The organism is Streptomyces capitiformicae (assembly GCF_002214185.1).
In the GTDB taxonomy this organism is placed as follows: domain Bacteria; phylum Actinomycetota; class Actinomycetes; order Streptomycetales; family Streptomycetaceae; genus Streptomyces; species Streptomyces capitiformicae.
In genome coordinates this window covers 6,589,659-6,705,001 of sequence record NZ_CP022161.1, presented here as the reverse complement: position 1 = coordinate 6,705,001, position 115,343 = coordinate 6,589,659, and the positions used below count along the sequence as shown (strand labels likewise).

Below are 115,343 nucleotides of genomic sequence, written 5' to 3'. Positions count from 1 at the left end.
CGGCCGTGCAGCGTTCGATGCACGACGCGACCCCGGCGGCACCGGGCCCGGCCCACCCGGCTGCTGCGCCGTCCGGCGAGGAACAGCGGCTGCTGCTGAGGCGGCTGCACGACGACTGCCAGATGGCCCGCAAGGCCGTACGGGCGGCGGTCGGTACTCGCTGAGGGGAAAGGGAGGTCCGCGGTGTGCCCCTGGACACGGGCGCGCCGCGGACCTTCGTCTTTGGCCGGCGTCATTGGCCGGGTAAAGCGGCTCTGCCGGGCATGATTGACGGATCGTCGGCCGACCGACAGCACTCGACAGCACTGGTGCGCGTTCGGTCCCGCACGCCCCGCCAACGCCCTACCGTTCCAGGAGGCCGCCTTGCGAGGATCCCCCACCGACCGCAGGCCCACCCCTCACCCCGGACGCGCCCGCACAGCGGCTGCCGTATCGGCTGTGTTGCTGTTCCCTCTGTTGGGCGCGGCCCCGCCCGAAGCCCGCCCCTCCTCGGCCGGTCTGCAGCACGCGTTCGCGGCCGCGTCCGCCGCGTACGACGTACCGCGCAGTGTTCTGCTCGGCGTCTCCTACCTCCAGTCCCGCTGGGACGCGCACGACGGAGCGCCCAGTGTCACCGGCGGCTACGGCCCGATGCACCTGACCGACGCGGCGACGGCCCTGGCTGAGGCCCCGCACCACAGCGAGGGCACGGAGGACGCCCGCGGCGACGACTCCAGGGCCCCGCTGATCCCCGAGGCGGACCTGCCCGAGGACTCCGAACTGCCGCCCCGGCTGCGGACGTTGGTGAGAGCCGCAAAACTGACCGGGCTCCCGGCACGGACGCTGCGCTCCGACGCCGAGGCCAATGTGGCGGGCGGTGCCGCGCTGCTGGCGGCCGCGCAGCGGGAGCTGGGCGAGCGGTCGAGCGCCGATCCGGCGGACTGGTACGGGGCGGTGGCGCTCTTCTCCGGCGCCGACGACCGGGCGACGGCGGCGGCGTACGCGGACGAGGTGTTCGCGGTGATCCGGGCCGGCGCCGAGCGCGTCACGGATGCCGGTGAGCGGGTGACGCTCTCCCCGGAGCCCGGGCTGCGGCCCGACACCGCGCAGCTGTCCCGGGCCGGGCTCCGCGCGCCGGCGGCGGGTGCCACGGAGTGCCCGACGACGGTGTCCTGCGAGTGGATCCCGGCGCCGTACGAGGAGTTCGGCGACAAGGACTACGGCAACCACGACCTGGCCGACCGGCCGAAGTCCCAGGCCATCCGCTACATCGTGGTCCACGACACCGAGGCCACCTGGGACACCACGTTGAAGCTGGTCCAGGACCCGACCTATGTCTCGTGGCACTATTCGCTGCGCTCCACGGACGGGCACATCGCCCAGCATGTGAAGAACAAGGACGTGGGCTGGCACGCCGGCAACTGGTACGTCAACGCGAAGTCGATCGGTCTGGAGCACGAGGGCTTCCTCGCCTCGCCGGACGCCTGGTACACGGAGGCGATGTACCGGACGTCGGCGCGGCTGGTGAAGTATCTCGCCGGGAAGTACCGCATTCCGCTCGACCGTCAGCACATCCTGGGCCACGACACCGTGCCGGGCCCGACGACGCCGACGATCCCGGGCATGCACACCGATCCGGGCCCGTACTGGGACTGGCAGCACTACTTCGAGCTGCTGGGCAAGCCGTTCGGGCCGACGGCGGACAAGAACAGCGGCATGGTCACCATCCTGCCCAACTATCCTGACAACAGGCCCGAGTTCACGGGTTGCGCCGGCACAGGTCAGCCTTGCGCGGTGCACGGTTCCAGCGCGGTACGGCTGTACAGCGGGCCCGACGTGACCTCTCCTCTGATCAAGGACATCGGGCTGCGGCCGGACGGCAGCGCCTCGACGATCGGTGTGAACGACCTCGGTTCGCGGGTCTCCACCGGCCAGCAGTACGCGGTCGCCGAGCGCCGCGGTGACTGGACGGCGATCTGGTACCTGGGGCAGAAGGCCTGGTTCCAGAACCCCGAGGCTCGGCCGACGGCGGTCGGCGCGGCCGGTCCGGTCGTGACGCCCAGGAACGGGCTGACCGGGATCCCGGTGTACGGCCGGGCCTACCCGGAGAAGGAGGCGTACCCCGCAGGGGTGCCCGCCCAGGCGGTGTCCCCGCTGCCGTACAAGCTCCTGAAGGGTCAGAGGTACGTCGCCGGTGACGTGCTGCCGGGCGAGTACTACTACGCCGTCTCCTTCGACACGGCCTCGCACAAGGTCGTGGTCGGGAAGGACCTCTACTACGAGATCCAGTTCGGCCACCGGGTGGCGTTCGTGCGGGCGGCGGACGTACGGGTGCTGCCGGCCGCGTGAGGACGACGAGCGGACGAAAGACGGAAGGGCCGGGTTTCGCACCCGGCCCTTCCGTCTTTCGTCCTCGCTTTTCCTCAGCCCTGCTGGAACAGCTCCGCCGGAAGCGGCTTGAGCAGCGCGTAGAGGTCGTCGGTGATGGGGCGGTCCCAGGCGGCGATGGTCACCAGGACCTTGTCGCTGCGGTCGAACTGGACGCAGGAGATCCGCGACTCGGAGAGCTTGAGGCGGCGGACGATCAGGAGGTTGTCGCCCTGCATCACCGGCATGTCCTCGGACCCGACGACGGTGATGTCCTCCTCGTTCTCCAGCGCCAGCAGCAGCTGGGCCACCTCGAAGGGGATCTCGCCCTCGGTGACCTCGCGCGCCGGGGAGCCTTCCGGGAGGTTGCCGATGATCATCGCGGGGCCGCGGCCGCCGTACAGGTCGTAGCGCAGGAAGACGCCCTGGCAGCTGCCGTCGGGGGCGGGCAGCAGGCCCGCGCCGAGATTGCCCGGCCAGTCGCCCGGGTCCATGGCCAGTACGTCGAAATCGGGGCCGGCAGGGGTGGCGCTACGGCGGCGGAGGAAGGACATGCCGCAATGGTACGGGGTGCCGTCCGGCGGTGGGGCCGAGGGAGCGTCGGGGTTGGCGAAGACCGTTTTTTGGGTGCGGGTGGTCTGTGGCTGATCGCGCCCACGCGGCGGAGCCGCACATCAGCACAGCCCCGCGCCCCTTGGTTGGGCAACGCTTCCCTTGGCTATGAGCTCGCGATCTCTTTGTGGCGGGCGTGGTGGCGGGCTACTCGGGCTCGGTTGCCGCAGGAAGGTTTGCACCACTCCTGGCGGGGGTGTTCCTTGAGGAAGTAGCGGACGCAGCGTGGTGCGTGGCAGGCGCGTAGGCGTTGCCGTTCGGGGCTCGCGAGGAAGGCGATGGCGGCACGGGCGAGGGCGGCGGTGAGCGGGGCTGCGGCGGTCGCGGGCGCGTGGTGCACGACGGGTCCGGAGGCTGGGCTCCAGGACAGCACGGGGACGGTCGGGGCGAGGGCGGCTGCTTCGTTGAGGCGTGTCAGGGCTTCGGGGACGGGGAGCAGTCGGGTGGCGTCGGCGGGGCTGGGCTCGCCGGGGCTGACGGCACGGGCGAACAGGGACCGGACGGCGGCGCGGAGCTCGCGTACGGCGGTGAGAGTGGCCTCGTCGGCGGTGAAGTGGGCCGCCTCCGCCAGGATGTCCGTGTGGGCCCGGACCCAGGTGGCGAGCCCGGCGGGGTCGGTCAGGTCGTCGGCGACGCCGCCGTGGCCATCGTGGCGGACGGTCAGGGCGAGGTCCAGGGCGAGCCGCGCGTCCGCGCTGATCGAGTACTCCATGGCGCTAATGATAAGGGAGCCTCCATCCATTAAATGGAATCACCGAGCAATTACCCAGGAAATTCCGGCACGCGGAATTGTGGACAATTGCCGGTGAATTTTGGCACGGTGAAGCGAACCGGCCCACTAATCGAACGTGTGGCCGATTCTCTCTGGGGGTTCCGTCATGCCACCCGCACACCTCGCACCGGACGTCGCCGCGTTCTACTCCACGCAGAGCGCGTTCGCCGATCCGGGCGACCTCGCCCCGCTCTACGCGGATCTGCCGAGCGATCCCGCCCAACTCGCGCGTGTCGCACGGGATCTGATGATCCATCGGGGCGAGGGCGCGACGTTCGGCTACGCCACTCCGCAGGACCGGCTGCACAACGACGCCGAGACGCGCTACCTCGACGACATCCTGCGGATCGTGGTCGAGCGGAACGACGCACCGCTGTCGCGGCGCCGCGCACCCGAGGACCGTTTCGTCGGTGTCTGCCGTGATTTCGCGCTGCTGCACTGCTCGCTGCTGCGCCACATCGGCGTGCCCGCCCGGCTGCGGTCCGGCTTCGCGACGTATTTCGGCAACAACGGTTTCCACTGCGACCATGTGGTCACCGAGTACTGGGATCCCGCGCGGGGCTGGCTGTTCGCCGACGCTCAGCTCACCGAGCCGTTGATCGTCGACGCCTGGAAGATCGACTTCGATCCGATGGATGTGCCGCGCGACCGTTTCCTCGTCGCGGGCAAGGCCTGGCAGGCCATCCGGGCGGGCGAGGCAGACCCCCGGGCCTTCGGCCTGCACCCGCCGGAGGAAGGGCCGATGTTCGGCGAGTGGTTCGTCGCGGGGAACGTACGGCTCGACCTCGCGGCCCTGAACAAGGTCGAGACACTGCTGTGGGACATCTGGGGCACCGAGACCGAGACCGAGGCCGGCCAGGAACTCACGAACCCGGTCCGCGAGCTGTACGACCAGGTGTCGCCGGTGGTGGGTGACGAGGTGCCGTTCGCCGAGATGCGCGAGCTGTTCGCGGGTCACGAGGGGCTGCGGACCCCGAGGACCGTACTGTCGCTCGCGCCGTACAACGGCCCGCGCGAGGTGGTCCTCCGCTGACGTCTCCCCGTCGGCGGACGGCTCCAGCCGTCCACCGACGGGACACACGCTCTCTCAGGTCAGGTCGAACTCGCCCTCCCTGGCCCCGGATACGAAGGCGCCCCACTCGGCGGGGGTGAAGATCAGCGAGGGGCTCTCGGGACGGCCGCTGTTGCGCATGGCGATGAAGCCCTCGACAAAGGCGATCTGGACGTCTCCCCTGCCTTGGCTGCTGGACCGCCAGTCCGCGTTGCTGAGGTCCAGCTCCGCCGGCTTGTGCCAGCCGTCGAGCGATCGCTGCTCCATGGTGCTCTCGGCCACGTCCGTGCTCCTCCCGGTTCGTCGTCCGCCCGCCAGACTAGCGATCGGTCACCGCCGCCGACAGGCCATGTGACGGGGAGGTTCAGGAGCTTGGCGGCTCGGCCCCGACGAGCCACATCGAGAAGAACTGCGATCCGCCGCCGTAGGCGTGTCCGAGCACCCGGCGGGCGCCTTCCACCTGGTGTTCTCCCGCCTGGCCGCGCACCTGGAGCGCGGCTTCGGCGAAGCGGATCATGCCGGAGGCCCCAATGGGGTTGGTGGACAGCACTCCGCCGGACATGTCGACCGGAAGATCCCCGTCCAGCTCGGTGACACCGGACTCGGTGAGTTTCCAGCCCTCTCCTTCGGCGGCGAAGCCGAGGTTTTCCAGCCACATCGGCTCGTACCAGGAGAACGGCACGTACATCTCGACCGCGTCGATCTCGCGGCGCGGGTCCGTGATGCCCGCCTGGCGGTAGACGTCCGCGGCACAGTCCCGGCCCGCGCGCGGCGACACGCTGTCCTTGCCCGCGAACAGCGTCGGCTCACTGCGCATCGCCCCGCCGTGCATCCACGCGGCAGACCGGGGCGCACGGGCCGCCCCCGCCCGGTCGGTGAGGACCATCGCGACCGCCCCGTCGGAGGACGGGCAGGTCTCCGAGTAACGGATCGGATCCCACAGCATGGGCGAGGCCTGGACCTTCTCCAGCGTGATGTCGTGCTCGTGGAGGTGCGCGTAGGGGTTCTTCAGCGCGTTGCGGCGGTTCTTGTACGCCACCAGGGAGCCGACGGTGTCGGGGGCGCCGCTGCGCCGCATGTACGCCCGTACGTGCGGGGCGAAGAAGCCGCCCGCGCCGGCCAGCAGCGGCTGCTGGAACGGGATCGGCAGGGACAGGCCCCACATGGCGTTCGACTCGGACTGTTTCTCGAAGGCGAGGGTCAGCACGGTGCCGTGCACCCGGGCCGCGACGAGACTCGCCGCGACCAGCGCGGTCGATCCGCCGACCGAGCCCGCCGTGTGCACCCGCATCATCGGCTTGCCCACCGCGCCGAGCGCGTCGGCGAGGTACAGCTCGGGCATCATCACGCCCTCGAAGAAGTCGGGCGCCTTGCCGATGACGACGGCCTCGATGTCGGCCCACGTCAACTCGGCGTCTTCCAACGCCCGTTGAGCGGCCTCACGGACGAGCCCGGCGATCGACACGTCCCGCCGGGCCGCGACGTGCTTGGTCTGGCCGACGCCTACGACGGCCACGGGCTCCTTGCTCATCGCGGATCCCCTTCGAGTACGGCGACCAGGTTCTGTTGCAGACAGGGCCCGGAGGTGGCGTGGGCGAGGGCCCGGTCGGACTCGCCCCGGTGGATGCGTGCGGCCGCCTCACCGAGCCGGATGAGCCCGGCGGCCATGACCGGGTTGGCGGCCAGGGCGCCGCCCGACGGGTTGACGTCCACGTCGTCGTCCAGCCGCAGCACCTCGCGCAGGATGACCTCCTGGGAGCTGAACGGCGCGTGCAACTCGGCGGTGTCCACGGGTCGTTCGAAGACTCCGGCCCGCTCGGCGGCGAGCCGGGTCGACGGCGAGTCGGTCAGATCGCGTACGCCGATGCCGTGCGCCTCGATGCGGTGGTCGATGCCCCGGATCCACGCGGGCCGTGCGCACAGCTCCCGGGCCCGCTCCCCCGCCGCGAGCACCACGGCGGCCGCGCCATCACCGATGGGCGGGCAGTCCCCGGTACGCAGCGGTCGTACGAGGTAATCCCCCTGTGGCGCTGATCCCCTCAGCTGTGCATGGGAGTTGGAGGCGGCCGCCGTACGGCTCCGCGCCCCGACCGCCGCGAGCGCCGGCTCGTCCGTGCGGCCCGCGTCGATGAGCGCCTGGGCCTGAAGGGCGGCGAGGGCGACGGAGTCGGGCCACAGCGGAGCCAGGTAGTACGGGTCGAGCTGCCGGGTCAGCACGTCCCGGACCGATCCGGGCGAGGACTTGCCGTACGAGTACACGAGCGCGGTGTCGGCGTCCCCGGTCCGGAGCTTCACCCACGCCTCGTACAGCGCCCAGGCCCCGTCCATCTCGACGTGCGACTCGGAGATCGGCGGCCAGGCGCCCACACCGTCGAGGGCGAGGGTGAAGGAGAAGGCGCGACCGGCGAGGTAGTCGCTCGACCCGGAGCAGGTGAAGTCGATGTCGGACGTCTTGAGCCCGGTCCGGTCCAGGACCTCGTGCAGTACCGGCATCAGCATCTCCACCTCGGAGAGCTCCTCGCTGGTGCGGCGGTGGTCGGTCTGGGCGAAGGCGACGACGGCGATCTCCCGGTTCACGTCAGCTCCTTGTACGTGTCGTACTCGGCGTCCGGTTCCCCGGTGGGCCGGTAGTGGTCGGGGTAGCGGGCACCTTCCGTCCACACCGGTTCGACGCGCAGCCCCATGCGGACCTGGTCGTAGGGGATGCCCGCGATACGGCCGTGCAGGGCGAGGTCGGCACCGTCGAGGGCGATGTGCCCGTAGACGTACGGGACTTCGATGTCGAGGTTCTTCGCTTTGATGTTGACGATGCAGAACGTGGTGACCGTCCCGCGCGGCCCGACCTCCACCTGCTCGGCGGTGGCCACCCCACAGGTCGGGCAGGCGCCACGAGGCGGGATGTACACCTTCCGGCAGGCCGGACAGCGTTCACCGACGGCCCGGCGCTCGGCGAGGGCGTTGATGTATCCGGTCTGCGCGCGGCCCGGCGAGTAGGTGTAGTCGAGCCGGGCGGGAGCGACGATGCCGGAGATCGGATCGTCGAACTCCCCGTTGTGGCCGACCGGTTCCGCTTCGGCGGCCTCTCCGTCGTACGGCTCGAAGCAGGCGATGTCCGTGATGGCGCCGGAGCGTTCCTCCGCCCAGCGGACGCGGACACGCATACCGGTGCGTACGGCGTCGGGGCCCGAGGCATCGAGGACGTGCAGAAGGCCGGTGTCGGCACCGTCCAACTTCACCAGCACCCAGGCGAACGGGGTGGCGAGCGGCTGTCCCCGGCGGGGGGCGTGGTTCCAGGCCCAGGTGGTGACCGTGCCGGTCGGGGCGACCTCGACGAGCTCACGGATCTCCTCGGCGGTGACGGGGTCGTACTCGACGGGCGGGACGAGGATCCGCCCGTCACCGGCACGGACACCGAGGACGACGCGCTCGCGCAGCCCGGTGAGGAACGCGCTCTGGACGGGGCCGAGGGAACGGGTGAAGGGAAACTCGACGACGAGGGGCGCTTTGAGGGTTGCGGACATTGGGGCTCGCCTCCTTGAGATGGGGGCGCCAGGCGCCCTACTCAGGGGCGCGGGGCTGTATCGATATGCGGCTCCGCCGCGTGGGCGCGACCAGCCACAGACGACCCGCAGCTGAAACACGACCCACTCCATGGCTTACGAACGCTTGTAAAAAGGCGGCCGCTTCTCGGCAAACGCCCGAGCCCCCTCCTTCGCGTCATCCGTGTCAAAAATCGGCCAACCCCGCTTCAACTCTGCGGCCAACCCATCCGCCTCACTCATCTCCGCGGTCTCGTACACCGACGCCTTCACCGCTTCAACGGCCAGCGGCCCACACGCATTGATCTGCTCGGCAATCTCCAACGCCTTGGGCAGGGCGGTGCCGTCGGGCACGACATGCCCGATCAGCCCAACCCCCGCGGCCTCATGCGCCGCGTACGGCCGCCCCGTGAGCAGCATCTCCAGCGCATGCGTACGCGGGATCTGGCGCTGAAGCCGGACCGTGGAACCGCCGATCGGGAACAGCCCCCGGCGCACCTCGAAGAGCCCGAACGTGGCCGACTCGCCCGCGACCCGGATGTCGGTGCCCTGGAGAATCTCCGTGCCGCCCGCGACGCAGTACCCCTCGACCGCGGCGATCACCGGCTTGCGCGGCCGGTGGTGGCGAAGCATCGCTTTCCAGTGCAGGTCGGGGTCGGCCTTGAGACGGTCGCGGTACTCCTGGCCGACCATCCCCTTGTCGCCGGCCAGCGCCTTGAGGTCCATCCCGGCGCAGAAGGCACCCCCGGCCCCGGTGAGGACGATCGAGCGGACCGCGTCGTCCTCGTCGGCCTCGACCCAGCCGTCGTAGAGGCCGACGAGCATCGGCAGCGAGAGTGCGTTCTTGGCCTCGGGCCGGTTGAGTGTGAGCACCAGGGTGGCGCCTTCGCGCCGCACGGTGAGGTGTTCCGTACCAACCATCGTCATCCTCCAGTCTCCGGAACGAGAACAGGTTGCAGGAGGCGAGGTGCCAGGACAAGAGTTTTCTGACAGACAGTCAGATTTCTTGTGCGCGAACCCTTCACACCTGCGGCGCCCTTTGCTCTGATGACCGCCAAGCGACGAATGCGAGGCACGCCCGGGTCAGGAGGAGTGCGGTGGAGTACAACCTTGCGGACCTGTTCGAGTCGGTCGTGGACGTGGTCCCGGAGCGTGCGGCGCTCGTGTACCTCGACATCCCAGGGACGGGCGCGGAACGCCGGCTGACCTATGCCGAGTTGGACGCGGAGGCGAACCGCGTCGGCCACCATCTGCTCGACAGCGGGCTCCAGCCCGGTGACCATGTCGGCCTGCATCTCTACAACTGCGTGGAGTACCTCCAGACGGCGCTGGGCTGCCTCAAGGCGCGACTCGTACCGGTCAATGTCAACTACCGCTACGTGGAAGAGGAGTTGGTCTACCTCTACCGGGACGCGGATCTGGTGGGGCTCGTCTTCGACGCGGAGTTCACCGGGCGGGTGGCGGCGGCGCTGCCGAGGACGGAGAAGCTGCGGCAGCTGCTACGGGTGGGCGCACCGCCGGTGGACGCCCCGGAGCTGAAGGGGGTCACCGACTTCGCGGAGATCTCCCGGAACACCGAGCGGGGTTTCCCGGCGCGCTCGGCGGACGACCAGTTCATCATCTACACCGGCGGCACGACGGGCATGCCCAAGGGTGTGATGTGGCGTCAGGAGGACTTGTTCTTCTCGGGGTTGGGGGGCGGTGCCCCGACCGGGGAGCCGGTGAAGGCGCCGGAGGAGCTGGCCCAGCGGGTCGCCACCGGCGGGGACGGGATCACGTTCTTCCCCACCGCTCCGCTGATGCACGGCACGTCCACGCTCACGGCGTTCATCGGCTTCAACTTCGGCCAACGGGTTGTGATCCACCGTAAGTTCGTGGCCGAGGAGGCGCTGCGGACGATCGAGAGGGAGAAGGTCACCAGTGTGTCCCTGGTGGGCGACGCGATGCTGCGGCCGCTCATCGACGCGCTGAACGGCCCGATGAAGGGTACGGACTGCTCGTCGCTGTTCAGTGTGTCGTCGTCCGGCGCGATCATGTCGGAGACGGTCCGGCAGCAGTTCCAGGCCCTGGTGCCGAACGCGATGCTCCTCAACAACTTCGGCTCCTCGGAGTCCGGTTTCAACGGCACGGCGACACAGGACGCGGGCGCGGGCGACGGCTTCCGGATCCGCGTCCACTCCGGTACGCAGGTCGTGGACCCGGCCACGTACGAGCCCGTCCCCGTCGGTGCACCGGGCCGGGTCGCCCAGCGCGGCCATGTCCCGCTCGGCTACTACAACGACCCGGAGAAAACGGCCGAGACCTTCTTCGAGAAGAACGGCGAGCGCTGGGTGCTCCTCGGCGACATGGCGACCGTCGACGAGGAGGGCGTCGTCACGGTTCTCGGCCGGGGCTCGCAGTGCATCAACACCGGCGGCGAGAAGGTGTACCCCGAGGAGGTCGAGCAGGCCCTCAAGGCCCACCCCGACGTGTACGACGCGCTGGTCGCGGGGGTACCGGACCCGAAGTGGGGCAGCCATGTCGCGGCCGTGGTGCAGCTGCGCGAGGGCGCGGCCCGCCCGAGCCTGGAGGACATCCAGACCCACTGCCGCACCCGCCTCGCCGGCTACAAGATCCCCCGCCAGCTCGTCCTCACCGACACCATCCAGCGCTCCCCCAGCGGCAAGGCGGACTACCGCTGGGCACGGTCGGTGGCGGTCGCGGCGGACGTCCCCTGACCGCGGCGAGTTCGGACCGGGGATCGGGCCGGCGGGGCCGCCGCCGATCAGCAGGACGGGCATCGTGAGGCGTGGAGTCCGCGGGCGCCGTCGGTCCTCGTCACTGTGCCGAGGACAGAGCGGCTGCCGGAGTCAGGCCTCCGCGAACCGGTCCCGCAGCTCCCGCTTCAGGATCTTGCCGCTCGCGTTGCGCGGGAGTTCGTCCACGAAGAGGACCTTCTTCGGCGCCTTGAAGTGGGTGAGGTTCTCGCGGGCGTGGGTGATCAGTTCGGCCTCGGTGACTTCGCCGCGGGGGACGACGACGGCGGTCACCGCCTCGATCCACTTCTCGTCGGGCAGGCCGATCACGGCGACCTCGGCGACCCTGCCGTGGGTGTAGAGGGCGTCCTCGACCTGGCGGGAGGCGATGAGGACGCCACCGGAGTTGATGACGTCCTTGACGCGGTCGACGATGGTGAAGAAGCCGTGGGCGTCGCGTACGGCGAGGTCGCCGGAGTGGAACCAGCCGTCGCGGAAGGCCTCGGCGGTCTCCTCGGGCTTCTCCCAGTAGCCCTCGCAGAGTTGCGGGGACTGGTAGACGATCTCGCCGGGCGTGCCGTCGGGTACGTCCTCGCCCTTCTCGTCGACGACTTTGGCCTCCACGAACATGACGGGTCGTCCGCAGGAATCCATGCGGCCCTTGTGCTCGTGGGGGCCGAGGACCATGGACAGGGGGCCGATCTCGCTCTGGCCGAAGCAGTTGTGGAAGGCGAGCTTCGGCAGGCGTTCCCTGAGCCGCTCCAGGACGGGTACCGGCATGATCGACGCCCCGTAGTACGCCTTGCGCAGACCGCTGAGGTCCCGGGTCTCGAAGTCGGGGCGGTTGGACAGCGCGATCCACACGGTGGGCGGGGCGAAGAGGCTGTCCGCGTCGCCCGCCTCGATCAGGTCGAGGATCCGGTCGCCGTCGGGGGCGTCGAGGATGGTGTTGGTGGCACCGACCGCGAGGTACGGCACCAGGAAGACGTGCATCTGTGCCGAGTGGTAGAGCGGAAGGGAGTGCACGGGCCGGTCGCCGGCCGAGAGGTCCAGGGCGGAGATCGCGCTGAGGTACTCGTGCACCAGCGCGCGGTGCGTCATCATCGCGCCCTTGGGGAGCGCGGTAGTGCCTGAGGTGTAGAGGAGTTGGACGAGGTCCTCGGCCCTGGGCTCCTCGCCGTCGTACGGCTCCGTGGTGGCGAGTCGGGCGAGCAGTGAGTCGTCGGCGTCCCGGAGCGGGAGGGTGCGCAGGCCCTCGGGGAGGTTGCCGGCGAGGTCGGGGTCGGTCAGGACCAGGGTGCTGCCGGACTGGTCGAGGATGTACGACAGGTCGTCGCCCGTGAGGTTCTGGTTGACCGGGACGTGCACCAGGCCGGCGCGGGCGCAGGCCAGGAAGGCGATCAGGTAGGCGTCCGAGTTGTGGCCGTAGGCGCCGACCCTGTCGCCGGGTCGCAGGCCGGTGTCGCGCAGGGCGCGGGCGGCGCGGGAGACGGCGTCCTCCAACTCGGCGTAGGTCCAGGAGCGTTCACCGTAGTGGATCGCGACGCGGGCGGGGGTCCGCCGTGCGCTGCGCCGCAGACTTCCGTCGACCGTCACACTGCGGCCAGCCGTCATGATCAGCCCTTTCGTCCATCGGTCCCGGCGTGATCCTCGTTCCGCCGCTCGACCAGGGTCAAGCGCACCGCGCACATGACCGGAATCCGGTGCGCATGGCGCGAACGTGCTCAACTTCGGCCCCCGGGGAGCGAGTCAGTCAGAGTGAAGATCAACGCACACATGGACTACGCACAAACGCCCTGACGGGCTCAACCGTCACTTCCCTCGATGATGTCGGGAGGCACCATGCGTACCCGCCTGAGACAGCTCGTCGTCTCGGCCGTAGCCCTGTTCACCGCCTCGACCGTGCTGCCGTCGGCCACCGCCGCGGACGGCGACCGAGCCAGTGGACAACACCCGTCCCACGGTGGTCTGTCCGCCGTGATCCGGTACACCGAGTACGGCATTCCGCATATCGTCGCGAAGGACTACGCGAACCTCGGTTTCGGCGCCGGCTGGGCGCAGGCGGCCGACCAGGTGTGTGTGCTCGCCGACGGGTTCGTGACGCTGCGCGGGGAACGCTCCCGCTGGTTCGGCGCCGAGGGCATCACCGATTTCTCCCTGTCGTCGGCGCGCGGCAACCTCAGCAGCGACCTGTACTTCCGTGGCGTCCGGGAGACCCGCACGGTGGAGAAGCTGCTCGCCGAGCCCGCTCCCGTGGGCCCGAGCCGGAAGGCCCGGGAGATGATGCGCGGCTGGGCGGCGGGCTACAACGCCTGGCTGAAGCAGAACCAGATCACCGACCCCGCTTGCAAGGACGCCTCCTGGGTCACGCCGGTCACCGAACTCGATGTGGCCGCCCGTGGCCTCGCCATCGCCGCGATCGCCGGTGAAGGGCGTTTCGTGGACGCGATCACGACCGCGCAGCCGCCGACCGGGGTCACCGGCTCCGGCTCGCCCGCCTCGCGCGCCGCCGACGCGACGGCCGTCACCGGAGCGGCGGACGACCTGTGGGGCACCGGCGACATGGGTTCGAACGCGGTCGCCTTCCGCGGTGACACGACCGCCAACGGGCGAGGACTGCTGCTCGGCAACCCGCACTACCCGTGGCAGGGCGGGCGCCGCTTCTGGCAGTCGCAGCAGACGATCCCCGGCCGGCTCGACGTCTCCGGCGGTTCCCTGCTCGGCACGCCCGCGATCTCCATAGGCTTCAACTCCCATGTGGCGTGGAGCCACACCGTCTCCACCGGCGTCCCGGCCAACTTCCACCAGCTGACCCTGGATCCGGCCGACCCGACGGCCTACCTGGTCGACGGCAAGCCGGAGAAGATGACCAAGCGGACCGTGACCGTCGCGGTCAAGGACGGCGCCCCGGTGACCCGCACCCAGTGGCGGACCCGCTACGGTCCGGTGGTCAACGCGCTGGGCGCGCAGGCCCCGCTGCCGTGGACCACCACGACGGCGTACGCCCTCCACGACCCCAACGCCACGAATCTGCGCTTCGCCGACACCTCCCTCGGCTTCGGAGAGGCGCGGAGCACGGACGACGTCCTCGACTCCCTCGCCGAGCATCAGGGCGTCCCCTGGGTGAACACCCTCGCCGCCGACCGTGCGGGGCACACCCTCTTCACCCAGTCGCAGGTGCTGCCCCGGATCACCGACGAACTGGCGGAACGCTGCTCGACGGCGCTCGGCAGGACCACGTATCCGGCGTCCGGTGTCGCGGTCCTCGACGGCTCACGCGGCGACTGCGCCCTCGGCCGTGACACGGACGCCGTGCGGCCGGGCATCTTCGGCCCCGCCCGGATGCCGAAGCTCAAGGACACCCCGTACGTGGAGAACTCCAACGAATCGGCGTGGCTGGCCAACGCCGAGTCGCCGATCACCGGCTACGAGCGGATCTTCGGCACGTACGGCACCCAGGCCGGGTTGCGCACCCGAGGCGGGCTCAAGGACGTGGCGGCGATGGCCGAGCGGGGCGATCTGACCGTACGGGACCTGCAGGGGCAGCAGTTCGCGAACCGGGTGCCGGCGGGTGATCTCGCGGCCGAGGACGTGGCCCGGGCGTGCGCCGCGCTGCCCGGCGGTACCGCGACGGGCAGCGACGGCAAGGCCGTCGACGTCTCGGATGCCTGCGGGGTGATCGGGGCCTGGGACCGCGCCATGGACACCGACAGTCGGGGTGCGCTTCTGTTCGACCGGTTCTGGCGGAAGCTGCCGTCCTCGCCGCAGCTGTGGAAGGTGCCGTTCTCGGCGGCGGACCCGGTCCGCACCCCGAACACGTTCAACCCGGAGGTACCGGGTTTCGCCACGGCTCTCGCCGACACGGTGACGGAACTGCGGGCCGCGGGCATTCCGCTGGACGCGAAGCTCGGCGACCACCAGTTCGTGGTCCGCGGCGGCGAGCGCGTCCCGATACCGGGTGGCGCGGGAAGGCTCGGTGTGTGGAACGTGATCGAGCCGACGTGGAACGCGGCAAGCGGCGGCTACACCGAGGTGCCGTTCGGCTCCAGCCACCTCCAGGCGGTCGGCTGGGACGACAGCCGCTGCCCGGTGGCCCGGACGCTGCTGACGTACTCGCAGTCCTCGAACCCGAACTCGCCGCACTATCGCGACCAGACGCGGCTGTTCTCGGAGGAGCAATGGGTGACGTCCCGCTTCTGTGAGCAGGACATCCTCAACTCGCCCCGGCTGAGGGTGATCCGTGTGAGTGAATGAGCCAAGGATGTGGTGCCGTCCCGGGCGGGGCGGCACCATGCCAGTGGCACACAACCGTTCCTCACAAGGAGGCCACTCGGTGGCGCAGGACTCGTTGACCCCGGAGACGGATTGGATCGGCAGGATCGACACATCGGTCCCGCACTCGGCCCGTATCTGGAACTACTGGCTGGGCGGCAAGGACAACTACCCGGTCGACCACGAGGCGGGCGACGCGTTCCGCGCGGTGTTCCCCGGGGTCACCGACCTGGCCCGTGACTCCCGGGCCTTCCTCGGCAGGGCGGTCCGATTCCTCGCCGGTGAGGCCGGGATACGTCAGTTCCTCGACATCGGCACCGGACTGCCGACCGCCGACAACACGCACGAGATCGCCCAGCGGGTGGCCCCCGACGCGCGGATCGTCTACGTCGACAACGACCCGCTGGTGCTGACCCACGCGCGGGCCCTGCTCACGAGCACGCCCGAGGGCGCGACCGACTACATCGACTCCGATCTGCACGACCCGGAGACCGTGCTGCGGGAGGCGGCGCGGACCCTGGACCTCACCCGGCCGGTCGCGCTGACGATGATGCAGGTCAGCGGGCACATCGCCGACTACGACGAGGCGCTGGCCATCGTCGGCACGCTCATGTCGGCTTTCCCCTCGGGGAGTTACTTCGCGTTCAACGACAGCGTGGACACGAACAAGGCCAACGCCGAGGCCACACGCCAGTACAACGAGAGCGGCGCGGTCCCCTACCACCTGCGGAGCCCGGAGCAACTCGCCGGATTCTTCACCGGGTTGGAGCTGCTGGAGCCAGGGGTCGTCCCGCTGAACGACTGGCGGCCCGACCCGTCGTCAGGGACGTCGGGCGAGGTGATCGCAGTGGGCGGGGTCGCGCGCAAGCCGTGAGGCCCGCCCGCGACCCGGTCGTCACACGCTCTGCTGCCGGCCTTCCCAGTACGGTTCGCGCAGCCTCCGCTTGTAGAGCTTGCCGTTCGGGTCGCGGGGCATCGCCTCGGTGAAGTCGACGCTCTTCGGGCGTTTGTACCCGGCGAGTTCGCGGGCGCAGTGGGCGAGGATCTCCTCGGCCAGCGCCGGACCCGGCGTGAATCCGGGGGCCGGTTCGACCACGGCCTTGACCTCCTCGCCCCAGTCGTCGTGCGGGATGCCGAAGGCTGCGGCATCGGCGACAGCGGGGTGGGTGAGGAGGGCGGCCTCGATCTCGGCCGGGTAGATGTTGACCCCGCCGGAGATGATGAGGTCGATCTTGCGGTCGCGGAGGAAGAGGTAGCCGTCCTCGTCGAGATAGCCGAGGTCGCCGACGGTGAAGAAGTCGCCGATGCGGTTCTTCTTCGTCTTGCCCTCGTCCTTGTGGTACGAGAAGCCGCCGGTGCTCATCTTCAGGTACACGGTGCCGAGTTCACCGGGCGGCAGCCGGCTGCCGTCGTCATCGAAGACGGCGAGTTCGCTGATGGGCCAGGCCTTGCCGACCGTGCCGGGCTTCTTCAGCCAGTCCTCGGCGGTGGCGAAGGCGCCGCCGCCCTCGCTGGCCGCGTAGTACTCCTCGACGCTGTTGCCCCACCACTCGATCATGGCCCGTTTCACATGGTCCGGGCAGGGGGCGGCGCCATGGATGGCGTGCCGCATGGACGACACGTCGTAGCGGGCGCGTACGTCCTCGGGGAGCGCCAGCAGCCGGTGGAACTGCGTGGGGACCATATGGGTGTGGGTGCAGCGGCGGGTGTCGATGAGACGGAGCATCTCCTCGGGCGTCCACTTGTCCATCAGGACGAGCTTGTGCCCGATGTGCAGGGACGCGGCCGCGAACTGCAGCACCGCCGTGTGATACAGCGGCGAGCACACCAGGTGCACATTGTCGTCGTACGGCTTGATGCCGAAGATGCCGAGGAAGCCGCCGAGGTAGGACTCCTCGGGAAGCTTGCCGGGCAGCGGGCGGCGGATGCCCCGGGGGCGGCCGGTGGTGCCCGAGGTGTAGTTCATGACCCAGCCGAGGGTGCGGTCCTCGGGCGCCGACTCGGGCTGTCCGGCGAGGAGTTCGGCGTACGGGCGGAAGCCGTCGACCGCGCCGACCGCGTACCGGTGGGTCGCGGGCAGCTTCGCCTCGTCGGCGGCGTGCCGGGCGGCCTCGGCGAACCGCTCGTGCGCGATCAGCACCTTGGCGCCCGAGTCCGAGACGATCCAGGCGATCTCGGGGCCCACGAGGTGGTGGTTGACGGGCACGAGGTAGAGGCCGGCCTGGGTGGCGGCCAGGTGCGCCGTGAAGAACTCCACGCCGTTCGGCAGGACGACCGCGAAGGCGTCGCCGCGTTCGAGTCCGGCCGCGCGCAGTCCGTGCACCAGCCGGTTGGCCTCGGCGTGCAGGCGCCCGGCGGTCCACTCCTCGCCGTCGGGCGCGACGAGCACCGTACGGTCGGGGTCGGCGGTGGCCTGGGCCCAGAACCCTTGCGGGGCCTGCGCTTGGGGGGCTTGCCGCTGAGGGGCTTGGCTCACTGTTCCTCGCTCCTTCCGGCGATCCGGTTGACGCGGTCCACGGCCTTCTCGAAGCCGCGGGTGAGGTCGTCGAAGACGGCCTGGACGCTGCGTTCGCTGTTCATCCGGCCGACGATCTGCCCGACCGGCGTGCCGAGCAGCGGCTCCACCTCGTACTTCTGGATGCGGGAGACCGCCTCCGCGACGAGCAGGCCCTGGAGGGGCATGGGGAGCGCGCCGGGGCCCTGCGGGTCGTCCCAGGCGTCGGTCCATTCGGTACGGAGCTGGCGTGCGGGTTTGCCGGTGAGGGCGCGGGAGCGGACGGTGTCGCCGGAGCCGGCGGCGAGCAGCTTCTCGATGAGTTTCGGTGAGGGCAGTTCGGCCTCGGTGGTGGTCAGCCACAGCGAGCCGAGCCAGACACCCTGGGCGCCGAGGGCGAAGGCGGCGGCCACCTGCTGTCCGCTGCCGATGCCGCCGGCGGCGAGCACGGGCAACGGGTCGACGGCTTCGACGACTTCGGGCGTCAGCACCATCGAGGCGATCTCTCCGGTGTGGCCGCCGGCCTCGTACCCCTGGGCGACGACGATGTCGATGCCCGCGTCGGCGTGCTTGCGGGCGTGCCGGGCGCTGCCCGCGAGGGCCGCTACGAGCACGTCCTGTTCGTGGGCGCGGTCGATGACGTCGGCGGGTGGGGAGCCGAGGGCGTTGGCGAGCAGCTTGATCGGGTAGTCGAAGGCGACGTCGAGTTGGGTGCGGGCGACCTGTTCCATCCAGCCGGTGATCCGCCAGCCGGAGGCCTCGCCCTCGGCGAGTTCGGGCACGCCGTGTTTGGCGAGGGTGTCCTTGACGAACTGCCGGTGCCCCTCGGGGATCATCGCCTCCACGTCGGCCTCCGTCACGCCCTCGACCTTCTTGGCCGGCATGACGACGTCCAGACCGTACGGCTTGCCGTCGACGTGGGCCTCGATCCAGTCCAGGTCGCGTTTGAGGTCGTCGGGGGCCGTATAGCGGACCGCGCCGAGCACCCCGAAGCCGCCGGCCCGGCTGATGGCCGCGGCGACGGCGGGGAACGGCGTGAAACCGAAGACGGCGTGCTCGACGCCCAGGTCGTTGCTCAGCTGCGTCTGCATGGTGCGCAGGATGCCTCAGTCCTCCGGACGATGGAAGGGTTTTCTGATGCCTCGTCAGATTTCGTTTCGGGTCGCCCAATGGGGAGGGGTGATGGGTTCGTTGGCGGGTGCGGGTTCGTTGTGGCTTGTCGCGCAGTTCCCCGCGCCCCTTGGGGGGCGCAATGCTTGGTCTGGGTCGCATGTGGCGCGAAGGGAGGTCTCGTTGTGAGCGAAGGTGCCGGGGGTTCGACGGCTGGGATGAGTCGTCGTCAGCTTGGCAGGCGCGTGTTGGCGGTCGGTGGTGGGCTCGCTGTGCTGCCCTTTCCCGCCGGGCCGGTCGCCGCTTCCTCCGTCGGAGGTGGTCGCCCGACCCTGCGTCATGGTTCTCCCGAGCGGGCCGGGCTACTCGCCGAGCATCTGGACCGGCTCGTCGCCGACGCCGAAGCCTTTCTCGGGCCCTCCCCCACGCACCCCTGGTACGCCGGTGCCGTATTGCTCGCCGGGCGGGGCGGGACCGTCGCGTTGCACCAGCCGATCGGGATGGCCGTCCGGTACTCGGCGTACGACGAGAAGGCGGATGCAGGGGTGCAGTTCCCGGCGGAGCAACAGATCCCCATGGCCGAGGACACCGTGTTCGATCTGGCCTCGGTGTCGAAGCTGTTCACCTCGATTCTTGCCGTGCAGCAGATCGAGCGGGGGGCGTTGGAGCTCGAGGGGAAGGTCAGCGCGTATCTGCCGGAGTTCGGGGGCGCGGGCAAGCAGGACATCACCGTTCGTCAGCTCCTCACCCACACCTCGGGATTCCGCGCCTGGATCCCGCTGTACAAGGAGCCGACGCACGAAGGGAAGTTGCGGCTCATCTGGGACGAGGTGCCGCTGAATCCGCCGGGGACGAAGTATCTGTACTCGGATCTGAATCTGATCTCGTTGCAGCTGGTGCTTGAGGAGATCACCGGTCTCGGATTGGATCGGCTGCTCCGAAACGAGATCACTGCTCCACTCGGGATGCACCGCACTCGGTTCAATCCGCCGGCCTCGTGGAAGTCGCGGATCGCGGCGACCGAGGACGCCCGCGCGCCCTGGTCGGGGCTCGATCGGGGGCTGGTGTGGGGGGAGGTGCACGACGAGAACGCCTTCTCGCTCGGCGGGGTCGCGGGGCACGCCGGGGTCTTCTCCTCGGCGTGGGATCTGGCCGTCCTCGGGCGGACGCTGCTCAACGGCGGCGCGTACGGCAGGGCCCGCATCCTGGAGCCCGAGTCGGTGGAGCTGATGTTCACCGACTTCAACACCGCGTTCCCCGGCGACGAGCACGGGCTGGGCTTCGAGCTCTACCAGCACTGGTACATGGGCGCGATGGCCACGCCGCGCACCGCCGGTCACACCGGCTTCACCGGCACCTCGCTCGTCCTCGACCCGACGACCGACTCCTTCCTCGTCGTGCTCGGCAACTCCGTGCATCCAGTGCGCAGTTGGCGGTCCGGGTCGGCGCCCCGGGTCACCGCCGCGAACAATCTCGCCCGGGCCGTCCCCGTACGCCCCGCCCGAAGCCGCACGGCCTGGTTCTCCGGCATGGCGACCGCCACGACGGCCACGCTCGCCCTGCCGTCGCTCGACACGGTCGGCGACGGCCCTCGGCTGCGCTGCGCCCTGTGGTGGGACACCGAGCCCCGGGCCGACGCCCTCTTCCTGGAGACATCCACGGACGACAGCGCCTCCTGGCAGCCGGTCCCGTTCACGACCGTACGTGCGGGTGAGGACCCCCGGCACCATCCGGCCGGCACGGTCACCGGCTGGTCGGACCGGGTCTGGCACCGGCTCACCGCACGGCTGCCCCGGGCGGCCGGGACCGTCGTGCGCTGGCGCTACGCGACCGACCGGCTGTACGTGGGCCGGGGCGCGTACGTCGACGGGCTGCGGGTCGAGATGGGGGGCGGTGTCCTCTTCGACGACAAGCGCCCGGCGGACGCCGGACGCATCGACGCGGTGGGCTGGACCGCGTCGGCCACATGACCGACGCGGTCCTGGTCCGTTCCTGGTCGTGGGGGGCCGCTACTCGTTGAACACGGCCTTCTGGACCTCGTTCGGGCCGTCGAAGCGGTCCCTCTTGAGCCCGTTGAGGCGGCTCACGACCTTGTCATCGGCGTGGTTCTCGCGGGCACGCTCGACGAGGTGCTTCTTGTCCGTCGGGTACTCCATGCCTTTGAGTGCCTTCTGCAGGTCGGTGGGGCTGAGCTCGGCCATACGAGCCTCCCTCGACGGCCGGCTCAGGACGAATGTCCCAGGCCTCCCAGTACCGCCATCGCCGCGTTGTGGCCGGGTACGCCGCTCACCCCGCCGCCGCGGACCGCGCCCGCACCGCACAGCAGGACGTTCGCGTGGCGGGTCTCGACGCCCCAGCGGCCGGTGCCCTCCTGGGCGTACGGCCAGGCGAGGTCGCGGTGGAAGATGTTGCCGCCGGGGAGGCCGAGATCGCGTTCGAGGTCGAGGGGGGTCTTGGCCTCGATGCAGGGGCGGCCCTCGGCGTCGGTGGCCAGGCAGCCGGTGAGGGGCTCGGCGAGATGGGCGTCCAGTTGGGCGAGGGTCGCCTTCAGGAGTTCCTCGCGTACGGCGTCGTTGTCGGCCTCGAAGAGCCGCGCGGGGGTGTGCAGGCCGAACAGGGTGAGCGTCTGGTAGCCCTGGTCGACCAGGTCGGGGCCGAGGATGGTCGGGTCGGTGAGGGAGTGGCAGTAGATCTCGGAGGGCGGTGCGTCGGGGAGCGCGCCGGCGGCGGCCTGGGCGTAGGAGGCGGCCAGTTGGTCGTATCCCTCGGCGATGTGGAACGTCCCGGAGAAGGCCTCGTGCGGGTCGACGGACTCGTCACGGAGCCTCGGGAGCCGGGTGAGCAGCATGTTCACCTTCAGCTGTGCGCCCTCGGCGGGGGCGGGCGGCTCGTCGCCCATCAGGGCCGCCAGCTCCTGGGGCGAGGCGTTGACCAGCACATGCCGGGCGGCGACCGCGCCCTCCATGTCCGTCGTGCGGTAGGTGACCTCGGCGGACCGTCCGTCGGTGGCGATCCTCCGCACCTCGTGGCCGGTGGCGATCACCGCGCCGGCGTCGCGTGCGGCCCTGGCGAGCGCGTCCGTGAGGGCGCCCATCCCGCCGACGGGTACGTCCCAGGCTCCGGTGCCGCCGCCGATCACGTGGTACAGGAAGCAGCGGTTCTGCCGGAGGGAGGGGTCGTGGGCGTCCGCGAAGGTGCCGATCAGGGCGTCGGTGAGGACGACTCCGCGTACCAGGTCGTCGGTGAAGGTCGACTCGACGGCCGCGCCGATCGGCTCCTCGAAGAGGGTCCGCCAGGCCGCCTCGTCGTCGATCCGCCGGCGCAGTTCGTCCCGGGTGGGCAGGGGCTCGGTGAGCGTCGGGAACACCCGTTCGGCGACATGGCCGGTCATCCCGTAGAAGCGCTGCCAGGCCTCGTACTCGCGATCCGAACCGGTCAGTCGTGCGAACGCCTCCCGGGTGCGCCGCTCGCCGCCGCCGACAAGGAGGCCGGTCGGCCGTCCGTCGCGTTCGACGGGGGTGTACGAGGAGATCGTGCGGCCTCGGACGCGGAAGTCGAGGTCCAGATCCCGCACGATCTTCCGGGGCAGCAGGCTGACCAGGTACGAGTAACGGGACAGTCGGGCGTCGACGCCGGCGAACGGCCGGGTGGACACGGCGGCGCCGCCGGTGTGGCCCAGCCGCTCCAGGACCAGCACGGAGCGCCCGGCCCGGGCGAGGTAGGCGGCGGCGACGAGGCCGTTGTGGCCGCCGCCGACGATCACGGCGTCGTACGAGTCGCGCGACCGGCGTGCGGGGCGGCCGGGCTGTGCCGCGGGGGTGGGGACGGGTGCGGGGGTGGCAGGCATGGCTCTTGCGTAACACGCGATAATCGAGGTCGGCCAGGGGTGCGTGCCAGGTGGATCAACGCCCCGGGTCGGCTTTCGCTCTCAGTGGCCTCGGGTGGCCCGCCGCTGGCGTAGCGCCGCCACTCTCCGGTACAGCTCCACCGCCTCCGGGCCGCGGCCGAGCTGTTCCAGGCAGTGAGCCTCGTCGTTGCGGCTGGCCATGGCGTCGGGGTGATCGGCGCCGAGGACGCGTTCGCGGGCGTCGGCCACCCGCCGGTACTCGGTGAGGGCGTCGGCCCAGCGGCCGAGCCAGCCGAGACCGACGGCGACCTCGCGGCGGCTGACGAGGGTGTCGGGGTGGTCCGGGCCCAGGGCGCGCTCCCTGAGGGCGCACACGTCGCGGGACTCGGTGAGGGCCTCCTCCCAGCGGCCGAGGCGGCCGAGGTTGACGCCGAGGCCGTGGCGGGCGCGCAGCGTCTCGGGGTGGGTGGGCCCGTGGACGCGGGTGCGGTCGTCGACAAGGGCGCGGTAGAGGGTCAGGGCGTCGCTGCTGCGGCCGAGGCGGCCGAGGCTGATCCCGACCTCGTAGCGGGCGGCGAGGGTGTCGGGGTGGTCGGGGCCGAGGGCCTGGGCGCGGGCCTCGGCGACTTCCTGGTAGGTCTGCAGCGCCTCGGGCCAGCGGCCCAGCTGGCCGAGGGCGTAGGCGACTTCGTAGCGGGTGACGAGGGTGTCGGGGTGGTTCGCGCCGAGGACGCGGGCGCGGGCGGCGGCGACCTCGCTCGCCATCCGGTACGAGTCCTCCAGGCGCCCGAGCCTGCTGAGGTTGAAGGCGAGGTTGTGGCGGCAGCGCAGGGTGTCCGGGTGGTCGGGGCCCGCGATGCGTTCGCGGGCGGCGAGGACGGACGTGTACGCCTGATGGGCCTCGAAGTGGCGGCCCAGCTGGCCCAGTACGTACGCCATTTCCTGCCGTGCGGCGAGCGTGCCGGGGTGCTCGGGGCCGAGGACACGCTCCCGGATGCGGGCGACGTGGGCGAACTCGCGCAGCGCGTCGGCGGGGCGGCTGGTACGGCTGAGGGTGAAGCCGACCTCGAAGCGGCTGGCGAGGGTGTCGGGGTGCTCGGGGCCGAGGGCGTGCTCACGCTCGACGGCGACCGCCCGGTGCACCTCACCGGCCTCCGTCCAGCGGCCGAGACGTCCAAGGCTCAAGCCCGCGTTGTGCCGCCCGGCCAGGGTCCTGATCAACTCCGGTGAAGGGGTGGGCCGTTCGGCGCGTACGGGATCTTCGGCGGGGCCGGTGACGGGGCGGGCGATCCACTCTCCGGTGAGACCGGCCGAGGCGTCCGGTGGGGCGAGGCTGCCGAGTCCGGTTCCGGCGGCCTTGTGGCCAGTGGTCATGCCACGGGTCCAGGAGGGCAGCCGGGGCTCACGCGGCGACGGCCGCTCGGGGCGTGTCCGTACCCCGGGGGAACCGGGTTTGGCGTCTGGCTCCACAGAGGGCGGGACGACCGTGCGCGCATGGGCCGGGGCCGCGCCGGTCGCCGTACGACCCTCGCCGACGCGGCGGCCCAACTCCCGGGCGTCGTACGGCCGTTCCTCGGGCTGCTTGGCAAGCAGGTCCAGGATGATCCGGTCGAGGTACTCGGGCACCTCCTCCCGATGGCTGCGCGGTGGCCGTGGCGCGGTGTCACGGTGGCCCATGAGGACCGCCCAGGCGTCGTCGAGGTCGAACGGCGGTGCCCCGGTGGCGATCTCGTAGAGGACGCACCCGAACGAGTACAGATCGCTGCGCTGGTCGATCTCCCCGCCGCTGATCTGCTCCGGGGACATGTAGTGCGGGGTGCCCATCGCGATGCCGGTGCCGGTGAGGCGGGAGGTGAAGCTGACGTCACGGCCGAGGCGGGCTATGCCGAAGTCGCAGATCTTCACCGTGCCGTCCGTGAGCCACATGATGTTCGCGGGTTTCAAATCCCGGTGCACGATGCCCTGTTGATGGGTGTACGCGAGGGCGGCGGCCACCTGGTCGGCGATCTCGACGACGTCGGCGACGGGCAGCGGATGGTGCTTGTTGTCCTCCAGGAGCTGGCTGAGGTTGCGGCCTTCCAGTAACTCCATGACGAGGAAGAGCACTCCGTCGGACTCGCCGAAGTCGTGGACGACGGTCACACCGCGGTGCTGGAGAGCGGCCGCCACGCGCGCCTCGCGCCGAAACCTCTCCCGCAGGACACGGGTGAACGACTGGTCGGGCTGGGTGTTGATGGGCTTGAGGCACTTGACCGCGACGAGCCGGCCCAGCGACTCGTCTCTCGCGCGCCAGACCTCGCCCATGCCGCCGCGCCCGATCAGATCGAGCAACCGGTACCGGCCCTGGATCAGCCTGGTGTCCGCCATCGCCAACGATGCCCCCGTCCATACGGACCCGCCCTCCCCCTGGGTCCCTGTCGTCGCATTCCCGTCTGCCTCAGGAACGGGCGACGGGAAGGCGACGACAGGGACCCGACCCGGTCCAGTATGGCGACCTATCTGCTGACTTTGTACGGTGCCGGGCGCGAGCCGGGGCCGAGCCGTGACATGGCGCGCAGGATGTGTTTGGGCGGGAGTTGCCAGCGCAGCCGGGCGGGAACCGAGCGCAGCAGGATACCGGTGAGCCGCAGGCGCCGGGTGACGACTGCCGGGGCCGGGGCCGGTCTGCCGTACAACTCATGGGCGTACGGCGGCAGGGAGGCGTACGCCAGGTTCGCCACGCGCCGCCACAGTGCTTCACGTGCCGGTATGAGCAACGGGTGCGTGGGCGGTCTGCGCAGGAAGTCGTCCACGTCCCGGGCCTCGGTTCCCGCGGCGAGCTCGGGCCGCATCTTCTCGAAGTAGGCCGCCAACTCCGCCTGGTCGCCCGGCACTTCGGTGGGACCGAGGCCCACCAGGCGGGCGCCGGCCCGGTGTTCGCCGATGTACCGGTCGGCGGCGGTCTCCGTGAGGGGGAAGCCGGAGCGGCGCAGGACCTGCAGATAGGAGTCGATCTCGGCGCAGTGCACCCACAACAGCAGTTCGGGCTCGTCGACGCGGTACCGCTCCCCCGTGTCCGGGTCGGCCGCCGTGAGCATGCTGTGGATCTTCCGGACTCGGGCGCCCGCCTTCTCGGCGGCCTCCGTGGTGCCGTACGTCGTGGTACCGACGAAGTTGGCCGTCCGCATGAGCCGGCCCCAGGCGTCCTTGCGGAAGTCCGAGTTCTGCATGACCCCGCGCACCGCCCGCGGGTGCAGCGCCTGGAGATAGAGCGCGCGGACGCCGGCGATCCACATCATGGGGTCGCCGTGCGCCTGCCAGGTCACCGAGCCGGGGCCGAAGAGGCCGGGGTCGACTATCGGGGGGTCACCAGTTCGATGGGCGTCCACGTGGTCAGTGTGGCCGGGCTTTCCCCCTGACACCAGAGCATTACGGTTGCGCGGCATATGCCGGCTCCTGAGCCCCCGCACGAGTGTCCCCGCTCCAGGCAGAACGTTTCGACCAGTACACCTACAGCCCTTGACGCCAGGGAGCAATAGGCGGAAAGTCATACATATACGTCGTAAGCATACGACGTTCACCGCACTCTGGAGCGACGCGTCATGACGCGCAGGGAACCGGATTCGGCAGATACCGGGGTGGAGCGTCGGCTTGCGCGGAACGCGGACCTCGACGTTGTCCGGATCACCGCCGGTCCGCTGGCGCGCCGCCTCGAACGGCTGTCCGTCGTCCTACGCCTGGTCCTGTCGTCGCTGCCGGCAGCCGTGGCCATCACGCCTTCCGCCCGGCATTCGCCGCCGCCCCGGGCTGGTGAGGTGCAGTGAACACGGACCGACGCCGCGCGCACGAGGGAGTGACGCCCACGAGTGCACCGTCCACGGTCCTCGTCACCGGCGGAGCCGGCTTCATCGGCAGTCATGCCTGCGTCGAACTGCTCGACCACGGCTACGAGGTGATCGTGGTCGACGACTACTCCAACAGCACTCCCCAGGTCCTCACCCGCGTGGAACGGATCGCCGGCCGTTTCGTCGGTGCTGTCTATGAGCTGGACATCCGTGATCGACACGCCCTCTCGGCCGTCTTCGACCGCCACTCCGTGGACGCCGTCGTGCACTTTGCCGCGCACAAGGCAGTGGGCGAGTCGACACGGATGCCCGTCGAGTACTACGACACCAACGTCGGCGGCACGACCGCCCTGCTCCGGGCCATGCACGAGCACGGCGTGCACCAGCTCGTGTTCTCCTCCTCCTGCTCGATCTACGGCGACGCCGGACCCGGACCGCTGGACGAGGCCACCCCGGCCCGGCCCACCAATCCATACGCGGCCTCCAAATGGATCTGCGAACAGATCCTCGCCGACGTCTGCCAGCGGTGCCCCGAGTACACCGTGCTGTGTCTGCGGTACTTCAATCCGGCCGGCGCCCACCCCAGCGGGCTGCTCGGCGAGGATCCCTACGGCACGCCCGACAATCTGATGCCGTACGTGGCCCAGGTGGCCATCGGCCGACGGAAGCGGGTCCATGTGTTCGGCGCCGACTACCCCACGCCCGACGGGACCGCGATCCGCGACTACCTCCACGTCATGGACACCGTCGAGGCCCACCGCGTCGCGCTCGACCATCTCGCCGACGGACCAGGCATGCGTGTGTACAACCTGGGCGTCGGAAAGGGCAGCTCGGTCCTCGACGTCATCACCGCGTTCTCCGAGGCGTGCGGCAGGCCCATTCCGTACGAGGTCGCGGCCCGCCGCCCCGGCGACGTGGCCGAACTCGTCGCCGACGCGACCGCCGTGGCGCGGGCCTGGGGCTGGCGTCCCATCCGGGACCTCGCCGACACGTGCCGGGACGCCTGGCGGTTCCAGCAGCTCAACCCCCACGGCTATGCGGGCTCTGCTCGGCGGCCGAACACGAAGGCCTAGCTAGCGTCCTGAAGATCTTGAAAATGCGCCTGGCTTGCCCTGGTTGATGGCGATTGACATTTACCGGCAATCCGGGGTGAGTCGGGCGGCCGGAGCAAGATCTTCAGCGGTCTCCTGGGCCCCTCGGCATCTGCTCCGCCGACCGGGGTCGTCGCCACCGCGGTGACGAGATGCAGCCCGGCGCCTGTCATGCCTACGATCGAGAAAGGCGCACGGCGCCGCGTGTTCGCGACCTGGTGTTCTACAACGCAGGGAGGCGCTTGGCGTTGCTGCTGGCCCACCGGCTGATGGCCGTGTACCTCGCGTTGGTCGGGGCCGCCACCAGCCTGTACATCACCGCCCCGGAAACACGCGCGCCGCTCTCGGCCGCGATCGGGCTGGGTGGTGCCGCCGCCATCCTCACCGGAGCGCACATGCACCGGCCCGCGCACCGCTGGCCCTGGTGGGTACTGGCCACCGGCCTGTCGGCCTTAGCCGCGGGCGGTACCCACTACAACGCGCGCGCGGGGTATTTCCACGTATCCCATCCGTTCCTCTCTCCCGCGGACGCGTTCTGCCTCGCCGCGTACCCGCTCATGGCGGCGGGGCTGTTCGGTCTTGTCCGGTACCGCTGGGTGGACCGTGACCTGCCCAGCCTGCTGGACACGCTGATCATCACCGCCGGACTCACCCTGCCGGTCTGGGTCTATCTGGTGCAGCCCCTCGCGCGGCTGGAGGGCCTGACCTGGCAGCAGCGCGCGATCAGCATCGCCTACCCGCTCGGCGACGTGCTGGTGCTGGCGATGCTGGCCCGGCTGCTCGCCCACACCCCCGTCTCCGGCGGCAACCGCGCCGTACAGCTGCTCGTCCTCGCCACCGTCACGCTGCTCGGTTTCGACATCGCTTACGGGATCGTCCAGCTCAACGGGGCATGGCAGGCCGACACGCTGCTGGACTCCGGCCGCATCGTCTGCTGCACGGCCTGGGGGCTGGCGGCGCTGCACCCCTCCATGGCGGCGCTCACCGCGTCCGTGTCCCAGCCGCAATCCCGGCGCCCGCCGTGGCCACGGCTCGTGCTGCTCGCTGCCGCCACCCTGATCGCGCCCGGGATCCTGCTCTACGAGGGGCAGCTGGGCACCGCCCCCGATACGACGGTGTTCGCCGTCTTCTCCAGTGCCCTGTTCCTGTTGGTGATCTTCCGTCTCGCGGGCATGATCGTGGCCCACCGTAAGGCCGTGGCGCGTGAACTGGCGCTGCACATGGCGACCGCTTCACTGGTGGCGGCGGAAAGACCGCAGGAGATCGCGCAGGCCTGCCATACGGCGGTGACCGCACTGTTCGGTCCGAAAGTCCGGCACGGGTCCATGCTGCTGTCGGCCAAGCATGCCCAGGACCTGTACGCGCTTCAGGCCCGGTCCCGTGACGGACCCGGCGACGGGCCCGTCACGGACACCGGTGGAGCCCCCGAGGCGGGGGCGGCCGGCGCCGCCCCCCACCACACGCTCATGGTCCCCGTCACGGTGCTCGGGCCGCGCATGGCCACCGAACTCGGAGATCTGCCGACTGCCCTGGTATGCCCTATGACCCAGCCCGACCGTCCGGCCGGCTGCGAGCTTCCGGGCGCGCTGCTGGCGGCGGGGCCCGAGCGGCAACTCACCGAGATGCGCGGCTCATTGGAGATCCTGGCCTCACACGCGGGGCTGGCGACGGAACGCATCGGGCTCCGGCAGGAGATCACCCGGAAGGAGAGCGAGGCGTACTTCCGCACACTGGTGCGCAACGCCTCGGACGTCATCCTCATCGTCGACGACGACACCACCGTCCGATACGCCAGTCCCTCCGCGGAAGCCGTGTTCGGCAGCGCCCAGCTGATCGGTAGGGCGCTGCAGGAACTGGTGGATCCCCGGGATCGCTACCGGGCGACCCGGATGCTGGCGGCCATGCGGAAGAACGGGCGGCAGGAGGCCCACGACCACTGGTGGGTTCTACGGGACCGCGGTCGCATCGAAGTCGAGGTGCGGTGCCGCGACCTGCGGCACGACAAGACTGTCAACGGACTTGTCATCACCCTGCGGGACGTGACCGAACAGCGGCAACTGGAGCACGAGCTCACTCAGCGGGCCTTTCACGATGCGCTGACCGGCCTGCCCAACCGGACGCTGCTGCTGGAACGGACCGAGCGCGCGATGCTGCGCGGCCGCCGGGAGTCGACTCTCACCTGTCTGCTCTTCATCGACCTGGACGACTTCAAGATCGTCAACGATACCCTGGGCCACTCGGTCGGCGACCGGCTCCTCGGCGCCGTGGGAGAGCGCCTGTCGGAGACGCTGCGCCGCACCGATACCGCGGCGCGACTGGGCGGTGACGAGTTCGCGGTGCTGATGGAGGACGCGAAGAAGCCTCTCGATGCCGAGTTGCTGGCCGCCCAGGTGATACAGACCCTCAATCGGCCCTTCCAGCTGTCCGACGATTCGGTGAGCGTCTCCGCCAGCGTGGGCGTGGCCACGGCGATGGACAGCGCGGACGCCGAGGAGCTGCTGGCCCACGCCGATCTCGCCCTGTACGCGGCCAAGGCCGCCGGGAAGCGCCAGTGGCGCCACTTCCAGCACCAGTTCCATGTCCGCATGGTGGAGCGGCACGACCTGCAGGCGCACCTGGACCACGCCATCGCCGAGGAGGAGTTCGCCCTGCGATACCAGCCGGTCGTGGACATCACCGTGGGCGAGGTCGTCGGTTTTGAGGCACTGGCCCGCTGGGCGCACACCCGACGCGGTCTGGTCCCCCCGCAGCAGTTCATCTCCCTCGCCGAGGAGACCGGACACATCACGCTGCTGGGCGCCTGGGTCCTGCAGAACGCCGCGTCCGACATCGCCCGCCTGCAGCACCAGAGCCAGCGGTCGGCACCGCTGTACCTCAGCGTCAACGTGTCCGGCCGCCAGTTCCGGGACGCGGGCTTTCTCGACGAGGTGGGCAAGGCGCTCGACACCCCGGGCCTGGCTCCGGGCTCGCTGCAGCTGGAGCTCACCGAGTCGGTGCTCATGCAGCGGGACGACCAGTTCGACGCGCTCATACGGGCACTGAAGAATCTCGGCGTACGCATCGCCGTCGACGACTTCGGCACCGGACTCTCCTCGCTGCGCCATCTCCGGGAATTCCCCATCGACGTACTGAAGATCGACAAGACGTTCATCGACGACATCACGCGGGACCCCCGACAGGTCGCGCTCGTCGAGGGAATCGTCCACCTCGCCGACACGCTCGGCCTTCAGGTGATCGCCGAGGGAATCGAGGAGCCGGCCCAGCGCGAGCTGCTGGCCGGTATCGGCTGCCGGTTCGGGCAGGGATATCTGTTCGCACGGCCGATGACGGTGGAGCAGAGCGAGGTCGTCCTGCGACAGCGCAACGGAGACCAGCCACCGCCGCGGGACGGCGGCACGGCGGCACGGGGGCCCATCGGCATGTGGCCGAGCGCGGCACCGGGCCGAGCCCGGTCCGGCAGAGGCGAGCCGGACACAGACGACGAGACGGCCGCGGACAAGGAGCACCAGGAGCACCAGGAGCACCAGGAGCACCAGGAGCACCAGGAGCGCACAACCACGCGCGAACCCACCTCCGCCGAACCCCTACGGACACGGCGTGATCCACGCTGGGGCGACCTCGAGCACCTGCGGCAGACGAGTCCCATGAGCGACGCGGTCCTGGACGAAGTGCACGGCCGCCACATCCGCAGCGGAGATCACTGGCTGATCGACTTCGCCTCCTGCAACTACCTGGGCTTCGACTGGGGCCCCGAGATCATCGGCGCGATCGAGCCCACCGTCCGGCGCTGGGGAACACACCCCAGCTGGTCCCGGCTGCTCGGCAGCCCACGGCTCTACCCCGAGATCGAGGAGCAGCTCACGGGGCTGCTCGGAGCGCCGGACACGCTGCTCCTGCCGACCGCCACCTTGATCCACGCCTCGGTGATCCCCGTTCTCACCGGCCAGGGATACGTTTTCGTCGAGGCCACGGCGCACCGGACCGTGCATGACGGATGCGTGACGGCCCAGGCCAACGGCGCGACGTTGCAGCGTTTCCACGCCGACCGGCCCGATCAGCTCGACGATATGCTGCGCGCCGTACCGTCCGGCAAGTCCCGGCTCGTCTGCCTGGACGGCGTCGACAACATGAGCGGGAACATCCCCGACCTGCCCGAACTGGTCGGCGTCTGCCGGGACCGGGACGCGACGCTGTACATAGACGACACGCACGGTTTCGGCGTCATCGGCGAGCGGAGGGCGGACGAGCTGTGCCCGTACGGATCCCGCGGCAACGGCGTGGTCCGGCACATGGGCGAGACCTACGACGGCATCGTGCTCGTCGGCGGCTTCTCCAGGGCGTACTCCTCGATGCTGGCCTTCATCGCACTGCCCTCCTGGCTCAAGAACCACCTGAAGATCGCCGCGGCCCCCTATCTGTACTCCGGCCCCTCGCCGACTGCCTCCCTCGCCACGACGCTCGCCGGTCTGGAGGTCAACGACCGCCGTGGGGACGCGATCCGCGCCGATCTGCACCGCAAGACCGTACGGGTGCTCGATCACGTCCATGGCCTCGGCCTGGACACGCCGAGTGTCCATGGGCTGCCGATCATCGAGATCCCCCTCGTCAACGCGTCGGAGCTGGGAGCGGTCGCCCGATTCCTGTGGGACCACGGCATCTATGTGACGCTCGCGGCCTACCCTCTCGTCCCCCATGACCGTGTCGGCTTCCGCATTCAGATCACGGCGCTCAACTCCGACGAGGACATCGACCGGCTCAACGAGACGTTGACCGCGCTCTCGGAACGCTTCGCCCTGCGGCACAGGAGCTGAGACCCGGATCAACGCCGACCCGACGCCTGCGGACCACGGGGACTCCGGGATGGTGCCGATGACAGGGCGAACGCCGTCTCCACCAGAGCTATGTGGCTGAACGCCTGCGGCGCGTTGCCCAGTTGACGGCCTGCGTCCGGATCCCACTGCTCCGAGAGCAGACCGACGTCGTTACGGATGGCGAGAACTCTTTCAAAGGCCTTCCGGGCCCGTTCCACATGGCCGGTCGCGGCGAGGGCGTCGGCGTACCACAGGGAGCACGCCACGAACGCGCCTTCAGTACCATGCATGCCGTCCACGCTGTGCCCGCCCTGGCTGTTGTGCGCTCCTTGATTGTCGGGCGCGTACCGCCGCACAAACCCGCCATGGTCCAGCTCCCGCATCGCGCGGACGGTACCGCGCACTCTTTCGTCCCAGGCCGGCAGGAAGCCGAGCCGGGGAATCAGCAGCGCCGCGGCGTCAAGGGCCGACGAGCCGTAGGACTGCACGAAGGACCGCTGCTCCACGTCCCACCCTTCCCGGCACACCTGCCGGTGCACCTCGTCCCGCATGGCCCGCCACTCGCCCGATGACCCGTTCCTGCCGAGCAGCACCCCCATCCGCAGGGCGCGGTCGGCGGCCACCCACGCCATCACCTTGGAATGCACGAACTGGCGCTGCGGCCCGCGGACCTGCCACAGCCCCTGATCCGGCTCACGCCAGTGCCGGTGGAGGTGGCCCATCATCGCCTCCACCAGACTCCACACGTGCGCCGGCATGCGGATGCCCGCCCGCAGCGACAGGTGGAGCGTGTCCAGGACTTCGCCGTACACGTCCAGCTGGAACTGGCTCACCGCGGAGTTCCCGAACCGGACCGGCCGCGACCCCTCGTAGCCGGTGAGCCATGGCGCCTCGGTCTCCGGCAGGAGCCGCTGGCCTCCGACGCCGTACACGGTCTGCAGATCGGCGGGGTCTCCCGCGATGGCCCGCACCAGCCAGTCCAGCCATGCCGTCGCCTCGTCCCGGTAGCCGCTGCGCAGCAGGCAGGACAGGGTCAGGGTGGAATCGCGCAGCCAGCAGAACCGGTGGTCCCAGTTGCGTTCGCCGCCGATGCATCCGGGGAGCGAGGTCGTCGGCGCCGCGACGATGCCTCCTGTGGGTGCGTAGGTGAGCGCCTTCAGCGTGATCAGGGAGCGCACCACGGCATCCCGCCATGGCCCCTCATAGCGGCACTGGCCGGCCCAGCGCCGCCAGAAGTCGCCGGTCTGCTTCAGAGCCGTCTCCGCCGGGACGCACAGCGGTGCGGGCAGCTCAGGCAGATGCGACGGCGACCACACCAGGGTCAGGGCCAGCCGTCGGCCGGCCGGGACGGTGAAGTCGAGGACCGTCGAGTCGCGGACCGCGGGGTCCGCACCGTCTTGACTGTCGAGTGCTCGCACCGGAGCGTCGGCGTTCAGCCAGACGGCGTCCGGCCCGGCGATGGCGACGGTGCAGCGGTCGGTGACTCGGATCCACGGCACGACGCGGCCCTGGTGGAAGCGCAGCCGCAGTTCACTGCGCATGGTCACGGAACCAGAGAGTCCTTCGACCACGCGGACGATGCACGGCAGCTGAGCACGGGGCGGCATGAAATCCGTGACCCGCACCGACCCGGTTACGGAGTCCCACCGCGATTCCAGTACCAGCGTGTCCGGGCGGTACGCCCGGCGCGTACAGGGACCGCGGGCGACGGGAGAGACCCGCCAGAATCCGTTGTCCTCCGTGCCCAGCAGAGCGGCCAGACAGGCGGGCGAATCGAATCGGGGCAGGCACAACCAGTCGATGGACCCGTTCCTGCCGACCATGGCGGCGGTTTCGAGGTCACTGATGAGGGCGTAATCCTCAATGGGTGTACTCATGATCGGAATTACGCCGTTGTACGCTTTGCCGCTCTTCCAGGATACGGCGATCCTGGGTACATGAGGCCGCTGAGCATCGACGGAGCATGGGTTCACGAGCCCCAGGTCTTCGCCGACCACCGGGGCTCCTTTTTCGAGTGGTTCGACGGCGATGCCTTCCACGAGGCCGTCGGTGCGGATCTCCGGCTCGCCCAGGCCAACTGCTCCGTGTCGCGGCGCGGTGTCGTACGCGGCATCCACTACGCCGACGTGCCACCGGGCCAGGCCAAGTACGTGACGTGCGTCCGCGGTGCCGTCCTCGATGTCGTGGCCGACATCCGCACCGGCTCGCCCACCTTCGGACAGTGGGACGCGGTACGGCTCGACGACGACAGTCACCGCTGTGTCTTCCTCTCCGAGGGCCTCGGTCACGCCTTCATGGCGCTCACCGCCGAGAGCACCGTCGTCTACCTCTGCTCCGAGGGGTACGCGCCGCGGCGCGAGCACGGCATCCATCCGCTGGACGCGTCGCTCGGCATCGACTGGCCCGTGGACCGGCCCCCGCTGCTGTCCGACAAGGACGCCGCCGCGCCCACGCTCATCGAGGCCGAGCGCGGTGGGCTGCTGCCCTCCTACGCGGCGTGCCGTGCCCACCGTCTGCGTTCGGCGTCCCGTAGCTCGGGGAACGCCTCCACCAGGGCATAGCACCAGTGGCGCAGCGTCGGCAGCCCGGCATCCGACCAGCGGCTGTGACCGAGAACGCTGTACGCGGGGCGAGGCGCGGGACGCGGCAGGGCGGCGCTGGAGACGGGGTGCACCCTTGCCGGGTCCGCGCCCAGCAACCGGAGCACCTCACGCGCAAGGCGGTTCCAGGTCGCCTGACCGCTGTTGGTCGCGTGGTACACGCCGGGCGGCGCGGTATCCGCCCGCGCGCAGTTCCCCAGCAGGATCAACCGGTCGGCGACGTCCCCGGTCCACGTGGGCTGCCCACGCTGGTCGTCGACGACGTAGAGGGCGTCCTGGGCCGCTTCCAGCCTGATCACGGCCTGGACGAAGTTTCCGCCTCCCGCCCCGTACAGCCAAGCCGTACGGACCACGTGGCCGGTCTCGGGAAGAGCCGACAGGACAGCCCGTTCCCCGACGAGCTTGGTCCGCCCGTACGCGGTGCGCGGGGCCGGGGTGTCCGTCTCCCAGTACGGCCTGTCGCTGTCACCGGAGAACACGTAGTCGGTGGAGATGTGGAGCAGGATCGTGCCGTGGACACGGCAGGCCTCGGCGAGATGGGCCGGGCCGTGACCGTTCACGTCGAGCGCCTCCGCCTCGTGGGACTCCGCCGCGTCCACGTCCGTCCACGCGGCGCAGTTCGCCACGACCGCGGGCCGGTACTGGTCCAGGGCCGCGCGCACCGCGTCGCCGTCGGTGATGTCCAGCCGGTGGTGGCCGACGGCGACGGTGTCCGCCTTGCGGGCCTTCAGGCGGGAGACGAGTTCCCGGCCCAGCATGCCGTCCGCTCCGGTGACGAACCACTCGCAGGTCATGACGCCCACCTTTCGGCCCGCCGGCGCAGCGGCTCCCACCACGAGCGGTGCGTGCGATACCAGTCGACGGTCTCCGCGAGCCCCGTGGCCAGTTCCTTCCGCGGTGCGTAGCCGAGCTCCCGACGGATCTTCGTGAAGTCGACCGAGTAGCGGCGATCGTGACCCTTGCGGTCCTCGACGAACGTGACCATGTCCCAGCCGGCGCCGCACTCGCGCAGGAGCAGGCCGGTCAGTTCCCGGTTGGACAGTTCGTTGCCGCCGCCGATGTTGTAGACCTCGCCGGGGCGGCCGCCGGTACGGACGAGCTCGATGGCCCGCACATGGTCGTCGATGTGGATCCAGTCGCGGACGTTCAGGCCGTCGCCGTAGAGCGGTACCGGCCTGCCGTCCAGCAGATTCGTGATGAAGAGGGGGATGACCTTCTCGGGGAACTGGTGGTGGCCGTAGTTGTTCGAGCACCGGGTGACGCGTATGTCGAGGCCGTGGGTGCGGTGGTGGGCCAGCGCGAGGAGGTCGGACGAGGCCTTGGACGCGGCGTAGGGCGAGTTGGGCATCAGCGGGTCGGTCTCCGGCCAGGAGCCCCGGCCGATCGAGCCGTATACCTCGTCGGAGGAGATGTGGACGAAGGTGCCGAGGCCGTGGCGCAGGACTGCGTCCAGCAGGGTCTGGGTACCGAGCACGTTCGTGCGGATGAACGCGTCGGCGTCGAGGATGGACCGGTCGACGTGCGACTCCGCGGCGAAGTGCACCACCTGGTCGTGCTCGGAGACCAGCTTGCCGACGAGTTCCGGATCGCAGATGTCTCCTCGTACGAAGGCGAAGCCGTCCGCGTCACGGACCTCGTCCAGGTTCGCGGGGTTGCCCGCGTAGGTGAGTTTGTCGAGCACGGTGACCGACACGTCGGGCGGGCCGTCCGGGCCGAGCAGCGTGCGGACGTAGTGGGAGCCGATGAATCCGGCTCCACCGGTGACCAGGATGCGGGTCGTGGTCATGACGGGATCTGCACTTTGCTGTGGTCGCCGAGCACCAGCCGGTGCACGGAGGGTGTGCGGGGGGCGGGGGTCACCTCGACGTTGTGGCCGATCAGCGAGACCTCGATCCTGCGCATGCCGACGATGGACGCCCGCCGCAGCACGATCGAGTACTCGATCTCGCTCTCCTCGATACGGCAGTCCTCGGCGATCGAGGTGAACGGTCCGACGTAGGAGTCGGCGATCACGGTGCCGGCACCGATGACGGCCGGGCCGACGACACGGCTGCCGAACACCTTGGCGCCGTCCTCGATCCTGACGCGGCCGATGATCTCACTCGCCCCGTCCACGCTGCCGTCGATCCCCGGTTCGACCGTTTCCAGGACGGAGCGGTTCACCTCCAGCATGTCGGTGACGTTCCCCGTGTCCTTCCAGTACCCGGAGATCGTCGTGGAACGCACGTCATGGCCCGTCTCGATCAGCCACTGCAGGGCGTCCGTGATCTCCAGCTCGCCGCGCCGGGACGGCCCGATGGCCCGTACGGCCGCGTGCACGGTGGGAGAGAAGAGATAGACGCCGACCAGTGCCAGATCGCTCTTGGGCCGCTGCGGTTTCTCCTCGAGTCCCACCACGCGGCCCGCCGCGTCGAGTTCGGCGATCCCGAAGGAAGTGGGTTCGGGCACCCGGGTCAGCAGGATCGCCGCGTCGGGCCGCTCACGGCGGAAGTCGTCGACCACGCCGGAGATCCCTCCGACGATGAAGTTGTCGCCGAGGTACATCACGAAGTCGTCGTCGGCCAGGAAGTCCCGGGAGATCAGGACGGCATGGGCGAGCCCGAGGGGGGCCTCCTGCGGCAGGTAGGTCACGTCCAGCCCGAACCGGGAACCGTCGCCGACCGCCTCACGGATCTCCCGCTCGGTGTCTCCCACCACGATGCCGGTCTGCGTGACACCGGCGGCGGCGATGGCCTCCAGGCCGTAGAACAGCACCGGTTTGTTGGCTACCGGCACCAGTTGCTTCGCCGAGGTGTGAGTGATCGGACGGAGCCGGGTGCCCGCTCCCCCGCACAGTACGAGTGCTTTCATGATGGCCGCCCCACTCGGGATCGCTCCCGGGGTCGTACGAGCGTGTCCGGCTGCGACAGGAACCAGTCGACGGTGTGCCGCAGCCCTTCTTCCAGGGGCACCCGCGGATGCCAGCCGAGCCCTTGGCCGGCACGGGTGATCACGGGACGTCGCCGGACGGGATCGTCGACGGGCAGCGGAAGGAAGCGCAGCTCGCTGTCCGATCCGGTGATCGACAGCACCAGTTCGGCGAGCTCCCGCACCGTCCGCTCCGTCGGATTGCCGAGGTTGAACGGGCCCGGCAGTTGGGAATCGATCATGGCCAGCAGGCCGCGGACCATGTCGTCGACGTAGCAGAAACTCCGGGTCTGGCTGCCGTCGCCGAACACGGTCAGGGGTTCCTCTTCCAGCGCCTGTCTGATGAAGCTGGAGACCACCCGGCCGTCCTGCGCACGCATACGGGGACCGTATGTGTTGAAGATCCGGACGATCCCGACATCGGCCCCCTGGCTGCGCCGGTACGCCATGGAGAGGGCCTCGGCGAAGCGCTTGGCCTCGTCGTAGACGCTGCGGGGTCCGATGGGATTGACGTTCCCCCAGTAGTCCTCGTCCTGGGGATGCATCTGGGGGTCGCCGTAGACCTCGCTGGTGGACGCCAGGACGAAACGCGCGCTGTGCCGGACGGCCAGCCGCAGCAGGTTCTCCGTACCCCGGCTGCCGGTGGCCAGCGTCTCCAGCGGAAGACGGCCATAGTCGAACGGCGACGCGGGACTCGCGAGATGTACGACGGCGTCCACGTCCCCGGAGGACCTGAAGGGGACCGTGACATCGCAGGCCGTGCAGTCGAAGCCGGGCTCGCGCAGGAGATGGGCGATGTTGGCCGATCGGCCGGAGGAGAAGTTGTCCAGGCAGCGCACGCTGTCGCCTCTGCGGAGCAGCGCTTCGCACAGATGCGATCCCAGGAAGCCGCTTCCACCGGATACGACGACACGCATGGCTCCTCCTCGCGGTCAGCCGAGCCGCGGGCGGCCCGGCGCGCGCAGCGTCCATCCCGCCGAGCGCCAGGCCGCCTGGTCGAGGGTGTTGCGCGCGTCGACGATGGCCGGGGTGCGCACCACCGTGGCGAGGGCGGCGGGGTCGAGTTCCCGGTACTGCGGCCATTCGGTGAGGTGCAGTACGACGTCGGCCTGCTCGCACGCCTTGGCCACGTCCAGGGCGAACTGGAGCGCGGGGTGGGCGGCCCGGGCGTTGTCGACGGCCTCGGGGTCGTGGACGCGGACCCGGGCTCCGCGGCGCCGGATCTCGTCCGCGACCGCGAGTGCCGGCGAGTCCCGTACGTCGTCGCTGTGCGGTTTGAAGGCGGCCCCCAGCACCGCGACGCTCCGGTCCGCGAAGGACCCGCCGACGAGCCGCTCAGCAAGGTCGACGGTGCGCAGGCGCTGTCGTGTGTTGATCTCGTCGACCTGGCGGAGGAGGGCCACCGAGTCGCCCAGGCCGAACTCCTCCGCACGGGCGGTGAAGGCCCGGATGTCCTTGGGCAGACAGCTGCCGCCGAAGCCGAGGCCGGGAGCCAGGAAGCGGGGGCCGATGCGGGAGTCCCGTCCCATCGCCTCGGCGAGCGTGAGGACGTCGGCGCCCGTTGCGTCGCAGATCTCGGCCATGGCGTTGATGAAGGAGATCTTGGTGGCGAGGAAGGAGTTCGATGCCAGCTTGACCAGTTCGGCGGTGGCCGGATCGGTCCCGATGAACGGGGTGCCGGCGTCCAGCAGAGGTGCGTAGAGCTCCCTCAGTCGTGCCTCGGCCTGCTCCGACCGGGCGCCCACCACGATGCGTTCCGGCCGCAGGGTGTCCTGGACGGCGCAGCCCTCGCGGAGGAATTCCGGGTTCCAGGCGAGGTCGGCGTGCGGAGCGGCCGCGTGCAGCCGCTCGGTCAGCCGGTCCGCCGTTCCGACCGGCACCGTGGACTTGCCGACCACCAGGACCCGCTCGTACCCGCTGTCGTGCAGATACGGCGCCAGGCCGTCCACGGCGGCCTCGACATGGCGCAGATCGGCGGCTCCCGATGCGGGACGCTGCGGAGTACCGACGCAGATGAAGTGCGTGTCGCCGAACCAGGCGGCCTCGATCAGTGATGTGGTGAAGCGCAGCCGGCCCGTGTCCACCGCCTTCATGAGCATCTCGGCCAGGCCGGGCTCGTAGAAGGGGGGCGTTCCGCTGGTGAGCGCGGCGATCCTCTCCGCGTCGATGTCGACGCCGAGGACCTCGTGCCCGATGTCCGCCATGCAGGCGGCGTGGACGGCTCCGACGTATCCGGTGCCTATGACTGTCAGGCGCATGTCGGTCTCCGGTGGTGGGTGTGCGTGAACACGAGAACCTTGGGAGAATGCGTATATTTACGATGTATACGTACATCATCGCTCCACCCGGCCAGCAGGTCAAACCGGGCGAACACCCTGCGGTGGGCCGACGGAAGCGGACGGCGGAGGCGAGAGCCCCAGCAGCCTGCGGTAGCAGGCGTCGATGGCGTCGCACATCGCCTCCGGGGCGAACGCCTCGCGCACCCGCTCGCGTCCCTGTTTCCCCATGGTGGTGGCCTCGGCCGGATGGTCGAGCATCCAGCCGACCGCTCGGGCCAGACCTTCCGGGTCGGCGGGCGACCCGAGCAGTCCGGTGGCGCCGTGCGCCACCAGATCGGGGACGCCGTTCACGGCCGTCGCGACGACGGGCCGGGCGGCTGCCAGTGCCTCTGTGAGCGCACGGCCGAGCCCTTCGTACAGCGAGGTGATCACGAAGAGGTCCATCCCGGCGACGAGCCATGCGGCGTCCGGACGGTATCCGGTGATCCGTATCTCGACGCCGAGCTCGGCGGCAAGCCGCTGGACGTCCTCCTTCAGTGGCCCGTCGCCGACCATGACGTACGCGGTGTCCGGGTGCCAGGCACGGACCGCGGCGGCCATCCGGACGAAGTCCAACGGGGACTTCTGCACATCGATCCGGCCGACCGTGCCGATGAGGGCCTCTCCGGGGCCGATCTCCAGCGCCTGCCGGGCGGCCGGGTCGAAGCCGGTCGGAATGCGACCGAGGTCCACCGCGGAGGGCACCACCTCGACGGCGGCCGGTGGAGCCAGCCGATGCTCGACGACTTCGCATGCGAGCTGCGGTGCCTCGGCGAGGAAGTGGTCGGTGAACCGACGGGTCGCACGCTCCAGCAGGCGATAGAGCCGATAACGCAACCGCGGCATGAAGGGGTGGAAACTGACGCCGTGGTAGGTGTGCACCACCACGGGCGTACGGCACAGCCAAGCGGCCAGGCGCCCGAGGAAGCCGCCTTTCGCCGAGTGGGTGTGGACGATGGTGAACCGCTCACGCCGGATCAGCCGTACGAGCCTCCAGAGCACGAACAGATCCGCGGGTGTGAGCACGTGGCGGAATCCGGGGATCTCGACGGTGCGCAGGCCTTGGGCCCGCGCTCGGGGCCACAACTCGCCGCCCGGCACGCCGGCGACCCACACCTCGTACCGGTTCGGGTCCAGCCCCTCGGCCGCCATCAGGGTGTAGGCGCCCGCGCCGGCCGAGAAGCGGGTGATGACGTGCAGCACTTTGATCCGCGGCAGGGCCGGGGATCGCGGAAGCGCTTCCGGCGGAACGACACCGGCCGGGGCCGCCGGCCACTCGGTCACCCGGTGACCGCTGTCGCGAGAGATTCGTTTCATGTGCGCGTTCGTGGGGCTCAGCTGAGTACGCATGGAGCTCAGTCCTTTCTGTTTCTCGTCACCGATGGATGGCTGCCGACGGGCTCCGGACCGTCCTGACCCAGCTGGTCCCATGTGCTGATGAGCCACCGCAGGAACCCCCGATAGCCCTCGACGGTGTCCCGGAAACCGGTGGAGCCACGCCCCAGCGCCGCCCCGGCGAACCGGACGGCCGGCTCGACCGAGAGCGAGAGCACGAGCAGTAGTCGGGCCTGCCGACGAGGCAGATGACTGAAGACGAAGAGACAGCGGCTGCACAACCAGTGCTCCAGCCGCCGTGCCTTCACCTGGCCGCTGCTCACGTTCTCGGCATGGCGGACCCGCACGTTGCTGAGGAAGTACGAGGGCCATCCGCGCCGCCGGGCCCTGAACGCGAGATCCACGTCCTCGAAATAGAGGAAGTAGCGCTCGTCGAACCCGCCCAGTTCGGTGAACAACGACCGGCGCATCAAGACGAAGGCTCCGATGACCTGGTCGACCACCGCCGACTCGGGCGTTTCCTCCGGGCGCAGATGATGGCGCCGGAAGAGCGAGGGCAGGACCCGGTCGAGACCGGTCATCTGCCCGAACAGCATGCCCTGCGTGGGAAAACGTGAGCAGGAGATCGCGGGGCGGCCACGTTCACCCACCATCCGCGCTCCGCAGATGCCCACCCCTTTCGCTGCCTCGGTCCGGAGAAACCGACCGGCGTTCAGCAGCGCGTCGGGAAACAGCCTGGTGTCCGGGTTGAGGAAGAGCAGGTACTCGGAACAGCCAAGGCCGGCTCCTTGGTTGCAGGCGACGGCGAAACCACGGTTACTGCTGTTGCGTACGACCTTCAGACGTATCCCGGGTATGTCCAGAAGACCGGCAGAACCATCACTCGACGCGTTGTCCACCACCACCACGTCCCCCACGTCGAGAACTGTTTTCTCGGCGCCCGCGATCGAACGGAGGCAGTCAGCCAGATAAGGACCCGTGTTCCAGTTGACGATGACGATGTCGACCGTCTCGGGACGTTGAATGGTCATGACGGCTCCCGCAGCGTGGTCAGTTCGAGGGCCGCTTTCCAGTGGGACAGCCACACGTCGTAGGAATACCGTCGACTGACGACGTCCTGCGCCCGTCGGCCGAGCCGTTCGCGATCCGCGTCGCCGCAGTTCAACAGGGCGAGGATCGCTTCCACCCAGTCGCCCGTACTGCGTGCGGCGGGCATGCCGAACAAGGAGAGGATCTCCGCGTTGACCCCCACCGGGCTCGCGACCGCCGGCAGGCCCGCCGCCCCGTACTGCAGCAGTTTGTAGCCGCACTTACCCCGGCTGTAGGACGTGTCGGGCACCGGCATGATGCCGATGTCGAGCTCCGCCAGCGCCGCCCTCTCTCTCGCCGGAGTCCATGCCACACGGTCCACGACGCTCTCCAGGCCCCCGAGCGTCGGACGCGGCGCTCCGATGAGTGTGATGCGGGCGCCGGTCCGCCGATGGATCTCCCGGAGGGCGTCCTCGATCCACGACAGGTAGACTTCATTCCTGGGTGACCCGATCCAGCCGATTCGAGGTGGATCGTGCAGGGTGTGCGTGGCCTTGCGGACGTAGTCGTCCGGGGCGACACAACTCGGTATGACCACCACGTCGCGATGGTGCTGGGACGCCCAGTCGGCGAGCACCGGATTGCCGGCGATCACCCGGTCGGCACAGTGGACCGCCACGCACGTCTTGGTCGCCTTCGGCGCCAGACGCCGAAGGAGTCCGCCGTCGCCGTAGTCCCATTGCAAGGCGTCGTCGAAGTCGTAGACGGAGAACTCCGAGCGCGTGAGAAGCCGGCGTTCCTCTTCGCCGCGGCTCAGCGGAGACGCCTCCCGGTGCAGGAACAGGCGCCGCCAGCGCACCGCGGCCAGCTCCCGGAGCCGGAGTTCCGCCGCTGCCAGAGCAGCCGGACGCCGGAGCAGGGCCGAGGGCCGGGCATCGTGCAGCGAGAGATAGCTACTGAGGACGAAGCCCACTCCCGCACGGTCCAGCCATTCGAACACGCGGACCCGGGACGATCCGGAGACTCGCCCGTAGGGAGTGACCGCGCAGTAGTCATGACGTCCGTTCATGAATGCACCTCGGTGGAGGGCTGGACATGGGCACCGCTTGCCGATGTATCCTTTCTGTGTATGTTTACAACGTATGCGTACAGTTTGCACCCGTAAGTACGTGGGGTCAACAACCAGTCGACCGACCCACGTGCCCCCCTTCGGAGGCAGAGCGCCATGGCCCTGACAACGCTGGACCGCATCGAACAGCTGCTGGTGTGTCCGTGCTGCCAGTCCCCCCTGGCATCCGGCCCGGACGGCTTCCGCTGCACGTCGGACACCTGCCGGTACCACGCGGCCGACTCCTTCCCCTTCTTCGGGAAGTGGCCGCTGCTCGTCGACACCGAGCGGAGCATCGTGGGCGGCGATGGACTCGTCCCGTCCGACAGCCCCGCCGGATCTCAGCGGCACGGCACGCCGCGACGCCCTGCCGCAGATCGGCTGCCCGCGGTGCTGCGTCCGCTGTGGAAGCCACGGAACAGAGCAGCGGCCCGCAACGTCGAGCGGCTCTTCCGACTGCTCGACGGGTCCGCCCCGACTCTCCTTGTGGTCGGCGGCGGGACGGTGGGAAACGGAGTGGAGGCGATCTACGCCGACCCTCGCGTGCAGGTCATCGGATTCGACATCGTCACCAGCCCGGCCACGCAGTTCGTCGCCGACGCGCACCAGATCCCGCTCGCCGGTCGAACTGTTGACGCGGTGGTGGTTCAGGCAGTTCTGGAGCATGTGCTCGATCCGCGCCAGGTGGTCGCCGAAATCCACCGGGTCCTCAAGGACGACGGGATCGTCTACGCGGAGACCCCCTTCCTTCAGCAGGTCCACGCCGGGGCCTACGACTTCGTCCGCTACACCGCCAGCGGCCATCGCTATCTCTTCAGGCGATTCGAGGAGATCGACGCCGGGACCGTCGCCGGCCCCGGTACGGCGCTGTTGTGGAGCCTCGACCACGTGGTGCGCGGGCTGACTCGGTCGGCTCTCGCCGGCCGGCTGCTTCGAGGACTGCTGTCCTGGCTCCACTATCTGGACCTCGTCATCCCACCTGGTTACGCCCAGGACAACGCATCCGCCTTCTACTTCCTCGGACGTAAACGGGCCCACGGAATGTCGGCCGCGGACATCGTGGCGTACTACAGCGGTGCGCAGTCCATGGACTGACGCCGACGCCGCCCCATGTCCGTGGTCCATCGTCCGCCCCATGTCCGTGGTCCATGGGGCGGACGCCGCCCCATGGACCGACGCCGGCGTCCTCCGGGCTCAGCGTTCCTCGGCGCGCCGCGCGGTGGAGCCGCCCGGCAGTTCGCAGGAGGGGCCCCCACCGCTTCGGTCCCAGGCGGCGGACAGTACGTACCACAGCGTTCGAGCGATGTAGCGCGCCACCGTGGCCAGTGTGTTCCGCGCCAGAAGCTCCGCATTCAGCTCGGCGCGGAGGGGGACCATGACCGCGAGGTAGTACTCCTCCGGGTCCGGCCTGCCATCAAGCAGCGCCGCGTGCTCGCGCGAGCGGAGCTGGCACGGCCCGGTGAGACCGGGGCGGTAGCGGAACATCCAGTGGCACTCGGGAGGAAAGCGGCGGGCCAGGTTGACCGACTCCGGGCGCGGACCCACGAGTGTCATGTCGCCGCGCAGGACGTTGACCAGTTGCGGCAGTTCGTCCAGGTGGAAACGTCTGAGCAGCCGCCCCGTGCCGGTCACGCGCGGGTCGCGGCTGCTGGTGAGCACGGAACCGGTCGCGTCCTGCCGCATGGTACGGAACTTGTACAGCGTGAACTCCTGTGCGCCTTCGCCCATCCGCTGATGCCGGAAGATCACGGGTTTGCCGCTCACGGTGCGCACCAGCACGACCAGAAACAGGAAAAGGGGCGACAGAAGAACAAGCAGGCCAAGGGCGACGACGACGTCCACAGCGCGCCGCGACCACGGCAGGCCTGCGGGAGTCACATGCGGCAGAGCCGGTCGGCCGCCGATGCCGACGGGGCGCGGAGCCACCGCCGGTCCGGATCGCCGGTGATCACCGGCAGAGAACGGGTCACGGGCCGCTGGGGTCACGACACACCCCCGGGTTCCAGCGCAGTGGCTGCGGAGCGGTTGCGCGGAGACCAGGGCGATCCCTCATGACTTCCCATCCCGCACCGTACGCTGATATCGTACATTTACGTCGTAAACAGGATATCCAGTCATATACGGGCAGAGTCAAGTTGCCCACGCAACCGCAGAGGAGCTCCCGTGGATCTCCGCGACTACATCGATGTGCTGCGCCGGCGTTGGCGGTTCGTCGCGGCGTGCGTCGTGCTCGGACTGCTCGCGGCGCTGGCCGCGACGGCCCTGATGCCGCGCACCTACACGGCTCAGGCACAGCTCTTCATCGCCACCAACGACAAGACCAACACCAACGCGTACGCGGGCGGCCTGTTCACACAGCAGCGGGTCAAGTCCTACACGAAGATCGCGAACAGTCCCGCGGTGCTCGATGGCGTCATCAACAAGCTCGACCTGTCCACCACGCCCGACCGGCTGGCAGGGAAGATCAGCACGCAGGCGCCACTCGACACGGCCGTGGTCAACATCCAGGTGCGGGACACGTCGGCCACCCGCGCCCAGGTGATCGCCGACGAGACCGCCGTCCAGTTCGCGCGGTACATCGATCGCATTGAGAGGGCCTCGACCGACGCGCCACCGCTGGTGAAGGCCAGCGTGGTCGGCAATCCCGGCCCGCCGGGGAAACCGACGAGCCCGCGCCCGCAGCTGAACGTGGCAATCGGCCTGGTGGCCGGCTTCCTCGTGGGTGTCTCGGGCGCCGTACTGCGCCATACGCTCGACACCACGGTCCGCTCGTCGGGCGACGTCCGCCGCCGGACGGGCCTCCACACGGTGGGTGCCCTTCCCCGGCCTGGCCGTCGACGGGCGAACAACCACCGCGGCGACACCACACCGCGCGACGAAGCACTGAGCCAGCTCCGCACCCGTCTGCGCTTCGCAGGCCACGGCGGTCTGCCGAACTCGCTGCTCGTCACCAGCGCCATGCACACCGAGGGCAGGACCGACACCGCCGTCGACCTCGCGGTCAATGTCGCCCGCACCGGCCGGCGCGTCGTCCTCGTCGAGGGGGACCTGCGCCGACCGCGCCTGGCCGGGGCACTCGGCCTGCGCGACGGGCCGGGGTTGACCGACGTGGCCACCGGCGACGTGGCACTCGCCGACGCGCTCCAGACCTGGGAGGCCGGGGCGCTGCGGGTGCTGACGAGCGGTACGGCGTCGCCCGCCCCGGACACGCTGCTGTCGTCCCCGAAAGTGGCGCAGGTGCTGCGCGCCCTTGAGGCTGACGCGGATCTCGTCGTGATGGACAGCCCCCCACTTCTGCCCTACGCCGACGCGACGGCCCTCGCCTCGGAAACGGAGGCGGTGCTCCTGGTCGTTCGGATCGGCAGAGCCCGCTACGACCTGGTCCAGCGCGCGCTCGAGAGTCTGGCCTCCGTGGACGCGCACGTCCTCGGAGCCGTCGTCACCGGTGTACCTCCGGAGCGGCTCAGCGGCAGACGTCCGCGGGGAGAAGCTGCGCGGCCGAGCGATGCTCCGGTGATGGAGCGCCGCCCACCGGCCGTCCCGGACACCCTCCACACGCGGCCGGACACCGCGGATAGCCACGCGCGGCGAGTCCCGGACGCGGCAGCCGAGGACTCTCGCCACCGGCTCGAAGCCAAGGACGACGAGCATGTATGAGCCGTCCACGCCGCCCTGCGGCTGACGGCGACGGCTAACGGCATGGCATACGACTCGATGAGAAGTCAGCGAGAACGGTGATGAACTGGCACTCGACGCAGATGGGGGCGCTCGTCCTCGGGATCGCGGCGCTTCTGGCCATTCCTCCCTGTCTCATCGCCTTTCGCCGGGCCCGCGCCTGGGGTGACTGGGACCTGACATCCACTCTGGTGTTCCTGACCGGAGTACTCAACGCCCTGCCGACGGTCCTGTTCATTGTGGTGTCCGGCCGGCCGGAGCGCCGGGACGAATTCGGAAATGAGCTACCGGGCCGGCCGGACAGCCTGGACGCGTTCGGAAACCAACTGCCGGGAGGACCGCTGTCCGATTGGGCCAATCAGGTGGGACAGGTGACATCCTTCCTCCTCATAGCCGGGAGCCTGGTGTTCTTTCTCCGGGGCGTGCTCAGGGGTGCCCGGATCAACGTCGCGCCCCTCATCGCGTTCGTGCTCGTCCTGGAATTGGCCCTGTCCAACGGCCTGAACGGGCATCAGGTCTTCAGCGGGCGGCAGCTCGCACTCCTGGCGGTCCTGATGGCCGCCAGCGTCGCCCGTCCAGGGCGCTCCGCGTTCCTGGGCGCGGCTGCCGTCGGCCTGCTGCTCACCGTGTTGGGCGGCATTCAGGCTCTGGTGCAATCGAGCAGCGTCTTCCACGCGTGCCGGTTCGACAAATGCGGACCGTTCGGCGCCTTGTACACGGGCGTGTTCGTCAACGAGAACATCTACGGCCAACTCCTTTCGTTGTCCGTCCCCTTCATCTGGTTGTCTCTGCGTGGGCGCGTGCGGGTGGTGCTCGCCTGTTACGTAGCCTTCGTGACGATCGCAACGGATGCCAGGGTCGCCGCTCTCGCGGCGCTGTCCTCTCTTGTGCTCCTCGTTCTTCTGCACCCGCGGCTTCCGCAGAGTGCCGACGGCGCGAGGCCTGCCACACCGGAAGGGAGCAACCGTAGCGGGACGCCGTCGACAAAGGCTGTGGCCTTGGCCGCCCTCGTCACATGCCTCGTTGCGGTGGGCGAATTCCTGCTGCCGTACGTGGCCCAGAGTCACGATCGGTTGTCACAACGGCCCTACGCCTGGCATCTCGCCGTGCAATACCTGTCCGAATCGCCGATTTTCGGATTCGGCGGCGCCGCATGGCCGAACCTGCACATCCAGGGACAGATTCCGGTGGCCATCGCCATTTCGCCCCACAATCAATGGCTCGATGTCGGATACGCAGGCGGACTCGTTGGGCTCGTCCTCTTCGCCGCTCTGATCACGTACATCCTGTTGCGGGGCGGTCGGGCCAATATCGTCGTCGCATGCTGCGTGCTCCTGCCCGTACTCATCAATGGCGCTTTGGACCGCCCCTGGTCCTTCGGTTTCACCGACACGCAGACCTTCACTCTGGTCGCTGCCACGCTGGTCCCCATCGTCCGGGGCAGCCGCAGGTGGGCAACCGACGTGGAGTATGAGACAAGGCCCTTGATCATGCCAGGTGCGGGTCGTCATTCACGATGGGCGTTGCCACTCCGGTGAATATGTTGCCGGTCGAGGTACCCAGAGCGCCCTTGTAGTTGTAAATCCCCCACTGCGTCCCGTTGATCGTGTTGTTGTAAACATTCGCCCCGATCCAGAAAGCGATACTCACCCCGGCCCTGCCCGCATTTCCGATGTCGTGAATTCTGTTGCTGTAGACGTCGACATAACTCGCAGCGTTGAACGGACCACCATTGATACCGATGACCACAACACCGGCCGTCAACCGTGTACCGCTGATGTCGTTGTCATGGATCCTGATGTTGCTCGCCGCAGCGTCGCCGAACCCTCCATACATGATGCCGGGGACGGTGATCTGCGGCGAAGGAGTCGACCCGCCGATGATGGTGTTGCCGTACACCTCCACGTCACGCAGAACATCCGTCGAGACGTTGGGCTCAATATCAATCGGGGCAGGCATGCCGGTCCGCGTGCAATTGGTGAACGTGTTCCCGAACACCTTCACATCGGTACCCGATATGACGGAAACCCCTTGACGGTTGTCGTAGTCGGCCGAGAACGTATTGTTCGGCCCGATCCGGGTACCGGCCGAGGTCTGGGTGTACACGAGAACGCCATCACCGATGATGTTCGTCATCTTGCAGTTCTTGACCACGGTGTTGGCGAAAGCGCCCTCGATCCGCACACAGTGCCGGTGCTGCGACCAAAGTGACGCATTCTGATTCTTGGAGTTCCCGTCGAAGTTCAGGCCGTCGATGGTAACGCCCGACCCGTTGACTTTCAGGATCTCATCGTTCTGAGTCGTAGAAGTCGCCGAATTATCCGGAAAACGCAGGGTTGTGCCGTTTCCCTCGACGTAGCAGTTGGCCGGAATCGAGAGTGAAGTGACCGTGTAGGTCCGCCCCGCCGGAAAGACGAGGCGCTTTCCGACGGCGGCGTTGGCTGCCGCCTGTGGCGTGGCGTAATCCGTCACAAAAACAGTTCCGCGGTCGCGGGGAGGGCGTCGCTGTGCAGCTATCAGGGGGATCGATGCCAGCGCCAGCATTGACCTACGGGGGATGGGCCGGGAACCGGTGAATATCTTCATTGGTGCTCTCTGCGCTCGGTACAAAGCAGGAACTCGGTGGATGCAGAACTCTTTCAGCGGTCGGCGCCGCTGAGGCACTGTACTCCAGATGTCCGCATTCACCAGATGCTGTGTCAGGGGTCACGCTTGGCTTGATTGCCGTCTCCGTGGGCGTGACACAAGATCCGCTGAGGCGCAAAAAAGACCTTCGCAGGCGGGTGCCTGCGAAGGCCCTTTATTTCTTGCGGCGTTATGCGGTTCGGCTCAGCGGGCGGTGCTGGGCCATCGTGGCACTTGTGCCGCCCGGCCTCGCTGGGCACCGGTTCTACCCTGCCCCTGCCGCCCGCGGCATGTCCGCGTCCTGAAGTGTTCCGTCCAACAGTCGCTCCAACGGTTCCAGGGTTCGGTTCCAGTCCAGCTGCCGTGCCTGTGCGTAAGCCTCGTCGGCGGTTGTCCGCCACTTCGCCTCGTGGCCGAGTGCTCCGACCACGGCGGTGAAGTCATGCTCGGTGTAGGGCACCGAGCCACGGAGAAGGTCCAGGTGGCGCCGCCAGGCGGGAACCAGAACGGGCAGCCCGCGCGCCAGGTACTGCAGATGCTTGGCGGAGAAGCCCTCTTGGCGGATGAGGTCCTGGGTGCACGTGATCAATCCCAGCTGATAGTCCGCGAGAACCTCGGGTTCGGCATAGCCGCGGTAGTGCAGTCCGAGTGACGGATCCGGGGGCGGCCCACCGTAGACATCGATGTGCGGGTACTGCCGGGTCAGCCGTGCAAGCAGAGGAAGGTTGATGAACCTCCCGCTGAGCGAGCCCATGTAGACCACACGCGGCGGATCGGCGAACCGCGCCCGGTTGGCAGACGGGGTGCAACCCCAGTTGAGCTGAAGGAAGTTGCGTCCACTGATCCCATACTGAGCCTGGGCGTACCGGCCATAGGTCTCCCAGGAGAACGACAAGTGTTCCATGCCCTCAAGGAAATGTGTCTCCCAGCGGCGGAACTTACTGTGCTGACGTCGGGTGAGCTGGCCTTCGTGGAACACCTCGTCGGCCCACGGATTGGGACAGTCGTACAGTGTCTCGGCCGAGGTACCCGTCGTCAGCACACCGGCGTCATACGGGGTCTCGCAGATGACCAGGTCGAAGTCGTCGAGTGCCAGATCCTCTTTGAGGAGGCGCCGACGCAGGCGGTGATCCGTCATCAGCACGTGGTACGAGAGGTGACGTCGCCCGAATCCCCATGTGCGGGTGAAGAGCTTGGACACGACGTCGTTCGCGTAGAGGGCCAGCTTGCCGGGATGCAGGGAGCCCGGGATCATCCGCCCGAGGGAACCCCGTACGTTGGACGCACGCGACAGGCTGTAGGTGTCCACCAAGTGGACGTCGTGACCGCACTCCCGCAGATACCGCTCGATGGCCAGGGGCTTGACGCTGTTCGCGTATCCGTCGAGCTGAGCCACGATCAGGATGCGCTTCGGCCGTCCACTGCCGAGATTGTTCGCTGTCGTTTCAGTCATGCCGTCTCCTCCTTCATGGGCACGCCCGTCGGCGTGCAGGGACCGCGGGTGAGCTCGCGGCCCATGAGTGACCACGCGATACCGAGACCGGCCAGCACGGGCAGACCGGCGAGCAGCAGTGCCTGAGCGCCGTGCCACCCCAGCCTCAGCACCAGGAACTCCCCAAGACCGGCCGTGATCACGGCCAGCCCGGTCGCCCGCAGCCATCGCTCGGGCAGGCGCCGCTCGCGCAGATCCGCCAGCCGTCGACAAATGACGACGTAGTAAAGGGAACCGATCATGATCCCTATCGAGGTCGCCAGGACGACGCCGACGACCCCGAACAGCAGGGTCAGCGGAACCGTGAGCACGAGGTTCACCATCGTCGAACACCAGGAGTACCGGGTCTCCGGCCCGGGACGGCCGATCGTCCGGACGAAGCAGGTACGCATCCCGGTGAACGCCACCTGCACGACATATCCGGCCAGCAGAACGGCGGCCACCGCTCCGCTGAGTGCGAGCCCGGGGCCCAGCCACACCACGACCGCCGGGCCCACCGCCACGGTCGTCACCGCCCCGTAGGTGAGGGTTGCGGGCAGCCAACGGGACTCCAGGAGGTGGAACTCCCGTACTGCTCCGGCGAGTCCATGCGCGGCGAAGACGTGCGTCATCCGGGTGAGGATCGGTGGAAAGGCGTAGAGCGGAATGCTGCGCAGCGCGGTCGCCGCCTGGTACCCGGCGGCGTAGATACCCACGTAGCGCACCGGCAGCAGCGCTGCGATCACCAGAGCGTCGATCTCTCCGTTGAGGAAAACGGTGAAGCCCGACAGCTGCATGCGGGAGGCGTATCCGACGAACTCGCGTCGCTCGTCCGGTCGGGGCAGCAGCGGTCGCCGGATACGGATGTGCCGTGCCCCTGCCCAGAAGCCACCGACCGTCACCAGCAGGTACCTGATGGTGGTCAGCGCCGCGAGCAGCGGCAGGTCCTGCCCACGGTCGACGACGATCACGACGGCGACGGCGTAGGTCAGACACGATCCCCCGCTGACGGCCGCCAGGCCACGGAAGCGGGCGTTCGCCTGCAGCAGCGCGATGGCGGAGTTGGAGGCCAGGGCCAGGGCGAGGAGTGGGCCGAGGACCAGCAACAGCTGCCGGGCCTCGTGCGCCAGTCGCGGTGGTATGTCCAAAACGGACACGATGGCGGGACCGATCAGCGCGGTGAGCCCGGTGACGAGCGCGCCCAGTCCGAGGAAGACCAGCAGCGAGCCGACCACCAGCCGCCCGGTGCCTTCCCGGTCGCCGCGGGCGCCGTGGTACGCGTGGAAGCGCGCCAGGGACGCGCCGACTCCACCGTCCAGCACCGTGAGGGTGGCCAGGAAGACCAGGATCAGTGACCATACGCCGAACCGGTCGAGCCCCAGCTGACGGATCAGGTAGGGCGTGAGCGCCAGGTTGGTGAGCAGGGGTGCCATCTGCGCCAGGGCGCTGAAGCCCATGCCGGAGAAGAGACTCCGGGCCGGTGTGTCGGACACGGTGCCGTGCCTGTCGGCCGTGTTCCGGTGCTGGCAGTGGCGCACTTGCCTGCCTCACTTCCCGGTGCCGGGCGGGTGTCCCGTCTCGATCCCGTGGCACAGCCTCCGCAAGCCGTCCCGGTCAAGGATCAGGACGTACTGGCTGTCGATCATGTCCGACCTGACAATCGGCGCGGTGGTGAAGCGGGTGTCCGTGGAGTCCAGATGGCGCAGACCGAACACGAAGTCACGCAGGTCGCTGTTGGACAGCTCGTCGTCGACGCTCACGGTTCCGGTGATCGCGTCGAGCATCCGGTCGACCTTCACCGGGTTGGTGATGCTCACGTCGTCGCGGATCTGGCCGACGAGGCTGCGCAGGAACTCCTGCTGCCGCTTGATCCGGTCCAGCTCCCCACCGGGCAGACCGTGGCGCTGCCGCACGTAGGAGAGCGCCTCTTCGCCGCTCATGGTGTGCGTGCCCGCCTTGAAGTGCTTCTCCTGCTCCGGGTCGTAGGAATTCTGCTGGACGGTGATCGGCACACCGCCGACCGCGTCGGTGAGGGATCTGAATCCGTGCCAGTCGATGACGGCGAAATGATCGACCCTGACTCCGGTGAGGTCCTCGACCGTCTGGACGAGAAGTGAGGGACCTCCCCAGGAGAACGCCGCGTTGATCTTCGCGGTTCCGTGTCCGGGGATGGGCACCCAACTGTCGCGTGGAATCGACACCGTGTACGACTCGCGCTCGCCCGGAGCGAGATGGACGAGCATCAGCGTGTCGCTGCGCTGGGCACCGTACTTCCAGAGGTCGGCTTCGGCGCCGTCTCCAGTGGTCGGCTTCCGGGAACGCGTGTCGACACCTGCCAGCAGGAACGTGGTGCCGTCGCCGGTCTCGGGCCGCGGGCCGTCGGGAAAGGCGTCGGGTATGCGGGTGACCTGGTCGCCGTAGTGGTCAGTGGCCCACCAGACACTGCCGGCGCCGAGCCCGAGCACAGCGAGCACGGCGACGACCAGGCATATCAGCAGGCGCCGCAGCCACCGACGGCGTGGCCGGGTGTGCCTCGCGAGAGCCTGCCTCGGCGTCCACTGGGGCCACCGGCGGCGCGCGGACATCACGGGCCCTCCGAGTACTGGCCGGCCCATGCGGTACGTGGCCGAGCCGTCCGGCTCAGTAGGGTGCCCAGTCCCGCGGGCCGGCGCGGCGCGATCCGGGCCAGCTCTGCGCAGATCCGGTCGACCGCCCGCTCGGTGAGGAAGGGGTGCAGGGGCAAGGACATCAGTTGGGGAAGGAGCGCGTCGGCTCCCGGCAGGCCACCGGGCGGAGTGATCGCCAGGCGGCGGAAGTACGGCATGTGGTGCAGGGGGATGAAGTGGACCGAGGTGCCGATCCCGCGCTCCCCCAGCCGTTCGATCAGTTGGTCGCGGCCGATCCCGTACTCCTCCTCCAGCACGCGCACCACGTACAGGTGATGGGCATGCCGGCCGAGGGTGGTGACCTCCAACGGTCGCACCCCGGGAACGGATTCCAGGCCTGCCGCGTACTGTCCGGCCGCGGCGTGCCGCCGCTGCTGCCAGTCATCGAGGTGACGAAGTTGCGCCCGCCCGATGGCGGCCTGTATATCCGTCATGTTGGCCTTGAGGCCCGCCTCCTCGACGGTGTACCGCCAACCGCCGTCAGGCAGGTTCTGTCGAAAGGCGTCGGCGGACATCCCGTGGAACCGCGCACGACGGATCCGATCGGCGAGGTGCGGGTCGTCCGTGGTCACCATGCCGCCCTCGCCGATGGGCAGGTTCTTGGTGGCGTGGAAGCTGAAGCAGGTCGCTCTCGACAGGCTTCCCACGGGCCGGTCGCCCACCGACGTGCCCACGGCGTGGGCGGCGTCCTCGACGACGTGGGTCAGCGGCAGTCGGGCGGCTTCCGCCAGCTCGGCGACCGGCGCGGGCGCCCCGGCGTAGTGCAGGACCATCATCACGTGAGGGCAGCCGCACACCCTGGCCGCCCGGGCGACGGTGGCCGGGGTCGGCATCGCGGTGTGCGGATCGACGTCGACGAGTACAGGCCGCAGCCCGGCGTGGAGGACCGCCTGGGCCGCGCCGCAGAAGGTCACGGCCGGGATCAGGACGGTCCCACCGGTCGGGACCCGCAGGGCGCGCAGCGCCAGTTCGAGCGCCGCGGTACAGGAACTCACCGCGACGGCGTGCGCGGCCCCGACATGAGCCGCGAACTCCCGCTCGAAGAGTGCCGTCTCCCGTCCGGTCGTCACCCATCCCGAGGCCAGCACCCGCTGCGCCGCCCTCCGGGCCTCCGGACTGATCCGGGTCACGGTGAGGGGGAGTTCCGGCTCCCCCGCGCGCTCCGTGGTGAGGGCGTCAGCGAGTGGCACACCGTTCAGGGCCGACCGGACGCGATCGGCTTGGTCGGGTCGGGGCCGGAGCCGGTGGACTGTCATTTCCTGCTCCCCGCTTCCTGTCTCTCTCCGGGGAATGACGCCTCCGTACAGACGCCTTCGCATACACGCATGGCCGAACGGGCCCGACAGACGCACCACTAATGCCGTATATTTACGTCGTATACGTACACTTTGCGCCCGGAGATGCATAGAGTCAACACGAGCGGGACAGGACACGGGCCGACCAGCCGGAGGCGAAGCATGGCCAAGGACGAGGCGAAGGCGCAGAAGAAGGACGAGGGCCCCGGAGCCCGCCCTGCGCGACGCGCCAGCGACCGTGGCCACTACGGCCGACTGAGCCGGGAGCGCGTGCTGGCCAGCGCCCTGGAGCTGGTGGACCGCGAGGGACTCTCGGCGCTGAGCATGCGCCGGCTGGGCGCCGAGCTCGGCGTGGAAGCGATGGCGCTCTACCGGTACGCGGCGAGCAAGGACGCGCTCCTGGACGGTCTGGTCGAAGCCCTGTACCTCGAACTGGAGGGACGCCTGGCCGCCGACCCTGGTCCCGGCACGACGGCCGCCGAGGCCCAGGCCCAGGCTTCCGCATGGCGCGCCGAACTCCACCGGATCGCACGGGCGACGTACGAAGTCTGTCTGGCCCATCCTCAGGTGATGCCGCTGCTCTCCACGCGCATGCTGGCGGTCCCGCTGGCCCGGCGGCCGCTCGCCGTCCTGAGGCATCACGAGCGGGTGCTCGCGCTGCTCCAGGGGGCGGGGCTGGACGAGGCCCGTTCCTCCGCCGTCTTCCGCGCCTTCACCGGCTGGGTCCTCGGCTATGTGTCCGTGGAACTGCAGGCCATGGTGGACAACCCCGAGGAATCGGATCCCGCGTTCCGCCTCGGACTGCACCGCATGCCGCCCCAGGAACTGCCCAGGCTCCGAGAAACCGCCGCCACCCTCGCCGAGCAGGGCGGACCGGAGGGCCTGGCCGCCGGTCTCGACGCACTGCTCGAGCGTTTCATCCGTGCGGAGGAGGAACAGGAACCCCGGCAGAACCGGACCCCGCCCAGCAGGCCCTGACAAGCCACCCGCCAAGGGCGCCCAGGGCCTGGCCGCGCTCACCGCGCGTCGGCACGGGTCAGCCGTGGCAGGGCGAGGGAGACCGTCGAGGCGGCGAGCAGGGCCGCCGCGCACGGCACCCAGTAGCCCGCCGCGGCCCCTGCGGCGTCGATCAACCACCCGGACGTGGCGTAGCCCAGTGCCACCCCGACGGAGAGGCCTGAGACGACCCAGGTGATGCTCTCGGTGAGCTGGGCGGCCGGCGCCAGGCGGCCCACCAGCCCCATCGTGGTGATCAGGGTCGGCGCGACGGACATGCCCGCCACAAAGAGCACCCCCGCCAGCACCGCGAGACTCGGCTCGAACAACAGCGGTGCCATCGTCACCGCCATCGCCCAGACGCTGAGCAGCAGCCGCCGCGTGATCACCCCCCGCGGCCTCATCGCGCCGAAGACCGCGCCCGCCAGGCCCGAGCCGAGCGCGTACACACCCAGCAGCAGGCCGGAGAGCGCCTTGTGGTCGTGTGCGCCGGCGTACGCCACCGTAGCGACCTCCACCGAACCGTAGGACGCGCCCACCGACGTCAGCGTCAGCACCAACAGGCCGAGCCCCGGGATGCGCAGCGCGGAGCCCCCGGCGCGTTCCAGGGCGGGGTGCACCGGCGGTTCCGTACGCCGCTGGGCGGCGAACAGCAGGACGCCGCCGGCGAGCAGGACCGCGGCCGTCAGCGGTCCGGCCTCGGCGAAGACGCTGGTCGACAGCGTGATCGCCAGGGCCGGGCCGACGACGTAGACCACCTCGTCGAGCACCGACTCCAGCGAGTACGCGGTGTGCAGCAGCCGCGGTGACTTCCGGTGAAGCTCCGCCCAGCGGGACCTGACGAGCGCGCCCATGCTGGGCATGCAGCCCGCCAGCGCCGCCGCCACGTACAGCGTCCAGTCGGGGGCGGCGTACCGGGCGCACAGCAGCAGCGCGCAGATGGCGGCGACCGTCACGGCCGTCGCCGGGAGGACGACCCGGCGCTGCCCATGCCGGTCGACCAGTCGGGAGATCTGCGGTCCGATCGCCGCGGCGGCGAGCGCCTGCGTGGCGGAGACCGAGCCGGCGAGCAGGTACTCACCGCCGAGCTGCGACAGCATGGTGACGATGCCGACGCCGATCATCGACTGCGGAAGGCGTGAAACGAAGCCCGCGGTGGAGAAAAGCAGACTGCCTGCAGGAGAGAAGATCCGGCGGTAATCGGAGAGCATGGTGCTCCACGCTCCGTCAGGAGCCGATCGTCGCTGGGCGGAGACGGTCCGGTTTCCGCGTCCTCCAATTTCACGTCCCCGATTTCAGTGTCTCTATTTTCACGCATGGCGCGGCATCCTGCGACGCACCGCGTTATCTCTTCCCGCACATGCGGGAAATAACGAGCCGAGCTAGCTTGATGGAAGACACGTCGCCGGACACCGGCCGTTCGCCCAGCTCGCTTCGCCCGACAAACGACCCTCCCAGGAGGTTGGTTGGGGATGAACGCGCGACTGCGAAGCCAGATCGCGATGGCTGTTGTCAGCGCATGCATCGTCGTGCTGACCGCGGTCTACTACATGGTTCCGGAACAGCGGCTGATCTTTGTCGCCCTTGGAGCCATCGGGGTCATCGGTATTGTCCTGGGTATCCTTCTCCACCGCCCCGCGCATCGACTCCCCTGGCTGTTTCTCGCCGCGGGAAACTTCGCCTTCGCCGCGGGCCAGGCCACCCAGATCATCCTCATCCAGTTACTCGACGAGGAAGTCCCGTTCCCCTCGATCGCCGACGGCTTTTATCTCGCGGCATATCCGCTGTATGCGGCCGGGCTGCTGGGCTTCGTGCACTGGCGCACAGGTTGGCGCGACCGCGCCAGCCTCGTCGACGCGCTGACGCTGACCGTCGGCCTGGCGCTGCTGTCGTGGCTCTTCCTCATCGATCCGTACGCCCGCGTCGCGGGTCTCACCTGGGTTCAGAAGGCGTTCTCCATCGCCTATCCACTCGGCGACATCCTCGTACTGGCGATGCTGCTGCGCCTGCTCGTCGGCCGTGGCGGCAAGAGCCGCTCGCTCATGCTGCTCACCGCGGGTACCGTCGGCCTGCTCGCCGCCGACGTGGCTTACGGCCTGATCCAACTGAACGGGACGTGGCGCACGGGTACCGCGGTCGATCTCGGCTGGGCCGTCCTGTACGGAGCCTGGGCGGCCGCCGCGCTCGATCCGTCCATGCGCTCGCTGACCCAGCCGGTGGCATGGCGCGCCGAGTCCGCCACGAGCCGGCTGACCCTGCTCACCCTGGCGTCATTGATCGCACCGGCCATCCTCCTGACGGAGGCGGTGCGCGGGGTGCGCTCCGAAGTCGGCGTCATCGGGGTGTTCTCCGCGGTGCTCTTCCTCCTGGTGCTCTACCGCCTGGCGGGCGTTGTGGCGACCCACCAGCAGGCGGTCGGCCGGGAGAAGACGCTGCGCGACGCGGTGTCATCGCTGGGTGGAGCGGGCGATCTGCGGGATGCGGCCTCCGCCGTCAACTCCGCGGTGACGGAGTTGATGCCGGACACCCCGCCGCGTTCCGCGCTGCTCACCGTGCCGGACAACACGCTCTGGGTGAACGGGGCGCACGGCGGCATACGCGGGCCCCTGTCCCCGCGGGGAACGGCAGCCGTACGGGAACTGATCGCGTCCGGCGAGAACCGCCTGGTGACCCTCGACGGAGTGGGGCCCGATCTCGCCGCCCACCTCACAGGTCAGGACGAGGGGCCGACACACACCGGGCATGCGCTGGTCTGCCCGCTCACCTCTCAGGATCACCCCTCCGGCGATCCGCTGATCGGGGCGCTGATCGTGATCGGGGACGAGCGGGAGCTGCTCATGCTCCGCGAAACGCTCGCGACTCTCGCCGCGCAGACGGCACTTGCCGTGGCGCGGGTCGCCCTCGCCCAGGAGGTCAACCGGCGCAACAGCGAGATGTACTTCCGCACACTGGTGCAGAACGCCTCGGACGTGATCCTGATCCTCGACGACGACCGAGTCCGTTACGCCAGCCCCTCCGCCGAGCAGGTGCTCGGATTCACGAACCTGGAGGGCACCCACCTCATCGATCTGGTGCCGCCGCAGGACAGCCTCGCGGTCGTCGAGACACTCGGCCGGATACGGAGCCGCGAGTACCAGACCAGGCGCGAGCACTGGCGCATGATCCGCGCCGACCGGGGCTCCATCGAAGTCGAGGTGAGGTGGAGCGACCTGCGCGAGGAGGCGACCGTCGGCGGGGTGGTGCTCACCCTGCGGGACGTGACCGAACAGCGCAAGCTCGAACGCGAACTCACCCACCAGGCGTTCCACGACTCCCTCACCGGCCTGGCCAACCGCCTGCTCTTCCAGGAACGGGTCAACCACGCCCTGGTGCAGGCTCAGCGCGACGGCACGGTCGTCGGTGTGCTCTTCGTCGACGTCGACGACTTCAAGGTCGTCAACGACATACACGGCCACAGTGTGGGCGACGAACTCCTGGTCGCGCTGTCACTCCGGCTGCAGACCACCGTCCGTGCCTCCGACACCGCCGCGCGCATAGGCGGCGACGAGTTCGCCCTGCTGGTGGAGGGCTCCGCCACACCGACGGGTGTGGAGCGGTTCACCGAACATGTGATGACCGCGTTCGCCGAGCCGTTCCGGCTCAGTGTGGGACCGCTGAGCACGTACGCCAGCGTCGGCGTCGCGACGACGGAGGACAGCATCGACTCGGTCGAACTGCTGACGCACGCCGATCTCGCGCTGTACGCGGCGAAGACGGCGGGCAAGCGCCAGTGGCGCCGCTACCACCCGGCTCTGCAGAGCGGCATGGCCGAGCGTGCCAAGTTGCAGGAGGGCCTGGACAGTTCGTCGATCGAGACGTCGTTCATGGTGCTCTACCAGCCCATCGTGGAGTTGGCCAGCGGGCGGATCGCCGGCTTCGAGGCGCTCGTTCGCTGGCCTCACTCCGCGCGCGGCATGGTGCTGCCGGAGCAGTTCATCACGCTGGCCGAGGAGAGCGGGCAGATCGTCCCGCTGGGCGCCTGGGTGCTTGACCAAGCCGCGGCCGAGGCGGTCCGGTGGGAGGAGTTCGTGCTGCGCGGCGGGACCGCCGACCGCAACACGCCTTACGTCAGCGTGAACGTGTCGCCGCGTCAGTTCCGGGACGAGGAGTTCTACAACGTGATCCGACGCGCTCTGGATCTCTCCGGCATCGAGCCCTCGTCCCTCGTACTGGAACTGACCGAGAGTGTGCTGATGTACAACGACGAACGTATATTGGCCGAGATGAGTGCGCTCACCGACCTCGGTATCCGTATCGCGATCGACGATTTCGGAACGGGCTACTCGTCGCTGAGCTATCTGCGTGAGTTCCCCATCTCGATACTCAAGATCGACAAGTCGTTCGTCGACAAACTCGGGCGCTCGCCCGAACAGTACGCCCTGGTCGAGGGCATCACGCATCTCGCGGACACCCTCGGTCTCACCGTGATCGCCGAAGGAGTGGAGGACGTGCGGCAGCAAGAGTCACTGATCTCCATGGGCTGCCCGTTCGGCCAGGGGTATCTCTTCGCCGAACCGGTCGGCGCCGAGGAGGCGAAGCACCTCGTCCTGGCGCCGCCGCTCGGCCGCATGGCCGGATTGGCCGGGACACCCACGGAAGGGCAGCAGTAATGGCGGCGGCCTTCCCCCGCGAGGGGTGCGGGTCGTGCTCAGGGGGACTCCGCGCCAGGCGGGAGACCCAAGGTGACGGAACGTGATCACCCGCCGACAGAGTCGGCCGCGCTGTGCGTCGTGTTGCGCAACGACGGGGAGCAGTACGCGATCTGGCCCGCCGATCGCCGGATTCCGGCCGGGTGGCGTCGGATCGGCGGACCGGAGGGCGCCGGGTGGTGCGGGCACTTGGTGGAGCGCCTGTGGACCGACATGCGGCCCGCGAGCGCCCGTACGGAGCGGTGGTCCCCGGAATCCGGGCCGAGCACCGTGCCCGAGCTGGTCCGGGAGCGGGCACGGCGTACGCCGTCCGCGCTCGCGGTGATCTCGGACGAGGGCCGGCTCAGCTACGCCGAGCTGACCGGCCGCGCCGACCGGCTCGCTCACCAACTGCGGGAGTCGGGCGTCGACGCGGAGTCCGTCGTCACCGTATGCCTGGACCGCGTGCCCGAGCTGGTCGTCGCGCTGCTGGCGGTGCTGAGCTCCGGCGGCGCGTTCCTGCCCCTCGACCCGGCGACTCCGCGGCAACGGTTGGCCGGACTGGTCGGGGAGACCGGTTCACGCCTCATCGTCTCGAGCCGCGAGCACGCGCCGATGTTCGCCGGGTGCGAGGCGCGGATCGTCCACGCCGGGGAACCGGCCATTCAGGCGCCGCCGGGGGGACCTAGGCCGGCCCCCCGGCCGGACGACCTCGCCTACGTGATCTACACCTCCGGATCCACCGGACCTCCCAAGGGAGTGATGATCACCCACGGGTCGCTGGCCCACTCCCTCACAGCGGTGGCCCGCGCCTACGAACTGACGCCCGACGACCGGGTGCTGCACGCCGCGGCGCTCGGTTTCGACACCTCGCTGGAGCAGATCTTCGCCCCGTTGATCAGCGGCGCGACACTCGTCCTCGCGGGAACCCATACATGGGCGCCCACCGACCTGCTGAACCGACTCCCGGAGCACGGAATCACCGTCGCCGACCTGACCCCCGCCTACTGGCATCGGATCCTCTCCGTCCCGGACCGCGACGAGAGCCTCGCGTCACTGAGACTCGTCATCGTCGGCGGCGAGGTCATCACCACGAAGGACTGCCGTGCCATTCTGCGCCGGATCCCCGGCGCGCGGCTTGTCAACGCCTACGGGCTCACCGAGACCACCATCACCTCCACGCTCTGCGACCTCAACGAAGAAGTGCTCGCCGCGCCGGACACCGCCGTCGCCCCGATCGGCAGACCCCTGGAGGGGAATCACCTCCACGTGCTCGACGCCGAACTGCGCCCGGTGCCGCCGGGCGAGCGCGGCGAGATCTACATCGGCGGGCCGGGGCTGGCGCGCGGTATCTGGCGGCAACCCGCCCTGACCGCACAGCAGTTCCTGCCCGACCCGCACGGCTCGGCGCCGGGGGACCGGATGTATCGCACCGGGGATCTGGGCCGTCGGCGCTCGGACGGCAACCTGGAAGTGCTGGGCCGGGCCGACGACCAGATGAAGATCCGCGGGTTCCGGGTCGACCCGGCCGAGGTCGAGGCCGCGCTCGCCTCCCACCCGGAGATCGGCCAGGCGATGGTGGTGGCCCGCACGCGCTCCGGCGGCGACCGGGACCTCGTCGCGTACTTCACGCCGACCTCGCCGCCCACCGGCGGCGAGGCGGTGCTGCACGCACGGATGCGGTCGGCACTCGCCGAGGTCCTGCCGGGCTACATGATCCCGGCGGCCTTCCACGCGGTGGAGCGGCTGCCCGTCACGCCCGGCGGAAAGCTCGACCGCAAGGCCATGCCGGAACCCGTGACCGCGGCGTCGCCGACGACCGGCGCCGACGACCGTCCGGTGCCGCAGGGGATGGCCCAGTTGTGGGGCCAGATCCTGGATGTGGACTACGTCCGTCCGCACGACGACTTCTTCGAGCTGGGCGGCAACTCGCTGCTGGCCATGGAGATGCTCGCCCGGACCCGCGTCGTGTTCGGCATCGGGGTCACGCAGATCCGCGACCTGACCCGTTCCCTGCTGCGGTATCCGACGCTCGCCGCGTTCGCCGAGTCCGTACGCCAGGCACGTGCGGGCACACTGGCCCATCCGGACGGCGGGAGCGTCGACTTCGCCGCCGAGACCGATCGGCGCGTTCCGGCAGTGGACGGAGACGCGCCGGCTCCGGATCCCCGTCGCCCCGGCGACGTCCTCCTCACCGGGGCGACGGGGTTCTGCGGCGCGCACATGATCGACGAGCTGCTGCGCAGGACGACGGGGCGGATCCTTTGCCTGGTCAGGGCCTCCGACGACCAGCACGGCATGGAGCGGATCCGCGCGAGCCACCAGCGGTACGTCCTCAGCGATCTGTCCAGCTCGCGCGTCCAGCCGGTCGTCGGCGACCTGGGCAAGCCCGAACTGGGGCTGTCCCCCAGCCGGTTCGAGGAGCTGGGATCGACCATCGACGCCATCTACCACTTCGGCGGCCAGGTCAACTTCATCTACCCGTACCACGAGTTGCGCTCGGCCAACGTAGACGGAACATACGAGATCATCCGCCTCGCCGCCGACCGGGCCGTCCCCGTCCACTTCACCTCCAGCATGGCGGTGCTCGCGGGATTCGGGCCGGCCGGGGTGCGCAAGGTGACGGAGAACACGCCGCTGCGCTTCCCCGATTATCTGTCCGTGGGATACGTGGAGACCAAATGGGTCGCCGAGGCGCTGTTGAAGAGGGCGTCCGACGCGGGCCTGCCAGTCGCCGTCTACCGCCTGATGGACGTCACGGGCAGAAGCGGAACCGGCGTGATGAACACCAGCAGCGAGCTGGCCGCCCTCTTCGACTTCATCGCGCGGACCGGGTTGTGCCCCGACGTCCGGCTGCCGCTGGACTTCCTGCCCGCCGACCACCTCGCCCGCGCCATCGGACACATCTCCACCAGCGGGCCCGCTCACGGCGAGGTCTACCACCTCACCAACCCCCGGCCCACGCTGCTGAATTCGCTCGCCGAGCGCCTGCGCCGACGGGAGTACCCAATCCAGGAGATCCCGTACGCCGAGTGGATCGCCGCTCTGGTGAGGTACGCGGCCGGGCACCCCACCGACCCGATCACCCCGTTCGTCCCGCTCTTCGTCGACCGGTGCGCGCGCGCCGACATCACCGTGAGCGAGATGTACTTTCAGGGCGTTTTCACGGAGTTCACCCGCGGCAACGCGGAACGGGCGCTGGTGAACGCCGGAATCGACATTCCGCCGGTGGACGCGGAGATGATGGACCGCTACATCGACTTCCTCCAACAGACCGACGGCGTCAGGTCGGTGAAGAGCCAAGGGCAAGGGACGGCACGATGGTGAGCCGATGCCCTTGCTGGGAGGCGCTGGACGTGCTGGAAGGGCCGCCCGACGGTCCGGTGGCCTTCGGCGCCGACCTCAGTCCCGCCGGGCTCCTGGCGGCGTACCGCGCCGGGGTCTATCCGTTCCCGGCATCCGACGAGTACACCCGCGCCCTCAACGAGGTGGTCTTCGCCGATCAGGTCCAGGAGGGCCGCATCCGGCTGATGGGCGAGGGTTCGGCCGATCCCTACGCCGTCTCCTGGTGGTCGCCCGACCCCAGGCCGGTGCTGCCCGTCCCAGCCACGCACCTCAGCCGGAGCCTCGCCCGGCGGCTGCGCAACCGGCTGTCGTGGTCGACCAGCCTGGACCGGCGGTTCGAGGAGGTCGTCCGCGAATGCCGCGCCGGCCGTGTCCCCCTGTGGCTCACCGACGAGCTGATCGCAAGCCTGGTCCGCCTGTATGAGCTGGGTCATGCGCACAGCGTCGAGGTGTGGGAGGACGGCGATCTGGTCGGCGGTGTCTTCGGCCTGCGGGTCGGATCTGTCTTCAGCATGGACTCGATGTTCTTCCACCGTCCCGGTGCCTCGAAGGTCGCGGTGACCGACCTCGCGGCGCGCTTCGCACAGGCCGGCGGCGAGCTGCTGGACGCACAGCGGGACAGCCCGCACGTCCGCGATCTGGGCGGCATTCTCGTACCGCGGGAGCAGTATGTGCGACACCTCCGCCGCGCCGCACACGACAGCCTCCCGATGCCCACCGCCACCTTGCCCGCCCACCGCCTCGCCCCGCCGACGGGATCGCCCCGGTGAGCCGGTGCGGAGAATGATGTGGGCCTACTGGCGCGACGCCTTGCCGGGGGCCCGATACTCTCCCGAAACGCCCCGAAGTCGCGTGGGTTCGAAACCTTCCCGCCCTTACTGGCCCGCGTTGGGGCGGCAGGTCCGGGTGCGGGGCCCGGTGACCACCGCCCCGGCGGCGGAGGCGCCGGGGCGGACCTCCAGCGGCCTCAGGGCAAGACGGGCTCAATTGACCAACAGCCGCGGGGGGTGGGTGGACCGCGGGGCCGGGCGGTTCGGACTGCTCGGCCGCTCCGACGAGGGCGCCCGGGTGGCCCCCATCACCCTGTAGCTGGAGGACCTTCGCGCCCTCGTGCAGCACGTGGCCCAGGGCCGAGTCCTTCGTCGGTATGCAGGTGGTGCAGCGCCGCAAGGACGCCAGGGACGAACTCGTCCTCCGGATCGCGGGCGACCCGGGGGACGGGGACACGGCGGGCAAGGCCATCGCCGCCCGGCTCGACGAGATCCGTCCGATGTTCGCCGAACACGTCGAGGCGGGGTTGATCAACCGGCTGACGGTGGAATGGGTCCAGCCCTCCGGACTCACCGTCAATCCCCGTACGGATAAGGCGATTTGGCTCATAGACGAGCTCCACCCACGCTGAAGCATCAGGCACCCCGGACGGGAGACAGCAGCACGTGGACACCACCGGACCACACACGGCCGAAAACCTTGCCGCACGCTTCCACGACGTCGACTCGTCCGGCGTTCCCGAGGACTCCATCGTCTATCTGCGGAAGATGGAGGAGAGCGAGAGCGGCCGCACCGTGCGGGAGGTCACCTACCGCGCCCTGGAGGCCGCCGAGGGCAGGGGAGCGGACATCGGGTGCGGCGCCGGCCGCGCCGTCGCGGATCTCGTACGGCTCGGAAAGGACGCCGTGGGGGTCGACAGCAGCCAGGCCATGCGGCCACCGAACTCCTCCGGCCGCAACCGCCGGTGCACGAACCACTTCTGGAACCAGACCGCTTTCAGGGCGCGGGTGGCGACGACCGGGAGGGAACAGCGAGATGGGAGTGCCTCGGTCCAGGATGGAGACAACAAGCCGCCGGAATTATCCGTGTATCCGACGTTTCGTCCGCATCGTGACGCATGATTGCCCCAGCTGTCCTGTGACAGCCAGTCGGCGCACATGAGAGTGGAGATCGCGGTGACGGAGCATCCGGTGATCGGGTATCTCGTCTGGGCGGTGCTGTTCGGCGCCCTGTTCGCGTGGGAGGGCTTGGCCCTCGTCCGAACAGGTGACGGTTTCCCCACCCTCAGCGACGCCCTGCGTGCGGTGATGCGCTACCCGTTCGGGCGATGGGCGCTGTTCGCGCTGTGGCTGTGGTTCGGCTGGCACACCTTCGTCCGCGGCTGGCACTTCCTGCTCCGGGACGCACCATGACGGCGTTCCGCCGGACGTAGCGCCGTACCGTGCTTCCCCTCCCTCTGAACATCGGGATCATGCTGACCGGCTACCTGCTGGTCATGGGATACCTCGCCCTTGGCCTGCTCCTCCTTCGCCGGCAGAGCCCCGGCCCCAAGGAGGCGGCCGGCAAGCCGGAACGCCGGCTCGCGAAACAACTCGCTCCCGGCGCGACCAGGCCCGGATGGCCCGGCCTGATCCGCCAAGTGCTCGGCACCGCCATCGGCGGATACATGCTGCTGATGGCCGTGGTGGTCGGCTACTACCACGGGGGCGCGCCTGGACCGCCGCTTTCTGGCAAGCGCGTTCACCGGCTCCGCGCTGCTGATCGGGATCGCCCTGCCGGTGTTCTTCACCGCGTCATGGCTCACCGAGCGACAGCGGCGTAAGCACGTTTCCGAGTGACGGTCAGCCGCGCCGGCAACAGCGCAGGGCAACCAGCCGGCCCCGGAAGGCCTGCTGCTGGGCTCCGTCAGCCGAAGAGGGCAGCCCGTACCCCCGTCCGGTCGTGGTGGCGTACCGGTGCGCGGCGGCCAGGAAGCCGCGGTCAGGAGGCAGGTCGCGCGCAGACCGCTCCCAGGTCAGGGAAGCCGTCGTCCTGTGGTCAGCAGATGCCCGCTCGCCCCCAGCAGCGAGGGCTCCGACTCGATGCGCCGGGTCGCCGCCAGGACGGCCTCCCTGTGCTCCGGGTCGTCCAGCCACTCCTCCACCCCGCCCATCAGCCAGGCCACACCCTCGACGCCGTACCGGCCCTCGCACACGAGCCCCGCCTCGGTGAACTCGCCGGGCACCTCGGCCGGGTCGGCGAAGTAGGCGGTGGTGAAGTGCGGGTCTTCGAGCGAGTACCTGTGCCTGCCGTCGGCCGAGACCTCGTCGACGCGGGTGCGGCGTTCCGGCAGGAAGTAGTTCCCTTGCACCAGCGTGTCGTTGAGCCCCGCGAACCGGTTGATCGTGGCCGCGACGACGACCCCACCCGGGCGGACGGCCCGGTGCGCCTCGGCCAGGGCCCGTACCCGGTCCGGGCGTTCGGGCAGGTGATAGAGCGGCCCGAGGAGGAGCACGACGTCGTACGCGGCGTCCTCGGCGGGCAGCGCGCGGGCGTCCCCCTGCCGGGCGGTGACCCCGGGCAGCCTGCCGGCCCGCTCGACGTGCATCGGTACGGGGTCGACGACCTCGACCTCGTACCCGTCCCCCGCCAGCCACTCCGCGTGGACGCCCGTGCCCCCGCCGACGTCGAGCACACGCGCAGGAGCCCCGGGAAGCAAACGTCGCAGAATCTCCTGGGTACGCCAGAACTCCAGCCGCCCGGCGCCTTCTCTGAGGCGGGCGTCCTCCTTGTCCTGCTCGTAGTAGGCGAGGATCTCCTCGCGCACGGAAGGGAGTTGGGGCTCGGTGGCAGACGGTGACTGAGTCATGCGTCCAGGGTGCTGATCGCGCGAAGAGCGCTGCAACCGGTTAACCGTCCGGTGTCAGAACTCCGAAGTGTCGAGTTCCAGGGCGAACGGTTCGGGGAGGGGAACGGGGGCTCCGAACTGCAGCGGGCCCTTGACCTCCGTGTACCCGAGGCGGCCGGGGCTGGCGTAGAGCGTGCAGGACCGCTCCTGGCGGTCGACGAGCAGGTAGAGCGGGGCGCCGTACTCGGCGTAGCGCTTCCGTTTGACGGTGCGGTCCGTGTCGCCGTTCGCCTCCGAGGTGACCTCGACGATCAGCAGCGTCTGGTCGGGGACGAGGGCGTACGCGCCCTTGGTGAGTTCTTTCGGGACGACGGCCAGATCCGGGATGTACCAGTTGCTCGTCCCCGGCAGGTCCAGATTGCCGGAGCCGACCTGGCAGCCCAGTCTGCGGAGCGCGGGGCCGAGTTGCTCGTAGACCTGGTACGCGACGCCTTCGTGGTCCCAGGAGGGGATGACCGGCTGGATGATGCCCTCGATGATCTGCGCCCGTTCGCCCTCGATGTACTGAATCGCGTACTTGAGTGCTGCTTCGGGGTCGGAGACGGCATACATATGCGTCTGAGCGCTCATCGGTTCTCCATGAACATCGTGCCTGCAGCATGATCGCCGCACCCGGTCTACCGCAATCCACCCCCGAATGCCGCAATTCCTCGCACACATCACCCTAATTAGCGAACTCCGCAAAACGGGAGCCATCCACGGGTTCGCACTTTCGCCCCACAGGGAGTCGTGTGACACTGGCGTACCCACCGCCCGGCGGTACCGCCGCCTCGAACCCGAGAAGTGCGCTGTGCGTGATCTCCCTCTGCCGCTCGCCCTCACCGCGCGTCTGCTGCCGGTCGCCGTAATCGCCGTCGGCGGCTGGGCGTTGTCGTCCGGTCCGTTCGCCGCGAGCCCGGCCAAGGAGAACTCCGCACAGGAGTCCAAGGCCGAGCCCGCCTCCACCTCCGAGTCGGCCCCGGCGACGTCGGCGGCGACCAAGACATTCACCAAGGCACCCTCGCCCTGCGGCGGCGTCTCGACGAAAACGGTCAAATCCCTTGTCCCGGGCGCGAAGACAGCCGGCAAGGAGATCGCGTCGACCGACGAGTCCGTACGCCGCACCTGCTCCTGGAACGCACTCAAGGGCTACGACTACCGCTGGCTCGACATCTCGTACGAGATTCACGAATCGGACGAGAAGGCCGAAAGTGCCTACAAGGAGCGCATCTCGGAGAAGAGCGGCGGCGGTGCCGTTCCCGGCGTCGGCGACGAGGCCTACTCGGTGGTGAACCTCACCGCCGAGGACAAGCAGCAGACACGTGAGGGAATCGTGTACGCGCGCGTGTCCAACGCCCTGGTGGTCGTCACGTACAACGGCAGCGACTTCGAGTCGAAGAAGGCGCCCGGTACGGACGAGATCAACAAGGGCGCCATCAAGGCAGTGAAGGAGGCGGCGGCCGCACTGGAGGACTCCCAGTAACTACCAGTAGGGAGTATGTCCTCTTGGGCACGGCCGCCGGTCCACGTCGCTCAGACGGTCTTGGCACGCTCCTTGTGGCCGGCCATCAGCGCCACGTACAGCGCCATCGACGCGGCCAGGCCCACCGCCCAGCCGTAGTCGGCGAGCGGCTTGAGGAACGGGATGAGACCGTCGGCCGGGAACGGGCCGGACGACACACCGTCCGCGGACACGGACGAGTACGAGCCGCCGACCGCGAGGACTCCACCGACGGCGAAGGCCACGATCGCCCGCCAGTTCCAGCCGTTCGTGTACCAGTAGCGCCCGCCGGGCGTGTACAGGTCGGCGAGGTGCAGGACCGTGCGGCGGATGATCCAGTAGTCGGCGATGAGGATGCCCGCGACCGTGCCGAGCAGTCCGCCGACCACGCCGAGCCAGGTGAAGATGTAGAACTCGGGCGTGGAGATCAGCTTCCACGGGAAGATCAGGATGCCGACGACACCGGTGATCAGAGCACCCGTACGGAAGTTGATCAGCTTCGGCGCGAGGTTCGCCAGGTCGTACGCCGGTGAGACCACGTTCGCCGCGATGTTCACGGAGATGGTGGCGACCAGCACGGTGATCAGGGCGAACAGCAGACCGAAGACGTTGTCGGCCTTGGCGGCCAGCGTGACCGGGTCCCAGATGGCCTCGCCGTAGACGACCTCGGAGCCGGAGGTGACCAGCACGGCCAGGACCGCGAAGAGGGTCATCGTGGTGGGCAGGCCGAGGGACTGGCCCCAGGTCTGCGCCTTCTGGCTGGCGCCGAAGCGGGTGAAGTCGGGGATGTTCAGGGAGAGGGTCGCCCAGAAACCGATCATGCCCATCAGGGAGGGGAAGAAGACCGGCCAGAAGTCGGGGCCCCAGCCGAGCTTGGACGGCTGGTCGAGCAGCGCGCCGAAGCCGTCCGCCTTGACGGCGATCCAGATCAGCAGCACGAAGGCGCCGACGATCACGAAGGGCGCGGCCCAGTTCTCGAAGTGCCGCAGGAAGTCCATGCCCCGGTAGATGATCGCGATCTGCAGCGCCCAGAAGAGGACGAAGCAGAGCCACAGCGGCCAGGGGTTGCCCGCGATCTTCCCCGCGTTCTCCCACTCACCGCCGGTGAGCTTGGAGCCGAGGGCGAAGATGCCGGAGCCGCCGATCCAGGTCTGGATGCCGAACCAGCCACAGGCCACCGCCGCGCGGATCAGCGCCGGGATGTTGGCGCCGCGCAGCCCGAAGGAGGCACGGGCGAGCACCGGGAACGGGATGCCGTACTTGGGTCCGGCGTGCCCGGTGGCCAGCATCGGCAGCAGCACGATGATGTTGGCCAGGGCGATGGTGAAGACGGCCTGCTTCCAGTCCATGCCGAGGGCGACCAGACCGGAGGCCAGCGTCCAGCTGGGGATGCAGTGCGCCATGGAGATCCACAGCGCCGCGAAGTTGTACGTCGTCCACTTGCGCTGGGCGACCGGTACGGGCCGCAGGTCCTCGTTGGCGAAGGGGCTGTCAGCGGGGAAGGCCTCGGGGGCGAGCTCGATCCGGCCGCCACTGACGGCGGACTGGGATATCGGCGACCCCGTGGGGACTGTGTCGGTCATGGGCAGGCCAATCAGGGAGGCGGGACGGGAGAGAAAGGCCGTGCGGAGGCCTTGGGCCCCCTCCCCGGGGACGGCCGGAGAGGGGAGTCAAGGTGTGGGGGGTCGGGGGTGGGCGTCGTAGTGGAGCGGAGCGTTCCGGATTGTTGCAGGGGCTGACCTGGGAAAGGAACCCGGGTCAGCCGTTGACAGCCGGGATGACCGTCGTGCCGTACGCGTCGATCACGGCCTCCTGGGCATCGTGCATGTCGTACACGGCGAACTGGTCGACACCCAGCTCGCGCAACGCGTTCAGTTTCTCGATGTGCATCTGCGGGGTGCCGATGACGCAGAACCGGTCGACGATCTCGTCGGGCACGAACGCGGTGTCGGGGTTGTCGGCGCGTCCGTGGTGGGAGTAGTCGTACCCCTCGCGGGCCTTGATGTAGTCCGTCAGCTCCTCCGGTACGGCGGCGGAGTGCTCCCCGTACTTCGACACCAGGTCGGCGACATGGTTGCCGACCATCCCGCCGAACCAGCGGCACTGCTCGCGCGCGTGGGCCAGCGACTCGGGCGAGTCGTCCTCGGTGATGTACGCGGGCGCCGCGACGCAGATCTTCACCTCGGACGGGTCGCGCCCGGCGGCGACGGCCGCGTCCTTGACCGCCTTGACCATGTACTCGGTGAGGTACAGGTCGGAGAGCTGGAGGATGAAACCGTCGGCCTCCTCCCCCGTCATCTTCAGGGCCTTCGGGCCGTACGCGGCCATCCAGACCGGGAGTTCGGCGTCCTCCTTGATCCACGGGAACTTGACGACCGTGCCGCCGAGGTCGGCCTCGTGGCCCGAGCCCAGCGCGCGGATGACCTTCATGGCCTGGCTGATGCGGGCCAGCGTGTTCGGCGTGCGGCCCGCGACGCGCATCGCGGAGTCGCCGCGGCCGATACCGCAGACCGTGCGGTTGCCGAACATGTCGTTGAGCGTGGCGAAGGTCGAGGCGGTGACCTCCCAGGTGCGGGTGCCCGGGTTGGTGACCATCGGGCCGACCTTCAGCTTCGTGGTGTTCGACAGGATCTGGCTGTAGATGACGAACGGCTCCTGCCACAGCACGGCGGAGTCGAAGGTCCAGCCGTAGGTGAAGCCGTTGTTCTCGGCGCGCTTCATCAGCTCGACGACACGCGAGGCCGGCGGGTCGGTCTGCAGGACGAGTCCGAAGTCCATGGCGTCCAGGGCACCCTTCCTAGTTGAGGTACTGGCAGGTGGAGCGGGGCGTGTAGACGCCGTGCCCGGCGTGGCCGGTGTACTCCCGCTCGGTGATGACGAGTTCGCCGCGCGAGAGGACCGTCTCGACCCGGCCGGTGGTGCGTTTGCCCTCGTACGCCGAGTAGTCGACGTTCATGTGGTGCGTCTCGGCGGACATGACCTGCTCGGCGTGCGGGTCGTAGATGACGATGTCGGCGTCCGCGCCGGGCGCGATCGTGCCCTTCTTCGGGTACATGCCGAACATCCGGGCCGGGGTCGCGCAGGCGATCTCGATCCAGCGACGGCGCGAGATGCGCCCGTCGACGACCGCCTGGTGGAGCAGGTCCATACGGTTCTCGACGCCCGGGAGACCGTTGGGGATCTTCGAGAAGTCCCCTCGGCCCAGCTCCTTCTGGCCGACGAAGCAGAAGGGGCAGTGGTCGGTGGAGACGACCTGGAGGTCGTTCGTGCGCAGTCCCCGCCACAGTTTGGCCTGGTGCTCCTTGGGCCGCAGCGGTGTGCTGCACACGTACTTGGAGCCTTCGAAGTCCGGCTCGGCGAGGTTGTCCGTGGAGAGGAACAGATACTGCGGGCAGGTCTCGCCGAAGACGTTGAGCCCCTCGTCGCGTGCCTTGGCCAGCTCGGCGACTGCCTCCATCGCCGAGACGTGCACGACGTACAGGGGAGCGCCGGCCACCTGGGCGAGCTTGATGGCGCGGTGGGTGGCCTCGGCTTCGAGGAGGGCCTTGCGGACCTCGCCGTGATACCGGGGGTCGGTCTCGCCGCGCGCCAGCGCCTGCTCGACCAGGACGTCGATCGCGATGCCGTTCTCCGCGTGCATCATGATCAGGCCGCCGTTCTCGGCGGAGCGCTGCATGGCGCGCAGGATCTGGCCGTCGTCGCTGTAGAAGACGCCCGGGTAGGCCATGAACTGCTTGAAGGAGGTGACGCCCTCCTCCACCAGCAGGTCCATCTCCTTCAGGGTGTCCTGATTGACGTCGGAGACGATCATGTGGAAGGCGTAGTCGATCGCGCAGTTGCCCTCCGCCTTGGCGTGCCAGGCGTCCAGGCCCTCGCGCAGGGTGTGGCCCACGGTCTGTACCGCGAAGTCGACGATCGTCGTCGTACCGCCCCAGGCAGCGGCCCGGGTGCCGGTCTCGAAGGTGTCCGAGGCGAAGGTGCCGCCGAAGGGCAGCTCCATGTGGGTGTGCGCGTCCACGCCGCCCGGGATCACGTACTTGCCGGTGGCGTCGATCGTGCGATCTGCCCTCCAGGCATCGGCAGCGGGGGTGCCGGTCGCCGCCAGCGCGGCGACTCGGCCGTCTTCGATCAGGACGTCGGCGTGCAGTTCGTCCGAGGCTGTGATGACGAGACCGCCACGGATGATGGTACGGCCGCTCATGTTCACGCTCCGTTCGGTTGTGGTCGAGTGCGGGATCGTCGTGGCTGGTCGCGCCCACGCGGCGGAGCCGTATGGTGTTGCAGCCCCGCGCCCCTGAAAGATCGGGGGCGCGGGGAGGCGTTGCTACGGCGCCGTAAGCGGTGCGTATGCGTCCGGGCGGCGGTCGCGGAAGAACTGCCAGCGGTCGCGGACCTCTCGGAGCTTGGCCATGTCGAGGTCCCGGACGACCAGTTCCGTCTCCTTGTCGCTGGCCACCTCGCCGACGAACTGGGCCTCCGGGTCGACGAAGTACGAGGTGCCGTAGAAGTCGTTGTCGCCGAGGTCCTCGACGCCGACCCGGTTGATCGCGCCGATGAAGTACTCGTTGGCGACGGCGGATGCCGGCTGCTCCAGCTGCCAGAGGTAGCGGGAGAGGCCGCGTGAGGTGGCCGACGGGTTGAAGACGATCTCGGCACCGCCGAGCCCCAGCGCGCGCCAGCCCTCCGGGAAGTGCCGGTCGTAGCAGATGTACACGCCGATCCTGCCGACCGCCGTGTCGAAGACGGGCCAGCCGGCGTTGCCCGGGCGGAAGTAGAACTTCTCCCAGAAGCCGGGCACTTGGGGGATGTGGTGCTTGCGGTACTTGCCGAGGTACTTGCCGTCCGCGTCGATCACGGCGGCCGTGTTGTAGAGGACACCCGGCTGCTCCTCCTCGTACATCGGCAGGACGAGGACGAGGTTCAGCTCCTTGGCGAGCACCTGGAAGCGCTTGACGATGGGGCCGTCGGGGATCTGTTCGGCGTACTCGTAGAACGCCTTGTCCTGGACCTGGCAGAAGTAGGGCCCGTAGAACAGCTCCTGGAAGCACATGACCTGCGCACCCTGCGCGGCCGCGTCGCGGGCCGCCTGCTCGTGGACCTGGATCATCGATTCCTTGTCGCCGGTCCAGGCGGTCTGGAAGATCGCTGCGCGGATGACTCTGCTCATCGGGACCTCCGGTCACTCGGTGTGCTGGGGCGGGCGTCGGAAGTCCCGTCGTCCGCCCGAAGGGCGGGCCCGGCGGCGTCGTGGGGGTCCCCCCGCTCGAGCGCAGCCGAGAGTGGGGGAGCGTGCTCTCGGCGTGCCGGGCGGAAGGCCCCGTAGACGGACCGGATGTACTTGGGCTTTCGCCCGGTGCGGCGAGAGTGCGTGCCGGGCGTCGCCGGGCAGACGGGACTTCCGACGCCCGCCCCAGGAGCGTAGGAAGGCCGGAGATCGGGTTTGAGTTGCACGGTGTCACGTCTGCGGGGGTTTCGCGTTCCACGGTGTCATCTCTTCGAGAGCGCATGTTTCACCGGCGTTTTCCCAGGTCCCAGGGTGTTTCAGCTCTGTTGCGCGTCGTGTGCGAGAAGGGCGATGTGGACGGACGCGGCCTGCTCGAAGTCGTCCAGGTCCACGCCGAGCCGGGCCTCTATCGCTTCCAGGCGGCGGTACAGCGCGGGCCGGCTGACGTGGTGGAGCTGGGCGGTGTGTGACTTGTTGCGGCCGGTGGCGAGATAGGTCCGCAGCACCGGCAGCAGGTCCTGCTCGGCGTGCCGGTCTCCGCACAGCAGCCCGTCCAGCTCCCGCTCGGCGAAGGCCTGGACGTGCGGGTCGTCGCGCAAGAGACGGATCAGGCCCCGTAGATGGACGTCCCGCAGCCGTACGACGACGGGCAGGTCGAGTCCGGTCGCCGACTGGGCGACGGCGTCCGCCACATGCTGCGCCTCGCGCAGCCCGGCGGGCACGTCCTCCCACACGGTGCGCGGCTCCGCGGCGGCCACGACGGTCCTGCGTACCCCCGACTCCGACCGCAGCCGGGTCGCGAAGTGCGCGGTGAGGGCGGCGGCGTCCTGGTCCCGGGCAAGGCTCAGCAGTACGGCGGTGGCGCCCTCCGCCAGTTCGGCGACGAGTCCGGAGAGGCCCAACATGCGCAGGACACGGTCGAGTTGGGCCGGGTCGCCGTCGCGGACGACGAGGGGGACGAACGTACGGCGGTTGACCGGGAGCCCGGCGGCCCGTGCCCTCGGCAGCAGCTGCCGTGCGGGCACGACTCCGGAGACCAGGTCCGTCAGCAGGCTCTGCGCGGACTGCTCCTCCCAGCTGTGGGTCGCGCCGCCGAGCATGCGGTGCAGGACGAGCGCCTCGGCGGCCCGGTCCGCGAGCAGCCGCCCGGTGGCCGTGTCGCCGCGGTAGCCGCACAGCACGATCCGGCCCCAGCGCTCCCCGCGCCCGCCGAGTTCGGCGCGGATCCAGCCGTCGCCCTCGTTGCCCCCCGCCTGCCGGGAGACGCGCTCCCAGTCGCGCAGCACGTCGTCGACCGCGGACCGCTCCCCCGCCGTGGCGAGGACGCGATGGGCGAGGTTGGCGACGACGAGCGGACAGCCCGCGTGCTTGGCGATCTCGTCGAGGAGTCGTTGCAGCGGGGCGCCGGCGGTGATGAGCCCGGTCAGCGCCGTCCGTACGGCCTCGGAGAGGCTGACCGCCGCGAACTTGCGCCGTACGAGCCGGGACTGCACCTCCTCCGTCAGCTCGGCGAAGGGGAACGGCCGGTGCAGCACCACCATGGGCAGCCCGCACCGCTCGGCCGCCCGGCGCATCACGTCGGGCGGCGTGGGGAAGGCCCGGCCGAGGCCGAGGACGACCGCCGAGGCCTCCGCGCGGTGCAGGGAGCGGATGTACTCGGCCTGGGCCTCCTCGTCGCCGGCGAGGAGGACGCCGGTGGTGAGGACCATCTCGCCGCCGCTGAGCATCACCCCCACGTCGGCGGCCTCGGCCACATGCACCCAGCGCACGGGCCGGTCGAGCTGGCCGGCCCCGGCCACCACCTCGGGCTCTCCGGCGAGGACCCGGTCCAGGGTGAGGACCTGGCGTACCGACAGGGCGGGTTCCAAGGCGGTGGTCATGGCTCTGTGTTCCTCACATCGGGCGTTACTGAATGCTCCTCAGAGCGCGTTCGAGGGCGTCGGCGCCCTCCTCGGCCTCGGCGACGGTCAGCGAGAGCGGGGGCGCGATGCGCAGTGCGCTGGTGTTGTGGCCGCCGCCCTTGCCGATCAGCAGGCCCTCCCGGCGGGCGGCCTCCAGGACGGCGGACGCCGCCTCCGGGTTGGCCTCCTCCGTACCGGGCTTGACCAGCTCGATGCCGATCATGAGGCCCCGGCCGCGTACTTCCTTGACCTCGGGGACCCGGGCCGTGATCGCACGCAGCCGCTCGATGAGCAGTCCGCCGACGCGGCGGGCGTTGCCCTGGAGGTCGTGCTCGACCAGATAGGCCAGGTTGGCGAGGCCGGCTGCCATGGTGATCTGGGTGCCGCCGAAGGTGGAGATCGAGTTGCTGTCCAGGCAGTTCATGACCTCGGCGCGGGCGACGACACCGCCGATGGACATGCCGTTGCCGATGCCCTTGGCGAAGGTGATGATGTCCGGCGGCCCGTTCTGCCCGTGTGCCTGCCAGCCCCAGAAGTTGTCGCCGGTGCGGCCCCAGCCGGTCTGCACCTCGTCGGCGATCCACAGCACCCCGTGCCGCTGGAGCACCTCGCGGAAGGCCGCGTACAGGCCGTCCGGCGGTGAGGTGAAGCCGCCGACGCCCTGGATGGGCTCGGCGATCAGCGCGGCCGGCGGGCGGACATGGCCGAGCAGGTCCTCCAGGTCGGCGACGCAGGCGGTGATGAAGTCGGCGTCGCTGAGATCGGCGTACGGTCCACGGGTCCGGACGCCGCCGTGCACGTACAGCGTCTGGAGCGGGGACAGCGAGGTCGGCGACCAGCCCTTGTTGCCGGTGATGCCGACCGCGCTGAACGAACGGCCGTGATAGCTGTTGCGCATCGCCAGGATCTGGTTGCTCCGCCGGTACGCCGTCGCCAGCAGCAGCGCGGTGTCGTTGGCCTCGGTGCCGGAGGTGGTGAAGAAGACGCGGGCGTCCGGGATGCCGGACAACTGCGCGATGCGCTCCGCGAGTTCCACCATCGGCCGGTTGAGGTAGAGCGTGGAGGAGTGGATGATCCGCCCGGCCTGCTCGCTCACCGCCTTGGTGACCTCGGGCAGCGCGTGCGCCGTCATCGTGGTGAGGATGCCGCCGAAGAAGTCGAGGTACTTGTTGCCCTCGGCGTCCCAGACGTGGCGGCCCTCGCCGTGAGTGATCTCCATCGGGTCGGCGTAGTAGAGCGCGAGCCAGTCGGGCAGCACGGCCTTGTGACGGCCGAGCAGTTCGTCGGTCACGGCTGCACCACTCCTTTCACTGCTGTACGGGTACTGCGTATGTCACGACGGTACGGCCGGGCCCGTGCCACGGCTGCACGGATCGTGCCCACGTCACGGCCGGACGAGTCCTTCGTACGCGTCCGGCCTGCGGTCCCGGTAGAACGCCCACAGCGTGCGTACTTCCTCGACGAGGTCGAAGTCGAGGTCCCGTACGAGGAGTTCCTCGTCCTTGTCGCTCGCCGTGTCGCCCACGAACTGGCCGCGCGGGTCGACGAAGTACGAGGTGCCGTAGAAGTCGTTGTCCCCGTACTCCTCCACGCCGACCCGGTTGATCGCGGCGACGAAGTACTCGTTGGCGACGGCGGCGGCCGGCTGTTCCAGCTTCCAGAGATGGGAGGAGAGGCCGCGATGGGTGGCCGACGGGTTGTAGACGAGCTGGGCGCCGTTCAGGCCGAGCTGGCGCCAGCCCTCCGGGAAGTGGCGGTCGTAGCAGATGTAGACGCCGACCTTGCCGACCGCCGTGTCGAAGACCGGCCAGCCGAGGTTGCCGGGTTTGAAGTAGTACTTCTCCCAGAAGCCCTTGACCTGGGGGATGTGGTGCTTGCGGTACTTGCCGAGGTAGCTGCCGTCGGCGTCGATCACGGCGGCGGTGTTGTAGTAGAAGCCGGACTGCTCGACCTCGAAGACGGGGACGACGATCACCATGCCGATCTCACGGGCGAGCTCTCGCATACGGGTGACGGTCGGCCCGTCGGGCACGGGTTCCGCCCAGCGGTAGTGCTCGGGCTCCTGGACCTGGCAGAAGTAGGGCGAGTTGAAGACTTCCTGGAACCCGATCACCTTCGCGCCCTGCCTGGCCGCCTCACGGGCGTGCTCGATGTGCTTGGCGACCATGGACTCCGTGTCACCGGTCCAGGTCGCCTGGACCAGGGCGGCGCGTACGACGTTGGCCATTCCAGCTGCTCCTTCGACGGGGAGTCGGTGAGCCTTTACCAGCCTCTACGCCCGTAGACGCAGGCCGTAGAGGCTGAAAGTAAGCCCCGTCGACGGGCTGGGCAAGACCATCGCCGTTAACCAGCCGAGTCGATCATGTTTCGCACTCCAGTGGGTGATCACCCGCCACGCTCAGGCGAGTCCCGCCACGCGCAGTGCGTGCATCACGTCCCGGTAGCGGTCCTCCGAGACACCGCGCGCCGCCGTCAGGACGAGGGGCGCGAGCCGTTGCGGCTGGACCTCCGCGACGCGCGCCGCCTCCTCCGGAGTACGTACGTGTACATACGTGTCGAGCAGCGCACGCGCCTCCCGCTCGCGCCCCTCGGCGGCGAGACCGAGCACCGCGTCGCCGATCTCCTCGGCGGGTCGCTGAACGCCCTGCCGCAGCATCTGCTCCCCGTCCGTGGTTCGCCCCACCGCGCTCAGCGCGTCCGCGACGGCGATCAGCCGGTCCAGCGGCAGTGAGGCGGCCTCCCACAGAAGAGTCGCCCAGTCGGCGCCCAGCCCCGCCCGGTGCATCTCTGCGGCGAGCAGCGGGAAACGGTCGGCGGACCAGTACGCGAGCTCCACGAGTAGTGCGTGCGCCTCCCCGCTGCGGCTCTCTTTGCGCAGCCGGACGAGCTGCCCGACGGTCCCGGCGATCTCCCACCGCGCCTCGTCGTCCAGCGGCTGCCGCCGGGCCTGCTCCTGCCGGGCCGGCGCCGGCTCGACCCGCTCTGCGGCAGCGGCGTACCGAGCTCCCCGGGCGGCGCGGCTCTTGGGGGCGACGGGGGCCGGCGGCGTCTCGGGGACCACGACGGGCGGGGCCTCCTCCGCGTCCACGACGCCGGCGAAACGGGCCCCGCCGCGGGGGCGGCGTTTGGGGCGCTGCTTGGTGGGAGCGGGCGCCGGTACGGGGGGTTCCGGGTCGGGGCGGTGGGGCTCGGGGGCGGGGGTGGCCGGGGCCGGGGCGTCGAGGTCGGGGAAGGCCGCGGCGTACGCATGTACGTCGTGCCCGGAGCCCTGCGACGCGTCCTCCTCCTGCTCCGGCAACCGGACGACGTCCCCGGCGGGCTCCCCCGTAAAGCGCGTCGCGCCCCGCACAGGGGTGTGCGGGGCGCGACGGTCGAGGTTCTCGATGCGGGTGCGCAGCTCGGCGCAGCGGGCGGTGGCGCGTTCGTGGTCGTCGTGGGCCCAGGCCAGGTCGAGGCGGAGCGGCTCGGCCTCCTCCTGGGTGGCGGCGACCTGAAGCAGGCGGGTCAGTTCGGCGGCGCGTTCGGCGGCGAGGCGCTGTTCGCGCATCATGCCGTCGAGTCGGTCACCGAGGGCGTCACGGCCGCCGGGGAGGGAGTCGTACGCGGCGAGCGAGGCGCCGTGCAGGGCACGGGCCCGCTCGGTCTCCTGGGACGCGGCCGCCGGGCCGTACGCGACGGCGAGGTCGTGCATGAGCGCTTCCACGACGTCCCAGGGCGGCACTTCCAAGCCGTCGAGACAGGCGCGCATGCCGTCGGGGTCGCGTTGCCAGAAAACGGCGCACCAGCCACCGCCCTGGTCGAGCTTGGTCATCAGCTTGTTCAGATAACCGGCGAACTCCCGCACTTGACCCGGGAGTTGATCCACAGCCATCGCATGCTCCCCGGCAGACTGGAATGCTCCGATCCGCTAGAAAACACCAGTTGTGTTACAGCCGCGCTACGCGAAGCTTTCGGAGTGGACGCAGTGCGCTGTGCGCGGTCGGGTGGCGGCTGTGCGTGATGTGAGGGCGGAGTAGGGGTGAGGTGCGCGAAATCGGCCCCCCAGGTGACAGGACAAACGGTCAGGCGACCGCCGCGGCCGGTGTCACCACCGCGACCGGTGCGCACTGACCGGCGAGTTCGTCCATGGACAGGCCCAGCGTGCGGGCCAGGGCGGCGACCGTGAAGAAGGCCGGCGTGGGGGCGCGGCCGGTCTCGATCTTCCGGAGCGTCTCGGCGGAGATGCCGGCGCCGGCGGCGATCTCCACCATGCTGCGGCTGCCGCGGGCCTCGCGCAGCAACCGGCCCAGCCGCTCGCCGCGTTCGCGCTCTTCGGGGGTGAGAGGGGTGCGCACCATGAGCCCATACTAATGCCGCCCGCCGCCAGGCGACCGGTATATTAATTGGACATCGAGCGGTATAGTAATTGGCATGGTGGAACTCAAGACGCCCGCGTCCATCGACGCGATGTACGAGGCAGGACAGATCGTGGGACAAGCGCTCACCGCGGCGCGGAAGGCCGCCGACGTGGGCGTATCCCTGCTCGAACTGGACGAGGTGGCACGTGAGGTGCTGCGCGCGGCGGGCGCCTCGTCGCCCTTCCTGGGCTATCGGCCCTCCTTCGCGCCCGTCCCCTTTCCCGCGGTGATCTGCGCCTCGGTCAACGACGCGATCGTGCACGGCATCCCGACCTCGTACCGGCTGCGCGACGGCGACCTCGTGTCCATCGACTGCGGTGCGGAACTGGGCGGCTGGGTCGGGGACTCGGCGATCAGCTTCACCGTCGGCGAGCCCCGCCCGGCCGACCTGCGGCTCATCGAGACCGCCGAGCGGGCGCTCGCCGCGGGAATCGAGGCGGCCGTCGTCGGCAACCGCATCGGTGACATCGCCCACGCCATCGGCTCCGTCTGCCGCGCCGCCGGATACGGCATCCTCGACGGCTTCGGCGGACACGGCATCGGACACCACATGCACGAGGACCCTCCCGTACCGAACGAAGGCCGACCAGGCCGGGGCTTGCCCCTGCGGCCGGGCCTGGTGCTGGCCATCGAGCCGATGCTGATCGGCGGCGGCACGGATGGGTTCTACGAGGCGGCGGACGGATGGACGCTGCGAACGCATGACGGCTCCCGGGCGGCCCACGCGGAGCACACGGTGGCCATCACGGAGTCCGGACCGCGTGTCCTGACCGCGTGTCCTGACCGAACGGTAGCGCCGTAGGACTGCGGCCGCCTTCGGACTGCGGGTGCGTGAGGGCTGGTCGTGCGGTTCCCCGCGCCCCTTAACAGCATGGGGTGCGGGCAGTTTTTTTGGGGGCGCGAGCAACCACAACGCACCCGCACCCGCACCCGCACCCGCACCCGCACCCGCACCCGCACCCGCCACACAACCCATCCCTCCCGAGCTATCAGGCGTCCGGCATAGCCGCGCGCCGACAGGGAACTCGCCAGCGGATGAACAGCCGATTCCCGGGCCCCGAGGGCTACGGCCCCGACCCCTTCAGTGAGTTCTTCGCACGCTTTTTCGGTGGACCGCGCCCCCAGCGGATCGAGATCGGGCGGCTGATGAGCGGCCAGGCCCGGCAGCTGGTGGCGGATGCGGCGGCGTACGCGGCGCGGCACGGCAGCAGTGACCTGGACACCCAGCATCTGCTGCGGGCCGCGCTCGAGGCCGAGCCGACCCGGTCTCTGGTGGCCCGGGCGGGCGCCGATCCCGACGCGTTGGCCGGTGAGATCGACGAGCGGTCGGGCCCGGTCCGGCACCGGCCAGGGCAGGGGCCGACGCCGGACTCGCTGGCCCTGACCCCGGCGGTCAAACGGGCTCTGCTGGACGCCCATGAGCTGGCCAGGGCCACCGGCTCCGGCTACATCGGCCCCGAACACGTCCTGAGCGCCCTCGCCGCGAACCCGGACTCGGCCGCCGGGCACATCCTGGGTGCGGCGCGGCTGCCGGCGTCGGCGCTGCCGCCGGAGGCGTCGGAGCCACCGGCGGCGGGCACGCCGGCCGGGCTTCAGTCGCGCACCGATCTGCCGCACCACGCCCCGACCCCGACGCTCGACAAGTACGGCCGTGATCTCACCGACCTCGCGCGGCTGGGCCGTATCGACCCGGTGATCGGCCGGGACGAGGAGATCGAGCAGACCGTGGAGGTGCTCTCCCGGCGGGGCAAGAACAACCCGGTCCTCATCGGCGAGGCGGGCGTGGGCAAGACCGCCGTCGTGGAGGGGCTGGCCCAGCGCATCGCGGAGGGGGACGTGCCCGACGTGCTCGCCGGGCGCCGGGTGGTCGCCCTGGACCTGTCCGGGGTGGTCGCGGGGACCCGTTACCGCGGGGACTTCGAGGAGCGGCTGACGAACATCGTCGACGAGATACGCACGCACTCCGAGGAACTGATCGTCTTCATCGACGAGTTGCACACCGTCGTGGGCGCCGGCGCGGGCGAGAGCAGCGCGATGGACGCGGGCAACATCCTCAAGCCCGCCCTGGCGCGCGGCGAGCTGAACATCGTGGGCGCGACGACACTGGAGGAGTACCGCCGGATCGAGAAGGACGCGGCACTGGCCCGCCGCTTCCAGCCGGTGCTGGTCTCCGAGCCGTCCGCCGCGGACGCCCTGGAGATCCTGCGCGGTCTGCGGGACCGGTACGAGGCCCACCACCAGGTCCGCTACCCCGACGAGGCGCTCGTGGCCGCCGTGGACCTGTCCGACCGATATCTCAGCGAGCGCCGGCTGCCCGACAAGGCCATCGACCTGATGGACCAGGCCGGGGCCCGGGTGCGGCTGCGGGCCCGCACGAAGGGAACGGATGTGCGGGCCCTGGAGCGGGAGATCGAACAGCTGACCAGGGACAAGGACCAGGCGGTCGCGGGCGAGGAGTACGAGGAGGCCACGCGGCTCCGGGACCGGATCGGCGAGTTGAAGAGCAGGATCACCGAGGGGCACGGCGAGGAGCAGGCCGACGACGGGCAGAGCCTGGAGGTCACCGCCGAGGACATCGCCGAGGTGGTGTCCCGGCAGACCGGGATCCCCGTCAGCAGCCTCACCCAGGAGGAGAAGGAACGGCTTCTCGGGCTGGCCCGACATCTGCACCAGCGGGTCGTCGGGCAGGACGAGGCGGTGGACGTGGTCGCCGACGCCGTACTGCGCTCCCGCGCCGGGCTCTCCAGCCCCGACCGGCCGATCGGCAGCTTCCTCTTCCTGGGCCCGACCGGTGTCGGCAAGACGGAACTGGCCCGCGCGCTCGCGGAGGCGCTCTTCGGCAGCGAGGAGCGGATGGTGCGCCTCGACATGAGCGAGTACCAGGAGCGGCACACGGTCAGCCGGCTGGTCGGCGCCCCGCCCGGCTATGTCGGCCACGAGGCGGCCGGTCAGCTGACGGAGACCGTACGGCGGCACCCGTACTCGTTGCTGTTGCTGGACGAGGTCGAGAAGGCCCACCCGGACGTCTTCAACATCCTGCTCCAGGTCCTCGACGACGGCCGGCTCACCGACGCCCAGGGCCGCACGGTCGACTTCACCAACACGGTGATCGTGATGACGAGCAATCTGGGTTCGGAGGCCATCGGTCGCGGCGGGGCGGGCCTGGGCTTCTCGGCGGGCGGCACCGAGGCGGCCGACGAGGAGCGGCGCGAGCGGATCCTCAGGCCGCTACGTGAGCACTTCCGGCCGGAGTTCCTCAACCGCGTCGACGAGATCGTCGTCTTCCGCCGGCTCTCCGACGCCCAGCTACGGCAGATCACCGGCTTGTTGCTGGAGCACACCCGGGACCGGCTGCACCAGCGGGACGTCACCATCGAGTTCACCGATCAGGCCGTCGACTGGCTCGCCCGCCACGGCCACGAGCCCGAGTACGGCGCCCGGCCGCTGCGCCGCACAATCCAGCGAGAGGTCGACAACCCCCTGTCCCGGCTGCTCCTGGACGGTCGCCTGCCGTCCGGCAGCCGGGTGGTGGTGGAGGCGGAGGACGGGCGGCTCGCCTTCCGTACGGCGCCGCCCGCCCCTGGATGACGGCTACTTCACGGGGTGCACGACCATCGCCGCGCCGCCCCCGCGCCGTACGGTCTCCGCGGCGGCCAGCCACTTGCCGTGGGGCAGGCGCTGGACGCCGGCCACCGCGCCGATCTCCGGGTTCTGCCGGAAGCCGTGCCCGATGGCTTCGAGCTCGGTCTTCAACGGGCTGTTCCACAGGCCCGGTTCGAGTTCGGTCGTGGTCTGGTTGCGCTGGCTGGCGCGCGGCGCGGCGATCGCGTCCACCAGGGGCATGCCCCGGTCGAGGAAGCCGGTGAGCGTCCGCAGGACGGTGGTGATGATGGTCGCGCCGCCGGGCGAGCCGAGCGCCACGACCGGCTTGCCGTGCTGGTCCAGCACGATCGTCGGCGACATCGACGAGCGCGGCCGCTTGCCCGGCCCCGGCAGGTTCGGATCGTGCACCGCCGGGTTGGCCGGGGTGAAGGAGAAGTCCGTCAGCTCGTTGTTGAGCAGGAAGCCCCGGCCCGGCACGGTGATGCCGCTGCCGCCGGTCTGCTCGATGGTGAGGGTGTACGCGACGACGTTGCCCCACTTGTCGGCGACCGTGAGGTGGGTGGTGCTGTCACCCTCGTACGTCGTCGGAGCCGCCGTACCGCCCGTCGCGCAGGCCGCCGGGTTACGCGGGTCGGCCGGGGCGACGGGGCTGGTGAGCACCGCGTCGTCCTTGATCAGGCACTCGCGCGAGTCGGCGAACTTCTGCGACAGCAGTTCCTTCGTCGGTACGTCCTCGAAGGCGGGGTCGCCGACCCAGCGCCCACGGTCGGCGAACGCGATACGGCTCGCCTCGATGAAGCGGTGCAGGTACTGGACATCGCTCGCCTTCGACAGGTCGGTCCGCTCAAGGATGTTGAGCGCTTCACCGACAGTCGTGCCACCGGAGGAGGACGGGGCCATGCCGTAGACGTCGAGTCCCCGGTACGACACCTTCGTGGGCGCCTGGCGCTTGGTGCGGTACGCGGCGAGGTCGTCGGTCGTCAGGTCGCCGGGGCGTGCGTTGTAGCCCGAACCCGGGTCCACCGGTGGTTTGTTGACGGTGTCGACGATGTCCTGGGCGAGGTCTCCCCGGTAGAGGGCACCGACGCCCTCGCGACCCAACTCCTCGTACGTACGGGCCAGATCGGGGTTCTTGAGGGTCGAGCCGACGACCGGGAGCTCGCCGCCGGGCAGATACAGGTCGACGGTGGCCGGGAAGTTCCTGAACCGGGCCTCGTTGGAGGCGGTCTGGGAGCGGAAGGTCGCGTCGACGACGAAGCCGTCCCGGGCGAGCTTCTCGGCGGGCTTGAGCAGCTTGGCGAGCGGCTTGCTGCCCCAACTCCTCAGCGCGCTCTGCCAGGTGGCGGGCGTGCCGGGCGTACCGACACTGAGCCCGCTGGTGACGGCCTCCGCGAAGGGGATCGCCGTGCCGTTCTCCCGGAAGAGGTTCTCGTCGGCGCTCAGCGGTGCGGTCTCGCGGCCGTCGATGGTGTGCACCTTGCGGGACTTGGCGTCGTAGTAGACGAAGTAGCCGCCTCCGCCGATGCCGGCCGAGTAGGGCTCGGTGACGCCGAGCGCGGCGGCCGTGGCGACGGCGGCGTCCACCGCGTTGCCGCCCTTTTTCAGCACCTCGATCCCGGCGGCCGAGGCGTCCGGGTCGACGCTGGAGACGGCCCCGCCGTAGCCGACGGCGACCGGCGCCTTCTCGACGGGGTCCGTCGCGGCGGAGGTCGGTGGCGCCGCCGCCCCCACCGACACCACGGTGGCCGAAGCCGCCAGAACCGCCAGTTTCCGCGCGACAGGGCGACGCAGACGCATCCACTACCTCCAGTCAACGACCGTCGGTCAACGACCGTCCGCGCAGACTAACGCGGTTGCCATGGTCCCGTCAGGTGGCATCACGGGCCGGTGAATCGGTCATGGATTCGGGCGGCGTTTCGTGACGCCCGCTACCATGCGCGGCCATGAATGACGACGTGCGCAATATCGTCCTCGGCGTGATCGCGGCGGGCATCAGTGCCTCGCTGGGCTGGTTCGTCCGGACCTACCTGTGGAAGCGCAAGCTCCGCCGCAAGCAGACGTTCTTCGGACTGCCCGACAACTCCGAGTCCCTGCTGGTGGTCAACCGCGACCCGTCCAGCTCGGACCTGGCGGTGCACCGCTTCGACGTGTTCGCGCTGCTGGAACTCTCCGCGCTCGTCAAGGACTGCGGTGCGCACGCGCAGATCATCACCCAGGACGCCGCCCAGCAGGGCTTCGGCGAACGCACCGAGTTCTGCGTGGGCGGACCCGGATCGAATCGCCGCGTGGCCGCCCATCTCGCCGCGATGCTCCCCGGCATTCGCTTCAACACCAACCCCGACCCCGGGCCCGACCGGGGCGCCCTGCAGATCGGCAGCGAGCGCTACCGGCTGGAACCCGGCGTCAACGAGCATGTGATCCTGGCCCGGCTCACCACCGGCCAGCCCGACCAGTCCCGGCCCGTCTTCCTCTTCTGCGGCCAGCGCGCCATCAACAACCAGGCCGCCACCCGCTATCTCGCCCGCCACCACGAACGCCTGTTCCGCAAGTACGGCACGGGCACCTTCGTCCTCCTGCTGAAGGTCGTCAACTCCCAGGCGTACGGTCCCGATGTCGTCGAACTCGTCGCGGACGTCACGCGCGCCGCCCAGACGCCGGCGGCAGCGGTGGTTCCGGCCGCGACCTCGCATCGCCCCTCATAGGGGCCGGGCCTACATCGAGCACAACCCGACCGGCGCGCAGCTGACCTTCTCCTCGCCGCCGAACGACCCGTCATACGTGTCGATCCCGCTGCGCGAGCAGTGATCTCCGGCTGCCGCCGGGCGGGCCTGGCCCCTTGGCTACTGCCCGCTCGGCAGCAGCGTTCCTGGTACGACCGGGGTGGCGCCCTCGGCCGCGATCACCTCCAAGTGGGTGAACCGCTCATCGTAGTCGAGGCACGCAGCCGGTCAGTGGCGCCGGTCATCAGAAGTCGGCCGCCGTCAGGAAACGTTGCCCTCCGCGACCTCGGCGTACAGCTGTGAGAGTTCCGGTACGCCGCTGGCGGCCCACGCGTGGCCGGCCTCGACCACGTCGATCTCCCTGCCGGAGGCCAGCCGCACCACGGGCTGACCGTTGGGCCAGATCTCCCAGCGGGTGCCGGGGATCGTGCGGACGACGACCGTGCCGAGGTAGAGCCCGGCGTCGTTGCCGAGCCAGGCCACGGCCTCCTCGTCGTCGCGCCAGCGGGGCACGAGCTGGTCGAGGGCCTCCAACGAAGCGGCGGAGTCGTCGAGTTCGACACCGGCCTGCTGGGCCTGCGTGCGCAGCAGTTCGCATTCGGAGAGAAGTTCGGCGAGACCCTCGTGGCCTTCCTCGTCACCACCGTCACCGTCGTCGCCGGAGAACACCGCGACCCCGAAAGCGGGGCCACGCCTCTTGCGCCAGTTGCCCAGGAACGAGATGTTCATGTGGTCAGCGTGTCATTCGCACCGCTCTGCGCACCACAGGCGCGCGGGCGCCGCCTGTTCGCCGGGAGTTCGTCCGTGGTTCACGCGCACCTCGTTGACGTGCCCTGACGCCTCTTTAGTTTCGTAGCACATCTGTCGTCTCATCGTTGTAGTCGATGTCGCAATCGTCATGGCCGTCATGGCCGCCATGGCCGCCATCGTCGTCAGCAGCGAAACGGGAGGGGGCGCGCGTGCGCCGACGCGTCTGGAAAACGGCCGTCGTACTGGGGCTGCTGGCGACGCTCGCACCCGGCGCCTCCGCCCGGGCCGCCACCGGCTCGGGCACCGGCGCGGGCACCGAACCGGCGCCGCTGGAACGGCTCTTCGACAACAGGGCCGTCAGCGACGACGCCCGGCCCGCCGAGGCCGACTTCGACGGCTCCGGCGGCTCCCTCTCGGCACAGGACCTGACCGCCGCCGGCTGGACGCCCGGGCGCGCGCTGACGGTCCAGGGCGCACGCCTGACCTGGCCGCGCCGCACTGCGGGCGAGCCGGACAACGTACGCGCGAACGGCCAGTCCGTACGGGTACGCGGCCGTGGCGACGCCCTCGTCTTCCTGGTCGCCGGCACGGCCGGCACCGACGCCGTGGGCAGCGGCACGGTCCGCTACGCGGGCGGCGCCCGCTCGACGTACCGCCTCACCGCCCCGGACTGGCGCACCGGCCCACTCGCCACCAAGGCCGTGGCGCTCCCCCGCGTCAACACCCCCGGCGGTCAACTCGCCGAGAGGGCACGGCTGTACGTCGTCACCGTGCCGGTCGTACAGGGCCGTGAGGTCTCCTCGGTGACCCTGCCGCGCAACCGGGACCTGCATGTGTTCGCCCTGTCCGTGCGGTCCGGGTCACAGGGCTGGACCGGGAGCTGGGCGACCGCGACCTCGGGCTACTCGGCCGTCGGGCCCTGGACCGACCGGACGCTGCGGCTCGTGGTGCACACCTCGGCGGGCGGGCCCCGGGTGCGGATCCGGCTCGACAACTCCTTCGCGTCGGCGCCGGTACGGGTCGGGAGCGCGACGGTGGCGTTGCGGGCCCAGGGCGCCGCCGCGCGGAGTGTGCCGGTGCCGTTGTCCTTCCGGGGTGCGGCGGGTACCGAGATCCCGGCGGGGGCACAGGCGTTCAGCGATCCGCTCGGCTTCGAGGTGCCCGCGGACACCGACCTGCTGGTGAGCTTCCATCTGCCGGGCACGGTGTCGGCCGCGCCCGTCCACCGGCTCGCCCAGCAGACCTCGTACGTCAGCGAACCGGGCGACCACGCGGGCGACGGCTCGGCGGCGGCGTACACCTCGACGATCACCGGCTGGCCGCTGCTGACCGGTGTCGACGTGGGCGGCGGCCCCGGCTCCGTCGTACTCCTCGGCGACTCGATCACCGACGGCGACAAGTCCACGCCCGACGCGAACCGCCGCTGGCCGGACGTGCTCGCCGACCGGCTGCGGAGCCAGAACGCCGTCCCGCGCTACGGGGTCCTCAACCAGGGGATCTCGGCGAACCGGGTGGGCACCGACGTCTACCCCGGCGACGGTGTGTCCACCAGTTCGGGCGGCGTGAGCGCCCTGCACCGCCTCGACCGTGACGTCCTCGCCCAGAGCTCCGCCCGTACCGCCGTCGTCTTCCAGGGCGTCAACGACGTCCGCTGGGGCGCGTCGGCGGACCGGGTCATCGCCGGGCTGCGGGAGATCGCCGCCCGGGGCCACGAGCGCGGTCTGCGGATGCTCGTGGCGACGATCGCGCCCTGCGAGGGCGAGGCCCGCTGCACGGCCGCCGCCGACGCTGAGCGCTCCGCGGTGAACGCCTGGATCCGTAGCAACGAGGAGTTCGACGGCGTGCTCGACTTCGATGCCGTGCTCCGGGATCCGGCGCGGCCTTCCCGGATGCTCCCCGCGTACGACAGCGGGGACCATCTGCATCCGGGGGACGCGGGCCTCGAGGCGCTCGCCGAGTCGGTGGACCTCAGGCTGCTGTAACGGCCTGGACGTGGCCTAGACGTCCAGGTCGACGACGACCGGCGCGTGGTCCGAGGCGCCCTTGCCCTTGCGCTCCTCGCGGTCCACGTACGCGTCCTTGACCGCCTTCGCGAACGGTTCGTTGCCGTACACCAGGTCGATGCGCATGCCTCGGTTCTTGGGGAAGCAGAGCTGGCGGTAGTCCCAGTACGTGAAGGGGTGGTCGTACTTGAGGGGGCGCGGAACGACGTCGGAGAGACCGGCCTCGCGGAGGGAGGCGAGGGCGGCGCGCTCGGCGGGGGTGACATGGGTGAGGCCCTCGAAGGCGGCGACATCGTGCACGTCGTCGTCCGTCGGCGCCACGTTGTAGTCGCCCATGACGGCGAAGGGGCGGCTGCCGGCGGCGTCGCCCGCTACGGCGGCCTTGAGGGCCTCGAACCACTGGAGCTTGTAGGCGTAGTGCGGGTGGTCGACCTCGCGGCCGTTCGGCACGTACACCGACCAGACGCGGACCGGGCCACAGGTCGCGGAGATCGCGCGGGGCTCCACCACGCCGTCGTAGCCGGGGTCGCCGGGCAGGCCCTTGACCACGTCCTCGATGCCTGTGCGGGAGATCACCGCCACGCCGTTCCACCGGCCCGTGGCGTGCACCGCGGCCTCGTAGCCCTTCTCGCGCAGCGCTTCGAACGGGAAGCCGTCCTCGGCGATCTTGGCCTCCTGGAGGCAGAGCACGTCCGTGTTGCTGCTCTCCAGCCAGGCCAGAAGCCTCGGGAGGCGGGCGGTGATCGAGTTCACGTTCCAGGTGGCGATACGCATGCCCACAACTTACCGGCCGGGTCCGACAACGCCGCCCCGGCCCGTCCTCGCTCAGAGGTCGGCCGAGGTGCCGGGGGTGAGCCGCAGGTGTTCCGCGCCGCCGAGGGCGCCGATCTGGCGGTCGTAGATCGGGCGGGCGAGGTCGGTGAGGAGGGCGTCGTGGATGTCGTACGCGCGTCGCGGCTTCACCTCGCGGACGTAGTCGATGACCTCGGAGATCTTGCTCCAGGGGGCCATGACGGGGAGCATCAGCGTCTCCACGGCGTGGTCGGGGACGGTGAGGGCGTCGCCGGGGTGGAAGACGCGGCCGCCGTCGATGAGGTAGCCGACGTTGGTGATGCGCGGGATGTCCGGGTGGATGACGGCGTGGAGTTCGCCGTGGACCTGGACGTCGAAGCCCGCGGCGGTGAACGTGTCGCCGTGGCCGACGGTGTGCACCCGGCCCGGGAAGGCGGCGGAGATCTTCTCGGCGACGGACCGCAGGGTCCAGATCTCGGCGGCCGGGTTGGCGTCCAGGGCCGCGCGGAGCCGTCCCTCGTCGAAGTGGTCGGGGTGCTCGTGCGTGACCAGGACGGCGTCCGCGCCGACCGCGGCGTCCTCCTCGCTGAAGGCACCGGGATCGATGACGAGCGTGCGTCCGTCCTTCTCCAGACGGACGCAGGCGTGCGACTTCTTCGTGAGCGTGAGCTTCATGGCTCCATCCTGCCCCCGGCCGCCCACCCCCGCTCTCACTCCTCGGGGGTGGTCTCCTCGCGGATCACCTGCTGGGCGACCTTGAACGCGCTGTTCGCGGCCGGTACACCGCAGTAGACGGCGGCCTGGAGGAGGACTTCCTTGATCTCGTTCGGGGTGAGGCCGTTACGGAGGGCCGCCCGGGTGTGGAAGGCGAGCTCGTCCATGTGCCCGCCGGCGACCAGGGCCGTCAGCGTGACGCAGCTGCGGGAGCGGCGGTCGAGGCCGGGCCTGTCCCAGATCTCGCCCCAGGCGTAGCGGGTGATGAACTCCTGGAAGTCGCCGGAGAACTCGTCCGCCGAGGCCAGCGCCCGGTCGACGTGCGCGTCGCCGAGCACCTCGCGGCGGACCTTGAGCCCGGCGTCGTACGGGTCGGGTCTGCCCTCTGCCACGGGTTGCACGGCGGCCGGGGCGATCTCTGCCACCGGACCGGTCTGCGGTCCCGGCTGCGGCGCGGTCTGCGCGGTCTGATGCGGGACGGCGGCGAGGACCGGCTTGACGGGCGCCGCCGGGATCGCGATCTGGCCGGTGGTGGAGTCGTAGGCGGGCTGCCAGGCCGTGGAGAAGTGGCGTACGAGGAGGTCGGTGACCGCGGCGGGTTGCTCGACCGGCACGAGGTGCGAGGCGCCGGGGACGACAGCGAGGCGGGCGTCCGGGATGCCCGCGACGAGCGTACGGGCCTCGGCGGGGCCGGTGACCTGGTCGTCGGAGCCGACGAGGACGAGCGTGGGGACGCCGATCCGGCCGAGCTCGGCGCGCACGTCGAACGAGGCGAGTGCCTCGCAGGCGGCGATGTAGCAACCGGGGTCGGTGGTGCGGACCATCTGCACGGCCCACTCGGTGATCGCGGGCTGAGCCGCCGCGAACCCCGCGGTGAACCAGCGGTCCGGGGACGTACGGGCGATGGGGTCGAGGCCGTTCGTCCGTACGATCACGCCGCGCTGGCGGAACTCGTCGGCCGTGCCGAAACGGGGCGAGGCGGCGATCAGCGCGAGGGAGGCGAGGCGGTCGGGGTGGCGCAGCGCGAGCTCGGCCCCGATGGCGCCGCCGAGCGCGCAGCCCGCGTAGCCGAACCGCTGGACGCCGACGGCATCGAGGGTGGCAAGGAGCCTGGCGGCCAGCTCGGTGACCGAGCCGCCGGGGTACGCGGGCGCGCCGCCGTGGCCAGGCAGGTCGAACCGGAAGACCCGCCACTGCTTGGTCAGCTCCGGGATCTGCCGGTCCCACATGTGCCACGTCGTGCCGAGCGAGGGCCCGAGGATCAGGACCGGGGCGTCGTCCGGCCCGTCGAAGCGGTACTGGAGGGCGGGGGTCGTCGTCTCACTCACCGCTCCACGCTAACGTCCCATCCTTGGTGCTCCACCCCAGGGCCCCGAATCCGCCCAGACGGCTCCCGAACATCAGCGGGCAACTCACACATCCTCTTCACCGAAGCGCAGGTCATGGCCGCCCCGCGCCGCCGGTGCCGGAGGGGGAATCACGGTGTCGAACAAGCGTCCCCGCGTGTCGCGCTGGTGGGGTCGGGAGGGGTGCGACGGTGGTCAGAGGTCGTCGTCGGTGGTGCCTATGCCGGTGAGTGCGCCCACCGGGTCGAGGTCAGGGGTGCCTCTCGGCCACCAGTCGTCGTGGCCCGGGTCGGACTCGTAGGCGTACCACAACCCGTCGCGGCCCAGGCGGAGTTGGACATGGCCGTGCGGGTGGGTGAGGTGGTTGCGCGAGGGCCGGAACGCTGGGAGGTCGGCGGCGAGCAGCAGGGGGCGGGCGCGGTCGAAACGGCCCGCCGGCGGGTCCCAGGGCTCCTCCAGGACGGCGAGCCCTTCGAGGCCGCCCTGACGCCAGGCGGCGACGGCCCTGGCCAGGTCGGTCGGGGTGCGGCCGGTGGCGGCGGCCAGCGACGAGTACAGGGCGCGGGTCGTGGCGGTGAGACCGGAGCCGGGCCGGGCGGCGGCCAGCCGTACCGCGTCCTGCCAGAGCGTCAGCTCCGCCACCGGATCACGTCCGGTGGTGAGCAGCGCATGCGCGCGGGCGGCCGCGTCGGTGGCCAACTGGTCCAACGCGAACGGGTCGGGGCCGCCGGGCGCGCCCGGATACACCGGAGGTTGTGCCGGATGCGGCGGCGGAGGCAACGGGGCGGGCAGCGGCGGGAGCGTGCGCGGGGCGAGCGCGTCACGGGCCCGGACGCCGGGGAGCGGTGCGGGCTCCTGCTCCTGGGCGGCGCGGGCCGCACGGGCGGCGTTGCGCCGGGACAGCGCGTCGAGCAACTCACGCTCGCCCCGGCCCCGCAGAAGCAGCAACACGAACGGGTCCTCGTCCAGCAGCCGCGCGGTCTGGTAGCACAACGCCGCCGCGTGCTTGCAGGGGTGCCCGAAGTCGGGGCAACTGCAATGGGGGTCGAGCTCACGGGGGCCGGGCAGCAGGCGTACGGCGCGTGGGGTGCCGGTGCCGGTTCGGGTGCCCGCTCCGGCGAGGGCCTCGGGCATCTGTTTGTCCAGCAGTGCGGCGATGTGTGCCGGTCGTTCGGCCGCCGCGTCGAGGAAGCGGTCCCATTCGTCGTCGTCCAGCGTGCGCAGCCGTAGCTGCACTCGGTACGGCCGGGGACGGCTTCCGTGTACGTACGCCAGCACCAACCCCGGCGTCACGGTGATCGCGTCCACGTGCCCCTTGTCGGCATACGCCCGCCCGCGTGCGAGCCGAGCCGCGTCCAGGGCGCCTTCTTCCAGAGCCGCGACCCACGCGTTGCCCCACCAACTCTCCGCGAACCCTCCCTCGGCCGAGGGGCGCGGCGGGAAGGCCGGGAACGTACGACGCAGCTCCCCGTCTCGGGAAGGGGCGGGCATGGTGCGGGGGACGCGGGGGATTACCTCGGCCTCGACGGCACTGGAGTGGTCGGGGGTGTCGGGGTCGGGCCGCTCGGAGGCGTGGGTGGGGCCGTCGGAGGCATGGCTGGCGGAGGCAGGGCTGGCGGAGTCGTGTGCCGGCTCGTCGGGGGCGGGCCCCTCCGAGGGCAACTCGAAGGCACCGGCGAGCAGTTCGTGGACGTCACGGGCCCGGTCTGCCCCGGCGCGGGCCAAGGTGTCGCCCGGCGGGTCCTGTCGTGTCCGGGAGCCCCGGGCGCGGGGTGGCGGCGAACCGGCCGCTCGGCGGGGGGCCTTGGGTTCCCTGTCCTCGGCGTACTCGGCCTCCGTTCTAGCCCGCTCGGCCGCGTCGCGTGCGACCCGCAGGGCCTTCCTGGCGATGTCCCCAGGACGGGCGCCGGGTCGGGAAGCCGACGGTGCACCGGGCGGGGCACCCTCCCCGGCTCGGATACCTGTCGGCTCGGCGGGAGCATCCTCGCCCACCGGCTCCTCAGAACCGGCCGCCTTGGACTCCACGGCCCTCCGCAACGCCTCCCGCGCCACATCACCCGGGCGGCCCGCCCCGCGAACCCGGGCCACACCGACACGCGGCGCCGAAGCCGAGTCCCGGCGGTCGGCGCCCTCAGGCCCTCCACGAACCCCTTCCCGGGCCGCGCGCAACGCCTGGCGAGCCGCGTCGGCGGGACGTGCCCCGGCCCCGGAGTCCGGCACGCCCGCGCCTGCCCTTCCCTCGTGCGTCGCCTCCCCAGCCGTGCCCTCCACGGCCTCCGGCTCCTTCTCGATCCCGCTCATGCCGACCTCCGCAGCGACACCAGGTCCGTCAGTTCGCGGTCGGTCAGTTCTGTGAGGGCGGCCTCGCCGGAGCCGAGGACGGCGTCGGAGAGGGCTCGCTTGGATTCCAGCATTTCGGCGATGCGGTCTTCGATGGTGCCCTCGGTGATGAGGCGGTGGACCTGGACGGGCTGGGTCTGGCCGATGCGGTAGGCGCGGTCTGTGGCCTGTTCCTCGACGGCGGGGTTCCACCAGCGGTCGAAGTGGATGACGTGGCCGGCGCGGGTGAGGTTCAGGCCCGTGCCCGCCGCCTTCAGGGAGAGGACCAGTACCGGTGTCGTCCCACTCTGGAAGCGGTCCACCATCGCTTCGCGGTCCTTGACCGGCGTACCGCCGTGCAGCAACTCGACCGGGACGGCTCGTGCGGCGAGGTGCGCGGTGATCAGGCGGGCCATGCCGACGTACTGGGTGAAGACCAGTGCCGAGCCGTCCTCGGAGAGGAGTGTGTCCAACAGCTCGTCCAGGAGAGCCAGTTTGCCGGAGCGGACGGGCAGCCGGTCCACCGCACCGGCGGCCTCCTCCTTCAGATACAGCGCCGGGTGGTCGCAGATCTGCTTCAGGGCGCCCAGGAGTTTCAGGACCAACCCCCGGCGGGCGATCCCCTCCGCCGTCTCGATGGCCAGCAGCGACTCCCGCACCACCGCCTCGTACAGCGCGGCCTGTTCGCGGGTGAGCGGGACGGGGTGGTCGGTCTCGGTCTTGGGCGGGAGTTCGGGGACGATGCCCGGGTCGGACTTCTTGCGGCGGAGGAGGAAGGGTCGGACCAGGCGGGCGAGGCGGGTCACGGCCTCCTCGTCCTCGCCGTTCTCCACGGCGCGGGCGTGGCGGGCGCGGAAGGACTTCAGCGGACCGAGCAGGCCGGGGGTGGTCCAGTCGAGGAGGGCCCAGAGTTCGGAGAGGTTGTTCTCGACGGGCGTGCCGGTGAGGGCGACCCGCGCCGGTGTCGGGATCGTGCGCAGGGCTTTCGCCGTCGCCGAGTAAGGGTTCTTGACGTGCTGGGCCTCGTCGGCGACGACCATGCCCCACTCCTGCTGGGCGAGCCGGGCAGCCGTCGAGCGCATCGTGCCGTACGTGGTGAGGACGAAGCCGCCGTCGAGGCTCTCCAGGGTGCGGTCGGGGCCGTGGAAGCGGTGTACGGGCACTCCGGGGGCGAAACGGGTGATCTCCCGCTGCCAGTTGCCCAGCAGGGACGCGGGGCACACGACCAGCGTGGGCTGCGGGCGGGAGCGGCGCAGGTGCAGGGCGATGACGGTGATCGTCTTGCCGAGGCCCATGTCGTCGGCGAGGCAGCCGCCGAGGCCGAGGGAGGTCATGAGGTCCAGCCAGGCCAGGCCCCGGAGTTGGTAGTCGCGCAGGGTGGCGGCGAGGCCCGGCGGTGGGTCCACCGTGCCGATGCCGGCCGTCAGGCGGTCCCGCAGTGCGGCCAGTGCCCCGACCGGCACCGCCTCCACCGTCTCCCCGTCGACCTCGGCGGTACCGGTGAGGGCCACGGACAGGGCGTCCACCGGGTCGAGCAGGCCCAGTTCGCGTTTGCGGGCCTTGCGGACGAGGGCCGGGTCGACGAGGACCCACTGGTCGCGCAGGCGGACGACCGGGCGGTGGGCCTCGGCGAGGGTGTCCATCTCGGCCTCGGTGAGCGGGTCGCCGCCGAGCGCCAACTGCCAGCGGAACCGAAGCAGTTCCTCGCTCTCGAAGAAGCCGGTGCCGTCCGTGGCCGAACCGGGCGCCGGGCGCACCTCGGCCCGGGCGCTCAGGTCGTGGGCCAGGTCCCGGGGCCAGTGCACGGCGACCCCCGCCGCGCCGAGCCGGGTCGCGGCGACGCCCAGCAGGTCGGAGAGCTCCTCCTCGGAGAGGGCGAGGACATCGGGCACATCCTGCTCGGCGAGCCGGTCCAGCGGTGGCCAGACCCGGGCCGCGCGCCGTACGGCCAGGGCCGCGTCCACGCGTGCGCGGGGCCCGAACGCCGCGTCCGCGTCCCCCGCCCACAGCGCGGCCGCGTCGACGACGAGCGTCGGGTCGGCGAGGCTGTGCACCTGCACCACGGCCGCGCCCGCGCGTCGTCCGCCTTCGCTGTCGTCGAACGGGTCAAACACCGAATACGCAGACAGGTCGAGCCGCAGTGAGATCCGTACGCCCGCGTCCATGCCCGCGGCGACCTCGGCCGCCCAGTCGCGCGCGGCGGGCAGCCGCTGCCCGGCACTCGCCGCGAACGGCTTCCCGGAGACGTACGGCGCCGCCGGGCCGCGCGGAAGGGTGTCGGCTACCGCGTCCAGGAAGGACCGCATCAGCGCCTCCGGCTCGGGCAGCCGGAGGGGCCCCTTGCCGGGCAGCGGCACGGCATGGCCCTCGTACGGCAGGGCTGCGGCGACGGCCCTGAGGTGCGCGATGTCGTCGGGGTCGAGCGGTCCCGCCCGCCAGGCGTCGAAGCCCTCGGCGGTCAGCCCCGGCAGCAGCCGCCCCCGGGCCACGAGCCGCAGCGCGTGCAGAGCGGCGGCACCCCAGCAGGCCGTGGCGGGGTGCGCGGCCGGATCGCGCCGGGCCCCGGCCAGCAGCGGCAGGGCCTCTCCGACGGGCAGGGTCACGGCGGGGACGGTGCTTCTGCGGACTCCGGAGCCGTGCCGGCGTACGACCGTGAGGTCCGTGCCGCCGTCGGGACCGGCGGGACCGCCGGAGATCGGCTCCCCGCCCTCCGGGTCCCAGAACGCCACCCGGCCGTGGCGGGGCAGGGGCGCGGGCAGGAAGACGGCGGCCAGCCGTACGGAGGCGGCCGTACGCGGTGGAACGGCCGTGTCGGCCTCGGGAACAGCCATGTCTCGCATGCGTCCGGTCACCTCCCGCCCTTGAGTCGGATGAGCCGTCTCCGGCTCTGATCAGCTGTCTCCGACTCTACGGGCGGGGTCTGACAATCGGCCCCGACGTCTCTGCGCGGGGGCAGTCGGCCAGGGATGTGCCCAGGTCAGGGCACTGTTCGGGAGACCAGATACACCATCGGATGGTCCGGGTTCGACCGGTTCACAACGATGTCATGGGTGGGCGCGGGGTTCTTCTGCTCGTGGACGAGGCCGTACCAGGGGCCGGGGCCGGTGAACTTCCAGCCGACGATGCCCCGGTCGCGGGTGTTGATGGCGATCTCGTTCTCTTCCAGATCGTCCGTGCTGATGCCGATCTGGTTGAGGAAGCGCTCCAGGCCCTCGTTGCTCGTGTAGAACTGCACGTACAGACGGCTGGTCCTCCAGTTGTTCGTCTCGTAGTACGCGACGTGCATCGAGTACGGCGGGATCGGCACCCGGTAGAGGCGCTGCTGGAGCCGGGAGGGCCAGTGCGCGGTGAGGCCGGTCGCCGAGTACTTCTCCTCCTTGTCCTTGCCGCTGTCCCGGCTCTGGTTGGCGGAGATCACCAGGTAACCGGCCGGTACGCCGATGAGCAGCACGATGATCGCCAGGGTGAGCGCCCTGCGGCGGATCTTGTGGCGGCGGTCCTCGACGGGGTGCTCCGGTTCGTCGGGGGACGCGCTCTGGTGCGGCACCGCGGTGGTCATGCGGAGTCCTGGGTGGTGCGGCGGGCCTCCACGTACCGCGCGTAACGCTCGTAGCGCTCCACCCGGCGCCGGTTGGCGCGGCGGAAGCGGCGGGCGACGAGGCGGGCGAGGTCGGCGGCGCCGACCATGCCGGCCTCGGGGCCGAGCTGGGCGCGGGCGATGCGGGCCTCGGGGCGGTAGCCGCGGCCGGTGAGATGACGGCGGAAGGCGTCCCGGGCGGGGCCGATGAGCAGGTCGTCGGCGGCCGAGACGCCGCCGCCGATGACGAAGCAGGACGGGTCGAGGGCGGCGGCCAGGTTGGCGATGCCGACGCCGAGCCACTGGCCGATGTCCTGGAGCAGTTCGATGCACATCGCGTCGCCCTCGCGAGCGAGCTCCGTGATCATCGGCCCCGTGATGTCGCCGATGTTGCCCTTGACGTGCTCGATGATCCCGTACGCCACCGGGGAGTCGGCGGCGGCCAGCTCGCGGGCCTCTCTGACGAGGGCGTTGCCGGAGCTGTACTGCTCCCAGCAGCCGCGGTTGCCGCACGGGCAGCGGTGGCCGCCGGGCACGACCTGCATGTGGCCGAACTCGCCCGCGACGCCGAACTTGCCGCGCTTGACCTGGCCGTCCTCCAGGATGGCGCCGCCGATGCCCGTGCCGAGGGTGATCATGACCAGGTGGTCCTCGTCGCGGCCGGCGCCGAAGCGCCACTCGGCCCAGGCGGCGGCGTTGGCGTCGTTGTCGACCAGGACGGGCACGGCGAGGCGGCCGGCGAGGCGGTCACGCAGCGGCTCGTTGCGCCAGGACAGGTGGGGGGCGAACAGGACGCGGTTGCGGTCCGCGTCGACCCAGCCCGCGGCGCCGATGCCGACCGCGTGCACGTCGTGCCGGTCGGAGAGGTCCAGGACCAGCTCCGTGATGGTGTCCTCGACGACCTGGGGGCTCTTCGACTTGTCCGGGGTCTCCGTGCGGAGCTTCTCCAGGATGTTGCCGTCGGCGTCCACGACGCCCGCCATCACCTTCGTGCCGCCGATGTCGATGCCGACGGTGGGGACGCGGGGGGCCGTCAGGTGGGAGCGGCGCTCGCGCGTTCCCACGGTCCGCAGGACGGTGGCCCGCGCGGAGCCGCGGTGGGTGAAGTCGCGGTAAGTGCTCATCGGGCCGATTCTGCCTCAACGCTCCGCTTGGTGCCCCGTGGGGGCGGGGGGTGCCCTTGGTTGTGTTTCGGGCGCGGATCGGTGGGGGCTGGTCGCGCCCACGCGGCGGAGCCGCAAATCGACACAGCCCCGCGCCCTCAAAAGCGGGGGTGAGCCCCTTCCCAGAAAGCTTCCCCGGCACCTCAGGGCCGCACGAGTAGCTGGAACTCGAACGAATAGCGGGACGCCCGGTAGATGTGGGTGCCGTATTCGACTGCTCTGCCTGTGTCGTCGAAGGTCGTGCGTTGCATGGTCAGCAGCGGGGCGTTCTGCGGTTCTCCCAGGCGGTCGGCCTCCTCTGAGGTTGCCGCTCTCGCGCCGATTGTTTGGCGGGCGCTGTGGAGGGTGATGCCTGCGGTGCGCATGAGGCGGTAGAGGCCGGTGTCTTCCAGTTGGGAGGAGTCGAGGTCCAGGAGGTCCAGGGGGAGGTAGTTGCATAGGTAGGCCATGGGTTCGCCGTGGGCGAGGCGGAGGCGTTCGATGCGGCGTACCTCGCTGCCCTCGGCGACGGCGAGGGCAGCGGCCACCTCGGCGGAGGCGGCGACGGTGGTGTTGACCAGGACACGGGTGGCGGGGCGCTGGCCGGCGGCTTCGAGGTCGTCGTAGAGGCTGCTGAGCTCCAGGGGGCGCTTGACCTGGCTGTGGACGACCTGGGTGCCGACGCCCCGACGACGTACGAGCAGGCCCTTGTCGACGAGGGACTGGATGGCCTGGCGGACGGTCGGGCGGGACAGGCCCAGGCGTGCGGCCAGCTCGATCTCGTTGCCCAGCAGGCTGCCCGGCGTCAGCTCGCCGTGCTCGATCGCGGCCTCCAACTGCTGGGACAGCTGGAAGTAGAGCGGGACCGGGCTGCTGCGGTCGACGCTGAGCTGGAGCGACACGGTCGGATCCACTTCTGGTTTCGGCACGGGCCGAGCGTAGCCCCGGTGGTTGTTGACGGGAAGTTGCGTAGTTCGGTTGTCCGGACAAAGCATTGACACAGCGGCGGGTACGAGCCCACTTTGTTCCCATGCGCATCGGACTCATCGGAGCTGGTCGGATCGGGACGATTCACGCGACCACGCTCAGCCGTCACCGTGATGTCGGCTCCTTGATCATTACGGATGTCGACCCGGCCCGGGCCCATGACCTGGCGGATCGCCTGGGCGAGACGGTGGCACCGGGGGTGGACGAGATCTTCACCTGGGGCGTGGACGCCGTGGTCATCACGGCCGCGACCTCGGCCCACGGCGAACTGATCGGTCGGGCAGCGCGCTCGGGACTCCCGGTGTTCTGCGAGAAACCCATCGCGGTGGACCTGCCGGGCACCTTAAACGCGCTCGCCGAGGTCGACTCGGCGGGAACCGTGCTGCAGATGGGCTTCCAGCGCCGCTTCGACTCCGGTTACGTCACCGCGCGCGAGGCCGTGCGGTCCGGCCGGCTCGGGCGACTGCACACCGTACGGGCGCTGACGGCCGATCGGACGCCACCGCCCGCAGAGTACTTGCCGGTGTCCGGGGGCATCTTCCGGGACTGCCTGATCCACGACTTCGACATCGTGCGGTGGGTGACGGGGCGTGAGGTCGCCACGGCGTACGCCACCGGGTCGGACATCGGGCATCCGATGTTCCGGGAGGCGCACGACCTCGACACGGCGGCCGCCGTGCTGACGCTGGAGGACGGCACCCTCGTGACGGCCACGGCGGCGCGCGTGAACGGGGCGGGCTACGACGTGCGCATGGAGCTGGCCGGGGAGCTGGACACCGTCGTGGTCGGGCTGGACGACCGTACGCCGGTCGCGTCCACGGAGCCGACCGGGCCGCCGCCCGCCGACAAGCCGTGGACGGGCTTCCTGGAGCGTTTCGCCTCCGCCTACGAGGCCGAGCTCGCCGCCTTCGTCGAGGTGGTCCGCGGTGAGCGGGCCAACCCCTGTGACGGCCGTGAGGCCCTCCAGGCCCTCCGTGTCGCCGAGGCATGCGAGCTGTCCCGCCTGGAGCAGAGACCAGTGAACGTCGGCGAGATAGCGGGCGGACGCGACTGAGCGGACGGGCGCCGGCACGGTCCGGACGAGCAGGCGTACCGCGCGGGTCTCGGCGTCTGATGGTGACCCCGCCCGGCGCTCGGCGGGCGGGGCAGCTCCGCCGCGATCTCCGCGGTGCGCAGCATGCGGACACTCACCAACGCACGGGCAGGCTGCGTACGCCCCGTATCAGCATTCCCGGCAGCCAGGCGCCCGGTGGGGCGTCGAGGGCGAGGTCGGGGCAGCGGTCCAGGAGTGCGCGCAGGGCGACGCGGGCCTCCAGGCGGGCCAGCGGTGCGCCGAGACAGAAGTGGATGCCGTGGCCGAAGGCGAGGTGGCCGCGGGTGTCGCGGTGGAGGTCGAAGTGGTCCGGGGCGGGGAAGCGGGTGCCGTCGCGGTCGGCGGCGGCCAGGCCGACCATCACCGACTCGCCCGCCGCCACGGCCGTACCGGCGATGTCGAGGGGCTCGGCGGCGTAGCGGAACGTCGCGTTCTCCACCGGGCCCTCGTGGCGCAGCGTTTCCTCCACGACCGCGTCGAGGAGGCTCATGTCGGCCCTCACCTCGGCGAGTTGAGCGGGGCGGGTGAGCAGGGCGTGGACGGCGTTGGTGATGAGGTTGACCGTCGTCTCGTGGCCGGCGATGAGCAGGATGAAGGCCATGCCGCGCAGTTCGTCCGGTGACAGGCGGTCGCCGTCCTCGTCCGTCGTCCGGATCAGCGCGCTCAGCAGGTCGTCAGCGGGTGGGGAGCAGCGCTTGTCCTCGACCAACTCCCGTAAATAGGTGGCGAGTTGGACGAACGCGTCGTACTCGGTCTCGCCGTTGGTGGGCGCCACCACCTCCGTCGACAGCTTGCGGAACGCCGCCCGGTCGAACTCTGGCACACCGAGCAGCTCGCAGATGACGGTGAGCGGCAGCGGGTAGGCGAACGAGTCCACCAGGTCGGCGTGGCCGAGCGGCAGCATCGCGTCGAGCAGCGAGTCGGTGATCTCCTGCACCCGCGGCCGCAGCTGCTCGACCCGCCGCGGCGTGAACTCGCGGGCTATCAGCTTGCGCAGCCGGGTGTGGTCCGGTGGGTCGCTGACCAGCAGATACTTCCCGATCAGCTCTTCGTCGAGAAACGTGACCCCGGTCTTGGAGCCGTCCTTCGACAGCCGGGGGTCGGCGAGCGCCGCCCGCGCCTCCTCGTAACCGACCACGAGCCACATCTCGTGCTGCTTGTCGGGCATCGGAAGCCGCACCCGGTGCACCGGGCCCTTCGCGCGCAGCTCCGCGTACACGGGGTACGGGTCCTCGGTGAACCGCGTCCCGTACGCCCCCAGGTCGATCACTTCCACATTCCCCATGGGTGCCCCCTCACCCGTCACAACGTCCGACCCCACCCACAAGTGCCCGCCCCGTACCCCGAATTCCGCCCGGAGTGCGCCGTGGGTGCTGTACCGGGCTTTGAAAACACCCCTAGCGCTCCTCGTCCTCCAACAGCCCGGCGTCGTACGTGAGCAGGGCGATCTGTACGCGGTTGTTGAGGTCGAGCTTGGCGAGGATGCGGGAGACGTGGGTCTTGACGGTGGCGACGCTCATGAAGAGTTCGGCGGCGATCTCGGCGTTGGAGGCACCCCGGCCGACGGCGACGGCGACCTCGCGTTCGCGGTCGTTGAGGGCGGCGACGCGGGAACGGGCGGTGGTGGTGCGGGGGTCGGGGGCGGTGCCGGCGGCGTGGGCCATGAGCTGGCGGGTGACGGCGGGTGAGAGGACGGGGTCGCCGGTGGCGACGCGCCGCACCGCTTCGACGATCTCGGCGGGCGGAGTGTCCTTGAGGACGAACCCGGCGGCGCCCGCGCGCAGGGCGCGCAGGACCTGGTCGTCGGCGTGGAAGGTGGTCAGGACGACGACCTGGGGCGCGTCCGCGCGGCCTCGGAGCCGTTCGGTGGCGGAGAGGCCGTCGAGCGTGGGCATCCGGATGTCCATGAGGACGACGTCGGGGCGCGTACGGTCGACGAGGGCGTCCACCTCGTCGCCGTCGGCGGCCTCGCCCACGATCTCGATGTCATCGGCGCCGCCCAGCATGAGGGACAGTCCGGCGCGTACCAGGGGATCGTCGTCGACGAGGAGCAGTCGGATCGGGGTCATCGGCCCACCGTTCGGATATCGGTCATGGGGCCCTACGGTAATGACGCGTCGCACGGACCGCCTCGTTGTTGTGCGCCGACCCGTTAGTGTCGGCCGGTACGGCAGTCAACTGACGGAGGTTTTGGGTGCGTTACCGACTCCTGGGCCGGACCGGGCTCCGCGTCTCCGAGCTGTTCCTCGGCGCCATGACGTTCGGGGAGCAGGGCGGGGTGGGGGCACCCCGGGAGGAGTGCGCGCGGATCCTCGACGTGTACGCGGAGGCCGGCGGCAATGTGATCGACACCGCGGTCAACTACCGGGGCGGGGAGAGCGAGCGCATCGTCGGCGAGCTGCTCAAGGGGCGGCGCGACCGGTTCGTGCTGTCCACCAAGTACACCGTCTCGCGCGACGGCACCGACCCCAACGCCGCGGGCAACCACCGCAAGAACCTGGCGCTGTCCCTGGAGACGAGCCTGCGGCGCCTGGGCACCGACTACGTCGACATCTACTGGGTGCACATCTGGGACCGGAACACTCCGGTCGAGGAGACGATGCGCGCACTCGACGACGCCGTACGGTCCGGGAAGGTGCTGTACGTCGGTATCTCGGACGCGCCGGCCTGGGTGGTCTCGCGTGCCAACACCCTCGCCGAATGGCGGGGTTGGTCACCGCTGTCGGCGCTCCAGGTGCCGTACAGCCTGCTCAACCGGGACATCGAGCGTGAGCTGTTGCCGATGGCGGAGGCGTTCGGGATGTCGGTCGCGGCCTGGAGTCCGCTGCAGAACGGGATCCTGTCCGGCAAGTACACCCGGCCGGGCGGGGTGGCCCCCGGCACCGCGACGCGGCTGTCCGCCGAGGCGATCGGGGAGCGGGAGCGCGCGGTGGCGGAGGCCGTGCAGACGGCCGCGGACGAGCTCGACGCCACCCCGGCGCAGGTGGCCATCGCCTGGACCATGGCCCACTCCCCCGCCGTGCACCCCATCCTCGGCGCCCGCCGGGTCGAGCAGCTCATGGACAACCTCGGCGCCGCCCGACTCGTCCTGCCCGAGGAACTGCTGGCCCGGTTGGAGGAGCCCACCGGCTTCCGCCTCGGCTTCCCCGGCGAGTTCATCGACGAGGCGTCGGCGTGGGTGTACGGGTCGGCGGGGCAGCGCGTGGTGCCGCGTACGACCTGACGGACGCCTGCCTGGGCGCCCCCCCACGGCCTGTCGTCACATTCCCGTCTGCCCCGCGACACCATGCACCTGACGCCCGCGGGACCGCCCTCCGGGCGACGACGGCACTTTCGCAACACGCCCTAGCCGCGCAGCCGTACCCCGTACCGGATGCGCAGGCGGTGGATCTCCCACCAGGCCACCGCCGTGACCGAGGCGGGGCCGCCGAGGAGGGCGGCGAACTGCACGAGGGGCGGGCCGGGCGGCAGTCCGCCCATGGCGAAGCCGATGACGGCGAACTCCCACACCAGGACGCCGGTGAGCAGCGCCGGGAGCGCGGCGTGCGCATCGGCGGTGTTGAAGCCGCTGCGCACGGCGGGGCCGGAGGCGAAGACAACGAACAGCAGCATCCAGAGGAACGGCACGGTGATCAGGAACGGCGCCAGACGGATGGGCCCCGTGTCGTCCTCGAGGGCGTCGACGGCGTACCCCATCGCGAAGCCCAGGAGCGGCACCATCGTGAAGGCGCCGACGTACCACAGGGCCGACTTCCCGGCGGTGCGCAGCGGGTGTCGCATGGCCCGTCTCGCAGCCGGTGAGGAACAGCGGTAGAGGATGGCGACGACCACGGGCGCGCTGAGCATCACCAGCCAGGGCGTGATGGTCAGCCGCAACATGAACTGCTGCTGCGCCTGGTCCACGTCCTCGGGTTTGCCGTACGCCGCCAGGATCAACAGGGACATGGCGGTCGCCGTCCAGGCCCGGGTCTTCTGCACCCGTCGCACCTCGGGTTCCACGACGCGGTTCCCGCCATAGGAGACGCGGTTCCGGCCATAGGAGGGGAAGATCCGCCGGGCCGGGCGGCGGGCCGAGCGGGCCAGTGGATAGCCGACCAGCACGGCGACCACCAGCGGCCACGCGCACAGGACCGCCATCGCCCATACACAGCCGTTCAGCCGCGGACTGCTCAGGAGCTGTCCGAGCGGCGGCCATTCGTCCTCACGCAACCGCTGCCAGAGGGAGGGGGGCCGCTGCGGCACGTACGGATACGGCTGCGGGTACGGGGGCCCGTACGGTCCCGGGGGCGGGGGGTACGGTCCTCCGTTCGGCGGCTGGGGTGGATGGTACGGATGGTGTCCCCCGAAACTCACGCTGCTGTCCCTCCCGAGGCGCCCGGTGCCGAACGGCTCGTACGCGTCGGATGGTGCGTACGAGCCAACTGGCCATCATGCCCGAGGAGATGATGGCGTGACGCACATCGTTCTCAGCCCCAGGGCAGCCAGGCCCGTACCACGAAGCCGCCGTCGCCGTCGCCGTCGCCGTCGGGCCAGTGCTCCAGCCGGCCCCCGGCGAGCGTCGCCCGCTCGGTGAGGCCGATGAGTCCCTGGCCCGAGCCGGGGACGGGCGGGACGTCCGCCGGCGGAGCCGGGTTGCGCACGGTGACGGTGAGTCCGTCGCCCGGGGCGCCCGACACCGCGACGGTGACCTCGGCGCCGGGGGCGTGTTTGCGGGCGTTGGTCAGGCACTCCTGGGCGATGCGGTACGCGGTACGGCCGACGGAGGCGGGAACGGCGGCGGGGTCGGTGACGCGGTTGTCGAGGACGACCTTCATGCCGGCCTCGCGGGACTCGGCGACCAGGGTGTCCAGCGCGGCGAGCGTCGGCTGCGGTCGGCCCGCGTCGTCGGGCTCGCCCGCGCGCAGCACCCCGATGATCTCCCGCAGGTCCTGCAGGGCCTCGTGGGCGCTCTCCCGGATGACGCCGGCCGCGCGGGCGATCTGCGCCCGGGGCGCGTCGGGCCGGAACTCCAGGGCGCCCGCGTGCACGCTGAGCAGCGTCAGGCGGTGGGCCAGCACGTCGTGCATCTCCCGGGCGATGGCCTCACGGGCGAGTCGCTGTGCCTGCTCGGCCCGTAGTACCGCCTCCGTCTCGGCCCGCCGGGCACGGTCCCGGAAGCTCAGTATCAACTGCCGCTTGGAGCGCACGAACATGCCCCAGCCGACGGCCGCTGTGGTGAGCAGCACGTCGAGGAAGACCGCCCAGGGGTAGGTCAGATCGGGGTCGGGGCGCAGCCGGAAGAACACCGGGGTCAGTGCGACGGAGACGGCCGCCAACCAGGCCACGTACCGGAAGGGCCGGTGCACGGCCACGGTGAAGAGGGCGACCAGGCCGGCGCCGTCCGGGGTGTTGAACGCGAAACAGACCGGGACCAACGCCACGGCGAGCCCGACCGGCCAGCGGCGGCGCAGCCAGACCGCGGCGCAGGCGAGCGCGCCCAGCACCTGGTCGAGGACGGCGACTGCCTGCGGCAGGTCGGGCTCGTTGCGCACCGTGTCCGTGGTCAACAGGCCGATGAACACGGCCAGCAGGAAACAGGTGAAGTCGACGACCCAGTCGCGGGCGGTGCGCCGGGGCCGGCCGGAACGCGCGGACCGCCGTCCGGGAGGGTCGACGTCCGGCTGCGGGGCGGGATCGAGTACGGCCGAGGGATGCAGCCAGCGCCGCCCCGGGAAGGTCGGGGGCTCCGGTACCGGCTTGTCACCACTCACGGTCGACAAATCTATGCAGAGACGGCACCCGACATCTCCCCGTGCCGAGGATCGCGACCAAAGTCGTGACCTTCTCGACTTTCGACGCTCCGCCCGCGCACGAACGGGGACTCCGGTCGGGCGGGCCTCGCCCCGCGGCCGATGTGAGTGGGGGGCCGCGGGGCGAGGATCCTGCACATGAAGCAGTTGTTGGAGTTTCTCGGGTTCATCGCCCTGCTGCAGGGCTCCGGCGGTCTCGTGTACGAGCTCACCGGCAAGCTGCGATGGGGGGTGACGCAGCGGTGGAGCACCCTGGACGGCTACGAGATCTATGTGAGCATCGCGCTGATCGTCCTGGCCATCGCGTTGTTCGCGGCGGCCGAGAGCCGGAAGTCCTGACGACCGGCCTCCGACGTCTGGGTCCAGCCTTGGCCGAGTTGCGACGGGGACGCCCGCTCCAGGGCGGAGCAGGCATACGAACGCCTCCAGGACGGCCATCCTGGAGGCATCGCCGGCACCGAACGACGACGCCAGGCCAAGACGGTCATGGAGACTTCGTAGAGCCACCGATCCACGAAGTTAACGTCCGGAAAACTCACCGGACTTGATGGGAAATTCCGCTTGCTTGTCATTGACATGCCAGCGTCTACGCGCGTCATCATGTGGGCATGAGATTCCCCCCACAGATCACTCGCATCGGCGCCGCAGCCGCTGTCCTGTCCGCGCTCCTCGTCGGCGGCACCGTCACAGCGACCCCGGCGGCCGCCGCGGTCGGCAGCATCTGCTACAGCGACCTGCCCTCCCAGGCGTACACCACCCTCAACCTGATCGCCCAGGGCGGTCCCTACCCGTACTCCCAGGACGGGACTGTCTTCCGGAACCGCGAGCGCATCCTTCCCAGCCGGCCCACTGGCTACTACCACGAGTACACCGTCATCACTCCTGGCTCCTCTACGCGCGGAGCTCGCCGCATCGTCACCGGTGAGGAGCACCAGGAGGACTACTACACGGCCGACCACTACAGGTCGTTCGACCTGATCAACTACAGCTGCTGAGGAAGCCTGTACGGTCCGCCGGGAGCCTGCGGTCACATCCGGCTCCCGGCGGCAAACAGCACGGGCGACACACAGGCCGTGCGTGGTGGTCCGCAGCGATCGCTCCCACCCTCTCGCTCAGCATGTGGCCCAGTGCACCGCTGTCCGGCCGGTACCTGCAGCGGGCGCTGCCGATGCCGTCCTACGGGCCGGAGTCCGAGGTGCTCCACGTCGCCGGCAACGAGCAGGGCGGCGGCACTCCAGATCGACAAGGCCGCCCCCCACACCGACCCCACAGCGAGGACGCCGGCGAAGGGCTTGTTCTTGTCGCGGAAGCAGTCGTGGATCGCCCGTTTGTCGGCCTTGGCCCGGGCAGCGATATGGTCCACACGGGCTCCGGCGACCTGCACTTTCTTTCCTCAACGGCGCCGACGGCACCCTCGTCGCCCCGCCGCGGGCGGCACGGCAATCAGGGTGAGCAACAGCCGTGGTGGCCCTTCATGCCTTGAGGGCGGCAGCGATCTCGAAGCCATGTCCCGAGCGCGTCGCCCTGTCGGTCCCGTGAGCGCGCGTCGCGCCAGGTCCGGCGGCCATGCGACGGCTCGCTTCGCCGAGGCCGTCGGCGAGTGCTCGTACCTGGTCGGGAGTGAGGGCATCGAAGAGGAGTTCCCTGACCAGCTCCACATGGCCTGGCGCCGCTCGCTCCAGCAGGGCCATGCCCTCGTCGGTGAGTACGGCGTAGACAGCGCGCTCGTCGCTCGGACAGGACCGCCTGCGCACCAGCTCGGCCTTCTCCATCTGCCCGATCTGGTAGGTCAGCCCGCTCTTGGAGTTCACCAGGGCGCCCGCCAGCTCGGCCATCCTCATCTCCCGGTCCGGGGCCCCACTGAGCCGGGCGAGGATCTCGTACTGCAGGCCGGACAGGCCGAAGTCGCTCTTCAGCCGCTGCTCCAGTCGTCGATACAGGAGTGCGTGCGCGGTCGTGAAGGCCGTCCAGGCACGCTTCTCCTCCTCGTTCAGCCCTCGCGCATGACTCACATCACACCTCTTCATTTGTTCAAATTGGAACTGTATCCTATCGTCGTCGATCTGGCCGCGGAAGGAGTCTCCGCCGGCGTAGACGGTGAGAGTGGGCGGTTCCGCCCGCCGCGAGCGGTACGGTCAGCGCGGCCAGGAGCGTGTTGACCAGTACGGCTGGGAGTACCTCGACAGGCTGCGCGGCCGGAACCCGCAGTGGATCCGGGGCACCCGCCCCGCAGGGCCGGGGCACCGTCTGCGACTACCCCAACACCGACCCGACGGCCTTCCCGGCCTGCCGAAGGGCGACTCCCCGACCAAGGAGACGTTCCCCGACCGTCCCTGGGTCGCCCCGACCGCGGGCCGTCCCGTCGCAGGTCAGGCGTTCTCCGGGAGTTCGTAGGTGCCGAACTCCGGGCGGCCCGCCAGGTCGTAGGTCTGGATCGAGACGCCGCTGGCCGTGATGCTGCCGCCGGCATGCCGGAAGGCGGTCGGGACCCCGCCGTCCGCGAAGAGGCGGCGGCCCGCGCCGAGCACCACCGGGAAGGTCAGCAGATGCACGGTGTCGACCAGGTCGAGGGCGAGCAGCGACTGGGCCAGATCGCCGCTGCCGTGGACCTGGACCTCGCCGTCGGTGCGCTCCTTGAGGGCGGTGACCTCCTTGGCGAGGTCACCGGAGAGCACGGTCGTGCCGCTCCACTCGGGGTTCGTGAGGGTGTTGGAAACGACGTACTTGGGGAGGGTGTTGAGCTTGCCCGCGACCGGGTCGGCGGGCTCGGTGACCTTCGGCCAGTGCGCGGCGAAGATGTCGTAGGTCCTGCGGCCCAGGAGGAAGGCGCCTACGCGACCGAAGACTCCGTCGATGAACCGGCCGAAGTCCTCGTCGCCGTAGGGGACGACCCAGCCGCCGTATTCGAAGCCGTCGCGGCGGTCCTCGTTGGGACCGCCGGGGGCCTGGTAGACGCCGTCGAGGGTGACGAAGGAGGTGAGGGTGAGCTTGCCCATGGGGATGCCTTCTTCTGTGGTGGGGTCTGCTGTCATGAGTACAGACCCCACCGGGGCGCGCAACTCATCGGTGGCCCCGACTCCGCAGTTCCACGCGCCCCCGCAGACGCTGCACGCCCCCTAAAAGCACTCAGGCACCCAACTCCTGATAGCGCGTCGCCAAGCGGGTCCTGCCGTCCTCCGTCAGTGAGCCGTGCAGGCGGAGGCGGGAGATTCCGCCGTCCGGGTAGATGTCTATGCGGGCGTGGGTGGCCACGACGGGGGCGTCGAGGACGAAGCGGTGGTTGGTGTCGGGCTGGAGGCGGGTGCGGGGGAGGATCTGCCGCCAGTGGCCGTCCTCGCCGTCCTTCACCGAGAGCCTGGCCCAGCCTGCCGCGTTGCCCTTCAGATACGCGGTGTCGATCTCCACGGCACGGATCTCGCACTGGGCGGCGAGGCGGTAGCGGATCCAGTCGTTGCCCTGGTCGCGGCGGCGGCGGGTCTCCCAGCACTCGTGCATCACGCGGGCGCGACCGGGCTGGATGGTGTTGGTGGCGGGTGAGTAGAAGAGGTTGGAGGCGTCCTCCGCCTGGCCGCCGTTCTCCAGGGCGACCACGTCGAACGTGCCGAGGACGGCGAGCCACTCCGGGTCCGGTACGACCTCGCCGTGGACGCGCAGGCGGGCGATGCCGCCGTCGGGGTGCTGGTTGACGCGCAGGTGGGTGAAGCGCTGTTCGACCGAGACGGAGAAACCATTCGCCGCGTGGCCGCCGACCGGCGTACGAGGGACCAGCGTCGTCCACTTCACGTCGTCGGCCAGCAGGCCCTCCGGCGACGGGGAGCCCGGCACCGAGGTGGCCTCCACCGACACCGCCTGCGGGTAGTTGCCGCGGAAGTGGGCCGTGTCGACGACGATGCCGCGGATGACGCCGGGTGCGCCGAGGCGGACCAGCGCCCAGTCGTGGTCGTCGGCCGTCGGCCAGGGGTGCTCGGCGGAGGCGCCACGGCGCCGGCGGGTCTCCCAGCCGTCCATGATCTTGCCCTTGTGCCCGAAGTGCTCGGGGTCGAACTCGGCGCGCTCCGGCAGCAGCAGATTCTCGCGCTGGGCGAAGAACTCGTCGTTGGCGGCGATGACACCGGCGCCGAGCCGGCGGTCGGCGAGGTTGGCGTACTGGGTGAAGGGGAAGTCGGCGGTGCGGTAGTCCGCGTACGGGTCACCGCCGCCGTACGGGTTCGCGTCGCCGGTGAAGTTCACAATCGCCGTCACGGTGATCGGTTCTGCCTTTCGGGAGTCGGCTGCTGCGGGCGCGGGTCGAGGTGATGAGGGCGTACGGGTGTGAATCAGGGCGTACGCGTGAGGAGTCGTCCCTTCGGTTCGGTGAACTCGCCGTCGGCGACGATGCGTTCACCGCGCAGCCACGTGGACCTGACGACGCCGTACAGGGTCTTGCCGGCGTACGCCGTGACGCGGTTGCGGTGCTGGAGGGCTGCCGGGTCGACGGTGAACGTCTCGTCGGGGGCGAGAACGGCGAAGTCGGCGTCGCGGCCGGGCTCGATCGCGCCCTTCCTGCTGCCCAGGCCCACGAGGTCGGCCGTACGCGTCGACATCCAGCGCACCACGTCCTCCAGGCCGTGGCCGCGCTCGCGGGCCTCCGTCCAGACGGCCGCGAGGCTCAGCTGGAGACCGGAGATGCCGCCCCAGGCGGTGGCGAAGTCGTCGGTCTTCAGGTCGGCTGTCGACGGGGAATGGTCGGTGACCACGCAGTCGATCGTGCCGTCCGCCAGTGCCTGCCAGAGAAGGTCCTGGTTGGCGGACTCCCGGATGGGCGGGCAGCACTTGTACTCGCTGGCCCCGTCCGGGACCTCCTCGGCGGTGAGCGTGAGGTAGTGCGGGCAGGTCTCGACCGTGATCCGTACGCCGTCCCGCTTGGCCGCGGCGATCAGCGGCAGCGCGTCGCTCGACGACAGATGGAGGACGTGGACGCGAGCGCCGAACCGCCCCGCCTGGGCGATGAGGGCCGCGATGGCGGTGTCCTCGGCGTCGCGCGGGCGTGAGGCGAGGAAGTCGGCGTACTTGGGGCCGCCCTGCTGGGGGGCCGCGTCGAGGTGGTGCGGGTCCTCGGCGTGCACGATGAGCAGTCCGCCGAAGCCGGCGATCTCGGCGAGGGACCGGGCGAGCTCGCCCTGGTCGAGGTGCGGGAACTCGTCCACGCCGGACGGCGACAGGAACGCCTTGAAGCCGAAGACACCGGCGTCGTGCAGGGGGCGCAGGTCCTTGACGTTGTCGGGCAGGGCGCCGCCCCAGAAGCCGACGTCGATGTGCGCCTTGCCGGCGGCGACCCGCTGCTTGGTGCGCAGATGGTCGACCGTCGTGGTCGGCGGGAGCGAGTTGAGGGGCATGTCGACGAGGGTGGTGATGCCCCCGGCCGCCGCCGCGCGCGTGGCGGTCCAGAAGCCCTCCCAGTGGGCACGGCCCGGGTCGTTGACGTGCACGTGAGTGTCGACCAGGCCGGGCAGCAGGACGTCGTCGCCGAAGTCCTCCAGACGGGCGCCGGACGGTACGTCGGCGTCGTACGGGAGGACGGCCGTGATCGTGCCGCCCGCGACCGCCACCGCCGCGGGACGCGTTCCCTCGGGCGTGATGACGCGCGTCGAGCGCAGCACCAGTTCAGCGTCGGACACCCGGACCCCTCTCGCCGTACCGCTCTTCACTTCCACGTAACTTCCGCGCACTTCCACGTAACGGAATTCAACGTTCTGTTGAAGGAGTCTTCATTCAGATCCCGGCACCGTCAAGGGCACCCCCCCCGTTACACCCTCCATCCACTCTGGATGTTTTCACAACTCGGAATTAGAATTCCACTGAGCAGAACATAGTGACGCATAAGCGAGCAGTCAACGAACTGCCCGGTAGGCTGCGTCCCTGCCTGCCACATCGAAAGGACCCGCGCCCGTGCCGACGTCCAGCGCCAGCACCACCGACTCCGCCAAGTCGTCCTCGTCCAGTGGCGGTGTCCAGTCCCTCGAGCGCGCCTTCGATCTGCTGGAGCGGATGGCGGACGCCGGCGGCGAGGTCGGCCTCAGTGAACTGTCCGCGAGCAGCGGACTGCCCCTGCCGACCATCCACCGGCTGATGCGGACCCTGGTCGTCTGCGGTTACGTACGCCAGCAGCCCAACCGGCGCTACGCCCTCGGCCCCCGTCTCATCCGCCTCGGCGAGTCCGCGTCCCGACTGCTCGGCACCTGGGCCCGGCCCTACCTCGCGCGGCTCGTCGAGGAGACCGGCGAGACGGCGAACATGGCACTCCTCGACGGCGACGAGATCGTGTACGTCGCCCAGGTGCCGTCCAAGCACTCGATGCGGATGTTCACCGAGGTGGGCCGCCGGGTGCTGCCGCACTCCACGGGCGTCGGCAAGGCGCTGCTCGCCGAACTCCCGGCCGACGAGGTGCGCGCCCTGCTGGCCCGTACGGGCATGCCGGCCGCCACGGAGAAGACGATCACGACACCCGACGGTTTCCTCGCGGCGCTCGACGACGTCCGCAGCCTCGGGTACGCGGTCGACGACAACGAGCAGGAGATCGGCGTCCGCTGCCTCGCCGTCTCGGTCCCCAACTCCCCCACCGCCGCGGCGATTTCGATCTCCGGGCCGGCGGGCCGCGTCACGGAGACCGCGACGGAACGCATCGTGCCGGTACTGCAACAGGTGGCGGCGGAACTCTCGGAGGCCTTGGCAAGCTCGGGCACGAACAACTGATGAGTTAGCCGAAGAGTCCAGAAAAGGGTCATCGAAATTGCCCTTACATATGGCTAGGGCGTGTTGCGAAAGTCCCGTCGTCCGGCCGGAGGGCGGGCCGGGCGGCGGCATGGGGCCCCTCCCGCTCGAGCGAAGCCGAGAGTGGGGGAGCGTGCTCTCGGCGTGCCGGGCGGAAGGCCCCGCCATGGCCGTGCTCGGTCCGGCAGGGCCGACGTCCGCATCGACCGAACTCCAGAGCACGATCGCGGCCCTGGCGAAAAAGGCAGGTCTGACCAAGAGTGAGGTCGCCGACCTGCAGCGGCAGATCGACGGCGGGCCCCAGTTGCGGCACGGGAGGTGGGGACGGATTCACCGCCGCGGCGGCTCCCCGAACAGCTCCACCGCCGTGCGCACGTCCGCCAGGCCGCGAGACAGCGCGCTGACCGAGCCGATGGAACCCGCGATCAGCAGCAGGGACCGCCGTAGACGAGGGACCTCGGGCATCCCACTGACCGCCATCGCGGCGAGCGCCGCCAACTCGTCCTCGGCGATGACCCGGTCGGGGAACTCGGCGGGATGCGCGGCGAGTTCGCGCC

Annotated in this window: 92 protein-coding genes and 1 pseudogene (2 of these 93 cut by a window edge); 33 read left to right on the top strand and 60 right to left on the bottom strand. The window is 70.2% G+C overall.

The window, feature by feature from the left end:
* Together CES90_RS29820 and CES90_RS29815 are read left to right on the top strand one after the other, a co-directional pair.
* A protein-coding gene (locus CES90_RS29820) for an aminoglycoside phosphotransferase family protein (RefSeq protein WP_189786938.1) crosses the window boundary here: on the top strand, window positions 1–164 show its 3' portion. 994 nt of this gene lie to the left of the window's left edge; 164 of the gene's 1,158 nt are visible here — the last part of the coding sequence; its start codon lies off the left edge, out of view; the stop codon is at window positions 162–164.
* A gap of 199 nt (window positions 165–363) precedes the next feature.
* Window positions 364–2,328 carry an N-acetylmuramoyl-L-alanine amidase gene (locus tag CES90_RS29815; RefSeq protein WP_189786937.1) on the top strand — a complete coding sequence of 655 codons (1,965 nt, stop codon included), beginning with the start codon at window positions 364–366 and terminating at the stop codon, window positions 2,326–2,328.
* A 74-nt stretch (window positions 2,329–2,402) separates the two neighbouring features.
* Here CES90_RS29815 and CES90_RS29810 read toward each other — a convergent pair whose 3' ends face one another.
* Window positions 2,403–2,900, bottom strand: coding sequence for a hypothetical protein (locus CES90_RS29810; protein WP_189786936.1), 498 nt, complete (start codon window positions 2,898–2,900; stop codon window positions 2,403–2,405).
* A gap of 164 nt (window positions 2,901–3,064) precedes the next feature.
* Window positions 3,065–3,670, bottom strand: coding sequence for a CGNR zinc finger domain-containing protein (locus CES90_RS29805; RefSeq protein ID WP_189786935.1), 606 nt, complete (start codon window positions 3,668–3,670; stop codon window positions 3,065–3,067).
* A 166-nt stretch (window positions 3,671–3,836) separates the two neighbouring features.
* Between CES90_RS29805 and CES90_RS29800 the strand changes: the two genes are divergently transcribed.
* A complete protein-coding gene (locus CES90_RS29800; protein WP_189786934.1) occupies window positions 3,837–4,763 on the top strand; it encodes a transglutaminase-like domain-containing protein in 927 nt (308 codons plus the stop codon).
* Window positions 4,764–4,817: 54 nt separating this feature from the next.
* Here CES90_RS29800 and CES90_RS29795 read toward each other — a convergent pair whose 3' ends face one another.
* The 5 genes from CES90_RS29795 to CES90_RS29775 all read right to left on the bottom strand — a co-directional run bounded on the left by CES90_RS29795 (window position 4,818) and on the right by CES90_RS29775 (window position 9,241).
* The gene (locus CES90_RS29795; RefSeq protein ID WP_189786933.1) at window positions 4,818–5,063 is read right to left on the bottom strand and encodes a DUF397 domain-containing protein; all 246 of its coding nucleotides are present in this window, start codon (window positions 5,061–5,063) and stop codon (window positions 4,818–4,820) included.
* 82 nt (window positions 5,064–5,145) lie between these two features.
* Window positions 5,146–6,312: a thiolase domain-containing protein gene (locus CES90_RS29790; protein ID WP_189786932.1), complete on the bottom strand. Its 1,167-nt coding sequence runs from the start codon at window positions 6,310–6,312 to the stop codon at window positions 5,146–5,148.
* Window positions 6,309–7,358 (bottom strand): thiolase domain-containing protein, encoded by a 1,050-nt coding sequence (locus tag CES90_RS29785; protein WP_189786931.1) that lies wholly within the window; start codon window positions 7,356–7,358, stop codon window positions 6,309–6,311. The genes CES90_RS29790 and CES90_RS29785 overlap by 4 nt, the downstream gene beginning before the upstream one ends.
* Window positions 7,355–8,302, bottom strand: coding sequence for a Zn-ribbon domain-containing OB-fold protein (locus CES90_RS29780; protein ID WP_189786930.1), 948 nt, complete (start codon window positions 8,300–8,302; stop codon window positions 7,355–7,357). The genes CES90_RS29785 and CES90_RS29780 overlap by 4 nt, the downstream gene beginning before the upstream one ends.
* 135 nt (window positions 8,303–8,437) lie before the next feature.
* Window positions 8,438–9,241, bottom strand: coding sequence for a crotonase/enoyl-CoA hydratase family protein (locus CES90_RS29775; protein ID WP_189786929.1), 804 nt, complete (start codon window positions 9,239–9,241; stop codon window positions 8,438–8,440).
* Window positions 9,242–9,417: 176 nt separating this feature from the next.
* Here CES90_RS29775 and CES90_RS29770 point away from each other — a divergent pair, with 176 nt between their 5' ends.
* Window positions 9,418–11,037, top strand: a complete 1,620-nt coding sequence (locus tag CES90_RS29770; RefSeq protein ID WP_189786928.1) for an acyl-CoA synthetase — start codon at window positions 9,418–9,420, stop codon at window positions 11,035–11,037.
* 132 nt (window positions 11,038–11,169) lie between these two features.
* On the opposite strand, the gene CES90_RS29765 is transcribed toward CES90_RS29770, so the two are convergent.
* The gene (locus tag CES90_RS29765; protein WP_189786927.1) at window positions 11,170–12,669 is read right to left on the bottom strand and encodes an acyl-CoA synthetase; all 1,500 of its coding nucleotides are present in this window, start codon (window positions 12,667–12,669) and stop codon (window positions 11,170–11,172) included.
* Between the two features lie 228 nt (window positions 12,670–12,897).
* Between CES90_RS29765 and CES90_RS29760 the strand changes: the two genes are divergently transcribed.
* A complete protein-coding gene (locus CES90_RS29760; protein WP_189786926.1) occupies window positions 12,898–15,309 on the top strand; it encodes a penicillin acylase family protein in 2,412 nt (803 codons plus the stop codon).
* A 79-nt stretch (window positions 15,310–15,388) separates the two neighbouring features.
* The gene (locus CES90_RS29755; RefSeq protein ID WP_229914295.1) at window positions 15,389–16,201 is read left to right on the top strand and encodes an SAM-dependent methyltransferase; all 813 of its coding nucleotides are present in this window, start codon (window positions 15,389–15,391) and stop codon (window positions 16,199–16,201) included.
* Between the two features lie 21 nt (window positions 16,202–16,222).
* Here the strand turns inward: CES90_RS29755 and CES90_RS29750 are convergent, their stop codons facing one another.
* Entirely contained in the window at window positions 16,223–17,803 is a 1,581-nt protein-coding gene (locus CES90_RS29750; RefSeq protein WP_189786924.1) for an acyl-CoA synthetase, read from the bottom strand.
* Window positions 17,800–18,912 carry an NAD(P)H-dependent flavin oxidoreductase gene (locus tag CES90_RS29745; protein WP_189786923.1) on the bottom strand — a complete coding sequence of 371 codons (1,113 nt, stop codon included), beginning with the start codon at window positions 18,910–18,912 and terminating at the stop codon, window positions 17,800–17,802. Before CES90_RS29745 ends, CES90_RS29750 begins: the two co-directional genes overlap by 4 nt.
* A 237-nt stretch (window positions 18,913–19,149) precedes the next feature.
* Between CES90_RS29745 and CES90_RS29740 the strand changes: the two genes are divergently transcribed.
* Entirely contained in the window at window positions 19,150–20,901 is a 1,752-nt protein-coding gene (locus CES90_RS29740; RefSeq protein WP_189786922.1) for a serine hydrolase domain-containing protein, read from the top strand.
* A 39-nt stretch (window positions 20,902–20,940) separates the two neighbouring features.
* Here the strand turns inward: CES90_RS29740 and CES90_RS29735 are convergent, their stop codons facing one another.
* From CES90_RS29735 to CES90_RS29720, 4 genes are all read right to left on the bottom strand, one after another.
* Window positions 20,941–21,132, bottom strand: coding sequence for a DUF2795 domain-containing protein (locus CES90_RS29735; protein WP_189786921.1), 192 nt, complete (start codon window positions 21,130–21,132; stop codon window positions 20,941–20,943).
* A gap of 23 nt (window positions 21,133–21,155) precedes the next feature.
* Window positions 21,156–22,778: a phytoene desaturase family protein gene (locus CES90_RS29730; RefSeq protein WP_229914294.1), complete on the bottom strand. Its 1,623-nt coding sequence runs from the start codon at window positions 22,776–22,778 to the stop codon at window positions 21,156–21,158.
* A gap of 81 nt (window positions 22,779–22,859) precedes the next feature.
* Window positions 22,860–25,145: a serine/threonine-protein kinase gene (locus CES90_RS29725; RefSeq protein WP_189786920.1), complete on the bottom strand. Its 2,286-nt coding sequence runs from the start codon at window positions 25,143–25,145 to the stop codon at window positions 22,860–22,862.
* A gap of 128 nt (window positions 25,146–25,273) precedes the next feature.
* Window positions 25,274–26,146 carry an oxygenase MpaB family protein gene (locus CES90_RS29720; RefSeq protein WP_229914293.1) on the bottom strand — a complete coding sequence of 291 codons (873 nt, stop codon included), beginning with the start codon at window positions 26,144–26,146 and terminating at the stop codon, window positions 25,274–25,276.
* Window positions 26,147–26,359: 213 nt separating this feature from the next.
* Between CES90_RS29720 and CES90_RS29715 the strand changes: the two genes are divergently transcribed.
* The 3 genes from CES90_RS29715 (at window position 26,360) to CES90_RS29705 (ending at window position 32,504) form a co-directional block, all read left to right on the top strand.
* Window positions 26,360–26,581 carry a hypothetical protein gene (locus CES90_RS29715; RefSeq protein ID WP_189786918.1) on the top strand — a complete coding sequence of 74 codons (222 nt, stop codon included), beginning with the start codon at window positions 26,360–26,362 and terminating at the stop codon, window positions 26,579–26,581.
* Entirely contained in the window at window positions 26,578–27,675 is a 1,098-nt protein-coding gene (gene galE / locus CES90_RS29710) for a UDP-glucose 4-epimerase GalE (protein ID WP_229914292.1), read from the top strand. Before CES90_RS29715 ends, galE begins: the two co-directional genes overlap by 4 nt.
* A 287-nt stretch (window positions 27,676–27,962) precedes the next feature.
* A complete protein-coding gene (locus CES90_RS29705; RefSeq protein ID WP_189786952.1) occupies window positions 27,963–32,504 on the top strand; it encodes an aminotransferase class I/II-fold pyridoxal phosphate-dependent enzyme in 4,542 nt (1,513 codons plus the stop codon).
* Window positions 32,505–32,512: 8 nt separating this feature from the next.
* On the opposite strand, the gene CES90_RS29695 is transcribed toward CES90_RS29705, so the two are convergent.
* A complete protein-coding gene (locus tag CES90_RS29695; RefSeq protein ID WP_189786917.1) occupies window positions 32,513–34,381 on the bottom strand; it encodes a glycoside hydrolase family 15 protein in 1,869 nt (622 codons plus the stop codon).
* A gap of 60 nt (window positions 34,382–34,441) precedes the next feature.
* Between CES90_RS29695 and rfbC the strand changes: the two genes are divergently transcribed.
* Window positions 34,442–35,065 carry a dTDP-4-dehydrorhamnose 3,5-epimerase gene (gene rfbC / locus CES90_RS29690; protein ID WP_189786916.1) on the top strand — a complete coding sequence of 208 codons (624 nt, stop codon included), beginning with the start codon at window positions 34,442–34,444 and terminating at the stop codon, window positions 35,063–35,065.
* On the opposite strand, the gene rfbD is transcribed toward rfbC, so the two are convergent.
* The 8 genes from rfbD to CES90_RS29650 all read right to left on the bottom strand — a co-directional run bounded on the left by rfbD (window position 34,993) and on the right by CES90_RS29650 (window position 43,762).
* A complete protein-coding gene (gene rfbD, locus CES90_RS29685) occupies window positions 34,993–35,898 on the bottom strand; it encodes a dTDP-4-dehydrorhamnose reductase (RefSeq protein ID WP_189786915.1) in 906 nt (301 codons plus the stop codon). The genes rfbC and rfbD overlap by 73 nt on opposite strands.
* Window positions 35,895–36,890, bottom strand: a complete 996-nt coding sequence (gene rfbB / locus CES90_RS29680) for a dTDP-glucose 4,6-dehydratase (RefSeq protein ID WP_189786914.1) — start codon at window positions 36,888–36,890, stop codon at window positions 35,895–35,897. Before rfbB ends, rfbD begins: the two co-directional genes overlap by 4 nt.
* Window positions 36,887–37,954, bottom strand: a complete 1,068-nt coding sequence (locus tag CES90_RS29675; protein ID WP_189786913.1) for a glucose-1-phosphate thymidylyltransferase — start codon at window positions 37,952–37,954, stop codon at window positions 36,887–36,889. The genes rfbB and CES90_RS29675 overlap by 4 nt, the downstream gene beginning before the upstream one ends.
* Complete coding sequence (locus tag CES90_RS29670; protein WP_189786912.1) at window positions 37,951–38,928, bottom strand: UDP-glucuronic acid decarboxylase family protein; 978 nt, start codon at window positions 38,926–38,928, stop codon at window positions 37,951–37,953. The genes CES90_RS29675 and CES90_RS29670 overlap by 4 nt, the downstream gene beginning before the upstream one ends.
* 15 nt (window positions 38,929–38,943) lie before the next feature.
* On the bottom strand, window positions 38,944–40,269 hold the full coding sequence (locus tag CES90_RS29665) for a UDP-glucose dehydrogenase family protein (RefSeq protein WP_189786911.1): 1,326 nt from the start codon (window positions 40,267–40,269) through the stop codon (window positions 38,944–38,946).
* A 99-nt stretch (window positions 40,270–40,368) separates the two neighbouring features.
* Window positions 40,369–41,646 (bottom strand): glycosyltransferase, encoded by a 1,278-nt coding sequence (locus CES90_RS29660; RefSeq protein WP_189786910.1) that lies wholly within the window; start codon window positions 41,644–41,646, stop codon window positions 40,369–40,371.
* Between the two features lie 38 nt (window positions 41,647–41,684).
* The gene (locus CES90_RS29655) at window positions 41,685–42,695 is read right to left on the bottom strand and encodes a glycosyltransferase family 2 protein (protein WP_189786909.1); all 1,011 of its coding nucleotides are present in this window, start codon (window positions 42,693–42,695) and stop codon (window positions 41,685–41,687) included.
* Window positions 42,692–43,762, bottom strand: a complete 1,071-nt coding sequence (locus CES90_RS29650) for a glycosyltransferase (protein WP_189786908.1) — start codon at window positions 43,760–43,762, stop codon at window positions 42,692–42,694. The genes CES90_RS29655 and CES90_RS29650 overlap by 4 nt, the downstream gene beginning before the upstream one ends.
* Window positions 43,763–43,918: 156 nt before the next feature.
* Between CES90_RS29650 and CES90_RS29645 the strand changes: the two genes are divergently transcribed.
* Window positions 43,919–44,896, top strand: coding sequence for a class I SAM-dependent methyltransferase (locus CES90_RS29645; protein WP_189786907.1), 978 nt, complete (start codon window positions 43,919–43,921; stop codon window positions 44,894–44,896).
* Between the two features lie 99 nt (window positions 44,897–44,995).
* On the opposite strand, the gene CES90_RS29640 is transcribed toward CES90_RS29645, so the two are convergent.
* Window positions 44,996–45,643: a sugar transferase gene (locus tag CES90_RS29640; RefSeq protein WP_189786906.1), complete on the bottom strand. Its 648-nt coding sequence runs from the start codon at window positions 45,641–45,643 to the stop codon at window positions 44,996–44,998.
* Between the two features lie 321 nt (window positions 45,644–45,964).
* Here CES90_RS29640 and CES90_RS29635 point away from each other — a divergent pair, with 321 nt between their 5' ends.
* Window positions 45,965–47,458 (top strand): polysaccharide biosynthesis tyrosine autokinase, encoded by a 1,494-nt coding sequence (locus tag CES90_RS29635; protein ID WP_189786905.1) that lies wholly within the window; start codon window positions 45,965–45,967, stop codon window positions 47,456–47,458.
* A gap of 80 nt (window positions 47,459–47,538) precedes the next feature.
* Window positions 47,539–49,014 carry an O-antigen ligase family protein gene (locus CES90_RS29630; RefSeq protein ID WP_189786904.1) on the top strand — a complete coding sequence of 492 codons (1,476 nt, stop codon included), beginning with the start codon at window positions 47,539–47,541 and terminating at the stop codon, window positions 49,012–49,014.
* Here the strand turns inward: CES90_RS29630 and CES90_RS29625 are convergent.
* From CES90_RS29625 to CES90_RS29605, 5 genes are all read right to left on the bottom strand, one after another.
* A complete protein-coding gene (locus CES90_RS29625; protein ID WP_189786903.1) occupies window positions 48,965–50,062 on the bottom strand; it encodes a right-handed parallel beta-helix repeat-containing protein in 1,098 nt (365 codons plus the stop codon). The two genes, CES90_RS29630 and CES90_RS29625, sit on opposite strands and share 50 nt — an antisense overlap.
* A gap of 304 nt (window positions 50,063–50,366) precedes the next feature.
* On the bottom strand, window positions 50,367–51,554 hold the full coding sequence (locus CES90_RS29620) for a glycosyltransferase family protein (RefSeq protein WP_189786902.1): 1,188 nt from the start codon (window positions 51,552–51,554) through the stop codon (window positions 50,367–50,369).
* Window positions 51,551–53,065 (bottom strand): lipopolysaccharide biosynthesis protein, encoded by a 1,515-nt coding sequence (locus CES90_RS29615; RefSeq protein ID WP_189786901.1) that lies wholly within the window; start codon window positions 53,063–53,065, stop codon window positions 51,551–51,553. The genes CES90_RS29620 and CES90_RS29615 overlap by 4 nt, the downstream gene beginning before the upstream one ends.
* 54 nt (window positions 53,066–53,119) lie before the next feature.
* Window positions 53,120–54,157 carry an LCP family protein gene (locus tag CES90_RS29610; protein ID WP_189786900.1) on the bottom strand — a complete coding sequence of 346 codons (1,038 nt, stop codon included), beginning with the start codon at window positions 54,155–54,157 and terminating at the stop codon, window positions 53,120–53,122.
* Window positions 54,157–55,428, bottom strand: coding sequence for a DegT/DnrJ/EryC1/StrS family aminotransferase (locus CES90_RS29605; RefSeq protein ID WP_229914291.1), 1,272 nt, complete (start codon window positions 55,426–55,428; stop codon window positions 54,157–54,159). The genes CES90_RS29610 and CES90_RS29605 overlap by 1 nt, the downstream gene beginning before the upstream one ends.
* Before the next feature lie 267 nt (window positions 55,429–55,695).
* Between CES90_RS29605 and CES90_RS29600 the strand changes: the two genes are divergently transcribed.
* The gene (locus CES90_RS29600) at window positions 55,696–56,511 is read left to right on the top strand and encodes a TetR/AcrR family transcriptional regulator (RefSeq protein WP_189786898.1); all 816 of its coding nucleotides are present in this window, start codon (window positions 55,696–55,698) and stop codon (window positions 56,509–56,511) included.
* 38 nt (window positions 56,512–56,549) lie between these two features.
* On the opposite strand, the gene CES90_RS29595 is transcribed toward CES90_RS29600, so the two are convergent.
* Entirely contained in the window at window positions 56,550–57,740 is a 1,191-nt protein-coding gene (locus CES90_RS29595; protein ID WP_189786897.1) for an MFS transporter, read from the bottom strand.
* Between the two features lie 261 nt (window positions 57,741–58,001).
* On the opposite strand from CES90_RS29595, the gene CES90_RS29590 reads away from it, so the two are divergent.
* From CES90_RS29590 to CES90_RS29560, 7 genes and pseudogenes are all read left to right on the top strand, one after another.
* On the top strand, window positions 58,002–61,178 hold the full coding sequence (locus tag CES90_RS29590) for a putative bifunctional diguanylate cyclase/phosphodiesterase (RefSeq protein ID WP_189786896.1): 3,177 nt from the start codon (window positions 58,002–58,004) through the stop codon (window positions 61,176–61,178).
* A 72-nt stretch (window positions 61,179–61,250) separates the two neighbouring features.
* Window positions 61,251–64,523: an amino acid adenylation domain-containing protein gene (locus CES90_RS29585; RefSeq protein WP_189786895.1), complete on the top strand. Its 3,273-nt coding sequence runs from the start codon at window positions 61,251–61,253 to the stop codon at window positions 64,521–64,523.
* The gene (locus tag CES90_RS29580; RefSeq protein ID WP_189786894.1) at window positions 64,517–65,311 is read left to right on the top strand and encodes a leucyl/phenylalanyl-tRNA--protein transferase; all 795 of its coding nucleotides are present in this window, start codon (window positions 64,517–64,519) and stop codon (window positions 65,309–65,311) included. Before CES90_RS29585 ends, CES90_RS29580 begins: the two co-directional genes overlap by 7 nt.
* Before the next feature lie 377 nt (window positions 65,312–65,688).
* A complete protein-coding gene (locus tag CES90_RS29575; protein WP_189786893.1) occupies window positions 65,689–65,943 on the top strand; it encodes a hypothetical protein in 255 nt (84 codons plus the stop codon).
* Window positions 65,944–65,977: 34 nt separating this feature from the next.
* Window positions 65,978–66,433, top strand: coding sequence for a methyltransferase domain-containing protein (locus CES90_RS29570; RefSeq protein WP_208921462.1), 456 nt, complete (start codon window positions 65,978–65,980; stop codon window positions 66,431–66,433).
* A 54-nt stretch (window positions 66,434–66,487) separates the two neighbouring features.
* Window positions 66,488–66,724: a DUF6186 family protein gene (locus CES90_RS29565; protein ID WP_208921461.1), complete on the top strand. Its 237-nt coding sequence runs from the start codon at window positions 66,488–66,490 to the stop codon at window positions 66,722–66,724.
* Between the two features lie 59 nt (window positions 66,725–66,783).
* Window positions 66,784–67,150 (top strand): annotated as a pseudogene (locus tag CES90_RS29560) (DUF6256 family protein).
* A gap of 176 nt (window positions 67,151–67,326) precedes the next feature.
* Here CES90_RS29560 and CES90_RS29555 read toward each other — a convergent pair.
* Window positions 67,327–68,160: a class I SAM-dependent methyltransferase gene (locus CES90_RS29555; protein WP_189787145.1), complete on the bottom strand. Its 834-nt coding sequence runs from the start codon at window positions 68,158–68,160 to the stop codon at window positions 67,327–67,329.
* Window positions 68,161–68,214: 54 nt separating this feature from the next.
* On the bottom strand, window positions 68,215–68,769 hold the full coding sequence (locus CES90_RS29550; RefSeq protein WP_149830023.1) for a Uma2 family endonuclease: 555 nt from the start codon (window positions 68,767–68,769) through the stop codon (window positions 68,215–68,217).
* Between the two features lie 220 nt (window positions 68,770–68,989).
* Here CES90_RS29550 and CES90_RS29545 point away from each other — a divergent pair, with 220 nt between their 5' ends.
* Window positions 68,990–69,661 (top strand): hypothetical protein, encoded by a 672-nt coding sequence (locus CES90_RS29545; protein ID WP_189787144.1) that lies wholly within the window; start codon window positions 68,990–68,992, stop codon window positions 69,659–69,661.
* A gap of 50 nt (window positions 69,662–69,711) precedes the next feature.
* Here CES90_RS29545 and CES90_RS29540 read toward each other — a convergent pair whose 3' ends face one another.
* The 9 genes from CES90_RS29540 to CES90_RS29500 form a co-directional block, all read right to left on the bottom strand.
* A complete protein-coding gene (locus CES90_RS29540; protein ID WP_189787143.1) occupies window positions 69,712–71,262 on the bottom strand; it encodes an NCS1 family nucleobase:cation symporter-1 in 1,551 nt (516 codons plus the stop codon).
* Between the two features lie 175 nt (window positions 71,263–71,437).
* On the bottom strand, window positions 71,438–72,457 hold the full coding sequence (locus CES90_RS29535) for a TIGR03842 family LLM class F420-dependent oxidoreductase (protein WP_189787142.1): 1,020 nt from the start codon (window positions 72,455–72,457) through the stop codon (window positions 71,438–71,440).
* A 19-nt stretch (window positions 72,458–72,476) separates the two neighbouring features.
* Entirely contained in the window at window positions 72,477–73,880 is a 1,404-nt protein-coding gene (hydA, locus tag CES90_RS29530) for a dihydropyrimidinase (protein ID WP_189787141.1), read from the bottom strand.
* 123 nt (window positions 73,881–74,003) lie between these two features.
* A complete protein-coding gene (locus CES90_RS29525) occupies window positions 74,004–74,846 on the bottom strand; it encodes a nitrilase-related carbon-nitrogen hydrolase (protein ID WP_189787140.1) in 843 nt (280 codons plus the stop codon).
* A 374-nt stretch (window positions 74,847–75,220) separates the two neighbouring features.
* A complete protein-coding gene (locus CES90_RS29520) occupies window positions 75,221–76,783 on the bottom strand; it encodes a PucR family transcriptional regulator (RefSeq protein WP_189787139.1) in 1,563 nt (520 codons plus the stop codon).
* Between the two features lie 25 nt (window positions 76,784–76,808).
* Window positions 76,809–78,095 (bottom strand): aspartate aminotransferase family protein, encoded by a 1,287-nt coding sequence (locus CES90_RS29515; RefSeq protein WP_189787138.1) that lies wholly within the window; start codon window positions 78,093–78,095, stop codon window positions 76,809–76,811.
* Window positions 78,096–78,188: 93 nt separating this feature from the next.
* Window positions 78,189–79,031 carry a nitrilase-related carbon-nitrogen hydrolase gene (locus CES90_RS29510; RefSeq protein WP_189787137.1) on the bottom strand — a complete coding sequence of 281 codons (843 nt, stop codon included), beginning with the start codon at window positions 79,029–79,031 and terminating at the stop codon, window positions 78,189–78,191.
* A gap of 171 nt (window positions 79,032–79,202) precedes the next feature.
* Window positions 79,203–80,675 (bottom strand): hypothetical protein, encoded by a 1,473-nt coding sequence (locus CES90_RS29505; RefSeq protein WP_189787136.1) that lies wholly within the window; start codon window positions 80,673–80,675, stop codon window positions 79,203–79,205.
* 190 nt (window positions 80,676–80,865) lie between these two features.
* Window positions 80,866–81,141: a helix-turn-helix domain-containing protein gene (locus CES90_RS29500; protein ID WP_189787135.1), complete on the bottom strand. Its 276-nt coding sequence runs from the start codon at window positions 81,139–81,141 to the stop codon at window positions 80,866–80,868.
* Between the two features lie 73 nt (window positions 81,142–81,214).
* On the opposite strand from CES90_RS29500, the gene map reads away from it, so the two are divergent.
* The gene (map, locus tag CES90_RS29495; RefSeq protein WP_189787134.1) at window positions 81,215–82,003 is read left to right on the top strand and encodes a type I methionyl aminopeptidase; all 789 of its coding nucleotides are present in this window, start codon (window positions 81,215–81,217) and stop codon (window positions 82,001–82,003) included.
* Window positions 82,004–82,236: 233 nt separating this feature from the next.
* Window positions 82,237–84,789 (top strand): ATP-dependent Clp protease ATP-binding subunit, encoded by a 2,553-nt coding sequence (locus tag CES90_RS29490; RefSeq protein ID WP_189787133.1) that lies wholly within the window; start codon window positions 82,237–82,239, stop codon window positions 84,787–84,789.
* 3 nt (window positions 84,790–84,792) lie between these two features.
* On the opposite strand, the gene ggt is transcribed toward CES90_RS29490, so the two are convergent.
* Window positions 84,793–86,601 carry a gamma-glutamyltransferase gene (gene ggt, locus CES90_RS29485; RefSeq protein WP_229914321.1) on the bottom strand — a complete coding sequence of 603 codons (1,809 nt, stop codon included), beginning with the start codon at window positions 86,599–86,601 and terminating at the stop codon, window positions 84,793–84,795.
* Window positions 86,602–86,747: 146 nt separating this feature from the next.
* Between ggt and CES90_RS29480 the strand changes: the two genes are divergently transcribed.
* Window positions 86,748–87,506, top strand: coding sequence for a hypothetical protein (locus CES90_RS29480; protein ID WP_189787132.1), 759 nt, complete (start codon window positions 86,748–86,750; stop codon window positions 87,504–87,506).
* 279 nt (window positions 87,507–87,785) lie between these two features.
* On the opposite strand, the gene CES90_RS29475 is transcribed toward CES90_RS29480, so the two are convergent.
* Entirely contained in the window at window positions 87,786–88,253 is a 468-nt protein-coding gene (locus tag CES90_RS29475) for a DUF6278 family protein (RefSeq protein WP_189787131.1), read from the bottom strand.
* Window positions 88,254–88,408: 155 nt separating this feature from the next.
* Between CES90_RS29475 and CES90_RS29470 the strand changes: the two genes are divergently transcribed.
* Window positions 88,409–90,256: an SGNH/GDSL hydrolase family protein gene (locus CES90_RS29470; protein ID WP_208921460.1), complete on the top strand. Its 1,848-nt coding sequence runs from the start codon at window positions 88,409–88,411 to the stop codon at window positions 90,254–90,256.
* 15 nt (window positions 90,257–90,271) lie between these two features.
* On the opposite strand, the gene CES90_RS29465 is transcribed toward CES90_RS29470, so the two are convergent.
* The 8 genes from CES90_RS29465 to CES90_RS29430 form a co-directional block, all read right to left on the bottom strand.
* Window positions 90,272–91,051, bottom strand: coding sequence for an exodeoxyribonuclease III (locus tag CES90_RS29465; RefSeq protein ID WP_189787129.1), 780 nt, complete (start codon window positions 91,049–91,051; stop codon window positions 90,272–90,274).
* A gap of 51 nt (window positions 91,052–91,102) precedes the next feature.
* Complete coding sequence (locus CES90_RS29460; RefSeq protein ID WP_189787128.1) at window positions 91,103–91,744, bottom strand: MBL fold metallo-hydrolase; 642 nt, start codon at window positions 91,742–91,744, stop codon at window positions 91,103–91,105.
* A gap of 35 nt (window positions 91,745–91,779) precedes the next feature.
* On the bottom strand, window positions 91,780–93,111 hold the full coding sequence (gene pcaDC, locus CES90_RS29455; RefSeq protein ID WP_189787127.1) for a bifunctional 3-oxoadipate enol-lactonase/4-carboxymuconolactone decarboxylase PcaDC: 1,332 nt from the start codon (window positions 93,109–93,111) through the stop codon (window positions 91,780–91,782).
* A gap of 213 nt (window positions 93,112–93,324) precedes the next feature.
* Entirely contained in the window at window positions 93,325–95,430 is a 2,106-nt protein-coding gene (locus CES90_RS29450) for an SWIM zinc finger family protein (RefSeq protein WP_189787126.1), read from the bottom strand.
* Window positions 95,427–98,288, bottom strand: a complete 2,862-nt coding sequence (locus CES90_RS29445) for a DEAD/DEAH box helicase (RefSeq protein WP_189787125.1) — start codon at window positions 98,286–98,288, stop codon at window positions 95,427–95,429. The genes CES90_RS29450 and CES90_RS29445 overlap by 4 nt, the downstream gene beginning before the upstream one ends.
* A 137-nt stretch (window positions 98,289–98,425) precedes the next feature.
* The gene (locus tag CES90_RS29440; RefSeq protein ID WP_189787124.1) at window positions 98,426–99,007 is read right to left on the bottom strand and encodes a sugar kinase; all 582 of its coding nucleotides are present in this window, start codon (window positions 99,005–99,007) and stop codon (window positions 98,426–98,428) included.
* Window positions 99,004–100,149, bottom strand: coding sequence for an ROK family glucokinase (locus CES90_RS29435; protein WP_152172533.1), 1,146 nt, complete (start codon window positions 100,147–100,149; stop codon window positions 99,004–99,006). Before CES90_RS29435 ends, CES90_RS29440 begins: the two co-directional genes overlap by 4 nt.
* A 182-nt stretch (window positions 100,150–100,331) precedes the next feature.
* A complete protein-coding gene (locus CES90_RS29430; RefSeq protein WP_189787153.1) occupies window positions 100,332–101,069 on the bottom strand; it encodes a GntR family transcriptional regulator in 738 nt (245 codons plus the stop codon).
* 128 nt (window positions 101,070–101,197) lie between these two features.
* Here CES90_RS29430 and CES90_RS29425 point away from each other — a divergent pair, with 128 nt between their 5' ends.
* Entirely contained in the window at window positions 101,198–102,208 is a 1,011-nt protein-coding gene (locus CES90_RS29425) for a Gfo/Idh/MocA family oxidoreductase (RefSeq protein WP_189787123.1), read from the top strand.
* 133 nt (window positions 102,209–102,341) lie between these two features.
* On the opposite strand, the gene CES90_RS29420 is transcribed toward CES90_RS29425, so the two are convergent.
* Together CES90_RS29420 and CES90_RS29415 are read right to left on the bottom strand one after the other, a co-directional pair.
* The gene (locus CES90_RS29420; RefSeq protein ID WP_189787122.1) at window positions 102,342–103,532 is read right to left on the bottom strand and encodes a cytochrome P450 family protein; all 1,191 of its coding nucleotides are present in this window, start codon (window positions 103,530–103,532) and stop codon (window positions 102,342–102,344) included.
* A gap of 112 nt (window positions 103,533–103,644) precedes the next feature.
* Entirely contained in the window at window positions 103,645–104,316 is a 672-nt protein-coding gene (locus tag CES90_RS29415) for a response regulator (protein WP_189787121.1), read from the bottom strand.
* A 125-nt stretch (window positions 104,317–104,441) separates the two neighbouring features.
* Here CES90_RS29415 and CES90_RS29410 point away from each other — a divergent pair, with 125 nt between their 5' ends.
* On the top strand, window positions 104,442–105,470 hold the full coding sequence (locus CES90_RS29410; RefSeq protein WP_189787120.1) for an aldo/keto reductase: 1,029 nt from the start codon (window positions 104,442–104,444) through the stop codon (window positions 105,468–105,470).
* A 122-nt stretch (window positions 105,471–105,592) separates the two neighbouring features.
* Here the strand turns inward: CES90_RS29410 and CES90_RS29405 are convergent, their stop codons facing one another.
* Both CES90_RS29405 and CES90_RS29400 read right to left on the bottom strand, forming a co-directional pair.
* Window positions 105,593–106,489: a hypothetical protein gene (locus CES90_RS29405; protein ID WP_229914319.1), complete on the bottom strand. Its 897-nt coding sequence runs from the start codon at window positions 106,487–106,489 to the stop codon at window positions 105,593–105,595.
* Between the two features lie 224 nt (window positions 106,490–106,713).
* Window positions 106,714–107,997, bottom strand: coding sequence for a sensor histidine kinase (locus CES90_RS29400; protein ID WP_189787119.1), 1,284 nt, complete (start codon window positions 107,995–107,997; stop codon window positions 106,714–106,716).
* 177 nt (window positions 107,998–108,174) lie between these two features.
* Between CES90_RS29400 and CES90_RS29395 the strand changes: the two genes are divergently transcribed.
* On the top strand, window positions 108,175–108,375 hold the full coding sequence (locus CES90_RS29395; protein ID WP_189787118.1) for a hypothetical protein: 201 nt from the start codon (window positions 108,175–108,177) through the stop codon (window positions 108,373–108,375).
* 269 nt (window positions 108,376–108,644) lie between these two features.
* On the top strand, window positions 108,645–109,031 hold the full coding sequence (locus CES90_RS29390) for a ribonuclease domain-containing protein (RefSeq protein ID WP_189787117.1): 387 nt from the start codon (window positions 108,645–108,647) through the stop codon (window positions 109,029–109,031).
* A 477-nt stretch (window positions 109,032–109,508) separates the two neighbouring features.
* Here the strand turns inward: CES90_RS29390 and CES90_RS29385 are convergent, their stop codons facing one another.
* Complete coding sequence (locus CES90_RS29385) at window positions 109,509–110,048, bottom strand: MarR family winged helix-turn-helix transcriptional regulator (RefSeq protein ID WP_189787116.1); 540 nt, start codon at window positions 110,046–110,048, stop codon at window positions 109,509–109,511.
* 91 nt (window positions 110,049–110,139) lie between these two features.
* On the opposite strand from CES90_RS29385, the gene CES90_RS29380 reads away from it, so the two are divergent.
* On the top strand, window positions 110,140–110,430 hold the full coding sequence (locus CES90_RS29380; RefSeq protein ID WP_189787115.1) for a hypothetical protein: 291 nt from the start codon (window positions 110,140–110,142) through the stop codon (window positions 110,428–110,430).
* On the opposite strand, the gene CES90_RS29375 is transcribed toward CES90_RS29380, so the two are convergent.
* From CES90_RS29375 to allB, 3 genes are all read right to left on the bottom strand, one after another.
* Window positions 110,406–111,032 (bottom strand): dihydrofolate reductase family protein, encoded by a 627-nt coding sequence (locus CES90_RS29375; protein ID WP_189787151.1) that lies wholly within the window; start codon window positions 111,030–111,032, stop codon window positions 110,406–110,408. The genes CES90_RS29380 and CES90_RS29375 overlap by 25 nt on opposite strands.
* A 130-nt stretch (window positions 111,033–111,162) precedes the next feature.
* Entirely contained in the window at window positions 111,163–112,278 is a 1,116-nt protein-coding gene (gene alc, locus CES90_RS29370) for an allantoicase (RefSeq protein WP_189787114.1), read from the bottom strand.
* A 74-nt stretch (window positions 112,279–112,352) separates the two neighbouring features.
* Window positions 112,353–113,693 carry an allantoinase AllB gene (gene allB / locus CES90_RS29365; protein ID WP_189787113.1) on the bottom strand — a complete coding sequence of 447 codons (1,341 nt, stop codon included), beginning with the start codon at window positions 113,691–113,693 and terminating at the stop codon, window positions 112,353–112,355.
* Between the two features lie 271 nt (window positions 113,694–113,964).
* Here allB and CES90_RS29360 point away from each other — a divergent pair, with 271 nt between their 5' ends.
* Window positions 113,965–114,768: an IclR family transcriptional regulator gene (locus CES90_RS29360; RefSeq protein WP_189787112.1), complete on the top strand. Its 804-nt coding sequence runs from the start codon at window positions 113,965–113,967 to the stop codon at window positions 114,766–114,768.
* Between the two features lie 348 nt (window positions 114,769–115,116).
* Here CES90_RS29360 and CES90_RS29355 read toward each other — a convergent pair whose 3' ends face one another.
* Window positions 115,117–115,343: the 3' portion of a DUF5955 family protein gene (locus CES90_RS29355; protein WP_189787111.1), read on the bottom strand. Its footprint extends 88 nt past the window's final position; only the last 227 of its 315 coding nucleotides appear in the window; the start codon falls outside the window, past its right edge — the gene reads right to left on this strand; its stop codon occupies window positions 115,117–115,119.

Bases quoted from the DNA above. Each gene is read 5' to 3' on its own strand.
- CES90_RS29510 (WP_189787137.1), bottom strand. From the start codon at position 79,031: ATGGCCAACGTCGTACGCGCCGCCCTGGTCCAGGCGACCTGGACCGGT.
- CES90_RS29490 (WP_189787133.1), top strand. From the start codon at position 82,237: ATGAACAGCCGATTCCCGGGCCCCGAGGGCTACGGCCCCGACCCCTTC.
- CES90_RS29590 (WP_189786896.1), top strand. From the start codon at position 58,002: ATGAACGCGCGACTGCGAAGCCAGATCGCGATGGCTGTTGTCAGCGCA.
- CES90_RS29630 (WP_189786904.1), top strand. From the start codon at position 47,539: ATGAACTGGCACTCGACGCAGATGGGGGCGCTCGTCCTCGGGATCGCG.
- CES90_RS29500 (WP_189787135.1), bottom strand. From the start codon at position 81,141: ATGGTGCGCACCCCTCTCACCCCCGAAGAGCGCGAACGCGGCGAGCGG.
- CES90_RS29550 (WP_149830023.1), bottom strand. From the start codon at position 68,769: ATGAGCGCTCAGACGCATATGTATGCCGTCTCCGACCCCGAAGCAGCA.
- CES90_RS29730 (WP_229914294.1), bottom strand. From the start codon at position 22,778: ATGCCTGCCACCCCCGCACCCGTCCCCACCCCCGCGGCACAGCCCGGC.
- CES90_RS29395 (WP_189787118.1), top strand. From the start codon at position 108,175: ATGAAGCAGTTGTTGGAGTTTCTCGGGTTCATCGCCCTGCTGCAGGGC.
- map (WP_189787134.1), top strand. From the start codon at position 81,215: ATGGTGGAACTCAAGACGCCCGCGTCCATCGACGCGATGTACGAGGCA.
- CES90_RS29445 (WP_189787125.1), bottom strand. From the start codon at position 98,288: ATGCGAGACATGGCTGTTCCCGAGGCCGACACGGCCGTTCCACCGCGT.
- CES90_RS29625 (WP_189786903.1), bottom strand. From the start codon at position 50,062: ATGAAGATATTCACCGGTTCCCGGCCCATCCCCCGTAGGTCAATGCTG.
- CES90_RS29600 (WP_189786898.1), top strand. From the start codon at position 55,696: ATGGCCAAGGACGAGGCGAAGGCGCAGAAGAAGGACGAGGGCCCCGGA.
- CES90_RS29765 (WP_189786927.1), bottom strand. From the start codon at position 12,669: ATGACGGCTGGCCGCAGTGTGACGGTCGACGGAAGTCTGCGGCGCAGC.
- CES90_RS29475 (WP_189787131.1), bottom strand. From the start codon at position 88,253: ATGAACATCTCGTTCCTGGGCAACTGGCGCAAGAGGCGTGGCCCCGCT.
- rfbC (WP_189786916.1), top strand. From the start codon at position 34,442: ATGAGGCCGCTGAGCATCGACGGAGCATGGGTTCACGAGCCCCAGGTC.
- rfbB (WP_189786914.1), bottom strand. From the start codon at position 36,890: ATGACCACGACCCGCATCCTGGTCACCGGTGGAGCCGGATTCATCGGC.
- CES90_RS29415 (WP_189787121.1), bottom strand. From the start codon at position 104,316: ATGACCCCGATCCGACTGCTCCTCGTCGACGACGATCCCCTGGTACGC.
- rfbD (WP_189786915.1), bottom strand. From the start codon at position 35,898: ATGACCTGCGAGTGGTTCGTCACCGGAGCGGACGGCATGCTGGGCCGG.
- CES90_RS29525 (WP_189787140.1), bottom strand. From the start codon at position 74,846: ATGAGCAGAGTCATCCGCGCAGCGATCTTCCAGACCGCCTGGACCGGC.
- CES90_RS29540 (WP_189787143.1), bottom strand. From the start codon at position 71,262: ATGACCGACACAGTCCCCACGGGGTCGCCGATATCCCAGTCCGCCGTC.
- CES90_RS29780 (WP_189786930.1), bottom strand. From the start codon at position 8,302: ATGTCCGCAACCCTCAAAGCGCCCCTCGTCGTCGAGTTTCCCTTCACC.
- CES90_RS29575 (WP_189786893.1), top strand. From the start codon at position 65,689: ATGCAGGTGGTGCAGCGCCGCAAGGACGCCAGGGACGAACTCGTCCTC.
- CES90_RS29375 (WP_189787151.1), bottom strand. From the start codon at position 111,032: ATGGGCAAGCTCACCCTCACCTCCTTCGTCACCCTCGACGGCGTCTAC.
- CES90_RS29715 (WP_189786918.1), top strand. From the start codon at position 26,360: ATGACGCGCAGGGAACCGGATTCGGCAGATACCGGGGTGGAGCGTCGG.
- CES90_RS29665 (WP_189786911.1), bottom strand. From the start codon at position 40,269: ATGCGCCTGACAGTCATAGGCACCGGATACGTCGGAGCCGTCCACGCC.
- hydA (WP_189787141.1), bottom strand. From the start codon at position 73,880: ATGAGCGGCCGTACCATCATCCGTGGCGGTCTCGTCATCACAGCCTCG.
- CES90_RS29800 (WP_189786934.1), top strand. From the start codon at position 3,837: ATGCCACCCGCACACCTCGCACCGGACGTCGCCGCGTTCTACTCCACG.
- CES90_RS29650 (WP_189786908.1), bottom strand. From the start codon at position 43,762: ATGAACGGACGTCATGACTACTGCGCGGTCACTCCCTACGGGCGAGTC.
- CES90_RS29440 (WP_189787124.1), bottom strand. From the start codon at position 99,007: ATGACCACCGCGGTGCCGCACCAGAGCGCGTCCCCCGACGAACCGGAG.
- CES90_RS29480 (WP_189787132.1), top strand. From the start codon at position 86,748: ATGAATGACGACGTGCGCAATATCGTCCTCGGCGTGATCGCGGCGGGC.
- CES90_RS29675 (WP_189786913.1), bottom strand. From the start codon at position 37,954: ATGAAAGCACTCGTACTGTGCGGGGGAGCGGGCACCCGGCTCCGTCCG.
- CES90_RS29705 (WP_189786952.1), top strand. From the start codon at position 27,963: ATGGCCGTGTACCTCGCGTTGGTCGGGGCCGCCACCAGCCTGTACATC.
- CES90_RS29620 (WP_189786902.1), bottom strand. From the start codon at position 51,554: ATGACTGAAACGACAGCGAACAATCTCGGCAGTGGACGGCCGAAGCGC.
- CES90_RS29695 (WP_189786917.1), bottom strand. From the start codon at position 34,381: ATGAGTACACCCATTGAGGATTACGCCCTCATCAGTGACCTCGAAACC.
- CES90_RS29465 (WP_189787129.1), bottom strand. From the start codon at position 91,051: ATGCGTATCGCCACCTGGAACGTGAACTCGATCACCGCCCGCCTCCCG.
- CES90_RS29450 (WP_189787126.1), bottom strand. From the start codon at position 95,430: ATGAGCGGGATCGAGAAGGAGCCGGAGGCCGTGGAGGGCACGGCTGGG.
- CES90_RS29760 (WP_189786926.1), top strand. From the start codon at position 12,898: ATGCGTACCCGCCTGAGACAGCTCGTCGTCTCGGCCGTAGCCCTGTTC.
- CES90_RS29735 (WP_189786921.1), bottom strand. From the start codon at position 21,132: ATGGCCGAGCTCAGCCCCACCGACCTGCAGAAGGCACTCAAAGGCATG.
- CES90_RS29390 (WP_189787117.1), top strand. From the start codon at position 108,645: ATGAGATTCCCCCCACAGATCACTCGCATCGGCGCCGCAGCCGCTGTC.
- ggt (WP_229914321.1), bottom strand. From the start codon at position 86,601: ATGCGTCTGCGTCGCCCTGTCGCGCGGAAACTGGCGGTTCTGGCGGCT.
- CES90_RS29420 (WP_189787122.1), bottom strand. From the start codon at position 103,532: ATGGGGAATGTGGAAGTGATCGACCTGGGGGCGTACGGGACGCGGTTC.
- CES90_RS29790 (WP_189786932.1), bottom strand. From the start codon at position 6,312: ATGAGCAAGGAGCCCGTGGCCGTCGTAGGCGTCGGCCAGACCAAGCAC.
- CES90_RS29580 (WP_189786894.1), top strand. From the start codon at position 64,517: ATGGTGAGCCGATGCCCTTGCTGGGAGGCGCTGGACGTGCTGGAAGGG.
- CES90_RS29775 (WP_189786929.1), bottom strand. From the start codon at position 9,241: ATGGTTGGTACGGAACACCTCACCGTGCGGCGCGAAGGCGCCACCCTG.
- CES90_RS29555 (WP_189787145.1), bottom strand. From the start codon at position 68,160: ATGACTCAGTCACCGTCTGCCACCGAGCCCCAACTCCCTTCCGTGCGC.
- CES90_RS29810 (WP_189786936.1), bottom strand. From the start codon at position 2,900: ATGTCCTTCCTCCGCCGCCGTAGCGCCACCCCTGCCGGCCCCGATTTC.
- CES90_RS29435 (WP_152172533.1), bottom strand. From the start codon at position 100,149: ATGAGCACTTACCGCGACTTCACCCACCGCGGCTCCGCGCGGGCCACC.
- CES90_RS29520 (WP_189787139.1), bottom strand. From the start codon at position 76,783: ATGACCACCGCCTTGGAACCCGCCCTGTCGGTACGCCAGGTCCTCACC.
- CES90_RS29645 (WP_189786907.1), top strand. From the start codon at position 43,919: ATGGCCCTGACAACGCTGGACCGCATCGAACAGCTGCTGGTGTGTCCG.
- CES90_RS29595 (WP_189786897.1), bottom strand. From the start codon at position 57,740: ATGCTCTCCGATTACCGCCGGATCTTCTCTCCTGCAGGCAGTCTGCTT.
- CES90_RS29460 (WP_189787128.1), bottom strand. From the start codon at position 91,744: ATGAAGCTCACGCTCACGAAGAAGTCGCACGCCTGCGTCCGTCTGGAG.
- CES90_RS29660 (WP_189786910.1), bottom strand. From the start codon at position 41,646: ATGAAACGAATCTCTCGCGACAGCGGTCACCGGGTGACCGAGTGGCCG.
- CES90_RS29505 (WP_189787136.1), bottom strand. From the start codon at position 80,675: ATGGCTGTGGATCAACTCCCGGGTCAAGTGCGGGAGTTCGCCGGTTAT.
- CES90_RS29425 (WP_189787123.1), top strand. From the start codon at position 101,198: ATGCGCATCGGACTCATCGGAGCTGGTCGGATCGGGACGATTCACGCG.
- CES90_RS29745 (WP_189786923.1), bottom strand. From the start codon at position 18,912: ATGCAGACGCAGCTGAGCAACGACCTGGGCGTCGAGCACGCCGTCTTC.
- CES90_RS29610 (WP_189786900.1), bottom strand. From the start codon at position 54,157: ATGTCCGCGCGCCGCCGGTGGCCCCAGTGGACGCCGAGGCAGGCTCTC.
- CES90_RS29470 (WP_208921460.1), top strand. From the start codon at position 88,409: ATGTCGCAATCGTCATGGCCGTCATGGCCGCCATGGCCGCCATCGTCG.
- CES90_RS29805 (WP_189786935.1), bottom strand. From the start codon at position 3,670: ATGGAGTACTCGATCAGCGCGGACGCGCGGCTCGCCCTGGACCTCGCC.
- CES90_RS29725 (WP_189786920.1), bottom strand. From the start codon at position 25,145: ATGGCGGACACCAGGCTGATCCAGGGCCGGTACCGGTTGCTCGATCTG.
- CES90_RS29740 (WP_189786922.1), top strand. From the start codon at position 19,150: ATGAGTCGTCGTCAGCTTGGCAGGCGCGTGTTGGCGGTCGGTGGTGGG.
- CES90_RS29535 (WP_189787142.1), bottom strand. From the start codon at position 72,457: ATGGACTTCGGACTCGTCCTGCAGACCGACCCGCCGGCCTCGCGTGTC.
- CES90_RS29670 (WP_189786912.1), bottom strand. From the start codon at position 38,928: ATGCGTGTCGTCGTATCCGGTGGAAGCGGCTTCCTGGGATCGCATCTG.
- CES90_RS29655 (WP_189786909.1), bottom strand. From the start codon at position 42,695: ATGACCATTCAACGTCCCGAGACGGTCGACATCGTCATCGTCAACTGG.